General features: G+C 58.2%; 79 protein-coding genes (1 of these 79 running past the window's edge). 46 read left to right on the top strand and 33 right to left on the bottom strand.

Annotated elements, in window-relative coordinates; genetic code table 11:
- Positions 1 to 215: 215 nt before the first annotated feature.
- Together Q4E11_RS05375 and Q4E11_RS05370 are read left to right on the top strand one after the other, a co-directional pair.
- Entirely contained in the window at positions 216 to 971 is a 756-nt protein-coding gene (locus Q4E11_RS05375) for an SDR family oxidoreductase (RefSeq protein WP_303164249.1), read from the top strand.
- A 79-nt stretch (positions 972 to 1,050) separates the two neighbouring features.
- Positions 1,051 to 1,500, top strand: a complete 450-nt coding sequence (locus Q4E11_RS05370; protein ID WP_303164248.1) for a DUF2871 domain-containing protein — start codon at positions 1,051 to 1,053, stop codon at positions 1,498 to 1,500.
- 29 nt (positions 1,501 to 1,529) lie between these two features.
- Here Q4E11_RS05370 and Q4E11_RS05365 read toward each other — a convergent pair whose 3' ends face one another.
- The 3 genes from Q4E11_RS05365 to Q4E11_RS05355 all read right to left on the bottom strand — a co-directional run bounded on the left by Q4E11_RS05365 (position 1,530) and on the right by Q4E11_RS05355 (position 6,054).
- Complete coding sequence (locus Q4E11_RS05365) at positions 1,530 to 4,151, bottom strand: ABC transporter permease (protein WP_303164247.1); 2,622 nt, start codon at positions 4,149 to 4,151, stop codon at positions 1,530 to 1,532.
- 18 nt (positions 4,152 to 4,169) lie between these two features.
- On the bottom strand, positions 4,170 to 4,916 hold the full coding sequence (locus tag Q4E11_RS05360) for an ABC transporter ATP-binding protein (RefSeq protein ID WP_303164245.1): 747 nt from the start codon (positions 4,914 to 4,916) through the stop codon (positions 4,170 to 4,172).
- Between the two features lie 109 nt (positions 4,917 to 5,025).
- The gene (locus Q4E11_RS05355) at positions 5,026 to 6,054 is read right to left on the bottom strand and encodes a pseudouridine synthase (RefSeq protein WP_303164244.1); all 1,029 of its coding nucleotides are present in this window, start codon (positions 6,052 to 6,054) and stop codon (positions 5,026 to 5,028) included.
- A gap of 285 nt (positions 6,055 to 6,339) precedes the next feature.
- On the opposite strand from Q4E11_RS05355, the gene Q4E11_RS05350 reads away from it, so the two are divergent.
- The 3 genes from Q4E11_RS05350 (at position 6,340) to Q4E11_RS05340 (ending at position 8,838) form a co-directional block, all read left to right on the top strand.
- Positions 6,340 to 7,242: a universal stress protein gene (locus Q4E11_RS05350; protein ID WP_303164242.1), complete on the top strand. Its 903-nt coding sequence runs from the start codon at positions 6,340 to 6,342 to the stop codon at positions 7,240 to 7,242.
- Positions 7,243 to 7,590: 348 nt separating this feature from the next.
- Positions 7,591 to 7,884, top strand: a complete 294-nt coding sequence (locus Q4E11_RS05345) for a GlsB/YeaQ/YmgE family stress response membrane protein (RefSeq protein ID WP_303164241.1) — start codon at positions 7,591 to 7,593, stop codon at positions 7,882 to 7,884.
- 333 nt (positions 7,885 to 8,217) lie between these two features.
- Positions 8,218 to 8,838, top strand: a complete 621-nt coding sequence (locus Q4E11_RS05340; protein ID WP_303164240.1) for a TetR/AcrR family transcriptional regulator — start codon at positions 8,218 to 8,220, stop codon at positions 8,836 to 8,838.
- Positions 8,839 to 8,849: 11 nt separating this feature from the next.
- Here Q4E11_RS05340 and Q4E11_RS05335 read toward each other — a convergent pair whose 3' ends face one another.
- The 4 genes from Q4E11_RS05335 to Q4E11_RS05320 all read right to left on the bottom strand — a co-directional run bounded on the left by Q4E11_RS05335 (position 8,850) and on the right by Q4E11_RS05320 (position 13,639).
- Complete coding sequence (locus tag Q4E11_RS05335) at positions 8,850 to 10,208, bottom strand: YidC/Oxa1 family membrane protein insertase (protein ID WP_303164239.1); 1,359 nt, start codon at positions 10,206 to 10,208, stop codon at positions 8,850 to 8,852.
- Between the two features lie 113 nt (positions 10,209 to 10,321).
- Positions 10,322 to 10,675, bottom strand: coding sequence for an Lsr2 family protein (locus Q4E11_RS05330; protein WP_303164237.1), 354 nt, complete (start codon positions 10,673 to 10,675; stop codon positions 10,322 to 10,324).
- A 287-nt stretch (positions 10,676 to 10,962) separates the two neighbouring features.
- A complete protein-coding gene (locus Q4E11_RS05325; protein WP_303164234.1) occupies positions 10,963 to 12,729 on the bottom strand; it encodes an alkaline phosphatase in 1,767 nt (588 codons plus the stop codon).
- Positions 12,730 to 12,859: 130 nt separating this feature from the next.
- On the bottom strand, positions 12,860 to 13,639 hold the full coding sequence (locus Q4E11_RS05320; protein WP_303164230.1) for a DUF6474 family protein: 780 nt from the start codon (positions 13,637 to 13,639) through the stop codon (positions 12,860 to 12,862).
- Between the two features lie 171 nt (positions 13,640 to 13,810).
- On the opposite strand from Q4E11_RS05320, the gene Q4E11_RS05315 reads away from it, so the two are divergent.
- Positions 13,811 to 15,631, top strand: coding sequence for a ribonuclease H-like domain-containing protein (locus Q4E11_RS05315; RefSeq protein WP_303164228.1), 1,821 nt, complete (start codon positions 13,811 to 13,813; stop codon positions 15,629 to 15,631).
- Between the two features lie 37 nt (positions 15,632 to 15,668).
- On the opposite strand, the gene Q4E11_RS05310 is transcribed toward Q4E11_RS05315, so the two are convergent.
- The 3 genes from Q4E11_RS05310 to Q4E11_RS05300 all read right to left on the bottom strand — a co-directional run bounded on the left by Q4E11_RS05310 (position 15,669) and on the right by Q4E11_RS05300 (position 19,415).
- Positions 15,669 to 16,502 (bottom strand): crotonase/enoyl-CoA hydratase family protein, encoded by an 834-nt coding sequence (locus tag Q4E11_RS05310; protein WP_303164227.1) that lies wholly within the window; start codon positions 16,500 to 16,502, stop codon positions 15,669 to 15,671.
- Between the two features lie 247 nt (positions 16,503 to 16,749).
- A complete protein-coding gene (locus Q4E11_RS05305; RefSeq protein WP_303164225.1) occupies positions 16,750 to 17,349 on the bottom strand; it encodes a superoxide dismutase in 600 nt (199 codons plus the stop codon).
- 134 nt (positions 17,350 to 17,483) lie between these two features.
- A complete protein-coding gene (locus Q4E11_RS05300; RefSeq protein WP_303164223.1) occupies positions 17,484 to 19,415 on the bottom strand; it encodes an alpha/beta-hydrolase family protein in 1,932 nt (643 codons plus the stop codon).
- A gap of 103 nt (positions 19,416 to 19,518) precedes the next feature.
- On the opposite strand from Q4E11_RS05300, the gene Q4E11_RS05295 reads away from it, so the two are divergent.
- The 4 genes from Q4E11_RS05295 to Q4E11_RS05280 all read left to right on the top strand — a co-directional run bounded on the left by Q4E11_RS05295 (position 19,519) and on the right by Q4E11_RS05280 (position 24,438).
- On the top strand, positions 19,519 to 20,466 hold the full coding sequence (locus Q4E11_RS05295) for an L-lactate dehydrogenase (RefSeq protein WP_303164221.1): 948 nt from the start codon (positions 19,519 to 19,521) through the stop codon (positions 20,464 to 20,466).
- A gap of 104 nt (positions 20,467 to 20,570) precedes the next feature.
- Positions 20,571 to 22,526 carry a pyruvate kinase gene (locus Q4E11_RS05290; RefSeq protein WP_303164220.1) on the top strand — a complete coding sequence of 652 codons (1,956 nt, stop codon included), beginning with the start codon at positions 20,571 to 20,573 and terminating at the stop codon, positions 22,524 to 22,526.
- A gap of 73 nt (positions 22,527 to 22,599) precedes the next feature.
- A complete protein-coding gene (locus Q4E11_RS05285) occupies positions 22,600 to 23,472 on the top strand; it encodes a hypothetical protein (protein WP_303164218.1) in 873 nt (290 codons plus the stop codon).
- Between the two features lie 48 nt (positions 23,473 to 23,520).
- Positions 23,521 to 24,438, top strand: coding sequence for a DUF5926 family protein (locus Q4E11_RS05280; RefSeq protein WP_303164217.1), 918 nt, complete (start codon positions 23,521 to 23,523; stop codon positions 24,436 to 24,438).
- Positions 24,439 to 24,488: 50 nt separating this feature from the next.
- Here the strand turns inward: Q4E11_RS05280 and Q4E11_RS05275 are convergent, their stop codons facing one another.
- Positions 24,489 to 26,000, bottom strand: coding sequence for an LCP family protein (locus Q4E11_RS05275; RefSeq protein WP_303164216.1), 1,512 nt, complete (start codon positions 25,998 to 26,000; stop codon positions 24,489 to 24,491).
- Between the two features lie 85 nt (positions 26,001 to 26,085).
- On the opposite strand from Q4E11_RS05275, the gene Q4E11_RS05270 reads away from it, so the two are divergent.
- Positions 26,086 to 26,919 carry a fructosamine kinase family protein gene (locus Q4E11_RS05270; protein ID WP_303164256.1) on the top strand — a complete coding sequence of 278 codons (834 nt, stop codon included), beginning with the start codon at positions 26,086 to 26,088 and terminating at the stop codon, positions 26,917 to 26,919.
- A 14-nt stretch (positions 26,920 to 26,933) separates the two neighbouring features.
- Here Q4E11_RS05270 and Q4E11_RS05265 read toward each other — a convergent pair whose 3' ends face one another.
- A complete protein-coding gene (locus Q4E11_RS05265) occupies positions 26,934 to 28,322 on the bottom strand; it encodes an amidase (RefSeq protein WP_303164215.1) in 1,389 nt (462 codons plus the stop codon).
- A gap of 33 nt (positions 28,323 to 28,355) precedes the next feature.
- Between Q4E11_RS05265 and pheA the strand changes: the two genes are divergently transcribed.
- Together pheA and Q4E11_RS05255 are read left to right on the top strand one after the other, a co-directional pair.
- Positions 28,356 to 29,291: a prephenate dehydratase gene (pheA, locus tag Q4E11_RS05260; RefSeq protein WP_303164214.1), complete on the top strand. Its 936-nt coding sequence runs from the start codon at positions 28,356 to 28,358 to the stop codon at positions 29,289 to 29,291.
- A gap of 2 nt (positions 29,292 to 29,293) precedes the next feature.
- On the top strand, positions 29,294 to 30,073 hold the full coding sequence (locus Q4E11_RS05255) for a histidine phosphatase family protein (RefSeq protein WP_303164213.1): 780 nt from the start codon (positions 29,294 to 29,296) through the stop codon (positions 30,071 to 30,073).
- Positions 30,074 to 30,109: 36 nt separating this feature from the next.
- On the opposite strand, the gene Q4E11_RS05250 is transcribed toward Q4E11_RS05255, so the two are convergent.
- Genes Q4E11_RS05250 through Q4E11_RS05240 form a run of 3 tightly spaced genes read right to left on the bottom strand, consistent with a single transcriptional unit; the run spans position 30,110 to position 32,294 of the window.
- Positions 30,110 to 30,667 carry a DUF1707 domain-containing protein gene (locus Q4E11_RS05250; RefSeq protein ID WP_303164212.1) on the bottom strand — a complete coding sequence of 186 codons (558 nt, stop codon included), beginning with the start codon at positions 30,665 to 30,667 and terminating at the stop codon, positions 30,110 to 30,112.
- A 42-nt stretch (positions 30,668 to 30,709) separates the two neighbouring features.
- On the bottom strand, positions 30,710 to 31,054 hold the full coding sequence (locus tag Q4E11_RS05245; RefSeq protein ID WP_303164211.1) for a metallopeptidase family protein: 345 nt from the start codon (positions 31,052 to 31,054) through the stop codon (positions 30,710 to 30,712).
- A gap of 25 nt (positions 31,055 to 31,079) precedes the next feature.
- A complete protein-coding gene (locus Q4E11_RS05240; RefSeq protein WP_303164210.1) occupies positions 31,080 to 32,294 on the bottom strand; it encodes a septum formation family protein in 1,215 nt (404 codons plus the stop codon).
- A gap of 144 nt (positions 32,295 to 32,438) precedes the next feature.
- On the opposite strand from Q4E11_RS05240, the gene Q4E11_RS05235 reads away from it, so the two are divergent.
- From Q4E11_RS05235 to Q4E11_RS05220, 4 genes are all read left to right on the top strand, one after another.
- Positions 32,439 to 33,092, top strand: a complete 654-nt coding sequence (locus Q4E11_RS05235) for a LysE family transporter (RefSeq protein ID WP_303164209.1) — start codon at positions 32,439 to 32,441, stop codon at positions 33,090 to 33,092.
- A gap of 47 nt (positions 33,093 to 33,139) precedes the next feature.
- Complete coding sequence (gene serS, locus Q4E11_RS05230; protein WP_303164208.1) at positions 33,140 to 34,402, top strand: serine--tRNA ligase; 1,263 nt, start codon at positions 33,140 to 33,142, stop codon at positions 34,400 to 34,402.
- Between the two features lie 292 nt (positions 34,403 to 34,694).
- Positions 34,695 to 35,318, top strand: a complete 624-nt coding sequence (locus Q4E11_RS05225) for an ATP-binding cassette domain-containing protein (RefSeq protein ID WP_303164206.1) — start codon at positions 34,695 to 34,697, stop codon at positions 35,316 to 35,318.
- On the top strand, positions 35,315 to 36,220 hold the full coding sequence (locus Q4E11_RS05220; protein ID WP_303164205.1) for a hypothetical protein: 906 nt from the start codon (positions 35,315 to 35,317) through the stop codon (positions 36,218 to 36,220). The genes Q4E11_RS05225 and Q4E11_RS05220 overlap by 4 nt, the downstream gene beginning before the upstream one ends.
- A 342-nt stretch (positions 36,221 to 36,562) precedes the next feature.
- Here the strand turns inward: Q4E11_RS05220 and Q4E11_RS05215 are convergent, their stop codons facing one another.
- The 4 genes from Q4E11_RS05215 to Q4E11_RS05200 all read right to left on the bottom strand — a co-directional run bounded on the left by Q4E11_RS05215 (position 36,563) and on the right by Q4E11_RS05200 (position 42,263).
- A complete protein-coding gene (locus Q4E11_RS05215) occupies positions 36,563 to 37,735 on the bottom strand; it encodes an alpha/beta hydrolase (RefSeq protein ID WP_303164204.1) in 1,173 nt (390 codons plus the stop codon).
- Between the two features lie 94 nt (positions 37,736 to 37,829).
- Positions 37,830 to 39,386 carry a glycerol kinase GlpK gene (glpK, locus tag Q4E11_RS05210; protein ID WP_303164203.1) on the bottom strand — a complete coding sequence of 519 codons (1,557 nt, stop codon included), beginning with the start codon at positions 39,384 to 39,386 and terminating at the stop codon, positions 37,830 to 37,832.
- Positions 39,387 to 39,469: 83 nt separating this feature from the next.
- Positions 39,470 to 40,210 (bottom strand): MIP/aquaporin family protein, encoded by a 741-nt coding sequence (locus Q4E11_RS05205; protein ID WP_303164255.1) that lies wholly within the window; start codon positions 40,208 to 40,210, stop codon positions 39,470 to 39,472.
- Positions 40,211 to 40,526: 316 nt separating this feature from the next.
- Entirely contained in the window at positions 40,527 to 42,263 is a 1,737-nt protein-coding gene (locus Q4E11_RS05200; protein ID WP_303164202.1) for a glycerol-3-phosphate dehydrogenase/oxidase, read from the bottom strand.
- A gap of 503 nt (positions 42,264 to 42,766) precedes the next feature.
- Between Q4E11_RS05200 and Q4E11_RS05195 the strand changes: the two genes are divergently transcribed.
- Together Q4E11_RS05195 and Q4E11_RS05190 are read left to right on the top strand one after the other, a co-directional pair.
- Positions 42,767 to 44,380: a 1-acyl-sn-glycerol-3-phosphate acyltransferase gene (locus Q4E11_RS05195; RefSeq protein ID WP_303164201.1), complete on the top strand. Its 1,614-nt coding sequence runs from the start codon at positions 42,767 to 42,769 to the stop codon at positions 44,378 to 44,380.
- Between the two features lie 6 nt (positions 44,381 to 44,386).
- Complete coding sequence (locus Q4E11_RS05190; protein ID WP_303164200.1) at positions 44,387 to 45,220, top strand: HAD family hydrolase; 834 nt, start codon at positions 44,387 to 44,389, stop codon at positions 45,218 to 45,220.
- Positions 45,221 to 45,235: 15 nt separating this feature from the next.
- Here the strand turns inward: Q4E11_RS05190 and Q4E11_RS05185 are convergent, their stop codons facing one another.
- Both Q4E11_RS05185 and Q4E11_RS05180 read right to left on the bottom strand, forming a co-directional pair.
- Positions 45,236 to 47,719: an N-acetylmuramoyl-L-alanine amidase gene (locus Q4E11_RS05185; protein ID WP_303164198.1), complete on the bottom strand. Its 2,484-nt coding sequence runs from the start codon at positions 47,717 to 47,719 to the stop codon at positions 45,236 to 45,238.
- 86 nt (positions 47,720 to 47,805) lie between these two features.
- Positions 47,806 to 49,314 (bottom strand): N-acetylmuramoyl-L-alanine amidase, encoded by a 1,509-nt coding sequence (locus Q4E11_RS05180; protein WP_303164196.1) that lies wholly within the window; start codon positions 49,312 to 49,314, stop codon positions 47,806 to 47,808.
- A gap of 353 nt (positions 49,315 to 49,667) precedes the next feature.
- Here Q4E11_RS05180 and glf point away from each other — a divergent pair, with 353 nt between their 5' ends.
- Positions 49,668 to 50,840, top strand: coding sequence for a UDP-galactopyranose mutase (gene glf / locus Q4E11_RS05175; protein ID WP_303164254.1), 1,173 nt, complete (start codon positions 49,668 to 49,670; stop codon positions 50,838 to 50,840).
- Between the two features lie 217 nt (positions 50,841 to 51,057).
- On the opposite strand, the gene Q4E11_RS05170 is transcribed toward glf, so the two are convergent.
- Positions 51,058 to 51,924 (bottom strand): hypothetical protein, encoded by an 867-nt coding sequence (locus Q4E11_RS05170; protein WP_303164195.1) that lies wholly within the window; start codon positions 51,922 to 51,924, stop codon positions 51,058 to 51,060.
- A 394-nt stretch (positions 51,925 to 52,318) separates the two neighbouring features.
- On the opposite strand from Q4E11_RS05170, the gene Q4E11_RS05165 reads away from it, so the two are divergent.
- The 4 genes from Q4E11_RS05165 (at position 52,319) to Q4E11_RS05150 (ending at position 61,255) form a co-directional block, all read left to right on the top strand.
- A complete protein-coding gene (locus Q4E11_RS05165; protein ID WP_303164194.1) occupies positions 52,319 to 53,896 on the top strand; it encodes a class I SAM-dependent DNA methyltransferase in 1,578 nt (525 codons plus the stop codon).
- The gene (locus Q4E11_RS05160) at positions 53,893 to 55,068 is read left to right on the top strand and encodes a restriction endonuclease subunit S (protein WP_303164192.1); all 1,176 of its coding nucleotides are present in this window, start codon (positions 53,893 to 53,895) and stop codon (positions 55,066 to 55,068) included. Before Q4E11_RS05165 ends, Q4E11_RS05160 begins: the two co-directional genes overlap by 4 nt.
- 440 nt (positions 55,069 to 55,508) lie before the next feature.
- Positions 55,509 to 56,972 carry an ATP-binding protein gene (locus Q4E11_RS05155; RefSeq protein WP_303164191.1) on the top strand — a complete coding sequence of 488 codons (1,464 nt, stop codon included), beginning with the start codon at positions 55,509 to 55,511 and terminating at the stop codon, positions 56,970 to 56,972.
- A gap of 665 nt (positions 56,973 to 57,637) precedes the next feature.
- Positions 57,638 to 61,255 (top strand): DEAD/DEAH box helicase family protein, encoded by a 3,618-nt coding sequence (locus tag Q4E11_RS05150; protein WP_303164189.1) that lies wholly within the window; start codon positions 57,638 to 57,640, stop codon positions 61,253 to 61,255.
- Positions 61,256 to 61,302: 47 nt separating this feature from the next.
- Here the strand turns inward: Q4E11_RS05150 and Q4E11_RS05145 are convergent, their stop codons facing one another.
- Positions 61,303 to 61,758 (bottom strand): GNAT family N-acetyltransferase, encoded by a 456-nt coding sequence (locus Q4E11_RS05145; protein ID WP_303164187.1) that lies wholly within the window; start codon positions 61,756 to 61,758, stop codon positions 61,303 to 61,305.
- Between the two features lie 301 nt (positions 61,759 to 62,059).
- On the opposite strand from Q4E11_RS05145, the gene Q4E11_RS05140 reads away from it, so the two are divergent.
- From Q4E11_RS05140 to Q4E11_RS05100, 9 genes are all read left to right on the top strand, one after another.
- A complete protein-coding gene (locus tag Q4E11_RS05140; RefSeq protein WP_303164185.1) occupies positions 62,060 to 63,073 on the top strand; it encodes an alpha/beta hydrolase family protein in 1,014 nt (337 codons plus the stop codon).
- A 240-nt stretch (positions 63,074 to 63,313) separates the two neighbouring features.
- The gene (locus Q4E11_RS05135) at positions 63,314 to 65,374 is read left to right on the top strand and encodes a glycosyltransferase (protein ID WP_303164183.1); all 2,061 of its coding nucleotides are present in this window, start codon (positions 63,314 to 63,316) and stop codon (positions 65,372 to 65,374) included.
- The gene (locus Q4E11_RS05130) at positions 65,358 to 65,945 is read left to right on the top strand and encodes a phosphatase PAP2 family protein (protein WP_303164181.1); all 588 of its coding nucleotides are present in this window, start codon (positions 65,358 to 65,360) and stop codon (positions 65,943 to 65,945) included. The genes Q4E11_RS05135 and Q4E11_RS05130 overlap by 17 nt, the downstream gene beginning before the upstream one ends.
- 23 nt (positions 65,946 to 65,968) lie before the next feature.
- A complete protein-coding gene (locus tag Q4E11_RS05125; protein WP_303164174.1) occupies positions 65,969 to 66,997 on the top strand; it encodes a decaprenyl-phosphate phosphoribosyltransferase in 1,029 nt (342 codons plus the stop codon).
- Between the two features lie 470 nt (positions 66,998 to 67,467).
- Positions 67,468 to 68,511, top strand: a complete 1,044-nt coding sequence (locus Q4E11_RS05120) for an alpha/beta hydrolase family protein (protein WP_303164173.1) — start codon at positions 67,468 to 67,470, stop codon at positions 68,509 to 68,511.
- Between the two features lie 519 nt (positions 68,512 to 69,030).
- The gene (locus Q4E11_RS05115) at positions 69,031 to 71,112 is read left to right on the top strand and encodes an alpha/beta hydrolase-fold protein (protein WP_303164171.1); all 2,082 of its coding nucleotides are present in this window, start codon (positions 69,031 to 69,033) and stop codon (positions 71,110 to 71,112) included.
- Positions 71,113 to 71,604: a DUF732 domain-containing protein gene (locus tag Q4E11_RS05110; RefSeq protein WP_303164169.1), complete on the top strand. Its 492-nt coding sequence runs from the start codon at positions 71,113 to 71,115 to the stop codon at positions 71,602 to 71,604.
- 5 nt (positions 71,605 to 71,609) lie between these two features.
- Positions 71,610 to 72,533, top strand: a complete 924-nt coding sequence (locus Q4E11_RS05105) for a cutinase family protein (RefSeq protein ID WP_303164168.1) — start codon at positions 71,610 to 71,612, stop codon at positions 72,531 to 72,533.
- A gap of 111 nt (positions 72,534 to 72,644) precedes the next feature.
- The gene (locus Q4E11_RS05100; RefSeq protein ID WP_303164167.1) at positions 72,645 to 73,184 is read left to right on the top strand and encodes a TM2 domain-containing protein; all 540 of its coding nucleotides are present in this window, start codon (positions 72,645 to 72,647) and stop codon (positions 73,182 to 73,184) included.
- A gap of 84 nt (positions 73,185 to 73,268) precedes the next feature.
- Here Q4E11_RS05100 and Q4E11_RS05095 read toward each other — a convergent pair whose 3' ends face one another.
- From Q4E11_RS05095 to trmB, 7 genes are all read right to left on the bottom strand, one after another.
- Positions 73,269 to 74,633 carry a PFL family protein gene (locus Q4E11_RS05095; RefSeq protein WP_303164165.1) on the bottom strand — a complete coding sequence of 455 codons (1,365 nt, stop codon included), beginning with the start codon at positions 74,631 to 74,633 and terminating at the stop codon, positions 73,269 to 73,271.
- Positions 74,634 to 74,647: 14 nt separating this feature from the next.
- On the bottom strand, positions 74,648 to 74,917 hold the full coding sequence (locus Q4E11_RS05090) for an ACT domain-containing protein (RefSeq protein ID WP_303164164.1): 270 nt from the start codon (positions 74,915 to 74,917) through the stop codon (positions 74,648 to 74,650).
- A gap of 273 nt (positions 74,918 to 75,190) precedes the next feature.
- Positions 75,191 to 76,717: a peptide MFS transporter gene (locus Q4E11_RS05085; RefSeq protein WP_303164162.1), complete on the bottom strand. Its 1,527-nt coding sequence runs from the start codon at positions 76,715 to 76,717 to the stop codon at positions 75,191 to 75,193.
- Positions 76,718 to 76,780: 63 nt separating this feature from the next.
- Positions 76,781 to 77,152 (bottom strand): DUF3054 domain-containing protein, encoded by a 372-nt coding sequence (locus Q4E11_RS05080; RefSeq protein WP_303164160.1) that lies wholly within the window; start codon positions 77,150 to 77,152, stop codon positions 76,781 to 76,783.
- A gap of 10 nt (positions 77,153 to 77,162) precedes the next feature.
- Positions 77,163 to 78,221, bottom strand: a complete 1,059-nt coding sequence (locus Q4E11_RS05075; protein WP_303164158.1) for a YbhN family protein — start codon at positions 78,219 to 78,221, stop codon at positions 77,163 to 77,165.
- 126 nt (positions 78,222 to 78,347) lie between these two features.
- Positions 78,348 to 79,031: an NYN domain-containing protein gene (locus Q4E11_RS05070; RefSeq protein ID WP_303164156.1), complete on the bottom strand. Its 684-nt coding sequence runs from the start codon at positions 79,029 to 79,031 to the stop codon at positions 78,348 to 78,350.
- A gap of 5 nt (positions 79,032 to 79,036) precedes the next feature.
- Entirely contained in the window at positions 79,037 to 79,825 is a 789-nt protein-coding gene (trmB, locus tag Q4E11_RS05065; RefSeq protein WP_303164154.1) for a tRNA (guanosine(46)-N7)-methyltransferase TrmB, read from the bottom strand.
- A gap of 212 nt (positions 79,826 to 80,037) precedes the next feature.
- On the opposite strand from trmB, the gene Q4E11_RS05060 reads away from it, so the two are divergent.
- From Q4E11_RS05060 to Q4E11_RS05035, 6 genes are all read left to right on the top strand, one after another.
- A complete protein-coding gene (locus Q4E11_RS05060; protein WP_303164152.1) occupies positions 80,038 to 80,538 on the top strand; it encodes a hypothetical protein in 501 nt (166 codons plus the stop codon).
- The gene (locus tag Q4E11_RS05055) at positions 80,520 to 81,647 is read left to right on the top strand and encodes a hypothetical protein (protein WP_303164150.1); all 1,128 of its coding nucleotides are present in this window, start codon (positions 80,520 to 80,522) and stop codon (positions 81,645 to 81,647) included. Before Q4E11_RS05060 ends, Q4E11_RS05055 begins: the two co-directional genes overlap by 19 nt.
- A gap of 31 nt (positions 81,648 to 81,678) precedes the next feature.
- Positions 81,679 to 82,110 carry a DUF6802 family protein gene (locus tag Q4E11_RS05050; protein WP_303164148.1) on the top strand — a complete coding sequence of 144 codons (432 nt, stop codon included), beginning with the start codon at positions 81,679 to 81,681 and terminating at the stop codon, positions 82,108 to 82,110.
- Positions 82,111 to 82,417: 307 nt separating this feature from the next.
- Positions 82,418 to 84,253, top strand: coding sequence for a phosphoenolpyruvate carboxykinase (GTP) (locus Q4E11_RS05045; RefSeq protein ID WP_303164145.1), 1,836 nt, complete (start codon positions 82,418 to 82,420; stop codon positions 84,251 to 84,253).
- A gap of 166 nt (positions 84,254 to 84,419) precedes the next feature.
- Positions 84,420 to 84,887: an Rrf2 family transcriptional regulator gene (locus tag Q4E11_RS05040; protein ID WP_303164144.1), complete on the top strand. Its 468-nt coding sequence runs from the start codon at positions 84,420 to 84,422 to the stop codon at positions 84,885 to 84,887.
- A gap of 127 nt (positions 84,888 to 85,014) precedes the next feature.
- Complete coding sequence (locus tag Q4E11_RS05035) at positions 85,015 to 86,211, top strand: globin domain-containing protein (RefSeq protein WP_303164143.1); 1,197 nt, start codon at positions 85,015 to 85,017, stop codon at positions 86,209 to 86,211.
- Positions 86,212 to 86,322: 111 nt separating this feature from the next.
- Here the strand turns inward: Q4E11_RS05035 and Q4E11_RS05030 are convergent, their stop codons facing one another.
- Complete coding sequence (locus Q4E11_RS05030; RefSeq protein ID WP_303164141.1) at positions 86,323 to 87,432, bottom strand: nitronate monooxygenase family protein; 1,110 nt, start codon at positions 87,430 to 87,432, stop codon at positions 86,323 to 86,325.
- 84 nt (positions 87,433 to 87,516) lie between these two features.
- Positions 87,517 to 89,256, bottom strand: a complete 1,740-nt coding sequence (betA, locus tag Q4E11_RS05025; protein WP_303164138.1) for a choline dehydrogenase — start codon at positions 89,254 to 89,256, stop codon at positions 87,517 to 87,519.
- A gap of 369 nt (positions 89,257 to 89,625) precedes the next feature.
- On the opposite strand from betA, the gene betT reads away from it, so the two are divergent.
- From betT to Q4E11_RS05010, 3 genes are all read left to right on the top strand, one after another.
- Complete coding sequence (gene betT, locus Q4E11_RS05020; protein WP_303164134.1) at positions 89,626 to 91,806, top strand: choline BCCT transporter BetT; 2,181 nt, start codon at positions 89,626 to 89,628, stop codon at positions 91,804 to 91,806.
- On the top strand, positions 91,807 to 93,375 hold the full coding sequence (locus Q4E11_RS05015; protein ID WP_303164132.1) for an aldehyde dehydrogenase family protein: 1,569 nt from the start codon (positions 91,807 to 91,809) through the stop codon (positions 93,373 to 93,375).
- Positions 93,376 to 93,504: 129 nt separating this feature from the next.
- A complete protein-coding gene (locus Q4E11_RS05010) occupies positions 93,505 to 94,272 on the top strand; it encodes a phosphatidylcholine/phosphatidylserine synthase (RefSeq protein WP_303164129.1) in 768 nt (255 codons plus the stop codon).
- On the opposite strand, the gene Q4E11_RS05005 is transcribed toward Q4E11_RS05010, so the two are convergent.
- On the bottom strand, positions 94,259 to 95,227 hold the full coding sequence (locus tag Q4E11_RS05005) for a hypothetical protein (RefSeq protein ID WP_303164126.1): 969 nt from the start codon (positions 95,225 to 95,227) through the stop codon (positions 94,259 to 94,261). The two genes, Q4E11_RS05010 and Q4E11_RS05005, sit on opposite strands and share 14 nt — an antisense overlap.
- A 247-nt stretch (positions 95,228 to 95,474) precedes the next feature.
- On the opposite strand from Q4E11_RS05005, the gene Q4E11_RS05000 reads away from it, so the two are divergent.
- From Q4E11_RS05000 to kdpA, 4 genes are all read left to right on the top strand, one after another.
- The gene (locus Q4E11_RS05000) at positions 95,475 to 96,935 is read left to right on the top strand and encodes a YeeE/YedE thiosulfate transporter family protein (RefSeq protein WP_303164124.1); all 1,461 of its coding nucleotides are present in this window, start codon (positions 95,475 to 95,477) and stop codon (positions 96,933 to 96,935) included.
- Between the two features lie 76 nt (positions 96,936 to 97,011).
- Positions 97,012 to 97,683, top strand: a complete 672-nt coding sequence (locus tag Q4E11_RS04995; protein ID WP_303164121.1) for a YdhK family protein — start codon at positions 97,012 to 97,014, stop codon at positions 97,681 to 97,683.
- Positions 97,684 to 98,237: 554 nt separating this feature from the next.
- A complete protein-coding gene (locus tag Q4E11_RS04990; RefSeq protein WP_016421618.1) occupies positions 98,238 to 98,330 on the top strand; it encodes a potassium-transporting ATPase subunit F in 93 nt (30 codons plus the stop codon).
- Positions 98,327 to 98,975: the start of a potassium-transporting ATPase subunit KdpA gene (kdpA, locus tag Q4E11_RS04985; protein WP_303164114.1), read on the top strand. It continues 1,004 nt past the right edge of the window; 649 of the gene's 1,653 nt are visible here — the first part of the coding sequence; the start codon lies at positions 98,327 to 98,329; its stop codon lies beyond the right edge, outside the window. The genes Q4E11_RS04990 and kdpA overlap by 4 nt, the downstream gene beginning before the upstream one ends.

The following is a 98,975-nucleotide window of genomic DNA, read 5'->3' as shown; positions in this document are numbered from 1 at the left end:
GTACTGCACTCGGGAGGGTGTGGGAGAGTAGGTCGCCGCCGGCATCATAAAACTTTTCTTGTGTGTGGGGTGTTTCGGGTTGTGGTCCTGGAACACCCCACACTTTTTTATACCCATTTAAGCTTCAAATCTGCTATACGGTTTCTATGTGAGACTTTCCCATCCGGTGATCGGGTATTGCTAGCTGCGCCTTAGGCCCTGTTACATTTAGAGTCATGCGTATTGGAATCGTCACAGGTGCTTCTCGAGGAATTGGGAAAACATTCGCTGTGAAGCTTGCCAATTCGCATCCTGACCTTGACGAGATTTGGTGCATTTCTCGGACAGGAAATGATGAGATTTTTAATAATTGTGGATCAGTCCGGATAAGGTATTTCCAACTAGACCAGTCTGATGCGTGCTTCTATAGCGAGCTGAAAGCAATGGTAGTGCAGTCCGACGTCAATGTTGTTTATCTCATCGCTAACGCTGCAACAGCAATTGCTGGAACCGTTCTCGATCAACCCTTTGAGGAAGTTGATCAAATGGTTCAGACAAATATCCGCGGAACTTTAGCCGCTGTCTATGCCATCGCACCGTTAATGCAGCGGGGCAGCCGTATTGTGCTTGTCTCTTCTATTTCTGCAGATGTGCCGACACCCGGCTTGGCTGTATATACCTCTACCAAGGCTTTTATTCGTCACTGGGGCTTAAGTCTGCGCAATGAGCTGCGGTCACGTGGTGTGTCGGTCACGATTGTGCTGCCGGGAAAAGTGCAAACTTCGGCTCTCGTGGACGTCGTAAAGCGAACGGGTTCGTGGAAGTTAAAGCTGATGCTGTATCAGAGCGTCGACTACCTGGTTTGGCGATCGCTGCGGGCGGCGGACCGTGGACAGGCAATTGTGACGCCGGGAGTGTATTCGGTGGTCAGTTGGCTGTTTAAATTATTGCCGACGCGACTTGTGGCACGAATGTCGAGTTTGGCGAAATAGAATAGTCTCCAACTTTCGATTAAGCCCAGGGGGAAGGGCAAGTAGGGGATTATTCGGGAGCTTGACTAGGCTACGAAATATGCGTAAGTCATTCACCGCAGCAGCGGTCTACCTCGGTCTTGGATTGTTCGCCGGCGTTTTCTATCGCGAATTTACTCGTGCAATGGATTTCACCGGGCAGACGCAGCTGAATACGCTGCATACTCACTTCCTTGTACTCGGCACGTTCTTTTTCCTCATCGTTCTGGGTTTGGATAAGGCATTTGGCATTTCCGAGTTCAAGGGCTTTGACGGTTGGTTTATCCTCCACAATGTTGGCCTGGTGTGGACCACCGGATTCATGGTCGCCAACGGCATGACACACGTTATTGCAGGACCAGAGGCATGGGGTGCGATGTATTCCGGGCTGGCTGGTCTCGGCCACATTATCCTGACAGTCAGCTTTGTGTGGTTCTTCATGCTGCTGAATAAGGGGCTCAAGCGAGTAGAGCGCGAACAGCGCAAGGCCCGCGCCACAGCGATAAGCTGATAACGCGGGCTAAAGGGGGGCGAGCGAAATTATTCGTCGGCGATTGCAGCCAGCGGCGGTGTTTTCGCCGCCTTCTGGCCAGGCCCCAGGGCAGCAATAACACCAATGATTGCGGAACCGACCAACATCGCCACAATCTGATTCCAGGGCGCTGCGATGGTGGTAAGCCCCTCATCCTTCAACACAGTCAGCAGCGCCCAACCGAGCCCCAGACCCAAGCCCACGCCCAGCACGGCACCGAAGATAGAAATCTGCACCGATTCCAGCCGAATCATGCGGCGAATTCCAGATCGCTGCATGCCGACGGCGCGGAGCATACCGATCTCCTGGCGGCGCTCCACCACTGAGAGCGCAACAGTATTGATAATTCCCAGAATTGAGATCACAACTGCCAGCGCGAGCAACGCGTAGACAATGCCCAACATCACGTCGATGGAGGCATTCGCCACCCCGGCAAATTCCTCAGCAGTCATTACCTGCACCAGGAGATAGTCCGAAACGGCATCGCTAAGCTTTGTCTGAATGTCTTCCATCGCCTTTTCGTCATCTGCGATATCGCTGGCGACGTGTACATAGACCTGAAGCGGGAATAGTTGGCCAGGACCAACCTTTTCCCGTGCCGTATCGGCAGAGACGACAATTGCCTGGCTTGGGTCTTTAGTGTCCGCGAAGATGCCGGTAATGGGGATTTCCCACGTACCGCCCTTGCCAAACATGGTCAATTCCTGGCCGAGCTGCCAGCCCTTTTTATTCGCTGTCGACTCGCTGACAACCGCACCTGCATCAGGCGCGGACAAATCCAACGAACCGGCAGTTGCATGAGTGCCGTACCACGTGCCGACATCACCATTTAAGAATGTCGCATTGCCCGAACCCGGGCCAAAACTGCCCTCCTCGGTGCCAGCCTGCATCATCGCCGCTGCTTCTTCCGGAGAGGCCACCAGAAGTGAGCCAATCGACAGCGTCGCGGTCTCCGTCACGCCGTCGACCTTGGCCGCCGCGCCTTCGACCTCCTTAGGCAGCGAAGCGTGCGCACCCATAGGCGGCGAGAGCACAAAATCAGCCGTCAGGTTGGTCTCCGACCACTCATCGACAGCCGCCTTCATCGACACACCGAACATGCCAATCGTCGTTACCAACGCCAGCCCCAGCGTCAACGCAAACGAGGTCGTCGCCGTTCGGCGCGGATTACGGCGCGAGTTGGTCGCCGCCAGCTTGCCGACGGTCCCAAAAGGAGCACCCAAAACGCGACCAAAGCCCCCGAGAAGCGGGATGGACAGCGCAGGACCGACCAACCACACAGCGGCAATAGCTAAAACTGCGCCGATACCAATGCAGATGGCGCGGGAGCTAGTCTCCGCATTCCACTGCAGGGCAAACATAATGATGCACAAAGCAGCAGATGCGGCGATGGCACCAACCCAGGTACGACCGGCAAGGCTGCTGTCGGCAGTTTGGTCTCCCGAGCGCATGGCCTCAACCGGTGGAACAGCGCCCGCACGGGCAGCCGGCGCCCAGGCAGCAATCATGGTGATTACCACGCCAACGATGAGTGGCACGACAACTGCGGAGGCCGTGACCGTCAGGCCACCGCCAGGCATGGAAATGCCAAAGGCATCCATGGCCACAAACAGTCCCTCACTCAGGGCGAAGCCAACAAGAACACCGATGATGGAACCAACGAGGCCAACGAGGAAAGCTTCAAAGAGCACGGACGCAGTGAGCTGCCGTCGTGAAGCGCCGAGCGCGCGCAGGAGTGCAAACTCCTTGGTGCGCTGCGTGACCAGCATCGTGAAGGTGTTGGAAATGATGAAGATGCCAACGAGAAGACCGATAAGACCGAATGCAACCAAGAAGTAGTTGACGAAGTTCAGCGCGGAGGAGATGGACTCGGAGGCTTTCTCAGCCAGCGTGGTGCCTGCCTCTACCTTTAGCGTGGGGAAAGCGTCCGCCATCTTGGAGGTCAGTGCTGCGGGATTCGTCGTGGAATCGGCAGCGATGGTGACTTGGTCGACCACACCGTCTTCGGTGTAGAGCTGGCGCCATTGGTCGGTGTTGAAGAAGACCGCCAGCCAGCCGGTCTCATCGACCGAGGTGTCAGCGATGCCGACGACTTCGACACTGGCCTGCTCAAGGCGAGAGACCACCTTGATGTCATCGCCAACCTTTAAATCACCCTGTTCAGCAGTGGTTTTATTAATCACCACTTCGCCTGGCTGCCGTGGCTCGTGGCCCTCGGTGATAGTGACTTTATTACTCACCGCCTGATCGGTGGGGTAGTAGGGAAGACCCATAGAGGGCGAACCATTGGTCTGAATCGGCTTGCCGTCGGAGCCCGTGGCAGTGATGCCACTGGTGGGCTCACCGATATTGACAGCGCGCACGCCGGGGAAGTCCGCCAATTGCTGCTCGACATCGCGGGTCAGCGCGCCCGGATTATCCGCTGGTGCGCTCACCACCACGTCAATGCCGTCATACGCCGTGGTCAGAGCGCCCTTAAAGGCTTTATCCAGCGATGAGGTAAAGACGAACGCGCCGGTGATAAAAGCAGTGCCGAGCACAACCGAAAGAATCGTCAACGCCAAGCGCAGCTTGTGCGCAGCGATATTGCGCCAGGCGACGCGGCTCAGAGTGGAAGATGATGATGCCATGGGAAAACCCCGCCTACCCTAGAGATTCTCGATATCGGCCATACGCGCCAGAATTTCCGCCGGAGTGGGATCCCGCAGCTCATCAACAACGCGGCCATCAGCTAAAAACACCACGCGGTCCGCGTAGGAAGCCGCTGTGGCATCGTGTGTCACGATTACCACGGTCTGACCAATGTCATCGACTGCAGAGCGCAGAATCTCCAGCACTTCGCGTGAGGAGTTCGAGTCCAAGTTGCCGGTTGGCTCATCACCGAAGATGATTTCCGGCCGGCTGACAATCGCCCGAGCACAGGCAACACGTTGCTGCTGACCGCCCGACAGCTCTGTGGGGCGGTGCGACAGGCGCTTTTCCAGCCCCAGGCGCGTCGTAATCTCGTCGAACCACTCCTTATCCACCTCGCGACCAGCGATATTAATGGGCAGCGTGATGTTCTCCGCCGCCGTCAGCGTGGGCACTAAATTAAACGACTGGAACACAAATCCCAGGCGATCTCGCCTAAGCGCCGTAATCTCCTTGTCCGACAGCTTCGACAGCTCCGTCTCGCCGATGTACGCGCTTCCCGACGTCGCGGAGTCCAAGCCGGCCATGCAGTGCATCAATGTCGATTTTCCCGAGCCGGATGGGCCCATGATTGCAGTGAACTCACCCGCGGCAAAAGAAATATCAACGTGGTCCAATGCGGTAACAGCAGCATCGCCGATGCCGTAGGTCTTAGTCAGGCCTTTGGCGTAAGCGGCTGCGTGTGGAGCGGAGGAATCAGACATAACTGAGAAATCTCGTTTCTAAAGTTTTTAAGCGGTGGTGGAATCGAAAGCGGAAATTTAAGAGCGGATTCGATGGCGCAAACCAGATAGCGCACACCAGAGCCACACCCTACGGTGCAGCTGCCGACGGACTTGATTGTGGCAGAGATAGCGGATTGAAGACACTGCGCTGAGAGTGGAATGTACGAACCTCGCCGGATAGCGGATCGGTAAAACTCATTTCCACACAGACCAAGTGCAGTGGCGCGGAGGAATCCTCAGCCTCCAGCGGCAAAATCTCCGGATAGTACTGGTCACCCAGGATAGGAAAGCCCAGCTCGCTCAAGTGCAGCCGCAGCTGATGCGTGCGCCCGGTAATAGGGCGGAGCTGCCACAGAGCGACGCGGTCGCAGTTTCCCGCAAGCCCGTCGGCATCCGAAGGTACGTCGACAAGCGAAATGTCTTCCACAACCGTGTGGGCGTTCGGCTCCCCGGAGATAGTGAAAGCCTGCATCTGACCAGCAATTTTGTTTTGGCGTGTGCGAATGTGCAGCGGTGTCTCCGGCACGTGCGAGGCCTCAGCGTCAGACAGTGGTGCCGGTGACGTCAACGCGTGATAGCGCTTAGTGACTTTATCCGAGGCAAAAAGCCCCTGATAGGCACCACGTACCTCGCGCCGGGCAGTAAAAATCAGCAGCCCCGACGTCAGCCGATCGAGCCGATGCGCGGGAACCAAATCAGGATTTCCCAGCTCACGCCGCAAGCGCACCACCGCCGTCTCCGTAATATGACGCCCGCGCGGCATCGTCGCCAGAAAAGAAGGCTTGTCGACGACCACAAGGTTTTCATCCTGAAAAACGACCGGCATTGGCCCCGCGATTGTGCGCTCCGGAGCCGGAGTGCGGTAAAACCACATCTCCGCGCCGGGCTTTAACATGTCATCCGGGCAGTAGGGCTCTGAATTGGCGCGGACGACCAACCCCTCGGCAAAACGACGTGCAATTGCCTTTTCATTATCATCCGGATGGCGATGAGTCTGCCCCTCGATTGCGCCGGTGAGCAGATCCCACGCACGGGTGGGAGCATCACCGCGACGCCCGGGAGCAGCGATGCGGGAGGGATTGAGCCCATCGCGAATGGGCAGTGGCATGCGACGCATACGGCTGACTTTAACAGGTGCCCCGGATTGGCTAGCTCGACGATATGAGCTGCACATTTCCCTGCTCTAAAGGATGTGGGCGGTCGCTGGTGAGCAGTTGGCGAGCGGACGGTGGCTGGGGTGGTGTGCAGGAGTTGAGTGGGTGACCAGCGGGTGCTCAGCGACGCTAGCGTGAAGTGCCCCCGCCCACTGCCCCTGATGGGGGCTTAGATGATTCATTTTCACCTGTTGGTCTCAACACGTTGGGGGTAGAGTGGAGGTGAAAGTCACATAAGGAGGCAATCAATGGCAAGGCAGAACATCATCGTCTGTGCGGTCGACGGCTCAGAAGCTTCGAAGACCGCCGTTAAGTGGGCTGCTAATACCGCAGTCAAGCGCAATGAGCCGCTCCGCCTGGTCAGCAGTTACTCCATGCCACAGTTCCTCTACGCAGAGGGCATGGTTCCGCCGCAGGAGCTTTACGACGATCTCGAGGCCGAGACGCTGGAGAAGATTAATGAGGCCAAGAAGATTGCCCTCGACTTCGCGCCGTCGGTTGATGTGAGCCACCAGATTGAAGAGGGCAGCCCGATTGATATGCTGCTCGATCTTTCTGAGCAGGCCACGATGGTGGTCATGGGCTCCCGTGGTCTCGGCGGTCTGTCTGGCATGGTCATGGGCTCGGTTTCCGCCGCAGTTGTGTCGCACGCTTCGTGCCCGGTCGTGGTTGTTCGCGAGGATAACTTGGTGACTGAGGACACCAAGTACGGCCCGGTCGTGGTTGGTGTTGACGGCTCCGATATCTCGGAGAAGGCAACCGAATACGCATTCCGTGAGGCAGATGCTCGCGGTGCAGAGCTCATCGCTGTCCACACCTGGATGGATATGCAGGTGCAGGCTTCGCTGGCTGGTCTTTCGGCAGCTCAGAGCCAGTGGCAGGTTGTTGAGGAAGAGCAGAAGGCTCTGCTCGGCCACCGCCTGGAGAAGTACACGGAGAAGTACCCGGATGTACCAGTGAAGAAGGTTGTCACTCGTGACCGTCCGGTTCGCGCACTGGCAGATGCATCCGAGGGTGCACAGCTGCTGGTTGTCGGTAGCCATGGCCGCGGTGGATTTAAGGGCATGTTGCTCGGTTCCACCTCGCGTGCACTGCTGCAGGCCGCCGCTTGCCCGATGATGGTTGTCCGTCCGGAGAGCTCGGACAAGTAAAGTCGCGTCGCTATGCGGTGATATCCGGTAATTCAGCGCGAATTCGCCAACTGTTACCGAATATTTATAAGTAGAGCCAAGTCGCCTCTCACCGGTATGTGAGAGGCGACTTCGGTGTTTTTGAGGAATATCCGGTTATTCGTACTGTGCTGCATAAATGCATGTAAAGGCATGAAATGTGGGTATCTTTTTATTGTTAACGGCGCAGTTTCGTCTTGTTACTACATCGTAACGTTCGCTGATTTATCCACATTTTCTTTGTGATTTTCGGCTTTCTGGGTTACCTAATTGTTCGGTCGCGCCTATAGTTGAAGGCGAAAGAAGTTTTTAGGGAAAGGAATGTCAATCATGAACGAGATTCTGCTTGCTGCATCTTCAGCCCCGGCTTTGGGCTTCTTTGGTTGGATTATCATCGGTGGTCTTGCTGGCTGGATTGGCTCGAAGATTATGAATACTGATGACTCGATGGGTGTCACCCTGAACATCATCGTCGGTGTTGTCGGTGGTTTCCTGGGTGGCTGGCTGCTCACCCTCTTCGGCGTTGATGTCGTCGGCGGCGGCTACTTCTTCAGCTTCCTCACCTGTCTGCTTGGCGCGGTGATTCTGCTGTGGATTGTCGGTCTTATTCAGAAGCGCCGCTAGGGAGCAGTAAGTAGCCTGCACACTGGCAGTTTCATGCAGAGCGAAAACACCTAACTCAATCCCGTTAATCCGCTTGGGACTTCGCTAGTTCCCAAGCGGATTTTTCGCGTTTTAGCGGCGCTGGCAATGGTCTGTTGGGAGCGGTTCGCACACCGCGCTAAGCTATATTCAGAAGGCTAAATACCGACTGGTTTGTTCTTTACTAAAACCGCGATGTCGGAAATGCCTACAATGACAACCGTAACGTTAATGTCCTGCTTAACCTTTGCAGTAACTACTGTTGCTGAAAGGATTAACAGCGGGAGTGATTTTGGAAGGACACGAGGTACTGCCGTGGCAGAAGCGACATCGAGCAAGGGCGCAAAAGGCGGCCGTGCTTCCTCTCGCCGCCGTAACCGGCCTAGCCCCCGGGAGCGCCTCTTAGCCTCAGCAACTTCACTGTTTACAACTGAGGGCATTCGCGTTGTCGGTATTGATCGCATTCTGCGTGAAGCAGACGTGGCGAAGGCAAGTCTGTACTCGCTCTTTGGTTCCAAGGACAAGCTAGTTATCGCTTATCTCAAGGACTTGGATGCAAAGTGGCGGGAGGCTTGGGAACAGCGTGTCGCCAGCCTGGATACACCAGCAGAGAAGATTCTCGCGTTTTTTGATCAGTGTATTGCCGAGCAGCCCGCGATTGATTTCCGTGGTTCCCACTTTCAAAACGCCGCTAGTGAGTACCCACGGCCAGAGACTGAGTCTGAGCAGGAAATTCGCCAAGCCGCTGAGGATCATCGTGCGTGGGTGTGGCAGCAGCTGCATACGCTGCTGACAGAAAACGGCTGTACTATGCCGTCAGCTCACGCCAATATGCTGATGTTGTATCTGGATGGCGGACTTGCAGGTGCAAAGATGTCGAAGGATCTCACTCCGCTGCAGATGGCCCGTGACCTCGCCCGCGATTTGGTCACATAAATTCTCCGCAGTTAGTCCCGGAATCGCTTCCACTGTGACTCTTGACTTCCGGTGACCTTTTTAAATTGGTTTTTCGCGCCCTTGCCAGCCGATTTTGCCAAGTGCTGGGCAATGAGTACCGGCTTAGGACGCTTTTGCGCCTTAGCGGCCTTTTCGGCCTTCTTAATCTTCGCCTCTCGAGCTTTAGTTGCCTCCGGCAATGGCGGTACTATACCCGAAGAGATAGCGACGCCCTTGGACAGAGAAGGAAGATGATCCTGAGCTCCCGGGCGCATCTGAGTTACTGCGTAGCGAACCTGCGCAATCTTCAACGCCTGCGCATATTCCTCGTCCGCCTTTGCTTTACGACGTTGTAGCGTTTCAGCTTCAAAGGCGTCATATTCGGCCTTAAACTGCTTGGCCTTCCACGGCATAACTACCGTTTTGAGCCTGCGCATGCGCTTGGCCTTTTTCAGACTTTTAGTTTCATTCTTTTCTGTTTCAAATTCCGCTTTTTGGTGATCCTGGAGAGTATGAAAGTCCTTCGAAAGTGGGTACTCCTTCTCCACATAGCGAGTCAGAATAATATTCTGAGTCAGTGTCCAAAAGTTATTGGCTACCCAGTAAGTGATAAGCGCTACTGGCGTGGGGCCGAAGAAGCCGGCGAATAAAATAATCAGCGGACTGTAGAAAATCATCGCCAGCATGAATTTGTTCATGAATACGCTGATGTCGTTGGAATAGTCCAACGTGCGGCGCAATCGGCGCCTGGAAATCACCAAGTTAAAACAGGTGAAAAAGGCCGCTGCAGTGATGCCAATGAGACAGAAAGTCCGCAGTGAGTCATAGTCGCCGCCCATTGCTGCTAGCTGTTCGCGTGGCATTCGAAGATATGCCGGCAGTGGCTGGCCTAAGAACGTCGCGTTCAGGAATTCTGAGACCTCGTCTTGGGAAATGAAGCCGACACCATGGGTAGCCGGTTGGCCTGGGCCATTGGACGCGCTGGCAATTTTTCGCACCAACCGAACAAGACCCATAATCACGGGGACCTGGACAAAAAGGGGTGCCAGCATCGCGGAGGTCTTAAGTCCCTCTGCCTTACGCAGCTCCTGACTAGTGAAACTGGCGTACTGAGGTGCTTCGGGGTCGATACTGCGACGATAGTGCTCTCTGACCATAAAGAGACGCGGACGCAAGTTTGCTTGTTTTCGTGCTGAGACGAATTGATTAAAAGCAAGGAACGCCAGGGCACTTCGTACGGTGACCACTAGCAGGAAGAGCGACAGCGTCCAGGACAGGGACGGTGGTAGGCGCAGCACAGAGGCGAGTAGTAGATGCCAAATCTTCAAAACAAAGGAGACAAGCCAGACAAATGGTTCGAAAATAACCACGGGCTTGTCCCCTCCATGCTGCGAATCAGATATGAACGTCTATTGACGCCACCAACTTTAGGACCTGATTCTAGTGGCCTCAGTCGAACTGAGCCACACCGAGGTCGAATTGGTTAATTCGCGCTCTCGTACTGTTCAATAATCGACTTGGGCAGCGCACCGCGATCTGCGACATCCAGACCGTTTTCACGAGCCCACTGGCGAATCTTGCGGTTGCGCTCGCGGGCTTCCGCAGCGTTCGGATTTGCCGCTGTGCGCTTACGCGGAGCGACTACCGTGCCGTGGTCAATGGTCGCCTTGGCAATGTACGGTTCCAACACCTGCTCGAATTTCTCGGCGTTGTCCTGAGACAGGTCCAGAATGTAGTTCTTTCCACGGAAAGAAAAACGAACAACGCGGTGATCGGCAGAATCCAATGGGGTGCCATCAAGGTCGTCGATATACTGAATTAATTCACGCCGTGCCATGATATTTCCTGTCTAGTTCGTGTACTGAACTCGCGTTGGTGTGGGTATCTATTTAAGTACAATAACGATTCCCCTCGTAGTATAAAACAGATTGAGAATTATTGTCCATTTTGTGAAATATGTCCATAAATAGCGGGCTGAAAGACTTAATTTATTTATTTCTTAAGAATTAAATAAGTAACCAAAAGATGGTTCCACCACAGACATTTGGCCCCAGTAAAATAGCAAAAAGACCCTGCATGGAAATGCAGGGTCTTTGTACAGCTGGAGAAAACTCTGGCTGCGGTTTAGGCCTTGGTCATCCCCTTACCGCGCTGACCACGGTAAACAGCGGCAGTGTACAGTGGCTGGTTTGGCTTTTCCTTGACCTCGAGCAGACGGTAGTCGGCAATCACCTCATCGCGGCCGAAGTAGACAGCGGCGTAGCCGTGGCGGTCAAACTCAAGGTAATTGACGTATGGGTTTGCAGCCTTCAGAGCAGCAGTTGCGGCCAGCGACACCGGATTGTCCTGTGGAAGCATCAGGGTGTCGTCGATATTTGGAGCGCTCACCGAGCTACAGACAATTTCCATAGCTGCAATTCCGGAGCGTGGATACTGACCTGGAACCTTTGGCACGTTGGTGCTCCAGGAGCTGTGGATATCGCCGGTGAGGAAGACAATGTTGTCAAAGCCCTCGTTGCCCATGATGTCGAGCAGTTTGCGGCGCTCAGCAGCGTAACCGTCCCACTGGTCAAGGTTGTACGGCAGGCCATCCTGCGGCAGGCCAAGCAGCTCGGTAACCGCGCGGGTGGCCTCTGGGTCCATCGGCGGAACCAGGACAGGGGTGAACATGACGGAGTTACCGACAACACGCCACTGTGCGCTGGAGGAGCGCCACTGCCCCAGCAGGTAGTTGAACTGCTCAGAGCCGAGCATGGTGCGGTTCGGATCATCGGTCTGACCAGCGCGAATGAACTTCAGTTCCTGGTCGCGGTAGGTGCGCAGATCCAGCATGGTGAGGTCAACCAGGTCACCGAAGCGGAAGCTGCGGTAGAGGTGGCCGCCCTCGGAAAGGGAAACAGCGCGCACCGGCAGCCACTCCAGGTAAGCCTGCATAGCGGCATCGCGGCGAGCGTAGTAGTCACCTTCGGTCTCCGGATCGTGGTTTTCAGCGCCGTGGCGCCAGTCGTTGTTTGCGACCTCGTGGTCATCCCAGGTGACAATCCATGGCTTTGCGCGGTGTGCTTCCTGCAGGTCAGGGTCGGTGCGGTAGGTAGCGTAACGCAGGCGGTAGTCAGCAAGCGAGACAATCTCGTGCGCTGGCTTGTGGTCGCGCACCGGGCCCTTGCCGGAGTATCCGCCGGCTTCGTACTCGTAGATGTAGTCACCGACACACATGATGATGTCAATCTTCTCGTTTTCCGCCATGTCGCGGTAGGCAGAGAAGAAACCGCTTTCCCAGTTAGCGCAGGACGTCAGCGCAATGCCCAGGTGATCAGGGGAGGAGTTGACCGGCGGTGCAGTGCGGGTGCGGCCAACCGGCGATGCCTCGCCAGCGTACTTACCGCCGGTGACGGTAAAGCGGTAGTAGTAATAAGAATCCGCAGCCAGGCCCTTGACATCAATCTTGACGGTGTTGTCAGCACCCGGATCGGTATTCAGTGCGCCAGAGGCGACGATGTTGGTAATTGCCTCATCAGTGGCGACCTCCCACTTCAGAGGAACTGGGGTGCCCTGGTTTGCACCGGCGGTATCGCCAGGGTGCGAGGTAGCACGGGTCCAAATCAGCACAGAGTCCGGCAGCGGGTCGCCCGATGCCACGCCATGCTGGAATACGTGGAACTCACTTGGTTCTTCAGCTGTTGCGGGCGGCGGGGACAGGAAGTCCAGGGTTGCCGCCGCATGAGGGGCATTCGCCAGACCAATTGCGCCGGCAGCGACACCGGTCGCACCAGCACGCAGAACCGAACGACGAGAAGGAGTAAAAGGCTTTTTGTCTGCTGCTGCGTCGTTGTGCGGCGCTTGGGCAGTCAGACCGGGCACGGAAGTCTGAGAATTATCTGAAGAGGGCATAGACAACATTGAAATATGTGCAACGCCACCGCGCCAACGCTAACGCAAAGAAATTTAAAATGGGGGTGACTGTGGGGGTAGACAAGAGCGTGGATAGGGCCTCCATGCTCTTGCCCCAAGAACAGTCAAACTAGCCGTTCAGCTCAGAGATAATCTGTCGATCCAGTGCATCCAGCTCTGCGGTGACAGAGTGGTGTGCACGACGACGCTGCTCTGGAGTCATCTTTTCCGCAGCCGAAACAGCATCAGTCATGATGTCCAGGCGCGACTTTGCGTCCTTGATGAAGCCATCGACGCCGTGCTTCTTGGAAATGCTCAGAGACTTCAGAGAAGCGCGAGTGGCCTCAATGCGAGCCAGTAGCGGGGCGCCGTGCCCCTGGTGACGTGCCGCATCATCTGCGGAAACGCCGAACTTATGCGCAGAGGACGACTGCTCACGGTTCTGAATTGCGGTAATGGCACGGTAAGCCAACGGAACGAGCACTGGAACCAACAGGCGGGCGCCACCAATCCAGGACTTTGCCTTGTCCTTGGTAAATCCCGCAGAGCGCTGCTGCTCCAGAATCTTCTCAGCCATCTTGGTCTGGTGGCGCTGCTTTGCCTTCAGTGCCTTCTTCTCATCCTTGGCCTGAGCCTTACGCAGCTTCTCCGCGCGCTTAATCGCGCGGTTGTCGAGTTTGAGCTCCTTCTTGCTGAGCTTCTCCTCAGAACGAACGCGACCAGCAGCTTCCTTCATTTCCAGCTTGTGCTGATGCTTCTGCTCACGCTTAGCGGCCTTTGCGTCAGCCTTCTGCGCCTTGCGGTTCAGCTTCGCCGCATGGCGAGCCTCTTCCTTGGCCTTCGCCTTGGCTGCCTTTACCTGCTTGGCGGTTTCGCGCCGACGCTCACGGATATCACCCAAGAAGCTCATTTTTTCCTTCGCCTTATTGCTCGCAGATAGTCCCTCCAGCGAACGGGGAAGTGACATCACTTCTCCGCCACACCAGAGTGCGCTTGCCAGATGCAGTGGCTGCATCACGATTCTTGCCATCCAAGCTTAACGTGAAACTTCCTACCGAGTGGCGATACGCTAATTCTCATTGTGACTGATTCATCCGCTTCGCGCCCACTGCTGCACGCAGACGACTTAATCGGCTGTCGATATCGACTCAGCTTGGACCTCCGTGACGGCCGCTTGGTCGCCTCTTCGCATCGTCATGTGCATCGCTTGCCGACGGCCATTGCGTCCATCCCCGGTCTGTACACCGTAGAGCCGGGGCCGGACGCATCTCTTGACACTCTGGAGGCCATTGCTCGCGGAGAGGATGTCATCGCCGGCGCGGTACTCCTGCGTGAACGGCCAATGCCTGGGCGTGTCTACTCCGGCATTGATGAGATTTGTCATCCAGATCTACTGGTCAAAATCGATGATGCGCCGCATGCACCAGGACCTACCTATATGCCGGTGTTGGTGGTGACTCGGCATCTGCTGTCTGCTCGCAAGGCGAATAGGCGCAGGAAGGCGCCGTCGTCACGCGCGAACGGGCGCTCCCCGGTGCAAGCGCGCCTGCTTAGCGTTGACCGTCTGGGGCGGCAGGGCGTGCTGGGGCGGACGGTGCGTGATTCGATTATTGGTGCGGATGAGTACAAGCTGCGTCATCACGGGCCTGATGCTGTGGCGCTGGGGCAGGCGGCGGCGATGCTGCACCGCCTGGGCGTTTCTAGCGGCATGGTCGGGGCGATTAGCGCGACGGGTATGAATCTGGATGCGCGTCATATCGTGATTGCGGAAGAGGGATCGCGGGTGGCTTCGTACCGGATGGCGCTGCGCGATGCTCGTGACGCGGTCGCCGCGACGCAGGGGCGCCCCTCGCGGTTTACGCTGGGGACATGGCCGCTGGCACCGCGCCGAATTCGCGAGTGTCGGACGTGCCGTCACCACGACTATTGCTTCAAAGAGCTAACTGCGCACGACGATATTTCGCTGCTGCTGCCGGGCGATAAATCGATGCGTTTGCGCAGTTCGGGGATTAATACGGTGACCGCTCTCGCCCGCGCGGACACGAGCGTGCCGCATGTCAGCAACGAGCAGGTGTGGTTGGCGCGCGCTCGGCTTGCCGACGTCGAAGCGCTGCGGGTGACCAAGAAGACCTCGGCTCCGCGTGCGGATGTGGAAATGGACATCGACATGGAGGCGTATCCCAACGATGGCGCCTACCTGTGGGGCACATGGGTGCCGGGTGAGGACTATCGCGGTTTCGTGACCTGGGAACCGCCGGGGCCAGAGGGGCTTGGCGGTACCGCGGAGGCGCGAAACTTCGCGATTTTCTGGGATTACTTGATGTCTCGGAGGAATGCGGCGGTGGCGCGCGGTGAGACCTTCCGAGCCTACTGCTGGGCTGCCGAAGGCGAGAACTACTGGCTGCGCACGACCGCTCGGAAGTTTGGTGGCCAGGAGTTTGAGGTACCGGTCGATTCCGCTGCGGCGGCGGGGATTGCTGGCACGGATGGCATCGATGGCACGGAGGGGCTGACGAAGATTGTGCGGGTGCCGACGCGTCAGGAAGTCGACAAGTTCATCGGCTCGGCCGAGTGGGTGGACATGCTGAAAATCACGCGGCGCCAAATCATCTCACCAGTGGGAATGGGGCTGAAAGTCGTGGCACCGTGGTCCGGGTTCCACTGGCGTGATTCCGATGTCAACGGTGAAGCATCGCTGGATCTGTACCGCATTGCCACGGCGACGGACCTCGACTTTGTGGTCGAACAGGACTTTGAAAAGCTCAGCCAAACCGAGGCGCGCGCGATGCTGCTGCGCTACAACGGCGACGACTGCCGCTCCGTCGCCCACGTCCGCGATTGGTTGGATTCTCAGCGTGCGATGGAAGATTTGCCGCACGGAAAGGACCTGCCAATTCCCTAGGGCTTGGCTGGGCGACAGCGGTAGTGTGGCACGTAAGTCAGCGCACCCATGTACCGCGCCGGGCAAAACGTGGCGCGATCTTCGTCATCGCCGCATTGCGGATGATGGCCGTGTTCTTCTTCGCAAGCAAAATGAGCTGCTGAGCGCGTTCTGCTCGGAAAGTCGCCCGAGGGCTGCGGTGCACGTCGCGGAAGAGCATCTTGGTTGCGGCCAGCTGATCGGGGGAGCGCGTAGCCAGCTGCGTCAATTTCTCCTTCGCCAGCTCTACGGCGGCGGGCTCATCCTCAACACTCCAGGTGGCCAGGCCAATGTCGGCGGCTTTCGCGCCACAGATTTCTTCACCGGACATGGTGAGCCAGCGCGCAACATCGGCGCTGACCTCATCCAGAATCGTGCGCATGCCGGACATGTCTGGGATAAGGCCCCACTTGGCTTCCAAAATGGACCACTTCGCATCCGTCGTGGTGATACGGAGATCCGCGCCCATTGCCAGCTGCAAACCACCGCCATAACAATGTCCGTGCACTACAGCGATCACCGGCACCGGCAGGCGTCGCCAATCCCAGCAGGCACGCTGAAAGAGGTTCGTACCGTGAATATCGGGCACAAAATTGCGCAGCACACGTGAGGGCTTCTTAAACGCAGAGGCAAAGTCGAGGCCCGCGCAAAATGATGGTCCTTCCCCTCGCAAGATGACTCCACGCAAATCTCGGTCATCCGCCAGGCGTCGGGCGACGGCAGACAGCTCGTTGAGGGTCTCCAAAGTCAGGCCATTGAGCTTTTTCGGCCGATCCAGACTGACGATGGCAATCTTTTCTTCACCAGCAGACAGGCTCTCATAGGCGACTGTGACGTAATTGCGCGTGTTCATGGGACTAACGCTAAACGACGGTCATTGGCTGTGGAGCCAAAAAGAGAAAACCACAACTGGAAGAGCCGCGAAACAGGTCAGCAGTTGTGGCAATAAAAAACCGACCCGCTGGGGGTCGGGTGAACCGTATGGTTCTACCTTCCACATCCAGTGGGCCGGTACGCCATTTCAAGAGCCGCGTGGCAGGGACGCGTAAAAAGCCACGCGCTCTTAAAAGACCAGGAAGACTTTTTAGAAGTCTGAAGTCTTACTTCTTAGCAGCTGCGAAGAGCTCTGCAGCGTAGTCCCAGTTGAAGACGTTCCAGACAGCCTTGACGTAGTCAGCCTTAACGTTCTTGTACTGCAGGTAGAATGCGTGCTCCCACATATCCAGCAGCAGAACCGGCTTCAGGTTGATGGACAGGTTGCCCTGCTGGTCAGTCATCTGCTCAATAACCAGGCGCTCTGCAATGGTGTCGTAGCCAAGGACGGCCCAGCCGGAGCCCTGCAGACCCAGGGCCGCAGCGTTGAAGTGAGCCTGGAACTTCTCGAAGGAACCGAAGTCGCGGTCGATAGCCTCTGCCAGCTCACCGGTCGGCTTGCCGCCACCGTTCGGGGACAGCAGCTTCCAGAACAGGGAGTGGTTAGTGTGGCCACCAAGGTTGAATGCCAGGTCCTTGGACAGGCCGGTAACAGCAGCGAAGTCGCCAGACTCGCGAGCAGCCTCAAGCTTCTCCAGAGCAGCGTTTGCACCGTTGACGTAATTAGCGTGGTGCTTGCTGTGGTGCAGCTCCATAATCTCGCCGGAGATGTGCGGCTCCAGAGCGTCGTAAGCGTAATCCAGCTCAGGAAGTTCGTACTTAGCCATTGAAAAAATTCCTCCTCAACAACGATTTTTGTTTGTGCCGTCGATGGTACTCAAGATGAGAGAATGCGCAACCAATTAAGAAAGGAAATTGATTCGTAATTGCTAAAATGGCTGGTCAACCGACATAGTTTTATTTATGAACGTGGCGGCTGGTTGCGGCGAATCCACTTGACTATGCGCTTAAACCGCATTCCGGCCGCGCCGCCGAGATCGTCGTCAAGCGGAATGTCCAGAATCGATGCCCACGTCGGGAGCATCTCCTCTTCGTAGCGGTGTCCATGACCGCCGGGGACGGTGACGGAGGCGAGCCCGTCGATGAGTACTTGCCAGAATGTGACGAACGGGAACCAACGCATGGCCGGCAGAACATCGCGGCCGACGCGTTCGACCAGCCAGTCGGGGCGGCGCCACGCCAGGGGGTAGTCCCACCACACGATTGGATCTGAGGCGTGCTGCAAAAATGCCACGCGTGGAAACTCCCACGGTCCGAACTTGGTGCCGTAGAAGGTCTCGTAGAGCTCCTGGGGGCGGGTGGCAAAACGGATGTTCTTGCCGTCGTTGATAACCGGCGCGATCTCGGGCGAGCCCGTCGCGCGGTTGAAAGTCAGCTCTTTCCACATTGCGGAGAACTGTGGTGCGCCGGTCCAGACGGCACCGTCGATGTGAGCGAGCATGTCCTCGGCGTTGTCGAACGCGCCAAGACCGCCGAAGCCGCCGAGGGACTCACCGGCGACGTAGACCTTTGGGCGGTCATCCTCCGGCATTTTGTCGACCTCTTGCAAAACGCGACTAATAAGTACCCTACCTGCGGCGATAGGCGTTTCATGGTCAGTTAGCCACGCAACCGGCGACGGCAGATGAGAGTACTGCAGCGCGACAGTTGCACAGTTGCCCAAGGTGAGAAATTCCACGGCCTGTGATGACCACGGTGGCACCCAACCCGTGCCGGTGGTGGTGAAGACAACGATGTGGTCGCGCCAGAATGCGCCCGTGCGATGCATCTCGCGAATGATGAGCTCGGCCTGCGACTCCAGCGAGCGGCCGGGAACCTTGCCGGCATAAATGCGAATCGGCTCCTGGACCTCGGAGGTTTCCTTGCCCGAGACCATCGCCAGCTCGTGGGCACGTGGCCCCTCCGCGACAAAAACCCGCCCCTCAGCGCCGAGGGCATGCCATGGTTCCAGGGACCACGGGCTCCCGGAACGCTCTGGTTCCCAGGGCTGCAGGCGGCCCGGCACGATGAGGGAGTTGAGGTAGCGGTAGCGCTTGGCGACATTCTCAAACCCACGGCGAATAACCAACAGGTCGATGCTGGTGGCTACGGTGCCGCCGACAATCGCACCGCTGAGAATCGGGGCGAGGCCGCGTGGCAGCCAGGGGCGCATGCGGTCGCGCAGAGCATCATAAGCACGGTTGGCCAGCGCAGACAGTCCGCGAGTGGCTAAGTACAGCCCGCTGGCAATCATCGTGGAGGCGAGCTGGCTGCGAGCCGACTCCTGCTCGTCCTTGCCCACCAAACGGCCAATTTCACGCTGTTGGACAATCGACTTACGCCAGACCGCAACGGTTGTGGCAGTTGTTGCAGCGTGCCAAATCAGAGCCATGGTGCGCTGATGGCGCGGAGCTGGCGCGAAACGGGAAAATCGCGAGGATTCCAGCCATTGCAGTGCCTTGTTGTAGCCATAGCCGGTAGCAACACCTGTGACATGACCGGCTAGTTGAGCAGTGAAGGTCACAGTTACAGTGGCCACGCGGGTGCGCGGCATCAGAGAGGGACTAAATGCTGCCCAGGATGCAATTTCAGCACCAATCAAGCCGGGATTTGAGGGGATGCCAGCGCGAAGTGCGTTGCGCAGAGTTCCCGGCCCTTTACCCAGAAAACGCTCGCGGAAAATCTTGCCGACGGCTTTCCCGCCGGACGCCACGGCAGCTCCGGTGGCCTGAACCGCACTGGTTGACTGCACTGTCTGACCCGCTCGAGCCACGTGAGCCACTCGAGCTGCGCGAGCTTTATTGGCCGCACCAGCTGGCACGACTGAGCGGATAGTGCGACTCAGGAATCCCATAACTTCCATAATGGCAAAAATCGGACGCGCCGGTTGTGCAACTAGCGCGTAGCCTGTCGGTTGATGCACCTTTTCCGTATCGGTTTAGAAGGAGCCGTGGACAATGAAAACATCCACAGGTAACAAAGTCGTGCTCGTCGGAGCCGGTGATGTTGGAGTCGCATACGCCTACTCACTGGTTAACCAGGGCAGCATTGACCATTTGGCAATCATTGACATTGATACGAAGAAAACCATGGGCAACGTCATGGACTTAAACCATGGCGTGGTGTGGGCTTCTTCGCGCACGAGAGTCACGCAGGGCACATATGCCGACTGTGAGGATGCCGCGTTGGTGGTCATCTGCGCAGGTGCGGCGCAAAAGCCGGGTGAGACACGCCTGCAGTTGGTGGACAAGAACATGAAAATCATGAAGTCGATTGTCGACTCCATCATGGGTAGCGGATTCGACGGCATTATTTTGGTGGCCGCCAATCCCGTCGATATTTTGACCTACGCCGTCTGGAAGTACTCCGGACTGCCGCACAATCGTGTTTTTGGCTCCGGCACCATCTTGGATTCGGCCCGTTTCCGCTACATGTTGGGAGAGTATTTCGAGGTCTCGCCAATGAGCGTGCACGCCTACATCATCGGCGAGCACGGTGATTCCGAGCTTCCCGTGCTCTCCAGCGCCAACGTCGCGGGCGTCAGTCTGGCAGGCAAGCTAGCGGCGAATCCCGCGCTTCACGACGAGCTGGAGGACATCTTTATCCGCACGCGAGATGCGGCCTACAAAATCATTGATGCCAAGGGCTCTACTTCCTACGGCATCGGTATGGGGCTAGCTCGAATCACCCGCGCAATCTTCCAAAATCAAGATGTGGCTCTGCCTGTTTCGGCCTACTTGCAGGGTGAATACGGCGAAGAAGATATCTACATCGGTACCCCGGCCATCGTTAACCGTCGAGGTATTCGTCGTGTCATTGAGCTGGAACTCGATGACTATGAGCAGCAGCAGTTGGAAAAATCCGTTGCCACCTTGAGGGAGATTCAGGATCCGTTCTGGAAGTAACACCCCGCTCGACATGCGCGTTAGCCAATCTCGTTTGAGAATGATTAGCGCGGGCGTGTTTTGCACACGCACGGAACTAATCAACGCACAGGAGTGTTTTCTCTATGCCAGCGCAGAGCCCCGAAGTTGAAGCGACCGACACCACCGAGGACGGCCTTCCGCGGCTTGACCTACTCATTAGTCAAATTACGGATCTCATCGCGGAACTCGACAGCGTCAGTGCAGATGCCGCGTCGCTACTGGCAGAGGTGCCGGAGGAGCGCCGCAGGCATGCGGAGAACCTCCTGCACTACGCGCATCTGCGCACCATTGATATCCGTGAACTGCAGAATCAGCTGCATGACCTGGGCGTTACCAGTCTGACAACCATTGAGACTTTCACTCGTGGTCGTCTGGAGCTGGCACTCAATGCGCTGCTGGCACTGGCCGGTAGGAAGTCGGATATCGACATTGCCAGCATCATTGCCGATGATGAGCGTGCTGACCTCGCGCTGGATGACAACGCTACGGCGCTGTTTGGTCAGGAGCGTGAGGAAGTTACTTCGCACATTATGGTGACGCTGCCGACCGAGGCCGCAGATGATGCTGCACTGGTTGAGAGCTTTGCTGTGGCCGGTATGGACTTGGCCCGCATCAACTGCGCCCATGACGGCCCTGAGCAGTGGAATCGCATGATTGACAATGTCAATGCCGCTGCGAAAAAGGTTGGTCGTCGCATTCCAGTGTCGATGGACCTGGCCGGTCCGAAGCTGCGCACCGGCACCATCGAGCCGGGTCCGCGTGTGGGCCGCGCCCGCGTTGTCCGTGATGATGCAGGTCAGGTGGTTTTTAAGTCCAAGATTTGGCTAACTCCGCGTCTGGCTGAAAACCCGTTGCCGGTTCCGGATGGTTTGCCGGGGCGTCCCGCGCTGCCGCTGCAGGCGGATAGTGGCTGGTTGGAGCAACTGCAGGTTGATGATGTCATCACGCTGCATGACTCTCGCTCCGCCAAGCGCCACTTCACCGTCGTGCGCATTGAACGCGATGCCGAGGGCGAAACTCTGGGTGTTCTCGCCGAGGGCGACAAGAACGCCTGGATCGCTGAGGGCACACACCTGCGCAGCAACTATGAAGTCACCCGCGCTGGCGGTGTTCCGGCGACTATCCAGAAGTTGCGCTTCAACACCGGCGACCAGCTGGTTCTCACCAGCCGCGAAGAAGTCACCATTCTGCCGCGTTCTGCCGAGGACATTCCACGCGTCTTCTGCTCGCTGCCGACGGCGGTGTCGGCGCTGACTCCGGGCGATCCAGTGCTTTTCGACGACGGCGCCCTGGCCGCAGAAGTCGTTGAGGTCTCTGAGAAGTCGGATGACCAGGGCACTTACGTCGATGCCCTCCTACGCGTTACCCGCGCAAAGCCAAAGGGACAGTCCCTGGCGGAGAACAAAGGTATCAACCTGCCGAAAACCGACCTGCCACTTAATTCGCTGACTGAAGATGACATCGAGGACTTACGCTTTGTCGTAGAAAATGCGGACATTGCAGCCGTGAGCTTCATCCGCACCAAGCAGGATGTCGAGTACGTCTTCAAGATTCTGGATGAAATTGCGGCAGAGCACGAAAATGTGGGCCGCGAGGACCTGGCGCGCCGGGCTCGTGAGCTCGGCGTGGTGCTGAAGATTGAGACGATTCCGGCATTTGAGAATCTGCCGAACATCATCATCACCAGCTTGCTGCGTGCGAAGACTGGCCTGATGATTGCCCGCGGTGACCTGGCTGTTGAGCTGGGCTTTGACCGCATGGGTGAGGTGCCGGGCCAGATTCTGACGCTGGCACAGGCCGCTGGTGTGCCAACGATTCTGGGTACTCAGGTGCTGGAGAACATGGCCAAGGCGGGTTTGCCGTCCCGTGCTGAAATCACCGACGCGGCCTTCGCACTGCGTGCCGAGTGCGTGATGCTAAATAAGGGCCCGCACATCACCGAGGCAATCCAGATTCTCAACGATCTGGCTCGGAAGATGGGCCGCTCGCAGCGCAAGAGTCGCGTAATGCTGCGCAAGATTCGCAGCTGGTCTGACTAGCCGGCCCCTCAGGGCGCGGAGGACTAGGTTAGGTAGGGTGGGAAATCATCCGAGAGAGGAGTCCCCGCGCACAATGTCCACTGAGCAGGTGCACTCTGAACAGGCGTCCATCGAACAGGCGCCCACTGAACAGGCAGAAACGCCGGGTCATGTCATGCCTTCTGCCCAGGCACAATGGCAAGGTTCGCTCTCGCAATTGACCATCACCGGCGCCACCCCGCCTGCAGTGGCTGATGAGGTCGTGCGCAAGCGCGCAGACGTTGTCGCTCGCTGGGCATCCGGTGGCGCAGGATTGTTCGCCGTGTTCGCCTTCTTTGTCTGGCTCAGTGTGTTGAGTCCGGGCAAAGACTTGGTCGTGTCGCTGCTCGGTGAAATCGGCGCGTGGGTAATCGGCTTGTGCGGCATGATCAGTGTCATCGGACTTGGTTTCTCGGTGTACAAGCTTCTGCAGGCCATGCGTGATCGCGCCACTTATGCCCGGCCACTGTTGAGTCGCACGGCCACTGAGATTCACACCATGCACATGTGGCCGGTGAAAAATATTCCCGGCCCCATCATGGCGTTGAAGGAAAGTGGTTCGGTCGCAGTCATGGGGCCAGGACGCATCTTTTGGTACTTAAGCTGCGTTTTGTGGCCAGTGGCAGTTGGCTGGTTTATTGCGGCGGATGTGGCGCGCACCTATTTCCAAGCTGGCATCATCACGGTGCTGGCCTTTGTCACCACTGCTCTTACCGCCCGCCTGCTCAGCCACATTCTTGCACCGGAGGAAGTTCACCGGCACATTCCCGTTGGTACTGGGCGCGAAAAAGTTGAGCCCGGTTTTTGGTCCAAGGGTTTTATTCCCAGCGAGAATGCAGACAAGTCGGAGGCCGCGGGCGCAGGTGCCGTCGACAAGCGGCTTTTTGAAGGCACGGCGGGTAATTTCGTCGACGATTTCTATAAGTAGTAGAGGCCTTCGCGAAGTCTGCGCTGCAAGTAGGTATTCTTTGGCCTTGTGGGAAAGAAATCTCGTAAGAAGAATAATCAGGCCCCAGAGGGCATGAGCCGTCGTCAGGCGAAGCTGGCTGCCCGCGCTGCTGAACGTGCTGCGCTGATGGGCAATCCGCGTCCATTCAAGGACTACGATGCCGAGGCTGATCTCGTGGCTGTCCGCGAGTTTGCGCCGGCAGTTGTCATTCCAGTCACTGTCGCTGGTGCTGAGCGCCCAATCAAGCTGTGCACCGTCCTGCCAGGTGGTGTCGCTGCGCTGACTCGCGCCGCTGACCAGGGAAACGAGGCTTTCGTCGCACTGCAGACGCAGGCGCGCACCAACGACGGTGCGGCGGATCTCGCCCGTGCGCTCACGTGGGCGCGCGACGCAGAGCCGGGTCAGCAGCTCGGTGCCGCCACCGATGGCGAGGTCGCACCGCTTACCGACGTCATGACCGCCGTGGATCTGGACAATATGGAGGTCCACCAGGACTTCGAGTGGTGGATCCCGGCAGGCATTCAGCGCACCCCGATGATTGAGCAGAACCTCCAGGTGGCCAACGGTGCGATTGTGCCGTCGTACCGCCTGGATGCGGACGTTGCGGGCGCTATCTGGTGGATTGATCCGGGCGAGCGCGCTCACATCCGCTGGGTCCGCCGCGAGGATGAAAAGCCGCTGCTGGATGCACTGGCTCGCGTGCACGCCGCCGATAACCTCTCCCTGGGTGAGGGCACGAAGTTCGCCGGTGTCTTCCGCACCGACGGCCTGCTGGTTCCGGTGTGGGACTTGGACAACACCAAGCCGTATGACCATTGGGTTGAGGCCGTGGAAGCAGCTGATAAACGCATCGCTGAGGCACTGGCCAGCAATGAGCCGCTGACGGCTGAGGAGCGTAAGTCCCGCGAGACCATCGTCTCGCGTCAGGTGACTATCCGAAACTAATCGGAACTGAAGCAGCTGAGGAGCCGAGGAGGCGCGCTCAGCCTCGTCGGCTACTTCAGTTCTTCAAATAGCGCCGGGGCTTGCTGCTCATCCCAGAGCAGGACATTGCCCGCATAACCGGTGTCCATGGCTCCGGAGGTGGGGACGGTAATCGAGTCCGCGCCAAAGAGCATGCGCACAAGCAGCCAGCTCAAGTGCCAGACATGGTCACCATCGCCGACAAACATCGCCTTTGTACCGGCAGAGGACAGGCGAATCCAGCGGTAGGGGTTCAGCCACACCGCTGGTGACTTCAGTCGTCCCATCAGCGCACCCATGAATTCGCGCTGGCGCTGCACGCGGTCGAGGTCACCCTGCGCGGTAGCGCGGGTACGCACATAGCCCAGGGCACTGGCACCGTCGAACTTCTGGCAACCGGCCTGAATGTTAATGCCCGCCAGTGGGTCATCAATGGGCTCTTCCGGACACATCTCAATGCCACCGACAGCATCGACGACACCGGCGAAACCACCGAAGCCAATCTCGGCGTAGTGGTCGATGTGGATACCGGTGTTTTTCTCCACGGTGTCAATGAGCAGCTGCGGGCCACCGAATGCGAACGCCGCATTAATCTTGTTTTGATCGTTGCCCGGAATCTCCACGAAGGAGTCACGCGGGATACTGACCAGCTTCGGCTTACCGAACAGCGGAACATGCGCAATCATGATTGTGTCGGTGCGCTGACCGAAATCGCCACTGCCAGTCGACAGCTTCGCAGCATCTTCTTCGGATAGTCCCGCGCGGGAGTCAGAGCCCACGAGCAACCAGTTGGACGCCATGGTGTTAGAGGGGCGATCCTCCAGGCCCGAGAACGCATCCACCCTGGTCAGGCGCACATCGACCAGTGCCATCATGGCAACGAGGAAGATGACAATGACCAGGATGATGGTCTTAAAACGCATCCGCGGCATACGGAAGTGAGGCATGCTGAAGCGCTTTTTGCCGCCACGGGCACCGATAGCCGCACCCGCGCCTCCGCCGGCAGCACCACCAGCGCCGGCCTGTGGCGCAGCAGGGTAGTACTGCTGGTTCTTGCCGTACGCACCATGCGAGGAGCCACGGAAATCCGCATCCGGGTTATAGCCGGGCGGGGGAAACCGTGGATCGTAATCAGCAGAGCCGCCGGACATCGCCCCCGGCCGCGGCTGAAGGCGAGTCTCATTCATCGGCTGCTGCCGACGCACCGGCTGCTCAGGACGCGCCGGGCGCTGAGGGCGCACAGGGTTCGGCGCTTGACGACGTTCCGGTTGTGGCTGTGGCCGACGCTGCGGTGCAGGCCGCGCCGCGTGGCGGGGTGCCGATGCCCGGGCGGAGTTATCCGGGCGCGGGGGAATGGGCCGTCGTGAAGCGTGAGACGAATCAGACCTGCGGGAGCGTGGCGGCTCCGACGACCGCTGATGTGAGCTCGAGCGTGCGCTATGCGAGTCATCAGTGCGACGGTAGATGGGACGGCCATAGCGGTCCTTCAGCGGACGACCATAGCGGTCGCGGGCGATGCGCGAGTCGTCGGAGTTGCCTTCCATAGCCATTAAGAATAGGAGACGACGGCACAGATAGAGAACCTATCCACCGCCACCGAATTGGGTGGTGCGGGCACTACCTGTTGCCATAAAGCGTGTTTATGCTGGAGATATGTCCGAAATGAGCCAGGAAAATCGCAGCGCAAAAGATGAGGCGGATGTCTTCATCAAGACTCGGCACGGTGTGCCCAGGGACTTCTTCGCCTGTGAAGCCGCAGGCCTGAACTGGTTGCGTGAGGGCCAGCAGCACGGTGGCGCCCGCGTTGTCCAGGTGTTGGGCGTGAGTGCGCAGGAACTACGCCTGCGACGCGTACATGCTGCGGCACCGGATGCGGAAGCGGCCTTTGAATTCGGCAAGGGTCTGGCCATTACGCACGAGATGGGAGCAGGCGGCTGGGGTGCTGGCCCCGATGGCTGGGAGGGAAGCGGCTACTTTGGGCCGTTGGACCAGCCGATGAAGATGGACCTGACTCCGCGGGAGAGCTTCGGCGAGTACTGGGCCAAGGGGCGGCTACTGCCGGCGCTGGCAAAGTTGGAGCGCACCTATAGTGACCGCCAGCTCGCAGTATTTGACCAGCTCATCGATAGATTATTGGCTGGTGACTTCGACACCGAGGACGCTCCCGCGCGGGTTCATGGCGACCTGTGGTGGGGAAATCTCATGTGGGACGTCGACGGCGCGGTGCTGATTGACCCAGCAGCCCACGGTGGACATCCGGAAGAGGATCTAGCGCTTCTGGCGCTGTTTGGGGCATCGCATTTCGACGAAATCCTGCGCGGCTACCAGTCGGTGCATCCCGTGCCTCACTTTGCGGAGCACTGCGAACTCCATCAGCTGTATGCGGTGCTCATGCATGCAGTTCTCTTCGGTGGCGGCTATGCCTCGCAGGCGTTTGGGGTTGCCCGCAAGTACGTGCAGTAGCGGCGCGGTAGATCCTAACTACGCGGGTTGAGCGCTGCGGCAATCTGCAGCAGCTCCGCCTCGCCGCAGCGTACCGCGCCGATGTTGACACTGGTCAACGGTGGATTCGCATGGTCATGCGCGGCTGTTGCCGGTGCTGGCAGCGGTACCGAGACAGGCGCCGAGACAGGCACTGACAGACTCGCCCAGCCGGTCAGATTCCACAGCGATAGCCACGGGGTCCAACGCGTCTGCTCATCAAAATCCTCGGACGACTCCAACTCCGAGAAGTACCCAATGCGCGGCGGATCAAAGGCCAGAGTCGGGGTAATGACAGCATCAACATCCCACCGTGACCGAATCATTGTGGGCAATGCCAGACGCTGATTATGCGTGCGCGCCGCATCCTCCGCGCGAATTCCCTGGCCAGAGGCGCGAATCCACTGCACCATTTCGGAATAGTCCGCCTGTGGCAGCTTCGCCGCCATGCGCGTAATCGTGCGTCGAAAGATCTCAAACGCATCTGGGCCCGCCGGATCATAGGGGGAGTCCACCTCGACGACGTCGTACCCAGCATCTGCCAATCGGTCCGCCGCCGCCCACGCACCAGCTGACCAACGCTTATCGACGTCCACCTCAGCATGAAAAGGGCTGGTGGTCACTCCAATGCGAAGGGGCCTCGATGCGCGGTCGGCCAGCCTGGTACTGCCGCTGGTGGCGCGGGGAAGCCCGGCGAGCAGGGCTGCGTCGTCAAGCGTGCGCGTCAGAAAAGCGGGTGTGGCCAGGTTGCCACTGGAGATATCGTGAGCCGGTTTGAGCCCAACCAGCCCACAGCACGCCGCGGGCACACGGATGGAGCCACCGCCGTCGGAGCCGAGTGCAGCCGGAACCACGCCAGTGGCAACGGCGACCGCACTGCCGCCGGAGGAGCCGCCGGGGGTAAGTGGCGTGTCGCCTTCTTCTTCGCTTGCACCGAAGTACGGGTTGTGTGGCGCAGTCAAACCAATCGGCTCCGTATAGGCCGTCATACCGACCTCGGAGGTGTGCGTGGTGGCGGTCAGGACGGCGCCGCGGGCGAGCAACTTGGTCACCGGCTTGGCGGTCTCAGCAGCGGTAAAGGTCAAGTTAGCAGATCCCATCGTGCACTCGACACCGTCGATGGGGAAGAGATCCTTTACTGCCACAGGCAGGCCGAATAGGTCGCGCGCACCACCACCAGCTGGGTGCGGAGCCTCGGTGGAGAGCTCATCTGCGCGGTCGACAGCACGCTGCGCCAGTGACGTGGCCACACCTGATGAGGCAGGGTCGGCGGCGGCATCGTCGGCACGCGTGGCGAATTCTTCGGTGATTTCCTTCAGCGAGATTGCGCCACTGTGTACGGCTTCGGTGAGGGCGCGGGCAGAAAACTCGGGAGGAAAGGTCATGCAATAAGTGTAGGAGGGCTCTAATCTGAGCATATGACGACGGTTACTTATCTGGGGCCCGCAGGCACGTTCACCGAGCAGGCGCTGTGGGACATGGCGCGCGCCGGGCATATTGATCCCGCTGGTGAATCCGCAGTTGAGCCCATCGCCGTGGATAGCCCCGCCGCCGCATTGGGAGCTGTTCGCCGCGGTGAGGCGGACTATGCCTGTGTGGCCATTGAAAGCAGTGTGGATGGGCCGGTGACACCGACCTTTGATGCGCTGACGGCCGGTCCGGAGCTCCAGGTGTTCCGGGAAACCGAGGTCGATGTGGTGTTTTCAATCCTGGTTCGCCCGGGTACCACGGCCGACCAGGTTCGCACTTTTACGACGCATCCAGTGGCGTATCCGCAGGTTAAACAGTGGGTGGATGCCAACCTTCCCGGAGTCGAGGTTCACCAGGCCAGCTCCAATGCGGCGGCCGCGCACAAGGTCGCCGAAGGAGTTCACGACGCCTGCGCCGCACCGGCCCGCGCCGGGGAACTGCTGGGGTTGGATGCGCTGGCCACCGAAGTCGCCGACGTGCGCGGTGCCCGCACCCGCTTCCTGCTGGTGGGGCGTCCCGGCGTGCCGACACCGCGGACCGGTGCCGATCGCACCTCGGTGTCCTTTACGCTGCCGAATCAGCCGGGCACCCTGATGCGGGCAATGAATGAGTTCGCCGTTCGTCAGATCAACCTGACCCGCATTGAATCGCGACCCACCCGCGAACTTTTCGGGCTCTACCGTTTCTTCATTGACTGCAACGGTCACGTCGATGACCCGCAGGTTTCCGCAGCTCTTGCATCTCTGCATGAATATGCCGAGGACCTGCGCTTCCTGGGGTCCTGGCCGGTCTCTGAGGCTGGCCGTCGCAGTGTGATGACCCCGCCACCAGACCTGTCTCAGTCAATTACATGGGTCGAAGGACTTAAGGAAGGACGAAGGTAAAAATGACACCCGCACCTGAAAATCCAGTCGGACAGCTGCCATTTCTCGACGACCGTCCCGACCGCCCCGAATCCGTCACACCGGTGGACTCGCAGCGCATCATCTTCATCCGCCACGGCCAGACGACGGGCAATATCAAGCGCCGCCTCGACACCGCGCTGCCGGGCGCGCCACTGACCGACCTCGGCGTGACGCAGGCGCGCAGCTTGGGACGCCTTTTGCTTCCCGACGTCCACAGAATCGGTGACATCGTCACATCCCATGCCCTGCGCGCACGCCAAACTGGCGCGGGCGCGGTTGCGGGACTGCACCACCATGGCGAGACCACCGTGCGCCTGCGCCATGAGGGTGGCCTCCACGAGATTCAGGCCGGTGACCTGGAGGGACGCAGTGACCGCGATGCGCACATGGAATACATGCGTGCCTTCTACCATTGGCTGCACGGCGAGATGGACTACCAGCTGCCTGGCGGTGAATCCGGCGCTGACCTGCTAGGTCGCTTCCTGCCGACGCTGAATCAGCTGTTGGAAAAGTCGGGCGCGGAAGGCTCTGAGTCCAAGCCGGACAGCAAACATGACATCGTAATCGTCAGCCATGGCGCGGCAATTCGCCTGGTGGGGCAGTACCTGACCGGGATGGACCCTGAATACGCACTGCGACACCGCATTGCGAACACCGAGCGCATTGAGTTGGTGCCAAGCGCTGCGAACGTCGGCAAGCATGCCGGTATCGAACCGGGCACGTGGGAAGTACGGCGCTGGGGCGAAAACGAGTTGCCCTAGGGGCGATTATGCGGGTGAGCAGCGCTTTATGGGCTGTTAACTGCGGCCCTCCTGGATTTGGCGGCGCTTTTCGGCGGCCAGGCGCAGACGCTCGGTGCGACGCTTGGATTCCTCTTCGTTGATTTCGTTGAGGAGCTCTTCATCGTCATCGTTGATTTTGAGGACCGCGCGGCCAATGAGGACGACACCGGTGGCAATAATGAATCCCACCCAGGCCCCGTCGAGCTCGGTAAAGATCATCAGCCCCATGCTGATGATGCAGATGACTGCTGCGACAGTGTCAATGATGTTGAGCTGGTGGCCCTTTTTTAAAAGGTTCTGCAGTTCTTGTTCGGGGCTGAGCCGCTGCGGGGACGGCGGCGTGTTTGGTGGAGTGTTCGGCGAGTTTTCCGATGAGACCTCGGCCGGTAAGTCGAAGAATAGTTTATCCAGTTCAGAACGAGTTTTTGCGGATGCGGCGGCTTCGGTGCGCTTACTGAATTCGTCGACATCCAAGTAGCCATCAGCGAAGTGATTGCCCAGGCGTTCCATGGCAGCGTTGCGCTGCCTATCACCGACCCTGATTTCCGGTTTTTCGCTTGAGGACTCGCTCATACGTTCAGGCTACAGCCTAGTTAGCGCGTGGGCGACAGAAACTTAGCCGTAGCCGAGACGGTCCAAATCCTCTTCCTCAAGACCGAAGTAATGCCCGATTTCATGCAGGAGAGTGACGCGGATCTGCTCGATGAGGTCCTGCTCATCCCGGCTGATGCGACAGAGCATGTCGCGATACAGGCTGATCTGGTCGGGTGGACCCCAATGGTTATTCGAACGCTCGGTCAGTGGCACGCCCTCGTAGAGTCCCAGCAGTGTTGGCTGGTCAACATTGTAGGGATGCACCTGGATGATGACCTGGTCTAACTGGTCCAAAAACTCCTGGGGGACACGGTCGATGGCTTCGTCGACAAGCTCGTCGAAGCGCTCCGGACTGACATATACCATCTGTGCTCTCGTTTGTATTTGTTTCTTACTGCCCTGCAACCGGTGCGTCTGGAGCTGCCGGATCAGCTGGAGCCGCAGAACCGCCCGCAGCATCAGCACCAGCACCAGCACCGGCACCGGCACCAGCGTTGGGGTCTGCCTGATCCTCACGCAGCGGATTGCGTGGCGGTGGTGCTACTGGCGGCTGACCATCGATGGTGAAGGACTCATTGGCATGGCCATTGAGAGTTGAAAAACCGCCCTGACCATTGTCCTTAATCAACCAGCAGTTCACATTGCGCGAGCCAGCGTCCAATGACTCCTGCGGCAGCGAGGTCCAAAATGGCATGAGCGTGGAGTTGTACAGGTTGTCATCGCCACCGAGATACTCCTGCGCGCGGAGAACACACTGCTCAGCCAGCACGTCGTTTTGCTCCTGATCAGTGGGAACATTGTCGCCGAAGTGATCGCGCAGGTTGATGATGCCCGTGGACTCCATCACGTGATCCTCCGTGCACGGCACCTGGTTGATCGCACCTTGTTCATCCACCGTGACGCAGCGCCCGGGTTCGAACACACGAGCCTGATCCTGCCCGGCTGCTGGGCCATTGATGTGTGTTGTCGCCCCGTTTTCATCGACGACCTGAATGCCGCACATCAGCGCGCGATCGCCCTTTTGCCACTGGCTGGGAGAAGGAATAATCGGGGCGGTGATGAAGCGCCCATGCGGGTCGTACTTTCCTTGGAGGTACTCAGTCACAGTGTCGCGGCACACTCCATTTTGCAGCGCAATGAGGTTGTCCTGCGTGGGGTACGCGGCCGTCTTGGAGTACTGACCGGGATGTTCTTCAAAGTCGGTCAGCTGCAGCTTCTTTGCCACCTCATAGGCATGTGGTTCGGCGCAGGGGACGACACGGAAGTCCGAGATATTAAGGTCCTCGGCCAAGTTCCAGTCCAGGCAATCTCCGCGCGCAGCATTGGTAAATGCCGCAGTCTCCTTATCAATGACAGTGGTCGATGTCGGCGACGACGCTGAGTTTTTCACAGAACCATGAGCGCCAGTGGCCCCTGCTGGCGCTTCGATAACCCCAGCCTGGAGCGCAAAAGCCATGCCCGCAGCTCCCACCAGCATTGCAGTTGAAAAAGCGCGCAACCCCCAGCTACCGCGCGAGCTACCGGAGCCGCTGCCGGAGCCGCCACCGGATTGGGTAGCGGTATCGGCAGCGGAATCGCGCCCCTGCTTCAGATTGTTCACAGCCATAGTGTCCCCATTGTGCACCGCAAACGAGCCTGCGGACAAGGCCACAAGACACGCCACGGCGATTAGCCGCGATACCGCCAAGTTTCGTACCCGCTTTCACGCACTACAATAGGCCGGTATTTGTAACCGAGTGAGGACACACACGTGTTTACATGGACTGCACTTCTCAGCCTGCTGGGCGTCCACATTATTGGGATGGCCTCACCAGGCCCTGACCTTTTTCTCGTGCTGCGTCTTGCCACCAAATCGCGCAAGCACGCACTGGCGGCCGTTGCTGGTATCAGCACAGGTGCCGCAATTTGGATTAGTCTCACCGTCTTCGGCTTCGCTGCCGCAATCACGGCAATCCCGTGGTTGATGGGCGCGATTCAGCTAGTCGGTGGCTGCTACCTGGTGTACATGGGCATAAGCATGGGTAAATCCGGCATCAATACCCTGTTGGAACTCCGCGCCGGCGCGACCCCGGCAATCGGTGCCGCGACACTGAAGTCTCCAAAAGCCACATTCCGACAGGGCTTCTTCACCAACATGTCCAACCCGAAGATTGTCCTGTTCCTGGCTGCCGTACTTTCTCAGTTCATCCCATCCGGTGCGCCGTGGTGGGTACTGCTGATTTATGCGCTGGCACTGATCATTGCTCAAGTCGCATTCTTCCTGATTATCGCAGTGGTGGTGTCGACGGATGCCGTCGTAAAGCGAATGGTGCTGGCAGGCCCGTGGATCGACACCGTCGCGGGCGCAATCTTCCTCGTGCTCGGTGCGCTGTTGATCGCCTCCGGTGCGGAGTTGATTCTCTAGCACGCCTTGTGCCTGCTTGCCGACGTAAACCAGGTACTCTAGGTGACGTGATTGATCTCAAGTTTCTCCGCGAAAACCCTGAAGTAGCCCGCGAGTCCCAGCGCACCCGTGGTGAGGACCCGGCATTGGTCGATCAGCTGCTCGAAGCTGACGCGAAGCGCCGTGAGGTTATTGCCTCCACCGACGCGCTGCGCTCGGAGCAGAAGGGCTTCGGCAAGAAGATCGGTCAGGCCTCCAAGGAAGAGCGTCCGGCGATGCTGGAAAAGGCCAAGGAGCTTTCCGACGCCGTGAAGGCGGCCGAAGCGGAGCAAAAGGAAGCAGAAGCTGAGGTCGAGCGCCTGCAGTACATGATTGGCAACATCGTCACCGGTGCACCTGCCGGCGGCGAGGATGACTTTGTGGTGCTGGAGGAAATCGGCGAGATTCCGAAGTTCGACTTCGAACCGAAGGATCACCTGGACCTCGGCGAATCGCTGGGTCTTATTGATATGGAGCGCGGCGTGAAGGTTTCCGGCTCCCGCTTCTACTTCCTGACCGGCTACGGCGCCATGCTGCAGTTGGCCATGATGAACCTGGCTGCTCAGAAAGCAATCCAGAATGGTTTCCAGCTGATGGTGCCGCCGGTTCTGGTTCGCCCGGAGACCATGGCGGGCACTGGCTTCCTCGGTGCCCACTCCGATGAGATTTACTACCTGCAGGAAGATGACCTCTACCTGGTCGGTACCTCGGAAGTAGCGCTGGCCGGCTACCACTCCAATGAGATTATTGACCTGTCGGAGGGGCCGCGTCGCTATGCGGGTTGGTCCTCCTGCTTCCGTCGTGAAGCGGGCTCGTACGGTAAGGACACCCGCGGCATTTTGCGCGTGCACCAGTTCGACAAGCTGGAGATGTTCTCCTACTGCCCGCCGGAACAGGCGGAGGAGGAGCACCAGAAGCTGCTGAATATGGAGCGCGAGATGCTCGCTGCCGTTGAGGTGCCGTACCGCATCATCGATGTCGCTGGTGGCGACCTGGGTGCTTCGGCGTCCCGCAAGTTCGATACTGAGGCCTGGGTGCCGACGCAGAACACCTACCGCGAGCTGACCTCGACTTCCAACTGCACCACCTTCCAGGCTCGTCGTTTGAAGACCCGCTACCGCGATGCCGACGGCAAGTCGCAGTACTGCGCCACCCTCAACGGCACGCTGGCCACCACGCGTTGGCTGGTTGCCATCCTGGAAAACCACCAGCAGGCCGATGGTTCCGTGGTGATTCCGGAGGCACTGCGCCCGTTCATGATGGGCAAGGAAGTTCTCGAGCCGGTTAAGTAGGCGGGTAGAGGCTTTCTCGCAGAAATTTGGCCGGATCCTCGTGGGGCCGGCTTTTTTCGTAGAAAGTGCGTAAGTTTATGGCAGTTTTGTGCCAATTTTCGGCGTGAAACTGCCCTAAAGGTAGTCACTTTCTGGGGCCGGGTGGCTCCGGACAGGCCGGCTGGGGGCCGACGGGGACTGGCAAATTTTCAATTCCCAAGACGCAGGCCAAGTAGCTGCGCTACAAAGTAGTTGGGGATTGAGCCAATAATTCGACAAGAGAACCGATGTAAAGAGGGCCGATAGCAGCAGCATGATTGAACCAGGAAAAACTTCCCTCGAAGTTGAATGCACATTCGGCCACAACAGCATTCTTGGTGAAATCACTGCGCATGTAGTGGGGGGGGAATTCGTAAGTATCACAGGCCCAAATGGGGCGGGAAAATCAACGTTAATCAGCACCATTGCAGGTGAGCTAGAGCCAATCGAAGGCACCGTGCGGGTAGCTTGCAAGGGCGAAGCTTCGCTGGTCGCCCCTTCAAGCCCGCAAGGTGCTGGCTGTGTGACCAGCATTTCTGATCCAGCATTTTTGCCGGATTTGACGCTCGGTGAGCACATTAGTCTGATTTCGCTGCGCACCGGCGTGGAAATGGACACGTTGCTGAGTCGGTTGGCACCATGGCACGTCACCGAGCTGCCCAATACTCTGCCCAGCCGACTTTCCAGTGGTCAGAAGCAGCGGGCAAACCTGGGAATTCAATTGGCGGTCGCAGCGCCGATTGTTGCGTTGGATGAGCCCGAGCGCCACCTCGACGCCGACTGGACGCGGCTGCTGTGCGCACAGCTTCGGCAGATGGCGCAGTCTGGATTCACCGTGATTGTCGCATCGCATTCGCCACGACTCATTGAAGAGGCAGACCGGGAGATTCGGTTGTGAGTTTCGCAGGCTTTACGACGGATTTACCGAGCGCCTACCAAATAGCAGGAATCGTCGGCATTGTTTTCCTACTGGCCATCATTGCAGAACGAATGGCCCCGCTGAGGTCCGTTGACCGTGACCGTTGGGAATGGGAGTATCGTCCAGCACAGCGATTTCCCAACATTGGCCGTGATGGTTGGCTCCAGGTGCTGGTGTTCACGGTATTTGGGTTCGGCATCGGCGGAGTTTTCCGGTATGTGCTGGGGGCTGCACGACCACGTCGTTTAGCAACGGTGCTCTCTAATGGCGTGACACAATCGATGACTCGTGTGACTCTGATGTTCTTTAATGCGGAGTTGGCATCGAATATTTATGCTGCTTCCTGGCTGCGGAATGCCAGGATTAAGGAGCGGCCGTTTGTGCACATTTCCTTGCCGGTGTTGATGCTGCGCAGGTTGGTGCGGCGTGGGTATATTCCGCTGCTATTTGTGGCGGTGGCGCTGGCGGAGTTTGCTGTTGCGCCGTTTATTGGAAAAGGCGGACGCACACTGGTTTTGCTTTGCTGGGCGGTGCTGGCCTCGGCGGTGTGGAGGGCTACCAGGCTTGAAGTGCCAGGTCAGCTGCCATGGCGAGTAGCATTCTTGAGCGTCGTGACCGTGCTTGGCATGGCCGCGCAATTCCTTCCGGGAATGCCGATGAGTCCCATGTATTCCATGCTGTGGGCGGCCGTGGCAATTGTTTATTGCGCGCTTGTTCGAGGAAAACCACGGGAAACTAATGGTTTTTCCTCGATTGAGATTGGTTTGGGAGCGCCATTGGAAATGGGCAAGCTGCGGTATTGGCTCTCTGGCGGCCTAGCTATTATTCCGGCCATTGCTTCGGAATTCATGGCGGTAGCGCAGATTCCGCCGGTTATGTAGGCGCTGCGGCTAAGTGACCCGTCTGGTCAGTAGGTTTAAGTGGCCGCGCCGTGACCGCGTCACAGGGCTGCAAATGTGAAACTGAGTAGTTGTGTGCACTTTTTGGTCTGATTTCGGCCGATTATGTACATACGCAGCCCGAGTTTGTGTGGTGAGGAGAGCTGAAAGAGGAAAGCAAGAGAGCGGAGCGAGTGGAGCAGCGGAGCATGCGACGGACAAAAAAGGGGCAACTGCCAAAATGACAGTCGCCCCTATGCGCAGTCGGCACTGTTTCGCCGAGTACGCCGAGTACACCGAGCGTTGCGTGCCGCGAGTGCGCTGAGGTACCTACAAACTACCTAGCTACGCACGCTCATTGAGCCAGGTGATGACCGTATTGATAGCCTCTTGCTGAGCCGGCTCATTGAAAACCTCGTGGAATTGGCCTTCGAACTCAACCAGCTTCTTGTCGCTGGAGGAAATGCCGTTGTAGAAATCCCTGGAGAAGAACGGCGGTACTAGTTCGTCATGGCCGCCCATCATGACCAAGGTAGGCTCCTTGAAGTCGACGGAGTTGACACCGTTGTAGGTAGCGGCGAATGCCAGCTGCTGAGCCATACCGAGCGACAGCTTGGGGTTGTTGTACGGATCGGTGTCGTACTCATCACGCACGGCCTGCGACGAAGAAGTCAGAGCACCCAGTGGGTTGCCGAGCTGAATCAGATCGCTGCCCGGCAGAGAAGGTGCACGCATTTCGGTGCGCTGCGGCACTTCCTTCAAAAGACGTGCGTTGAAGGTGGTCATCTCCTGGAATGGCAGGCGCTGGTACAGCGTCGGCTGTGCCTCACGCTGGACATCCGTCATCTTCTCCGGAGTGATGGTTTCGCCCTTTTCATTGCCGCCGTACGGGTTGAACAGGGCGCCGCCACCATTGGCGATGATGCCGTCGACAGAGCCTGGGTACTTAATGCCGTGGAAATCCACGGCAAGGCCGCCCATGGAGTGTCCGAGCAAGAAGGTCTTGGTGCTTGGATTTTCCGACTTAGCCTTCTCGACGAGCTGGTGCAGATCGTCGACAAGCGAGTGGAAATCATCGATGTGCCCGCGCGCGACCGGCGTGCCCTCTACCTGCCCCGAGTGGCCGTGACCGCGGTGATCGAGACGGTAGACGTTGTAGCCGGCGTTGAGCAGCTTGCCTGTCACCCACTCGTAGCGGCCCAGGTGCTCTGCAGCACCATGCACGACGACGACCGTGCCCTTGGCGTTCGGAATGGTGTTGGACTTCCAGTAAATAGGGGTGTCCTTGCCATCCGTCGAGGTCATGTAGCCGTCGTTGACAGTTACATGTCGGCCGTCATTGGTAGTGGTCGGTGCTGGGGTAGTAGGCAGTTCGACCATGGCAGTGGACTGTGGATCCGGGGTCGCTTCCAGTGGATTCTTGATGAAATCCAGGGGAGCAGCCGACGCTGCAGGAGCACCCAACGCAAGGGTGACGGTGGTTGCTAGGCCTGCGGTGAAAATTGACGCGCGACGCATTCTTGCTCTCTTCTCTTTTGCTCGTAGGAACGATTGACTATGCGCTCTGAAAACTGGAGCGACTTGGTACTTTGTTGCTCAGGATTACGCTGGTTTACTCAGGCTTCGGAGCCTCCTCGGCGTCCGGATCTTCGACCCAGCCGTAGGTGCGCTCGACAGCGCGGTTCCACTGGTGGAAGAGGCGGTCGCGCTCTTCGGCCTCCATCTTCGGACGCCACTTCTTGTCGATGGTGATGTGGGCCTTGACCTCGTCCAGGCTGGACCAGAAACCAACGCCCAGACCTGCGGCGTAGGCAGCGCCGAGGGCGGTGGTCTCGATATTGTTCGGGCGGGTGACCGTCACATCCAGGATGTCGGCCTGGAACTGCATGAGGAACTCATTCATGGTCATGCCACCGTCGACGCTCAGCGAGGTCATCTCAGTGCCGGATTCGGCCACCATGGCATCGAGTACCTCACGAGTCTGGTAAGCAGCTGCCTCGAGAACTGCGCGGGCGATATGGTTGCGGTTGGCAAAGCGCGTCAGGCCGACGATGACGCCGCGGGCATCCGGCTGCCAACGCGGCGCAAACAAGCCGGAGAATGCCGGAACAATGTAGACGCCGCCGTTGTCCTTAACGCTCTTGGCCTTGTTCTCGATGGATGCTGCGTTTGGAATCATCTGCAGCTCATCGCGCAGCCACTGAACCAGTGCGCCACCCATGGAGACAGAGCCCTCGAGAGCGTAGACCGGCTTTTCATCCTTGACCTGGTAGCAAACGGTGGAAATCAGGCCGTGGTCGGACCACTTTGCGGTCTCACCGGTATTCATCAGCATGAACAGACCAGTGCCGTAGGTGTTCTTGGTGTCGCCCTCTTCGAAGCAACCCTGACCGAACATGGCGGCCTGCTGATCGCCGAGGATGCCGGTAATCGGCACCCCCGCCAGAGCATCGCGGGCGCGTACATGCCCGAAATCGCCTACCGACGGTCGAATCTCCGGCAGCATCGACATCGGAATGCCGATCTCTCGACAAATGTCCTCGTCCCACTCGAGAGTGTCGAGGTCCATCAGGAGAGTACGGGACGCATTGGTGACATCGGTTGCGTGGACGGCAGCTTCACCGTTGTCGCCTTCTGCGCCACCGGTGAGGTTCCACAGCAGCCAGGTATCGATGGTGCCGAAGAGCAGGTCGCCGGCCTCAGCCTTTTCGCGAGCACCCTCAACGTTGTCCAGAATCCAGCGGGCCTTCGGCGCTGCTGGGTAGGAGTTGATACGCAGGCCAGTGGTTTCGCGCCAGCGGTCCGCGCCCTCATCTCCCATGAGTTCCTTGCAGATGGTGTTGGTGCGAGTGTCCTGCCAGACGATGGCGTTGTAAATCGGATCGCCGGTGTTCTTGTCCCAGACGACAGTGGTTTCTCGCTGGTTGGTGATACCAATTGCTTCGATGTCCTGCGAGGAGATGTCAACGTCGGCCAGCGCCTCGCTGACGACGCGCCGAGTGTTGGTCCAAATCTCCTGCGGGTCGTGCTCTACCCAGCCCTCCTCTGGGAAAATCTGCTTGTGCTCCATCTGAGCAACCGTGACAATCTCTGCGTCGTGGTTGAAGATGATGCAGCGGGTGGAGGTTGTGCCCTGGTCAATAGCGAGGACGTATTTGCTGTGCAACATGGGGGGATACTCCTAGCGAAATTATGTAGATGTGACTTCAGAGATATGCACTTATCAAATGTGCGTTAACTCTCATATTCCATTTATCCGATTACAAAGGCAAGGGCGCCTGCTGCCACGGCTGCGAGCATCGGGGCGACAACGGGTACCCAGGCGTAGGACCAATTGGCGTCTCCCTTGCCCTTAATTGGAAGTACAAATGCGTAGGCCAGACGTGGGCCGAGGTCACGAACCGGGTTGATGGCGTAACCGGTTGGGGAACCGAGCGACAGGCCGATTGAAACGATGATGAACGAGACACCGAAGTAGGTCAGCGGACCAAGCTCGCCGCCGGCTGGGCCGAACAGGATGAAGGCCAGCAGTACGAATGTTGCGATGAACTCGGTGACACAGTTCCAGAAGTTATTGGGGTGGGTTGGCGCGGTGAAGAAGCTGCCGCCGGTGTCGGCATTGGCATTGGTTGGGTTGCCGTTGTCATCGACTCCGTTAGCGTCAAAGAGCTGCTTGAACGAGGCCCATGCGAGAATCGCGCCGATGAAAGCGCCGAGCAGCTGGCCGACGATGTAGAAAGGCACCAAGTTCCAGCTCAGGCTGCCTGCAACTGCCAGTGCGACGGTGACAGCGGGGTTGAGGTGACCGCCACTGACGTCGGCGATGGAGGCACCGGCGAAAACGGCCAAACCCCAGCCGAATGCAATGCCCATCCAACCAGCGTTGGCGGCGCGGCTGGTCCGAAGATTGATAGCGGCACAGACACCGTTACCGAGCAGAATCAGGATTGCGGTTCCGAAAAATTCCCAGAAGAATGCCTGGGATCCTGTGATCGTCTCCATGGATTAGAAACTTTCTCTTGCTCGTGGCCACGCGCGACCACGATGGTTTTCTTCAACGTAAAAACACTCCGCGTAAAAGCCGGGTAAAAACCGAGCAAAAGCACTCCGGGTAAAAGAAATGCCGGCGAGAATTGCTTTTCGCCGGCACTCTTATTTTTGACCCATCAGCTCATTGGGAACCATGAGCTGCCTTTTAAAGCTTTTTAAAGAGACCTATTACGTTGTGTCTACAGCGTTAGTGGCCATTGGGAACGTGCTCGTTAGAAGAACCTAACCCCATGACCACCGAGGTGGTAGGGAGTACCAACTAGCGGTCGAGGCTGGTGTCGACGTCCGCACGAGTCTCCACTGCGTGTGCAGCAATCTCGTTAGCGGCCTTGTCGGTCAGCTCATGCTCGGCTGCCAGGGTTGCTTCAACGCGCTCGATGAAGACCTTGATTTCCTTCTCCATGGTCTCCTTGTCCCAGCCCAGGACTGGGGCAACCAGCTCTGCGACAGCGCGTGCGCTGTCGACACCGCGGTGTGCGTACTCCATAGAGACGCGCAGGCGGCGCTCCAGAATGTCATCCAGGTGCAGGGCACCTTCGTGGGTGACCGCGTAGAGAACCTCAGCGCGTAGGTACTGCTCAGCGGCCTCCAGTGGTTCAAGCAGAGACTTGTCCTCAGCGGCCGGAGCTAGCACCTCGTAGATGAGGGAACCGTAGCGGTTGAGCAGGTGCTCAACCTGCTTTTCGGTGATACCGAACTGCTTAGCCAGCTGCGGCTTCTGGTTGTTCAGTGCGTGGTAACCATCGGCACCGAGCAGCGGGACATCAGCAGTGACGGACTCCGGTACCTTGCGCGGAATGTCCTGAACAGCAGCGTCAATGGTGTCAGCACCGATGACGCGGTAGGTGGTGTACTTACCACCTGCGACAGAGACCATGCCCGGAGCAACGTGTGCAACGGCGTGGTTACGGGAGAGGTTGGTGGTGGAGTCGGAGTTGCCTTCCACCAGTGGACGCAGACCCGAGTAGACACCGACGATGTCGTCGTAAGTGATTGGGCGGCGGACCTTGGCGTTGACGTGATCGAGGATGTAGTCGATATCAGCGCGGGTTGCGGCTGGATTGGCCAGGTTCATGGTCCAGTCGGTGTCGGTGGTGCCGATGATCCAGTACTCACCCCACGGGATGACGAACAGGACGGACTTCTCAGTCACGAAGGTCATTGCCACCGAGCCCTCGAGAGCGGACTTCGGGATGACGATATGGACGCCCTTGGAGGTGTGGACGCGGAACTTACCGGTGACACCTGCCAGCTTCTCAATCTCATCGGACCAAATGCCGGTGGCGTTGACGAAGACGCTGCCGTGAATAGTAGTGGTAGCGCCGGTATCGGTGTCGAGCAGTTTGGCGCCGACGATGCGCTCGCCTTCCTTCTCGAAGTCAACGACTTGGGTGGAAGTACGGACATCTGCACCGAAGTGAGCAGCCGTACGCAGGACGGTCATGGTGTGACGGGCATCGTCAACCAGGGTGTCGTAGTAGCGAACACCGCCGACGACGGCATCCTGCTTCAGGCCCGGAGCCTGCTTCAGGGTGCCCTTGCGGGAGTAGTGCTTCTGCATTGGAACCTGCTTGGCGCCACCCATGACGTCGTAAAGGAAGAAGCCCGAAGCCATGAATGGGCGCTCCCAGATGCGGTGGGTCAGCGGGAATACGAAGCGCAGCGGCTTGACCAGGTGCGGAGCCAGGTGGGACATCGACAGTTCGCGCTCGCGCAGGGACTCTGCGACAAGGCGGAAGTCCAGCATCTGCAGGTAGCGCAGGCCGCCGTGGAACATCTTGGAGGAGCGGCTGGAAGTACCGCCGGCGAAGTCACGGGTTTCAATAACGGCTGTCTTCAAACCGCGGGTAGCGGCATCAAGTGCAGCGCCAGCGCCAACGGAACCGCCGCCGATGATGACGACGTCGTACTGCTCGGTGCCGAACTTTTCCCAGGTTTTTGCGTGCTGTTCTTTATTCAGAACTGCGGAGGGGGCGAGAGATGAAGAGGACGACATTTTCCAATCCTTCCCGATGGGGGTGTTGATCTTTCGTCGAAGAGAATTTCTCGGCTCATGGCTCACGTTAACAAAAAAGGAGCCTGTTGGTAAGGGATAACCTACGGTTACGTAGATATAAATAAAGGTATGAAAAGCGAATGAAAGGGTGCGTGCGTCTGTGCCTCTATCGCCCCAGCTAGAGAGCATTTTTTGAACAATTTTGCTACCCATAGCGTTGTGAAAAAAAGTTAGCCGAAGCCCCCTAATGGGGGTGAGGCAAATCGGAGGCGAGAGGGGCTTGTGCGCGAGTTTAACGCAACTGGCGAAAACACAAATTTGTAACTTGGCTCACCACAATCGCGTCACCTATTCCATGAAAGCCGTTCACCTAAAAGTGGTGTGGTTGTTGTGTCCATATGTCCGCTTTGGCCAAATTTTCGGGGGTAGTGCGGCTCAATAGATATGACGAGCCGATGCGCACAGGCCCGCTGCTGAGTGCGAAAGATTGTAGAGTAAAAGTTATGTTCAAAGATCCCGTGTACTTTGGCGTTATCGGATTAGCGCGCGCCGTCTTCTTTGCCCAAGGTTTGAAATTCACTATCAAGGGCTGGGAAAACGTGCCTAAGAAGTCCGGTGCCGTTGTGGTGACCAACCACACCGGATACATGGACTTCACGTACGTCGGTATTCCGTTTCGCAAGTACCGTCGCTATGTGCGTTTCATGGCGAAGAAGGAAGTCTTTGACCATCCCATTGCCGGGCCCATCATGCGCTCTCTCAAGCACATTCCGGTTGACCGCACCGATGGCTCTAAGTCCTTCGAAACGGCCTGTGAGATGCTGGAAAATGATGAACTGGTCGGCATCTTCCCGGAGTCGACAATCTCCCGCAGCTTCGAGGTAAAAAACCTCAAGACCGGTGCGGTGCGTATGGCGCAGCGCACCGGTAAGCCCATTCTTCCCGTGCTGATCGTGGGATCCCAGCGCGTGTGGACGAAGGGGCATCCAAAGCACCTCGGTCGCACCAATACTCCTATTCATATGGTGGTGCTGCCACCGTGGCATCCGGAGGGCGATCCAGTAGAGGCCACTGATAAGCTGCACGAAATCATGGATCAGGGCGTCCGCCAACTCTGGGATGAGTACGCGGAGGCGGAAGGCCCACTGCCACAGGGCGCCTACTGGGTTCCGACACGCCTCGGCGGCGGCGCCCCGACCTTCGAAGAGGCCCAGGCAGAGGACCTCAAAGTTGAGGAAGAGCGCCAGCGCATTCGCCACTTGCGCAGTGACTTGGCATCGTTCAAGGACAAGCTCGCCGAGTCTGCACGTGAATTCCGCGGCCAGACCAAGCAGCAGTTCATTGATGCCTCCAATACCGTGAGTGCGGAATCGACACGCGCGAAGGAGCAGACAACGGCGATGCTCGCGCAGCTTCGCCAGTCCGTCGAGCAGATGGCGGATGAAGTCGTCGCTGGCGCGAAGGAGAGCCGGGATTCCGTCCTCGCCGCCACCGAATCCATGCGCGCGACATTCCGCGATACCTACGCGCAGTTGGAAAAGGCTTCCGCCGCCAGCCTGGAGCAGACGCAGCAGAGCGTCTACCGCCTCATCGGTCAGTCGATGATGATCCGCGACAAGCTGCCGCAGCGCCTGGACAAACTCATCACCACCAAGCCGCAGTCGTTCATCTTCGATTACCCCGGTTCGCTTGTCGACGGCGCGAACGGTATCAGCGAAGACACTATGAAGGCCTTGGAGCAGCTCGCCGGTGAGGGCGCCACAATCATCGTCCTGCATGATAAGGGCGACAAGCCTGACCTGACGGCCCTGCACTGTGCCGACCTGAAAACGGTGGAGCTTCCTGAAAACGCCAGCAAGCTGGATGTCACCAATGCTGTGGCGGTGACTCTGCGCGAGCAGGCTCGCAAGGAGGAAAGCGCAATGTTGTTTGCCTCGCGGGAAATTTTCTCCGAGGCGCTCGATCGCGTTGGCATGCCAGTAGTGATGGCCGATGCGGACTGGACACTGCTGCGCAATGCGGGCTGGGTAGTTGATACCGCAGCGCATGGGGGAGTGGTTGCCACACTCGAGATGCTGGCCGACCGGTTCTGCGACAACGGCGAAAACGGCGAGTAGTTCGCCGTGACTGAGACAATTCAACCGCTGCTCGTTGCCTCAGATATTGATGGCACTTTTATCGATTCCCGGGAGCGCGTCACCCCTCGTCTGCGCGCGGTAGTGACCAGGATGCTGCGCCACGGGACACCATTGGTGCTGGCCACAGGGCGTCCCGCGCGCTGGCTGAAACCTGTGCTCGATCAGCTACCCGTTCGACCTCTGTGCGTCTGCGCCAACGGCGCGGTCATTTATGATGCCGCGCGCGATGAAGTGGTGTCCGCTAAAACGTTGGAGCCGGAGACGCTGCATTACGTCGTAAAGCACGCCCGTGAAGCAACAGCGTCGGTCGGTGGCATCGGGGTTGCTGCGGAACGCGCCGGGACGTCGGCGTATGACGCGATTGATGAGCTGTTTGTGGTGGCGCCGTCCTATGACCATGCGTGGGAATCAGATGAGCATGGGCTGATTGCGGAGGAAGCGGTGCTCGCAAAGTCGGCGACGAAGCTGCTTTTGCGCAATCCTGACTTGAACAGTGCGCAGCTCTATGAGCTGATTGCGCCGGTAATTGATGCAAGCCGCGCGCACGTGACGTACTCCATGCCGGATGGGTTGCTGGAGGTTTCCGCGCCGGGTGTCACTAAGCGCGCCGGGCTGGAATACGTGTCCGAATTGGTAGGGGCAACGTCGGCTGATGTCGTCTGCTTCGGCGATATGCCCAATGATATTGAAATGTTGGCGTGGGCGGGCACGGGTGTTGCGATGGGCAACGCTGCTGACAAGGTCAAGCAGATAGCAGACGAAATCACCGCCACCAATGATGATGATGGTGTCGCCCAGGTGCTGGAACGCTGGTTTTAGCAGCGTCCCACCCAGTTACTTGATCTCGACGGTAACCTTGCCGGTGCCGAGGTCGAGCACGATGGTGCCGTTCTGGAATTCGGCACGCTCGGTGTTGCCATCGACAACCTGAGTCTTGGTCGGTGCGCCGAGCTTGCCGACCTCAAAGCCCTGACGTGCCCATTCGTCAGCAATCTTGCCCCAGATGGCATTCGCGCCGGTGGTCTCCGAGTACGTAATCACGCCGTTGGAGAACTTCGCGTACTGCAGCGGGTCAGCCTGACCGCTGGAGTTGGACACCGTCGCGCCACTCTGGATGCCCGACATGGCGTAACCGAGCACGGAACCCATCTCCTCCTGGACATGGCGCCACTCGGCAGCGAGGTCATTCTGCTGGTCGATCTTGATAATCTCAGCTGCCAGAACCGGCAGGTCAGAGATGGACGGACCGTTTTCAACGGAGCGTCCCACGGCCGACAGGATGGCGTCCGCCGTCTGGCCGAGGCCCGGTGCGCCCAGCATGCCCAGCGCGGAGGCGAGCATGGAGCGTGCACCCGAAATTGCCTCAACCGCGGCAGCCTTGCGCTGCTCGCGCTCCTCGCTCGGCTCGGCCGCCGAGGTGGAATCGCTAGATCCGCTTAACGACGGGCTGGAGGGCGTATCCGTCATAGTGCCAGTGACAGGTGTCGCGGTGGTCGAACTGGTGACGTTGGTCGAGTCAGTCGGCTCTGCGGTCGTCGAGGTGGTCGACTGCGAAGTCGTGGACTGCTTGGTCGAGGTCGTCGAAGAAGTGCTCTTGGTGCTCTCCGACTTCGAGGCAGTCGAGGTGCTCGGGGTCGCGGACGTCGTCGAGGTAGCAGAGGAGGACTCAGCCGTTGAGGTAGTCGAGGTTGCCGAAGACGTCGAAGTGGTGCTCTCGCTCTGAGTGTCAGTCTGCTCAGAGTCGGACTTCTCAGAGTCAGACTTCGAATCCTCGTCCTTCGGAACCAGCAGGTCAGCCAAGCCGTCTGGGCCTTCATTGTCAATGGTGCCGCTGGTCAGAGCGTTGTACTTCTTCTCCGCAATATTGCGGATTTTGTCCATCTGCGCGTAGCCCGAGTCGCCCGGGCAGGTGGTGTTACCGACATCGCGGTGCGCGAAGATGGTCGGCAGAGTAACGGTGGTGCCGTATGGGTACTTTGTGTAGCTGGTGCCACCCGAGGTCATCTGAATCTGGCCCTTCGGCTTGACACCGGCGACCTTCAGGCGCCAGCCAATCATGTTGCCGACAGACTTGATGGCAGCCTCACTCGGTGCAACCGAGGTGTAGTTACCCATCATGGAGATACCGAAGGTACCGGTGTTGAAGCCACCGGCGTGAGCGCCCTGGACGTTCTTGTCCAGGCCGCCGTAGCGACCTTCAAAGATGTTGCCGTACTTGTCCACCAGCGCGTTGTATCCGATGTCGCACCAGCCCAGAGTCTGAGCGTGGTACTGGTAGATGCCGCGAACAATGCCAGCGGACTGTGCTTCGGTGTAGTTGTTCGAACCAGCGGTGTGGTGAACAGTGGCACCGACGAGCTTGTTGTCGTAATCCGGGCCCATGCAGCGGGAGTTTTCATTTGCGCCCCAACCGGCACGGGTAATGACCTTTGGCATACCCGTGACGTTCTTCGCGTCAACGATGGGGTCGATGGCGCTTTCGGCCGCTTGACCGTCGATAAGCACTGCGTCGACTTTGTCAATTGGCATCTCATCGGCAACCGGCTCGATGTCCGTCCACTTCACAGGCACATTCGGCGAATCCAGGCCTTCGTCGTCATCGGCGGGCTTGGTTGGATCGTCCAGAGCATCCTCCGGTGCGGCGTCTTGGACCTGTTGGTAGTCGGATGCGGCCTTGTCGGCTGCGCCCTTTACCGCTTCCTTGGTGTCCTCGACGGCCTTCTTAGCGCCTTCGGCGTTGATTTCGTCCAGGTTAATCTTGGACATATCCAGCTTTTCGGCACCCTGGATATCCTTCAGATCCACACCGGAGCCTGGGCCGAAGATGTTGAGACCGTGGGTGGAGACCTGAACGCGCTTGGTCGGCTCCACGTAGACCAGCTCGGTGCCATTGAGACCATTGGCATTGCCCTCAGCGGGGTACTCCGGATCGACACTGAACCAGTCGGACCAGGAGCCGTCGGCACGCTGTGCGCGCACGTAGCTGGCGATATCAGCGCTACCGGCCCAGGTCAGGGCGAACTGGGAAAACTCTGTGTCTGAGGTGATTTCCTTGACGACACCGCGGTTGGGGTGTGCGTCGTCGACCAGCGACTGCGTGGCAATTGCCGCGTCCTCAACTAAGACAGAGGCACTGTCTGCCAGCGACTTGCTCTGAACAACGGGGTCGATTGGGCCGACACCGTTGTCCTCAATGAGGTCATACGCGGCGCCTGCTCCGACAACGACAACGGGTGTGAGGAAAAGTGCCGCTACGGCAGAGAGCACCAAGGATTGCTTGGCCCCTGCGCGGCGATTAATGCGTCGGCGACTAAACACGGTTTTTACTCCTGCGTGAAAGCTGTTGGCTGTCAATAAAGCACAAAGTTGCTGGTAGTGGCTATGCGGATTGTGCCCGCAGCGGGTTAGCGCTGTGGTGCGAACAAATCACGGGCGGCCTGACCCGGGGTTCCCGGCAGGCCGTCAGCCAGATAGTTGTTGATGAATTCGGCCGGGCTTGGCGCGCCGGTAGACCCGGTGCTGCCCTCCGGCGAGCCCTGCGAGTCCTCGGCGCCCGGGAAACCTGGAAGGTTCAATCCGGACTGCTCGGAGGAGTCCGGATCCTTCGACCCACCGGTGATACCTGCACCGCTGTTGCCGTCGTACTTGGCCTTCGCGGCTGCGCGGATGTCATCCATCTGCTGGTAGCCGAAGTTGCCCGGGCACGAGGTGTAGCCGGTGTCGCGGTGACCGAAAATAGCCGGCAGATTCACCGTCTGGCCGGAGCTGTAGCGCGACTTCGAGTAGCCGGAGCTGGTCAGAGAAGCGGTGGACATTGGGTCCACGCCGCCGACCTTCATGCGCCAGCCAACCATCTCGCCGACTGCAGCGACTGCCGCCGACGGCATTGCAATCTGGTCGTAGTTGCCCATCACCGAGATGCCGAAGGTGCCGTCATTGAAGCCACCGGCGTGAGCGCCCTCGATGTTCTTGTCCAGTCCGCCGTACCGACCCTCATAGATATTGCCGAACTTGTCGACCAGCGCGTTGTACCCCACATCGCCCCAGCCCAGCGTCTGTGCATGGTAGGCGTAAATGCCGCGCACAATGGCCGGCGCCTGCGACTCGGTGTAGCTATTGGAGCCCGCAGTGTGGTGGATGCAGGTGCCCTTGAAGGTCTGATAGGAGCTAGATCCGCTGCGTGCGGATTCATCAGCACCCCAGCCTGCGCGGCTGATGACCTTCGGCGCGCCAGAGATGGCGGACTCGTAGGCAATTGGCGTGATGACCTGCCCAGACTGCTCAACACCATCGACGAAAACAGCCTGCACGGAATTCAAGGCCAGTGCTGCAGTGCCATCGATGATGCTCTGCAGGTTCTCACCAATGGCAGATGGATCCAGGCGATCCAGGCCAACGATGCTGCGCGGGTCCATGCCCTCCAGCAGGTTCAGGCCAATCGTGGAGACTTGCACGCGCTTGGTCGGCTCCACGAACAGGAGCTCAGTGCCGGACTGACCCGAGCCATTCATCGGCGCGTGGGAATCAGCGTGGAACCACGGGCCGAAGTTGCCGTCTTCACGCTCAGCACGGACGTAGAGCTCAACGTTGGAATCTCCCGGCCACGTCAGCGCGAACTGCGAGAACGGCTCATCGCGGGTGATGTCCTTGACGAATCCGCGAAGTGGGTGCAGCGCGTCAGAGATGGTATGCGTGCCGACGGCCGCGTCGTCGACCAGCATCGTGACGGAGTCGGCCAGCGGCGATGTCGAGAGCTTGGCCGCAATCGGGGAAACACCAGGGCTTTCCACCAGGGTAGGGGACTGTCGGACGCCCCAGGATACGAGGGGAGCTGCCGCCGCGGTGGCGGCGAGTCCGTATAGGAAGGTACGGCGGCCCATCGACGGGGCATTGATGCGACGGCGAGTTGGCACGGTAAAAGCTCCAAAAATATGGGGTACAAGGTGCATCGACGTGGAGTCGATGTGAACAAAAGTTGTTAGGTAACAGAAAAATACTGAGAAGGATGTTACCAGTGTGACTAAAAAAATCTAGTGTGGACGCTGTGTTTTAGCGTTAATTTTGAGAAAAATATCGAGGAATGTGACCAAAAGAACGTCGGGTGACGCTCACGTGGACGTCGGCACGCCCGCGTGTACACCCGCAATCGGTGGCCAAATGCAATAGGTTTTAAGGCGTGAGTAGCGAAAAGAACACCACTGCCAATACCGCCAACAACTTTGCGCCGAAGTCTCTACAGGACGTCAAGGCCAACACGTATGACCTCATCATCGTCGGCTCGGGTTTCTTCGGTTTGACCGTGGCCGAGCGGACTGCGAATGAGCTGGGTAAGCGCGTGCTCGTTGTCGAGCGACGCAACCACATCGGCGGAAACGCCTACTCGGAGGCTGAGCCGGAGACTGGCATTGAGGTGCACAAGTACGGTGCGCACCTGTTCCACACCTCTAATAAGAGGGTCTGGGATTACGTCAACCGGTTCACTGACTTCACTGATTACCAGCACCGCGTGTTCGCCATGTACAAGGGCACCGCGTACCAGTTCCCGATGGGTCTGGGCCTGATCAACCAGTTCTTCGGTCGGTACTACACCCCGGACGAGGCTCGTCAGCTGATTAAGGACCAGACCGATGGCCTGGATCCGCGCGATGCCAAGAACCTCGAGGAAAAGGCCATCTCCCTGATTGGCCGTCCACTCTACGAGGCCTTTGTGAAGCACTACACCGCAAAGCAGTGGCAGACCGACCCGAAGAACCTGCCGGCTGGAAACATCACCCGCCTGCCGGTCCGCTACACCTTTAATAACCGCTACTTCAACGACACCTACGAGGGCCTGCCTGTCGACGGCTACACCGCCTGGCTGGAAAACATGGTGACCTCCGACAAGATTGATGTCGTTGTCGACGCTGACTGGTTTGAGGTACGTGACGAGCTGCGCGCAGCCTCGCCGGAGGCTCCGGTTGTCTACACCGGACCGCTTGACCGCTACTTCGACTACGCCGAAGGCAAGCTGGGTTGGCGCACCCTGGACTTCGAGATGGAGGTCCTCAACACCGGTGACTTCCAGGGCACCCCGGTGATGAACTACAACGATGCCGATGTTCCTTACACCCGTATCCACGAGTTCCGTCACTTCCACCCGGAGCGCGACTACGTCAAGGACAAGACCGTAATTGTTAAGGAGTACTCCCGCTTCGCCAAGGACGGCGACGAGGTGTACTACCCAATCAACACTCCGGAAGACCGTGAGATGCTCGAGGCTTACCGCAAGCTGGCCGCTGCAGAAGCACAGGAGAATAAGGTCCTCTTCGGTGGTCGCCTGGGTACCTACCAGTACCTGGACATGCACATGGCCATCGGTTCCGCACTGTCGATGTTCGATAACAAGATTGCGCCGTACTTCAACGACGGCGAGCCGCTGGAGCAGCAGCGCGGGCACTAGGCACCGATTGGAGTTCTCTCGCTAGGAGTGTGTGTGCAAGTTGCACAAGACTAGCTAGATACGTTCCTAACAGGGTCAATGTTGCTGGTGCGAGAGCGTGGATAACGTACCCTAATGACCCACTTTTTCCTTAAGATTCCCAATTCTTACACCACCGCCACGATAGCTATCGCAGCGGTGGTGTACTGAACAACCGCACTAGAGCATGAGGATACGGTCACCGTTGATAACTGCGGTGATTATCATCTTTCTTGACTCGAGAATCGTCATAAAAATCCCCAAGATCAATTGGCTTAACAGGTTGCGTTTCCATGTGTTCGGGATATTCAAGCAACGCAATCCGAGCAATGATTGTTAACGCTCTGATTCCATGTAAAGCTAAATCACTCAAGGGCGGCATTTTTTCAGCCTGGTTGATCCATTCCTGACCGCCACGTTTTTGCGCTTCCGCAAGTGGCTGGTAATCGTTCACAATCTGCTCCCACAGCACGTGTAGCTGGGCGCTTACATGAGGTTGCGTTATCTCAATATCCAGTAAGGTCAATTGGTTAGTAGCTTCAACATTGAACCGCGCAAGCTCGACGGCTTTAACTAGCTTCGCGCGTTCAATGTCACGGTCTCCTTGTGTATGAACTGCTGCGGCGCGTTCGCTGACAAGTGCGGCGGACTTGGTGATTTCCCGTATACAATCGGCTACTGCTCGGCGTTGCCGTGCCCAGTCTTCACGTTGCAATTGCTCCAACCGTTCTCGCTCACGTCGGTCGTCGTCGGCTTTACGCCTAGCGTCCTCTGCCGCTTGGTCGGCTTTGCGTCGTTGGTCAGCTGCGTCTTGCTCGGCTTTACGTCTCGCATCCTCAGCTCGCCTATCTTCCGACCGTTCTCGCTCACGTCGGTCGTCATCGGCTTTACGCCTAGCGTCCTCTGCCGCTTGGTCGGCTTTGCGTCGTTGGTCAGCTGCTGTTTGATCTTTTTTGCGCCGACTTTCTGCCCCTGCGTTATTTATCAGCACGCCACCGAGGGCAATGAGAGCAACTATGAGCGACACGCCACTTTGAGACGTGAACCAAGAAATGAACGACTGCATAAGGGAAGCATAGAGGTCTTTGTTCCTGTTCACGTGCCACTGCTACCCCTCCAGAGCTCCAATCGCATTTCCTACTAGCGTGTTTGCACTCCGAGGCGGTGGTAACGGTGCGTGTGGGCTTACCTCAACTAGGGATACCGAAATTCACGGTAAAGCAACCTGAAATAGTTCGGAATGATTTGAAGGAACTATCTAAAACTGCGTGGAGATGGTTGGTTGCTGGAATAAGCTGTGTGGAATTCTTGCTGATTAGCGCAAAGAGATAGATTCTCGGCGCACTTACGTTGGTCCTGGACTGCCGACGAGCCTCCTTCGAAATGTCCCGTCGGACATACATTCGAGGCTCAGGAACCTAATCCATGCTCGCTCCGCCCTCACCAGTAGAGTTAGCGGCGTGACTACGGCAGATTTTAGGAAAAAGGTCGACGCCATCTGGAACGTGTTCTGGTCTGGCGGAATTACGAACCCGATGAACGTCATCGAGCAGATGACATACCTGATTTATATGCGTCAGCTCGACCTGGCTCAGGATGACATTGATAAGAAGCGTGCCATCGGTGTGCCGGTGCCGGAGTCACAGGATATTTTCGGCCCTTCCCCGCAGGAGCAGAGCCTGCGCTGGAAGAACCTCATCGCGGAGACCGATCCCGTGGCGCTTCGCAATCTGATTGCCAACGATGTGTTCGCCCATCTGCGCCAGTTGGGTGGCACCGGAATGTCGAAGCACATGGCCAATGCGACTTTCGGCATTGAGAATCCGTCGACGCTGCGCAGCGTCATGGCGCTGATGAACGAACTGGATTTCCGCGACAAGGATTTTCTAGGCGACTTGTACGAATACTTGCTGTCGCAGCTGAGCACGTCGGGTAAGAACGGTCAGTTCCGCACTACGCAGCACATCATCAAACTGATGGTGGAACTGATGCGTCCGGCCCCCGGCGAACGCATCATCGACCCGGCGTGCGGCACCGCAGGCTTCCTAGTCAATGCGGCGCTGTGGATGAAGGAGCACCACGCCGATGAGCTGCTGAAGAAGGACAAACAGCGCGAGTTCTCCGAGAACACTTTCTACGGCTACGACTTCGACTCCACCATGGTGCGAATCTCGGCGATGAACATGTTCATGCACGGCTTCAAGGACCCGAATATCGCCTACCGTGATTCGCTGGCGAAGATCCCCTCGGAAGACGTGGGCTCCTTCGACCTAATTCTTGCCAACCCGCCTTTTGCGGGCTCTACCGATGAGGACAACATCGACCCCGAGCTGCGCTCTTTGGGCAAGACCAAGAAGACGGAACTGCTGTTCATCAACCGTTTCCTGTCGCTGCTGAAGATTGGCGGTCGCGCAGCTGTGATTGTCCCCGAAGGTGTGCTCTTTGGTTCCACGAAGGTGCATAAGGCGCTACGCAAGGAATTGGTAGAAAACCAAAGCCTCGACGGAGTAATCAAGCTGCCCTCTGGCGCATTCAAGCCGTACACGGGCGTGTCCACCGCAATCTTGTGCTTCACCCGCACTGACTCTCCGGCCACCGATAATGTGTGGTTCTACGAGGTGCTTGCCGACGGCTACTCGCTCGACGACAAGCGCACTCCGCTTCTCGACGAGCACTTGCTCGGCGTTTCCCCGCTCTCGTGCCCGGTAGATCCTGAGAATCCAGGGGACTGTCCGGAGCCTGCAACGTTGACGGAGGAGCAGCACGCGAAGAACAACCTGCCGGATGTGGTAAGGCGATTTGCCGAGCGTAAAGGCAGCGAGCTTGAGCGTGTACGGACGGAGCAGAGCTTCTGTGTGCCGGTAGCGGAGATTGCGGAGAACGATTACGACTTGTCTATGAATAGGTACAAGGAGATTGTCTTCGAGGACGTGGAGACCCGTGACCCGATGGAAATCATCGCGGACATTGAAGCGCTGGACGTGGAGATTGCCAAAGGAATGGCGGAGCTAAAGGTGCTGCTAGGGGGCGAAAAATGAGCAAGTGGCCGATGGTGAAGCTGGGGGAGATTTGTGAAATTCGCATTGGGAAAACACCCGCGCGGAAGAATAAAGATTTCTGGGGACAAGGGCTTCCCTGGCTCTCAATTAAGGATATGAACCAGGGGCGCGTCATCCGCAAGACGTCGGAAGAGATTTCTGCTTTTGCAGTGCAGTCTTTGAAGATTACGCCGTACCCCCCGGGGACAGTTTTCTTTTCTTTCAAGCTGTCAATCGGAAAAGTTGGAATATCTGAAGTCGAGATGTTTACCAACGAAGCTATCGCCGCAGTAACACCTTGTGATTCCTCGATTTTGTCGAGAGGCTATCTGATGGAGGCATTGGAAAATGCTGGAAAGCGATTACAAGGAAACGACGCAGCAATGGGAGTCACTTTAAACAAGAAATCACTACATGAGATTGAAATCCCCCTTCCTCCTCTCGAGGAGCAGAAGAGGATCGCGGGGATTTTGGAGGCATCGGCGCGAAAGTACTCATACGCACAAGAACAAGTTCGAACTGTGAGGGGATTAAAGAGAGCTTGCATTGATAAGGTAATTCGTCAAGAAACGACAGATTCCGTACTGCTCAGTGAAGTTGCTGAAATCTCATCGGGGATTACTAAAGGCCGAAAGACTAAGCCTGAGGAGACAACGTACGAGTTCCCGTACCTTGCGGTCGCGAATGTAAAAGATGGTTTTTTGGATTTAAGTCAAGTCAAAAAAATAGCCGTCACTGAAGCTGAAACCGCTCGGTTTGCCCTGCAATCTGGAGATATTTTGCTGACCGAGGGCGGAGATCCCGACAAACTCGGTCGAGGAACTATATGGCGTGACGAGATTCCAGGTACGATACATCAAAATCACATTTTCAGAGTCCGCTTAGCAGAAGAATCTCAATGGACACCCGAGGCTCTCATGGCGGTACTGAGCTTTGAGGAAGCTCGCGCGTATTTCCTTAAGTCAGCGAAGCAAACGACAGGAATTGCGACACTTAGCAAGACGCAGCTTTCGAGAACACCCATTAGGAAATTGAATAGCAAAAGCGCGCGGCAAATTTCGGAGTTGACGGAGTTTTTCCAGCGGCAGGAACAATACCTAGCGCGGAAAGTTGGGCTCCTTCAAGAACTCCATCAGTCTCTCGCTGCTCGAGCGTTTGCTGGAGAGCTCTAGCGTATGGCTGCGTGTGGAGGGGGAGAGCTCACTCACTTAATGCTCTGCAATCCTGGTGGCGTAGTGCATTGGCGTAGGTCAGTGCAAAAACCCTCACTCCCCTGAGCCTCGTAAGATCGGGGGAGTTGTCTTTTTGCATGTCTGAGTTGAAGCCCGAGGCAATACAACTGTTGACTGCATATGGTGACGGCGTAACCATATCCGCGGAATACGTCGAAGAAACACAAAAATTTCTACACGTTTTCTGAACGAGTTTATGGCGTAACCATGTTTGGTGACCCGCCGTGTCGGGTGCGTCGGGTGCGAAACCTGTGATGTCGTGCATAAAAGTGCAGATGAGAATGGTTTGAGGTCAACATAACACCGAACTCCCCACTAAGCTTCCCACAGTGTTATGTTAAGTGGGAAGTTTAGTGTGAAGCTTATCGAGCGGAGCCATCGTGGACGAAGGTCATCTGAAGGAAATCATCGCGAACCTACGGCTGGTAGGTTCGGATATTCAGTCTGTTGAAGTGAAAAGCAACGTCGGCAAGTCCATTCGGGAAACTCTCAGCGCATTTGCCAACGCTGGTGGCGGAGTGATCATGGTCGGGCTCGACGAAAAATCTGGCTTTGTGCCCGTTGGAAAATTCGACGCGCTCAAGGCGCAAGATGCTCTCGAGACCCGCTGCTGTCAACTAACGCCACCGGTAAGGCCCGAAATCTCGATCGTTCCATTCGAGGGAACCAGCATTGTCGTCGCAGAAATCGAGGAGTTTAGTCCCGTCGATAAGCCCTGCTATGTGACCGACCAGGGGAGGTACGGCGGCAGCTACATTCGGACAGGGGAGGGCGATACCAAACTCTCGAATTACGAAATCGACAAGCTAATCGAAGAGCATACTCAGCCAAAATGGGACGAGGAGCCAGTATCCGAAGCCACGGTAGATGACTTGGCCCCTGAAGTGCTCGAGGACTATCTGCAAACCCAAAAGCAGCGCCGCCCAAAGACCTTCAAGGACGGCCGCGAAGTAGCGCTAAGGCGGCTCCGAATCACCAAGAACGACAGCCCGACCTTGGCGGCTCTGCTGGTAATGGGTGACTATCCCCAAGAGTTCTTCCCTCGGCTGACCGTGACATTCGCTCTCTTTCCGGGTACGAGCAAGGGTGCCATCACTACTGGGCTGAGACTTCTCGACAGTGCAACACTTACCGGCACCATTCCGGAGCTAGTCGACGCCGGAGTCGACATAGTTAAGAGAAACATGCGCACCGGTGCCATGATTGGGGAAAAATTCCGGACTGATCTTCCTGACTATCCACCGATTGCAGTACGCGAAGCGCTGGTGAACGCGCTGATGCACCGCGATTACTCGCCGTCGGCGCAGGGGAGCCAGGTGCAAATCAATATGTTTGTCGACCGGCTCGAAATTACGAGCCCTGGCGGTCTGTATGGGGGTGTAACGATCCGGCATCTGGGCGAGCCGGGTGTCAGCTCTACCCGCAACCAACGGATTTCCAGCTTTTTGGAGGAAGTCTCCCTGCCGAGTGAAGGCAAACAAGCAGGGCGTGTGGCTGAAAATCGTGGCACGGGCATCGCGACGATCAACCAGTCCTTGGAAGATGCGCTCATGCCCAAACCTGAGTACATCAATCGGCTCGATAGCTTTACCATCATTTTCCGACGGCGACGCGTCGCTACACAGGAGCGATACACGACTGCGCGAGATCACGTACTGGCAATCCTGAAAGAGGAATCCTCTTCCTCAACGACTGAGCTCGTGGAGAAAACTCAGTTGAGTCGGACTGCAGTCCAGAAAGCTGTCAATGCGCTCATCGATGAAGGCTTGGTCGAGCGGACTGAGCCTTCGCGGAGTCCGAAGCAGCGCTATCGGATGATTGCGGGGCAGAGCACTTCTCGCTGAGTGTAGGAAAAATTGCTTAGCTTATGCAAGGTAAAAGATTGGTAAAAATGCGGGTGAAACAGATTTAAGGTCAACATAACACCCAACTTCACACATAACTTCCCACGGTATTATGTCGAGTGAGAAGTTGGGTGAGGAGGTTGGGGCAGCCGTGGCTTGAAGCCTCGTTTGATTCTCTGGAATCAGTCCGATTCCAGAGAACAAAGGGCTACAATGTGACCACCTCCAAGGAATATGTCGAAGAATCGAGAGAATCTCGACACGTTTTCTCACTATGTTTAAGGCGTAACCATGTTGAGTGTTGAGGCTTGTAAAAGCCGGCACATGTCCAACGTATAATTCGCTTTGCAGAGATTGCCAATATGCAGACAACTACGCATCTCCAAACCCCGCGAAGGCTATGCCTCGCGGGGTTTGCGATTTACCACTGGGGAACCCCATCTGCACTCCTACTCGAGTTAGTGTGCGCGGTAGTGAGCCTCTTAAGTATTTGGGGACGGCGATGGCCATTTTCTGTTTTCCGAACAGGTGCTGCGTCTCTCGGACACACATTCGACGCTACGACCAACGGAATCCCTTTGGGAGATTAAACTAAACCTCGTTGAATAAAACGTTGAATAAGAATTGACGTTGCTCCAATTAATAAAAGGACGCCGATGACTCCTATGACGCCGTCTGACAGCACGCCCGCTTCGCCCAACGCGACACCGGGTGCCCCAGGCATGGACAGCTCGGCGAACAGTGCCCTCCAGCCGAAACTCAGCAACTTCGGTTTCGTCGGTGCTGTCTTCCCAAGTCTGCTTATGGATTGCCGCCATGCGGAGGAAGCTGCAGTTTCCAACCCGCGCGCCGCAGTCATTCAGGCGCGTTTCGTCGCAGAGCAGGTCGTCCGTCACATCTCCGTTTTCTTCGGAGCCCCCAATCACCCCGACGCTACAGGGAAGAGCGGCTTCCACGACCTGACCCGCACTCCGGAATTCCAACGCCACGTCCCCAGCATCATCCAATCCAAGGTTCACACGATTCGCAAAATCGGAAATCTGGGTGCTCATAATCCGCAGTACCTTGCCCCGGAAGTAGCAATTAACGCTGTCGCACATCTCTATGACTTTCTCGCCTGGGCGGCTGCCAATGTCGCCGGACAAGGAAAGAAAGCGCTCCCACCAGCACCCTTCGATAAGTCAATCCTTCTCAACGCGCCCAAGCACGCAGCTGCCACCGAAACACAACGGGGTGCAGAACTGAAGAAGCTCGCCTCCGAACTTGAGGCGCGAGAGAACTCTGCAAAAGAATCCGCGTTGCTGCTCTCCAAGGAACGAGCCCAACGCCTCCTGGAGCGCCAATCCCATCTGCGTGAGAAAGAAAAGTTTCGCAAAGCCCGTGCCGAAGCGCTCGAAGGCCAAGCTCGCATCGATGAACTCCAGGCCGCCAACGAAGAACTGAAGCGACAGCTTGAACAAGCCCTGGAAAATACTCGCCAGGAACTCGTCGAAGCTCAGAGCAACGCCGGACAGGTGGATATATCGGCAAGCTATGCGATTAGCGAGGCCCAGACTCGGCGGGACATCATCGACCCCATGCTGGCGGAGGCCGGTTTTACCCCAGAGGCGGGCAATGTTCGCTACGAAGTCACATTGCCGTCGGGACGCGCGGACTACGTGCTCTACGGCAGTGACGGCAAAGCATTGGCCGTCGTGGAGGCAAAGAAGCCTGCAATCGAGGTCAGCGCAGCCTGCGAACAGGCTCGGCAATATGCTGATGACTTGGAAAAACAGTACGGACAGCGTCCGCTGATTTACTACGCCAACGGGCACGTCATCAAGATGTGGGACGATGCCGCGAATCTACCTGGCGGCCACGGCTACCCGCCCCGTAGCGTCGAGGGATATGCCACCGCCGACGAGCTCTACCGCATCATCCATAACCGCAAATGGCGTGCGCCGCTGAGCACAACCGATATCGACCAGTCGATTGCCGGACGCAACTACCAGCAAAAAGCCATTCGTGCAGTCACCGAGCACTACGAGGCTGGACACCGCCACTCGCTGCTGGTCATGGCTACCGGCACCGGCAAGACCCGCACTGCTATCGCCCTGACCAAGATGATGCAGCAGGCTAAGTGGGCTAAGAACGTGCTCTTCCTCGCCGACCGGAAAGCACTGGTCAACCAGGCTGCCAAGAATTACCAGGCTCTCTACGGTGAGGCCGGTGTGGTTAACCTGCTGGAAAACCCCGACGGCATTGGGTCGATTTATGTCTGCACGTACCAGACCATCATCGACAAGCTCGGCACCGAATTCAGCCCCTACGCCTTCGATCTGATCATCGTCGACGAAGCGCATCGCAGCATTTACCGTCGCTATAAGCGCATCTTCGAATACTTCGATGCCCTCCTCTTTGGCCTCACAGCCACCCCGCGCAACGAAGTCGACCACAACACCTATAGTCTCTTTCACCTCGAAGACGGCAAGCCCACCGGCGAATACAGCCTCGCCGAAGCGGTCGCAGATAACTACCTGGTTCCCTTCCGGCCGTATGCAGGCGAGACGCTAATTCTGCGGCGCGGCATCAATTTCGATGAGCTCAGCGACGAAGAACAGCTCCAACTCGATGACATCGACTGGGGTACAGATGATGACGGCAACTCCATCGAAGCGCCCGAAGGTGCTAGCGCCGAGGAAATCAACGCCAAACTCTTCAACCACTCCACTATCGAGCTGGTGCTGCGACAGGTGCTGGAAAACGGCATCAAAGTCGAAGGTGCAGACCGCCTGGGCAAAACCATCATCTTCGCCCGTAACAGGAAACACGCCGAGCTCATCCACGACCACCTCGTCGACATCAATCCAGTGCTCAACTGCGCCGTCATCACCCATGACAACAGTCGTGCCCAAACTCTGATTGAAAACTTCAGCTCCAACAAACCCGGCAGCATTGACGTCGCCATCAGCGTGGACATGCTCGACACCGGCATCGATGTGCCCGCCGTGGTCAACCTCGTCTTCTTCAAGCCCGTCTACTCTAAAACCAAGTTCTGGCAGATGATGGGCCGCGGCACACGCCTATGCGAAGATCTCTTCGGCCTTGGACAAGACAAAACTGAGTTCTACGTTTTCGACTACTGCGGTAATCTCGACTATTTCACCAGCGAAATCGCCTACACTGAAACTGCAGGCTCCCGCCAAAAGTCCCTGTCCGAGCGTCTCTTCGCGCAGCGTCTCCGGATGATTGATTCGCTTGACGACGGTCCCTTGCGCAACGACACCAAGGATTTGTTGAGGCGCCAGTTAATTGACGTGCCGGACGCAAGCGCGTTGGTGCGACCTGCTGACCGACCAGTGCTGGCAAAGTACCGTCGTGAAGCAAGCTGGGACAACCTCGAGACGGCGGATCTGGCAGAGATGGAGCAGCGATTAGCGCACCTGCCGTTCCAAAGTGCGGGCGAAAACGAGTTTGCGAAACGCTTCGATCTGCTGATTATCAACATGCAAGTGGCTTTGGCAGAAGGTAAGGAGATTAGCGACAACAAGCGCGGGCGCGTGCAGCATATTGCGAACAATTTGCTTACCAAGCTGAATGTGCCGGCGATTGCGAAGCAGGCCGAGCGCCTCGAACAGGCAGTCAGCCCGGAGTGGTGGGAGGGCATCACCCCCGATGACCTGGAACTACTGCGCAGGGGTGTGCGAGGCCTGGTGCAATACGTGGACAAGGGCAAGCGGAACCAGGTCGTGATTGATGTGGCGGACGAACTTGGTGAGCTGCGGATGGTGGACGTACCGCTTGAAAGCGCATCCACCACAGTGATTGGCAGCACGGTGGAGGACAAGATTCGTAAGGTTATCGAAGCTCACGGTGACGCGCTGGTTCTTCAGAAAATCCGTAGAGCAAAGGAGCTCTCGGCTGCGGATATCGCCGCGCTAGAGGAATTGGTCGCAAGCGCTGGCATTGCAGATGTAGAGGGCTTACGCGACCAATTGGGCATGTCGCTGCCGCGCTTCGTGCGTGGGCTGGTTGGACTGGAAGAATCGGCGGCACGCGAGGCATTCGCCGACTTCCTGGACGGCTCCAAGCTCAACTCCGTGCAGCTGGACTTTATGAACAGACTAATCCGCGGGCTGATGCTCAACGGCGTAGTGACGATGAGCGACCTCTTTGATTCCCCTTACGCCGACCACGGCACGCCCTTCGACGTTTTCGACGACAACATCGCCACAGTCACGGATATTAAGGACAGGCTCGACAGGATTGCGGAGACTGCGGACCCAGGGGCGGGGTCAGCATAGTAGCGCTGGATATTAGTAGGGGGCGCTCACTAGCGGCTAGCCAGGAGCTAGCCCTCAATCGCGAAATGCAAAATCGGATACGGCCGACCATCAGCATCCAGGTCGTCGCGTCCACCCTGTACGAAACCATGGTGTAGGTAAAAGCCGACTGCTCCCGGATTCTGCTCATTGACATCGACTTTTCGCACCCCGAGCTGGTCTACGGCATAGCGAAGCAGTAGCGAGCCAACGCCCTGACCACGGAATTCATCGGCGACAAACAGCATTTCCAGGCTGTCCTCAACCACCCCGGCAAAACCGACGGGGTGGTTGTTGCATTCTGCGACAAAGAGGTGGGCTGCCGGGAAATATGCCGGGCTGAGGTTGCTTTCGATTGCCTGAAAGTCCTCCTCGGTTAGGAAGTGATGCGTCGCGCGAACGGCACTGCGCCAAATGTCGACCAGTGCTGGATACTCTTCTGGTCCTATACACCTGCGGGTTGTCGCTGTCATTCGGGGGTTCATGCGGAAAATCGTTGCAGAACGACGAGTGGGGCTTCAACTTTTAGCAAAAAGTACGTTGAGGGTACGAGGCTAGGTCACTTCATGTGGGCATCAAAGACCACAACAGCGTTAGCTTTGTTGTTTTTCAAAATTAAGGCAAAATCTTGGAGTTTTGCCTGGAAAGCACCGCCAAAGACGAGTAAGTTCGTCAGAGATTCATTATTTCTTAAGGAAATTCTTTTAAAGGGCGGTCTCGCCTGAATGCTCTTCCCTTGCCTGTGGGAAGACGCATTAAGAAGCGCAATGTGAGGAGAATGCACACGTGAAGATCACCTCTACTTTCCGTGGTTGGCGCCGAAAGGTGGCAGCTGTGGCTTCCGCAGTGGCTGTGGCTGCATCTGCTCTGACTATGGCACCTGCTGCAAGTGCAGCTGGTGACCGTGGCGCCCTGCGCCCGGGTTGTGAATGGGACTCTTACCAGTACTTCACCCAGAAGTGCCAGGTGTATTCACCGTCCATGGACCGCAACATCCCGGTCCAGATTGTGGCCTCTGCCAATGGTGGTAACAAGGCCCTCTACCTCCTCGATGGTCTGCGCAGCCCGGTAGATGCCTCTGACTGGGTTGAGCGCGGCAACGCTCCTCGCACTTTTGAAGGCTCCAACGTCAACCTCGTTATCCCAGGTGGCGGTGGCGGCAGCTTCTACACCGACTGGAAACGTCCGTCGTTCGGCCCGCAGGGTCCGTTTGTAAACAAGTGGGAGACCTTCCTGACTCAGGAACTGCCGGTCTACCTGGAGCGTGAGTTCGGTATTTCCCGCACCGGTAACTCGGTGGCTGGTCTGTCCATGGGCGCATCGGCTGCCCTGTCACTGGCCTATAACCACCGTGACCAGTTCGGTCAGGCTCTGGCCTTCTCCGGTTACCTGCACACCACCGCGCCGGGCATGACCACTGCTATTGAGGCCGCTCAGCTGTCGGCTGGCTACACCTCTTTTGATATGTGGGGTGCCCCGATGTCCAAGGAGCGCGTCCGCAATGATCCATACCTGAACGTCGACAAGATGAAGGGTCTGGACCTGGTAATTACCTCGGCAAATGGTGTTCCGGATGAGGTTCGCGACCCGAAGAACCTCTACCGCGCAATCCCGAAGGTCGGCGGCGTTGCGCTGGAGTCGCTGTCGCGCCTGTCCACCCGCGAATTTGAAATGCGCGCTCGCACCACCGGCCTGGATGCCACCTTCGAATACGAAAAGACCGGTATCCATGACTGGCCGACCTGGGAGCGCAACCTGCAGAACAACAGGGCTCGCATCGAGGGATTCCTCGGCGCCTAACTCAGCAGGAGCCTAAACCAGCAGGAGTCTAAACCAGCTCTTACAACTACATACTGAACTAAACAGCCCTATGCGCAGCATCTAAGCCGCCGCGCATAGGGCTGTCACATTCTGGGCAGTCGCTAGCGTGGCAAACAGAGCCAATCCGCCACTGGCACTAGGATGCTATGAGATAGAAACGTCGGTAAATTATCGGCGGCAATACCTGGTAGACCATTCGGAAAGCGGTTGATACGTCTCATGGCATCACAGCCCGAACAAAAGCGGACAAAAAACCCGACAACGTCGTCAAGCCTTGCCGTTGAACGCCTGCAGCGGATTTTGCTGCCCAAGTTGGGTGAGCCGCGTGATGTCCGCTCGCTCTACCTGGTTGAACCGGAGACCAACACTGGTCGTGTACAGGCGCATTCGCGCACGTCGGCAAGCATTCCGGCGGGCGATGAAGTAAGTTTTGAAACCTACTTCAATGCTTTTCCGGCGTCGTACTGGCGTCGGTGGACCAATCTGGAAAATGTAGTCCTGCGCCTGGAGCTGTCCGGCACGGCGCGTGTGGATATTTACCGTTCGAAGATTGACGGTGCTCGTATCGCTGTGACCGGTAAGGTCGTCGGCGATTTGGGTGCTGCCGCCGAGGGTGCAGAGGCCAAGGTCGACGGCAAGGATGTACACGTCTGTGAGATTTCCGTACCGCTGACGCAGTTCGAAGACGGCGGCTGGATTTGGTTCGACCTGACCTGTGAGACGGACGTCGAGATCCACTCGGCGGCGTGGTACTCGGATATCGCGGCACCAAGCCAGACCTACCCGGATGGCTCCGAGCACCCGGCCCCGGAAGGCCGCGTCACCATCGGTATTCCGACGTTCAACCGCCCAACCGATGCTGTCGCAGCACTTGAGGCGCTGTCCTCGGATCCGGAAGTCGATGCGATTATTGATGCAGTTTTGATGCCTGACCAGGGCACAAAGCACCCCGCTGATGAGCCGGGTTTCGATGCCGTCGCGAAGCACTTCGGCGATCGTCTGCGCATCTTCCCGCAGGGCAACCTCGGTGGTTCCGGCGGATACTCGCGCATTATGTATGAGGCCCTGGGCGGGCCGGACTCCGATCCGAAGCGCGCCACGGACAGCCCGTTCATCCTTTACATGGATGATGACATCGCCATTGAGCCGGATTCCATCCTGCGCGCGGTTGCTGTTGGCCGCTTTGCCAAGCGCCCGATGCTGGTGGGCGGACAGATGCTCAACCTGCAGGAACGCAGCCACCTGCACTCGATGGGTGAGGTCATCGGCCGCCACGACTTCATGTGGACCTCCGCGCCGCACGTCCACTATGACCACGACTTTTACGCCCACCCGCTGCGCGATCGCGGTGAGCACGGAACCAACGCCACCGGCGAGGTCGTCGATTCCAAGGACCTGCACCGCCGCATTGACGTCGAGTTCAATGGTTGGTGGATGTGTCTCATCCCGCGCGTCGCGGCAGAGACCATCGGTCAACCACTGCCGCTGTTTATTAAGTGGGACGATGCCGAATACGGTCTGCGCGCGGGCAAGGCGGGCTTTCCGACGGCTACGTGGCCGGGCGTGGCAATTTGGCATATGGCCTGGTCGGATAAGGATGACGCCATTGACTGGCAGGCGTACTTCCACCTGCGCAACCGCTTGATTGTCGCGGCTCTCCAGCACGAGGGCGATGCCGCCGGCATTGTCCGTTCCATGCGCAAGGCTACGTTCAAGCACCTGCTGTGCCTGGAGTACTCCACCGTCGCCATCCAGAACGAAGCTATGAAGGACTTCCTGGCAGGCCCGGAGCACCTTTTCGACATTCTCGAAACCTCACTGCCGCGCATCAACGCAATGCGCAAGAACTTCCCGGATGCCGTTGTGCTGCCAAGCGCTGGTGATCTGCCGAAGCCGTCGGGAATTCCGGGAGTTCCGACCAAGGATGTCGGTGGTCGCCTGGGCAAGCTCAAGAAGGTCGGCTGGCTGGCAAAGGGCCTGCTCCACAGCGTGCGCCCGGAAAATCCGGAGCACCACGTGACACCGCAGGCCAACCTGGCGCCGTTGGAAGCCCGCTGGTTCTCGCTGTCTCGCGTTGACGGCGCAACCGTCACCACCGCCGATGGTCGTGGTGTGGTCTACCGCCAACGTGACCGCGACAAGGCCAAGGCTCTGTTGGAGGAGTCCTGGGAGCTGCAGAAGCAGGTTGAGGAGCGTTTTGAACAATTGCAGGCTCGCTACCGCGCGGCCTATGACCATCTGACCAGTAGGAAGGCCTGGGCCGATGTCTTCGAAAATTAAAGGCGACCCGTTCGGCGAGTCCGACGTTCTCGTTTCTATTCAGCATTCGCTTAACGACGTCCCCGGCGTGCTACCCACCGCGCGTGCGATGAGCTTTTTCGGCGAGCACGCCCTGGGCTGGATGGGGCTGGCTGCTCTTGGGGCAGCTATTGACAAGGAGCGACGCACGGAGTGGGCAAAGGTCGGTGTTGCAGCTTTTACCTCGCACGCCGCATCCGTTGTGATTAAGCGCATTGTCCGCCGCCCGCGTCCCCATGATCGTCGTATAGCAATTGGCGTCGGCACTCCTAGTAAACTGAGTTTCCCTTCCTCGCACGCGACATCGACGACTGCGGCGCTGGTGGGAATTGGCAAGCTGGGGTACCCGGTGGCACCAATCGTGGGTGTGCCGGCAATTATGCTCTCCCGCCTTGTGCTGGGTGTGCACTACCCAACAGATGTGGCACTTGGCGCGGCGCTGGGTGCAGCAACAGCAGTTGCAGTCGACAAAATAGGTGATAGGGTCATCGAGCCGAAAACGGCACGGCGTGACCAGTGCGAACAGCCCACCATTTCGGAAAGGAATGCATAGTGACGCAGGCGGAGAATAATAACGTGTCCAACGTGCCAGATAGTCGGCAAGCACATCATGCTTCGCGCATCGGCTCGGAGCCGCACACTTCCGGTATTGATGAGCCTGCACACCCGCAGGGTCAGCCTCCGAAGAATCTGCTCGATGGAATGATTAAGGCGCTTCGCCCCAAGCAGTGGGTGAAGAACGTGCTCGTCATTGCGGCCCCGCTCGCGGGCGGCAATGAGATTATGAACTCCGGCCGTTCGATTGGCACTCTCGCTGTTGACATCCTGGTGGCCTTCGTGGCCTTCTGTCTGGCGGCGTCGTCTATTTATCTGATTAATGATGCTCGCGATGTCGAGGCTGACCGCGCGCATCCGACCAAACGATTCCGCCCAATTGCCGCTGGTGTGCTGCCGGTGAATATGGCCTATGCCATGGCGGTGGTGTTGATTATCGCATCGATTGCGGTGTCGTGGTTTGCTTCGGAAGGCCCTGGTCTGGCCATTGTCGTGGCTGTATATATTGCGCTGCAGCTGGGCTACTGTTTCGGCTTAAAGCACCAGCCGGTGATCGATATCGCACTGGTGTCCTCGGGCTTTATGCTGCGAGCAATGGCCGGCGGTGTGGCAGCGAACATTCACCTGTCGCAGTGGTTCCTGCTGGTCGCAGCATTCGGTTCGCTGTTTATGGCGGCCGGTAAGCGCTACGCTGAGCTGCTTCTGGCAGAGCGCACGGGCAAGAAGATTCGTAAGTCACTGCAGGGCTACACCGCAACCTACCTGCGCTTTGTTTGGACGCTGGCCGCAACTGCGGTGGTGCTCTCCTACGCGCTGTGGGGCTTCGAGATGGGCCGTGTGCCAGGTACTTCCTCGGCCTCGGCAATCTGGTATGAGATCTCGATGGTGCCGTTCACAGTGGCAATTCTGCGCTTCGCGGCTGACGTTGACCGCGGCGATGCCGGCAGCCCAGATGAGATTGCGCTGCGTGACCGTGCACTGCAGGCACTAGCTGTGCTGTGGCTGATTACCATCGCCATTGCGGTCTATGTTGTGCCGGCTATGGGGTAATTCTCCCTGCGGCTAGTTCTGTTAGTTCTGCCACGATTTTGTGGGAGGGCCTAGGGGGCTAGAAAGAGCAAATGTGAGCCCGTGTACCGAGTTGGTGCACGGGCTTTTGCATACCCAGGTTGCGCTTAGATCGTGTTCGCATTGTGTTTGGGCTGTGCTCGGGTTGTTTTTAGTTTCAGTTCATATAAAGGGCGGGGGTGAAATTACCTATTTGTAATTTCCCTACTGATGAACGGTGTTTTCTCCCATAACCAGAGGTTTTCTAAACAAAAGTTCGTAATGTTACGAAAAGATTACGATTCGGACTTGGTTGTTGAGAATTGTTTGAGTATCGTTACGTAATTGAGATTCTCCCAGTGGGGATCTCCAGTTGTCGCGTCACAACTGGAAGCAGAAAGCGAAAGCTCGCGAAAGCGACTGCCTCCGAGAAGTATGACGCGGAGGTTAGTCCGAAAGTTAAGAGGAGAACGATGAGCTTTACTGCAGTGAGGCGCAACTTCACGGTGAAGGTCGTGGCTGCCCTTGTCGCTGTCGCCATGGTGTTCGGCGGCATTATGGTCGCATCCGCGAAGGATGCAAGCGCTGACCCGAACCGCGATCGACTGCGCCCGGGCTGTGAGTGGGATCCATACAACTGGTGGGTTCAGTACTGCCAGGTCTTCTCGCCGTCTATGAAGCGCAACATCCCGGTTCAGATTAAGGCTGCAACCGGCGGTGGCGATGCATCTCTGTACATGCTCGATGGTCTCTGGGGCTTTAACAGGGGAGCGTCTGGCTGGATTTGGTCGGGTCACATTGCCCAGACCTTCGCCAATGACAACATCACGTTGGTTGCACCGGCCGCCGGTGATGGTTCGTTCTACACTGACTGGAACGCACCGGCAATTACAACTGATGGCCCGAAGATTCAGAAGTGGGAGACCTTCCTGACTCAGGAGCTGCCGGTCTACCTGCAGCGTGAGTTTGGCGTGAATCCGAACCGTAACGCCATTGCCGGTCTGTCGATGGGTGCGGCTGCAGCCGTGTCGCTGGCAGCACGCCACCGTGACCAGTTCAAGCACGTCACCTCGCTGTCCGGTTACTACCAGATGTCCAACCCGATTGTTGCAACTGGTACCACTGCGATGGTCGCTGGTGTTGGCGTTATAAACCCGACTGCTATGTGGGGTCTGCCGGTTCCGGCATCGCCAGAGCGTCAGGCGCATGACCCGTCGATGCTGCTGGATCAGCTTAGGGGTCTGCCGATGTACGTCTCCTCGGCCCAGGGTGTGCAGAGCCTGTGGAGTGACCCGGAGGTTCTGAACCGCCCGCTGCCGCAGCTGCCGGACACCGTCTGGCGCGCGGTTATGGAGTCCGTCTCCCGTGCATCTACGCAGCGCTTTGAGCAGGATGCTCGTGCCGCTGGTCTGAACGCAACGTTTGCTTACAGCCCGAACGGTATCCATTCGTGGGAGCTGTGGGGCCGTGACGCTGCACTGGCTCGCCCGTACATCCTGCGCGCGCTCGGCGTCTAAATTCGCTCAGCGTCTAAGATTAGGCTCGCCACTGGCGGCCGCTAGCCAGGAGTGGAGTTAGCGCGTCGACGAAGTGGTGTCGTAGTGAAAAAGACCAATCCCGGTTATCGGGATTGGTCTTTTTTATTGCAACAGGTAGCCACGCACTCATGTGCGAGATGCGGAAAATGTTCGTTTAAAAAGCTTGAACTCAGTACTTTTTGCGTGTGTCGCCACGGTTTTTACCCAGAAGAGGGTAAACATGAGAGTCGAACCTTAAAGTAAAGGGTGAAGCTATTCAGGTAGCTATGCTGCTTCGTTTTAAGCATGCTGGTGAAACTATCCATCGCGGCGGAGTGCCGGAGGAGGGGAACCTCCGGAAACGTTGCTGGGCACCAGGTGTTTTTGGGGATGCAGACAGCACTGCCGTCGTAAAGCGTGCAACCTTGCGCGGCACTGCCTGTACGCATCTATTCGGTGCTGCACCACCCAACATTTCTCAATCAACCTTAAAGCGACTTTGTAAAGGGAAGCCCTCTCATGCGCGTAACCGCTAAGTTCCTCCGTGGTGGTCTCGGCAGCAGCCGACGACCCTCGCGGGCGTTGACCGCAATTTTGGCAGTGCCGTTGGCTCTTGGTCTCGGTGCCCCGGTGGCAGTGGCAGCTCCCGACGAAGGTCAGCAGAGCCTGCCGAGCTATGAGGAAGTTAAGGCAGGCCAGGCGGGCAACCTTGGTGATGTCGCCAGGGCGGCACAGGCCGCCGGGCAGGACGCTGCTGCCGCAGCTGCGGGGCAGCCGGTGCCGGGTTTGGGAATGCCCAAGCCGATGCCGGGGCCGGAGCGCACGCCATTTAAGGTTGAATCTCCAGCAGTGCCTAACCTGCCAAGTGGCGTGAGCGTGGAGAAGGTCGATTGGTACACCGATCACCACGTTGTTGCGCACATTCGCTCTGCAGCCATGCCGGAGAAGCCGATTCAGGTGGAAATCCTGCTGCCGCGCGATTGGTACCGCGATAAGGACCGCACTTTCCCGAGCGTCTACCACCTCGACGGGATGGCCTCCTTCGATGACTACTCCGGCTGGATTCGTGCTACCAACATCGAGCGCTTCTACGAAGACAAGAATGTCCTGGTTGTCCTTCCAGCAGGTGGCTCCGGCTCGTTCTACTCCGACTGGGATCAGCCGGACAATGGCCAGAACTACAAGTGGGAGACCTTCATCACCAAGGAGCTCGTCCCGGTTATTACCAACGGCTTCCGCGGTAACGATGATCGCGGCATCTTCGGTATCTCCATGGGGGCGACCGGTGCGTATAACATCGCCGCGCACTCTCCAGAGCTGTGGAAGTTTGCCGGTAGTCTCTCCGGCTATCTGGACATGACCTCTCCGGGCATGCCACAGGCCATTGCGCTTGGCATGAAGAACTCCGGTGGCTTCGACGCGACCAAGATGTGGGGTCCGCTGGGCTCGCAGCGTTGGAAGGACAATGACCCGAAGCTCAACATCGACAAGCTCAAGGGCATGTCGCTCTACATCTCCGCAGGTAACGGCAACACCGGTGAATGGGATGTGCCGTCGGAATTCGACCCGACCAAGCCGAATAACCCGACTGGGTATGCCCTCGAAGTGCTCTCGCGCATGACCAGCGAAACATTCATCCGCGAAGCACATGCCAAGGGGGTCAAGCCAGTTGTGAACTTCCGCAACTCGGGCACGCACTCCTGGCCGTACTGGCAGTTCGAGGTCAGCCAGGCATGGCCGACCCTGGCCGATGCGTTGCAGCTGCCAGAGGCAGACCGCGGTGCGGTATGCAAGGTCGGCGGCGACATTGAGAAGGCCGTCGCCTCGCTGCCGGGTATCGGCACCTGCCTGTCGGATGAGTACAAGGCCGCCAAGGGCGGTGTGGCTCAGGACTTCACAGGCGGTACCGCTTACTGGCATCCGGACACCGGCGCGCATGTTGTGTGGGGTCGCATCGGCTCCCGCTACAACGAGCTCGGCGGTCCATCCTCGCCGCTTGGCTACCCGCTGACCAATGAGCTGGAAACCCCGGACGGTTCGGGACGCTTTGTCCACTTCCAGAACGGTTCCATCTACTGGACTCCGGAAGGCGGCGCGCATGAAGTCATCGGTGACATCATGAACGCCTGGGGCAAGGCAGGCTTCGAAACCGGTCCGCTGGGATACCCAACTGGAAACCATCACGATATTCCGGGCGGTATTGCCCAGGACTTTGAGGGCGGCACCATTGTGAAGGTCGGTGGCGAAGAGCCGCGCATCGTCCGTGGTGATATCGGTCGTGCCTACAACGAGCTCGGTGGTGCCGAGTCCGATTTGGGACTGCCAATCGACGGCGATGAGCAGAAGCTCAACCGCGGCGCATTCCAGCGCTTCGAGCACGGTGCTATCTACTGGACGCCGGAAACTGGCGCTCAGCCAGTGATGTCCAACGACATCACTGACCACTGGGGCAGCACCGGATTTGAAAACGGCCCATTCGGCTACCCAGTCGGTCCGCTTCAGCCGGTCAAGGCCGGTGGCCTCGAGCAGCAGTTTGAGGGCGGCTGGATTCGACAGCTCAACGGCAAGATTGTCGAAGACCGCAACGAGGGGAATAAGTAAATGTCCCTGAATAAGTCTTTCCGAACGTTGGTCACAACTGCAGGTATTGCATTGTTGGCCTTCGGCACGGCTGCCTGTGGTGGTTCCACGGTGGAGTCCTCGGAGGTCACCTCAGAGACGACCAGTACGAAGTCCTCCACGACGTCGTCAAGCAGTACCTCGCCAGCACCGCGCACGACGCAGGACTCCGAGCCGGAGATTTCTGATCCGGCGGCGACGCGCGTGGATAAGGCACCGGACGGGCAGATGGCGCTCAGCGATGCCGACAATCAGTTCCTCGACGCGCTGGTCGCAAAGGGAATCGATGTCGATGGGGTGGAAGATCAGCTCATCGGCACTGGTCGCGCGGCGTGCGCGGATGCCCCGGCGGAAGAGCGTGATGTCGTCGCGCTGGCAATCGCCGGTCAGCTGGTCGCGCAGGATCGCTCCTCCGATAGCGCGGAGGAAGTGGCGAAGATTATTGCAACCTCCGCTAAAAAGGCGTATTGCTAGCACTCATGCGTAAAGTGCTCACAGTATTGGCGGTCATCGTGCTGGTGATCGCCATTGGTGTTGGCGTTGGGCAATGGCTTAACGACGATCACAGCGAACCAACCCCACCGCCACCCGGCGGCGATGATGGTGTAATGGCCGAACAACCTGAGTGGTGCCCGGCCATTGAGGTCATTGCGGTGCCCGGTACTGCGGAATCGCGGGCCGATGATGACCCGTTGGCGCCAACGGCGAATCCGAATTCGCTGCTGCTCGGCGTGACGAACCCGCTGTCGCAGTCGTACTCGGGCGACAAGGTCAAGGTGTGGACCACGCCGTACCCAGCGACAATCAAGACGCACCAGATGCCTGATCAGCTGACTTACGACGACTCCCAGGCTGTGGGACGCGACGTGACCTCCAAGGAAATGGCCGACCTGCACGGACAGTGCCCACTGACGGACTTTATCCTGATGGGCTTCTCACAGGGAGCAGCTATTGCTGGCGACCTGGCCTCAGAAATTGGTAATGGCAACGGTGCTGTGCCGGCCGAACGAGTGGTGGGCGTGGCCCTGTTGGGTGACCCTCGCCGTGATCCGAATCAGGGTGTCAATCAGGGCGTTGACCTGGCCGGAGTGGGCATTGAGCTATCGCTGCGTCCGCTCAATGGCATTGTGCAAAGTGTTGTGCCCGGTGCTTCCATGCGTGGCCCGCGCGAGGGCTTTGGTGAGCTCAATGACCGCGTCAACAACATCTGCGTGCCATCGGATTCCTTCTGCGATGTGCCGCCAGGTGTTGCCGACGCAATTGCGAGGGCGCAGGAGATGATTGCCGGTGCCGGTGCGCACGCATCGTACGCGTTTAACGATGTCGCAATGCCGGGGACGACTCCGCTTGCGTGGACTGAGGGATGGGCGCGCGGTCTCATTGACCAGTCGCTGGCGCGGTAACGCGTAAAAGCGGTAGGGCGTAAAAAAGGGGATGTGCCTTGATTAGTTTTGGGTTAGAGTGTGAAACAATTCCGTCTCTCATGCACGGCCAACCCGGAAGGCACCCGCACCATGACGAACCCCTACGGTAATTACGACGAAGATGGCATGCCTATTAAGAATCCGAAACCCTGGGATGTGCCACCGACCCCGCAGTCATATGGAAACCCGCCGGGCTACCAGTCTGGCTACCAGCAGCAGGCGTATGGTCAGCCGAATTACCAGCAGCCCAATGGTTACCAGCAGCAGGCCTACGGTCAGCCTCCAGTGTCGGCGGGGTACAACCCACATGTGAACTACTTCAGCCCAGCGAGTGGTATTTCGCCGAAGTCAAAGGTGCTTGCCGCCCTGCTGGCTTTCTTCGTGGGCGCCTTCGGAGTACACAACTTCTACTTGGGTAGGACCGGGCGCGGTTTGACGCAGCTAACCCTCTGGGGCGGCAGCGTGATGTCGGCACTTATTCTTGAGGCCACCATCATCCTGGCACCACTGGCAGTTATCTGCCTGATGGTTACCTCTGCCGTCGGCATCTGGGCCTTTGTTGAGTTCATCCTGCTGATTATCGGCACTGGCTCCTACAAGTACGACGCTCAAGGTCGCATCTTGACCTAATGCGGGTGGGCCAGCTGCCAGCCACCAGTAGGCAGCAGGGGAGCGGCGGCGGGGGGCGAACTAGCGCCGACAGCAGGACAGACCCTAGTTCCTGAACCCGTGCACTGGCGCTGGAATGTAGCCACCGCGAGCAATGAACTCGGCATTGCCCTTGGCATTGACGTCAATGACCGGCGCGTAGCCGAGCAGACCGCCGAAGTTCACCTCATCACCAGGTTTGGTGCCTGGCACCGGAATGAGACGGGCTGCGGTGGTTTTGTGGTTCATCACGCCAATGGCCGCCTCATCGGCAATCATGCCGGAGATAGTCGACGCAGGGGTGTCACCCGGAATGGCAATCATGTCGAAGCCCACCGAACAGATGGAGGTCATTGCCTCCAGCTTGTCCATGGAGATAGAACCGGCGCGCACCGCATCAATCATGCCCTTGTCCTCCGAGACCGGAATGAACGAGCCGGAGAGCCCACCCACACGCGAGCATGCCATGAGGCCGCCCTTCTTCACTGCGTCGTTAAGCAGCGCCAGTGCGGCGGTCGTGCCGTGCGTACCCACCTGTTCCAAGCCCATGTGCTCGAGGATGTGAGCGACGGAGTCGCCCATCTCAGCGGTGGGAGCCAGCGAGAGGTCAACGATGCCAAACGGCACCCCCAGGCGTTCCGAGGCCATCGAACCGACCAGCTGGCCAGTACGCGTGATCTTGAACGCTGCCTTCTTAATCTCCTCAGCGACTTCGTTGAAGCTCGCGCCCTTGAGATCGCCCAGCGCGCGGTCGACCACGCCAGGGCCGGAAACGCCGACGGAAACGACACAGTCAGGCTCCTCCACGCCGTGGAAAGCGCCGGCCATAAATGGGTTGTCGCCCACCGCATTGGCGAATACAACGAGCTTGGCGCAGGCGATAGAGCTGCGGTCGGCGGTCGCCTCCGCTGCTTCCTTAACAATCTCGCCCATGCGTTTGACGGCATTCATGTTGATGCCCGCGCGTGACGACGCAACGTTGACCGAGCTGCATACCAACTCGGTTTCGCTAAGAGCCTCCGGAATGGAGTTGATGAGCTTCTTTTCGCTGGTCGTGGCGCCCTTTTCGACGAGCGCGGAGTAACCGCCGAGGAAGTTCACACCAGAATCGCGGGCAGCGCGGTCCAGCGCCTTGGCAACTATGGTGGGATTGCCTTCACAACCGGCTGTGACCAGGGAAATTGGAGTGACCGAGATGCGCTTGTTGACAATCGGGATACCCAATTCGGCTTCGATGCCCTCGCAGACCTCAACGAGGTGCGTGGCCTGCCTGGTCACGCGGTCATACACCGCCTGTGCGGTGGCTTCCATATCGGAGCGGGCGCATTCGAGCAGCGAAATGCCCATGGTGACCGTCCGGATATCCAGACGGTACTTCTCGATCATGTCAATGGTGTCGAGGAATTTAGATTGCGCGAAGTTGAAATCCATGCCGGTCGCGCCCTCTAAATCTCGTTGACGGCGTTAAACAGCGCCTCAGACTGGATTCGGATGACAAGGCCTTCGCGCTGGCCGACCGAATCCATGTAATTCTGCAGGGTACTGATGGGGGTTTCCTTTTCGTCGAATTCGACTCGCAGAATCATGGTGAACCATTTGTCCATGAGGGTCTGGGAAACATCGACGATGTTGACGTCCTGCTCCGCCAGAGCAGTGGTGACGGCGGCGATGATGCCGGTGTGATCTTCGCCGGTGACGGTAATGATGGCAAACATGCCATTAATTTTAGCCGCTGGGGGATTCCTAGCTGCTGAGGCGTTGTAAGCAGGGCTTAGGCAGTGGGAGGGCGTAGGTAGCGGGAGTATGCGGTGCTGTGGTAGTTACTCTGGCGCCGACATAGCTCAGTCCACGTGACTTCACGACATCCATGGCACCTCGTGCCGTCTGCGGAGGTGCCATGAGGTGCCATGGGCGCCATGAGGTGGTCGACGCCTTGCTCTAGCACAGATAAGTTAGCCCAGCAAAGTTAGCCCAGAAAAGAACGTCAATTACCGGACGTCCACGAACTCCTTGACAATCCACTTGCGCAGGCCCAGCAGAATCAGGCCAAGGACAACCGATGCGACACCCAGGGTGATGAAGAAGGTATTTTCCGCTGCGGCGTCTTCGTAGTTGTAGAAGCCTGCCAGCGTACCTGCCAGCGAGGTACCCATGGCAATAGCCATCAGCCAGACGGCCATCATGCGGGACGGGAACGCTGCCGGAGCCACCTTGGTTGCCAGGGCGTTGCCGACCGGGCTCAGCATGAGCTCACCCATGGTGAACAGGAAGAGAATCCAAATGATGGCCCACAGCGGAGTTGAGTTCTCGCCACCGCCGGAGAACGGAATGAAGAAGAACAGCGAGATACCAATGATGATATTGGCGACACCGAACTTCACCGGGGTGGACCACTGACGGTCACCGAGCTTGGACCAGATAGCCGCAAACACCATGGAGAAGGTGATGATGAAAATCGGGTTGATGGAGTTAATCCAGGCCGGAGACATTTCCCAACCGAAGATTTCGCGGTTCAGGCGGATATCGGAGTAAATAGCCAGAACAGTGAACTGTTGCTGGAAGATACCGAAGAACAGCACGCCAGAGATAAACATCGGAATAAAGCCGATGAGGCGCGACTTTTCAGACTTCGTCGTCAGCGGCGAGGAGTACATCTGCCACCACAGCACCACAGCTGCGACAAAGGCGATGATGGTGACGACAGTCGAGAGGCTTTCAATCGGTACGATTCCGGTGGCCACAAGTGCGACGGAAACCACGGCGACTGCCACGGTGATGCCGATCCACTTCGGGTACTGCTTCTTAGGCAGTGGGTTCGGGATATCGTGACCTGCATCGGCGATGGTGGTCTTGCGCATCATGATGTACTGAATCAGGCCCGCAGCCATACCAATTGCGGCCAGGCCGAAGCCCCAGTGGAAGCCCTTCATGCCCCAGATCCAACCGGTGAGCAGCGGGCCAAAGAGAGCACCGATGTTGACACCCATGTAGAAGATGGAGAAGCCAGCATCACGGCGGGGATCATCCTTCGCATACAGCTGACCCAACACAACCTGCGCGTTGGTCTTCACGCCACCGGAACCAAGCGCGATGGAGACAAGACCGATGGCCAGGCCTGGAACGCCAGGGATTACAGCCAGCGAGATGTGACCAATCATGACCAGGATTGCGGAGTAGAACAGTGTCCGCTCGGATCCCAGGACGCGGTCAGCAATGAGTGATGCCGCCAGCGCAGCCATGTAGACCAGGCCACCGTATGCGCCGACAATCGAGGTTGCGGCACCCTTGTCCAGGCCGAGACCTCCGCGGGTGGTCTCGTAGTACATGTAGAAGGCCAGGATGGCCTGCATGCCGTAGAAGCTGAAGCGCTCCCACATTTCGATGCCAAAGAGGTTGGCGAGACCCCACGGTTGGCCCATGAAAGTTCTTTCTTTACCGGGCTCTGCGGGGTTTTTAACTAGCTCGGTCTTGGCAGCTTGGTGTGCGCCGAGAGACTCGTCGGGTGAATTTTCCATACCCTCAATTATCGAGGTGTGATGGACAAATTAAAAACCGTTTATTGTCGTTAGCGCCACAGGTCACTCAATCGACTTGCGCTGAACGGCGTTCGCCGCACCGCGCCAGCCGAGCAGCAGCAAACCACTCATTACCGTTGCGACCAGGATAAATGACCAGTGCGGCATCTCAGAATTACGGACGGCCCACACAGCCAGGCCAACGGCCACAGTGGCAAACCACACAATTGCGCCGGAGGAAATCTTCCGCGGATCCGGCTCATTTTTAATCAGTGCAGTACCTAGTAGAGTACCGAGCGCGAATGGCCAGAACGTATCCAGAATATTGAGGAAAGTGAACGGATCCGTAGCCGAATTATGGGCCAGACGTGCCAGAATGGCGAAGATAAAAATAGCCAGGGTGTCAATCAAGTACGTCGATACGCGCGTATTCATGAACCCCAGTCTAGCTGCCCGCGACCTGCGAACTCTCCGGCTGCGTCTCCGGGGCACCCTCATGGTCAAAACCGAGAAGGTAGATAATCCAGCCGACGATAGCGACCAGTACGAACGAGACCACGCGGTAGACCAGAACGGACGCAAACGCCTCCGCGCCCGTCGTACCACCGGCCACGAGCGCCGCAGTCAGCGCCGCCTCCACGGTGCCGATACCGCCTGGCGTTGCCTGAATCCAGCCGGCGAGTTTACCGGTGACAAACGCCAGCAGCACCTTCGTCGCGGAAATATCGTCGACACCGACGGCGCGCACCGCCGCGTAGAGGCAAACAATCTCCGCCACCCAGTTAAGGAAGGACCAGAAGAAGGAAAACGCGAGGGTCTGCAAGGGCAGTTCGACGCTGGTGAGCTGCTTTACGACGTCATCGAGACGTTCGACATCCGTATTTTTCGGCTTCTTTCGAATCTTATTGAAGACCCCGAGACCCCACTTGCCAATTTTGCTGACAAACGTCGGGTCCTGGGAGAACCGCCACAACAGTAGGGTGGCCAGCAAAACCACAATCGCAATGGCGACGAGCACGGCGGTGGTGCCGCCCTGGCCGACGAAAAAGAGACTGCCGACGCCCAAAAACGCCAGGCCCAAAAATGACAGCGCACCGGAGAAGAGAACAAACCAGCTGACCACAACTGGTGAGGCTCCCCACTGCATCATGCGCTTGATCTGAAGCGCGGTGGAGAATGCAGCACCACCGGGAACCGTGACTGACCAGGCATTAGAAGCCAGGGTTAGCGCGGCAGTATTGCCGCGGGTGGCGTTTTCCACACCACCGGCGCGCAACAGCAGACGCATCACCTCAGCCATGGAGAACAGGGCAAAGGCCACGCTGACGATGGAGAACAACATCCAGCTGATATCGACGCCTGCGAGGATGCGTAGTCCTTGGACCACGCTGTCCCAGTTCTTCACAGTCAGGACTACGCCCACGACCACAATGGCTACGGTGATGCTCACACGTAGCCAGCCGGCATTGCCGATCTTGGTTAGGGCATTTTTAAGTCGTGACATAAGTAAGAAGCCTGTTCGTCGTCTATTGCATCCTAACGGCAAAACGTCGTTTAGGGCAGCACTGCCTAACTACGGCGCTGCCTAACTACAGCACTGCCTCCCGTTAGCTGGATGCGAGTTAGCCGACTAGTCGTCGTTCTTGTGGTCGCGATCTTTCAGCAGCGCAGTAAGCGGACGGAATGGCTGCAGCCAAGCACCGTCATCTGGCAGGCGGTCCAGGTCAATGCGCGGCAGCGGCTCGCGGAAGACGCCCTTGATTTCCTCCAGGTCAACAAAGCGAATCGCATCCGAGGCCAGCGCCCAGGAAGCGTGCTCGTGGAAACCAATAACGGTTACCGGAATGCCTTCAGCAGCCAGTTTTTCCAGTAGTTCCTGGAAATTCTGGCCGTCAGCGGACGCAACGACGACACTTCGCAATACGCTCTCGTCGTAACGCCTTTGGATGTGCGCAATCATGTCCGGGTCAACGTCGGTGTCCTCTTCGATCTTCGGCTTGGCGAAAACCGCGAATCCAACATTGCGCAGGGCCTCGACCCATGGGCGGACAATTTCGGCGGAACCTGGGTTGACGTTGGTAAAGACCGTGGCCTCAGGCAGGACATCGGAGCCAATTTTCTTGGAGACGCGGTTGGCTTCGTCGATAAGCCATTTACCCACGGCATCAAAGCGCGGACGGTGCGCGGCGGTCGGGCGGGAACCCAGGATTGCGCCGAGCCCCATGTCCAGGTTCGGTGCGTCCCAGACCAACAACGCGGTTGGGTGAGTCTCGGCGGTGGAATAGCTGGCGGACGTGTTCTGTGTCGTGCTCATTGTTCCTAGGCCTCCTTCTTGCGCCAGATGAACTCGTGGATGCTGTGATCGAGGTTGAGACCGCGGGCTTCGAACTTGGTCGTCGGGCGGTCGAGAAGCATGGGAGATTCCGGCCACGGCCACGCGATGGGCTCCAAGGTCGGCTCGACATCACGCAGCTCTTCAATCCACTCGGCGTATCCGGCGTGGTCAGTGGCGGCGTGGAAGACGCCACCGGGCTTCAGGCGCGACGAAATCAAGCGCAGCGTGCCGGACTGCAGAATACGGCGCTTGTGGTGGCGCGCCTTGGGCCAGGGGTCCGGGAAGAACAGGCGAACACCAGCCAGGGACTCCGGCTCAATCATGCGCTGTAGGACCTCGACGCCATCGCCACGGACCATGCGGATATTCGGAACCTCATTGCGCACAGTCGCGGAGAGCAGTTTGGCCAGGCCAGGGCGGTAGAGCTCGACGGCGATGATGTTGTGGTCGGGCTCCTTTGGTGCCATCGCGACAGTGGACGTACCAGTGCCGCAGCCAATCTCGACGATGGTTGGACCCTGGCGGCCGAACCATTCCTCGACATCAATGACTTCGTCAGAGAGCACCTTGCCGTAAGCATCCCAATTTTCGTCCCAGATTTTTTCCTGGTTGGGAGTCAGAGTGCCGCGGCGGAAAGAAAGATTGCCGATGCGCGGGTAGTCCAGACCATCATTGAACTGGGTCTTTTCCGGTCGGCCAGAGGGCAGTTCGCCCTTTTTTGATTGCCGCTTTGGGGGTTGTTCAGTGTTTTCAGAAAAATCAGAAGTAGTCACGTTCCCTATTGTCCCCGACAGGGGCTAACTATCCAATAAGCGCTATCCCACCAGCGCCCCCGGGATCCTTGCGCAGGCTTGAAGCAGGTGGCGCCACTATTCGAGTTGCCGAATCCGGGGGTCGTTGTAGTCTGAACGCGAAGCCGTGCCGCTTATGGCTCGGCACCTGGGCAAGGGGATACCAGGAATATGGGGGAAGGGGAATAGGTCACATGGACCTAATTTCAGGAAAATCAGCTCCACCTGCAGTAACGCTGCGCTCTGCCGCCTTAGATTGGCTATCTGGCAGGCAGGAATCGGGCAACTCAGGCGCCGCCGAAGTCGCCGTCGCCGCAGCGCTGGAACGTGACGTACACAGCCAGAAAATATGCGCGCGCCTGCACCGAGGCGTGGCCGAGCAAGGCGTACGGCACGCATTTGCGCAGTGCCACAAAGAAATCGCAGAGACGCTGGCTACTCCGGTAGAGCTGGTCATTGAACAGCACCCGATTCGCCGCACGCTTGCCGACGAATATTGCGAGATCACCACCAATGAGCCAGCTGAGCACTCTTATGTATTCAACCTGGCGCTGCACGGTGTGAGTGAGGGCAACGGTGTGAGTGATAGCCAAGAAGCGGACTCAGCACTGGTAGCACAGCTGACGGAAATTGCGGTGGCCTTTCCGGCGGCGCGTGATGGCCTGGAGGAGTTGCTGTGGCAGCACCGGAAGTAGCAGACGTTGAACGTGGGCTTGGGGAACGTCGCGTGCCCGATTCCGGTGCGCCCACTGGTGTCGCACGTGGCCACGGACAGCGTAGCGTGCCTGAGCGCGTAGAGGGGGAACCTGTTGAGGGCTCGTCTGCGCAGCGGCCACCGGTGGTCGTGACTAAGGCGGGCAGTGCGGCCGACCGCGCGGATTTCTCGCAACTGGTAGATGTCTCTGTACAGCCACGTCGTCTGGAGTTCGTGGATAGGCGCAGCTCAGTGGTGCTCTACGTCGCAGACAGTGAGGTGCAGCCGACACGGGAATGCGTGGATACGGTGGCGGCCATCGCCCGCGCCACGGGAAGGATCGCGGTTGGCCTCATTGGCAACGGTGACTACGCACAGGCCTGGCGGCAGGAAATCGACGGCGCTATCCCCATGGGAGCGTTGGACGAACGGATGGCGCGCACCCTGGTCCTGCTCGCAGAAGGGCCACCGCGGAACTTTGGTGAGGGGCCTTCGTCGCGCCGGGCCAGATATGCCAGAGCGCAACTGGCGCAGGAGCGATCGCGCGCAGCCGGTGCGGCGGCGCGATTGCAGCGAAAACTCCAGGTGGCTGCCGAAAGCGCTGTTTGGGAGGCGCTGCAGGAGTTGGCTGAGCAAGAGGCTGCGGATGCCGAGTCGCTGCGGAGCCGGGCGGAGAGCGCTGCGGCGCGGTTGAAACAGTGGTGTGGTGATGAACTGGGCCTCGATGTGGACACCGCTGTTCCCGCGCCGGAGCGCCCAGCGCGACCAAACTACGTGGTGGAGGCAGTGGTGGCCGTGGCATCCCTGGGTGTTGCCGTTGCTGCGGTGAGGGTCGTCCACAGGTTGTTGACGTGGGTGGGGCTGCCGCCGGCGGTGGCGGTTGGGGCCGCGCTGGTGGTGGGGTTGATCGTCGCGGTTGTGGCGGTGGGCGCAACAGTTCGTCGTAACGCGAAACAGCGTTCCGCGCAATGGCGCGCGAACTACCTGGCCCACTTGCGGCGGCGCTGGCAGCAGGCGGTGGAAGTCGCGGTGCGCGAGGCGCTCGGTGCGCGAGGCCAGGGGTGGCGAATAGAGCAATTGGCAAACTACGTCGGGCCAACCAATAGATAGCGATGACCTGGGTAAATAGGGGGAAATAGAAATGGCTGAATTTTCCTTGCTGCAGTATTTTTCCGAGCAGCCGGTTACCGATGGCGTGTTTGCAAACCAACCGGCCGGTATGCCGTGCGGGTTGGATGGTGCGACGCCGATAGACAGTCGGTTGATGGATGTCGACGGGGCGGGGCTTGTCGTGGAAATCGACGGTCAGCTCTACGACCTCGGCGACGATGAGGGCTCAATTACGCTTGCCGACGATTCCGGGTTGTCGATCTACTCGGATTTAGACGGTGACGGCACGGTGGACCATGTGACAACTGTGCGCTTTGACGGCACGTGGGAGTCCTGGAGTGCGGATCAGGCCGATGGTTCTGGGGCGGAGTCGGCGTCGGGGGATAGTGCGGAGTTGGCTGAGTCGGTAGGGCAGTGGGATGCGTACTCGTGGGAGCGGGACGCGCGGGGCAGCTGGCGTTAGCGCCCTCTCGTCCTTTTCGGGACAGTCCGATGCGGGTGACTGTGTTCTCGTTGCTTACAAATGGGGGTAATAGGTGAGTGATTGTTCACATCCCCGTCTAGGTATGGTGAGGCTGCCCTTAATCGCAGGTCACGGCCGTAAATAAACAGGTAGCCTAAATACTGCAGAAGAAATAGTCTGCTGTGAAGCGATTACTGCCATGTCTACAAAACAGGGATTGGGGCTGATGCCGATGTGGGGTCCGGCAACTTTCTCTAACCCCCGGTAGCCTTAAATCAAGACGCGAATCAATGAGTCAGGAGAACTGATGTCCGCACCTTCTATTCCTGGTCTCGAGGGCCAGGCCCCGACCGAGAACGCCGAACTGCTGCGCTGGATTGCCGAGGTCGCAGAGCTGACCCAGCCAGATAAGGTTGTCTTTGCCGATGGCTCGGAGGAAGAGTGGAATCGCCTTTCCCAGGACTTGGTGGATAAGGGAACTTTCATCAAGCTGAATGAGGAAAAGCGCCCGAATTCTTTCCTTGCCCGCTCGAACCCGAAGGACGTTGCTCGTGTGGAGTCCCGCACGTTCATCGCTTCTGAGAAGGAAGAGGACGCTGGTCCGACCAATAACTGGGCGGATCCGGTCGAGCTGAAGAAGGAAATGACCGAGCACTACCGCGGTTCCATGAAGGGCCGCACCATGTTCGTCGTTCCGTTCTGCATGGGTCCGATTACTGACCCGGAGCCGAAGCTGGGTGTTCAGCTGACCGACTCCGAGTACGTCGTTTTGTCCATGCGCATTATGACTCGCATGGGTAAGGATGCCCTGGACAAGATTGGTCCGGACGGCGACTTTGTTCACGCGCTGCACTCCGTTGGTGCTCCGCTGGAGGAGGGCCAGGAGGACGTCGCTTGGCCGTGCAACGATGAGAAGTACATCACCCAGTTCCCGGAGACCAAGGAGATTTGGTCTTACGGTTCCGGTTACGGCGGAAACGCCATCCTGGCCAAGAAGTGCTACGCACTGCGTATCGCTTCCGTTATGGCTAAGGAAGAGGGCTGGATGGCTGAGCACATGCTCATCCTGAAGCTGACCAACCCGGAGGGCAAGGCCTACCACATCGCTGCAGCATTCCCGTCTGCATGTGGTAAGACCAACCTCGCTATGCTCACCCCGACCATCGAAGGCTGGAAGGCTGAGGTCGTCGGCGACGACATCGCATGGCTGAAGTTCGGCGAGGACGGCCGTCTGTACGCTGTGAACCCGGAGAACGGCTTCTTCGGTGTCGCACCGGGCACCAACTACTCCTCGAACCCGAACGCCATGAAGACCATGGAGGCCGGTAACACCATCTTCACCAACGTCGCTCTGACCGACGATGGCGATGTCTGGTGGGAGGGCATGGAAGGCAAGCCGGAGCACCTCATTGACTGGAAGGGCAATGACTGGACCCCGGATTCCGACGAGCTGTCCTCGCACCCGAACTCCCGTTACTGCACCCCGATTTCGCAGTGCCCGGTTGCTGCACCGGAGTACGACGACCCGCAGGGTGTCCCGATTGACGCAATTCTTTTCGGTGGCCGCCGTCCGGACACCGTGCCGCTGGTAACCCAGGCTCTGTCCTGGAACCACGCAACCTTCATCGGTGCAACCCTGGCTTCCGGCCAGACCGCAGCTTCCGCTGAGGCAAAGGTCGGCTCCCTTCGCCATGACCCGATGGCAATGCTGCCGTTCATCGGCTACAACGTCGGTGACTACCTGCAGCACTGGATCAACATGGGTGTCAAGGGCGGCGACAAGATGCCAGAGGTCTTCCTGGTTAACTGGTTCCGCCGCGGCGAAGACGGCCGCTTCCTGTGGCCGGGCTTCGGCGACAACTCCCGCGTTCTCAAGTGGATTATTGACCGCATTGAGGGCCGCGTTGGCGCCAAGGAGACCGTCGTTGGTCACACCGCAAAGGCTGAAGATCTGGACCTGACCGGCCTTGACATCGACTTCGACGATGTCAAGGAAGCACTGAAGGCACCGGCCGCTAAGTGGCAGGGCGACCTGCCGGACAATGAGGAATGGCTGAAGTTCCTCGGCGACCGTGTTCCGCAGGAGGTCTGGGACGAGTTCGACGCTCTCAAGGCACGTATCGAAAAGAGCCTGGAAGACTAGCAGCTAGCTAATCCTCTAAGGTTTCACGTCACCCCCTGCGGCATCTGCCCTGCAGGGGGTGGTTGTGCGTTTAAATGCGTCAACTAAATTAGTAATTGACGTTTAACTATCCGCGCGCAATAGTAATGTCAGCCGGAGCAGGCTGGACAAGGAAGGATGGCACGCAATGCAATTGACGCTTTTCTCTGATTTGGGTCTGCGTGTCATCACACTGATGGCTATGGGGGAGCCGGGGCGCAAGTACACCGCTGCGGAGGTGGCGGAGTCTCTCAACGCCTCGCGTGCACATGTTTCTAAGGTGGTCTCGCGTCTAGTGGAGCTCGGTTTCCTCGACGCGGTTAAAGGGCGTAACGGTGGCATTTACCTGCGTGATTCCGCAATGGATGAGTCTGTGGGCAAGCTGTTGCGAATCCTGGAAAATAACGAAGTTGTGGACTGTGTCGGAACCAACTGTCCATTGCTGCCAGCGTGCATTTTGCGCGGCAAATTGGCGGATGCACAGGAGGCTTTCTTCGCTTCTCTGGATCCGGTTTTGATCTCCGATTTAATCCCTCCGGCAGCGTCCAATAGCGGCTTCGACGACGGTGTAGAGGGGCGCACTAAGCTCAATTTGCAGCCTGTTTCGAAGAATTAACGGGGGTGAGGGCCCGCAGTGTTTCTGCAGGTTAGCCCCTGAAATTTCACAGTGGTGAGAGAAACTATTACCCCCATCACACGATAATGCGTAGATAAGATGCGCAATTAAGTGTTACGTTGAACGCATGCCAAACCTCAACGTATCCAAGTCCGCTCTAACCCCTGAACAGAACGAAGTTATCACCCAGACGCTCCCAATCGTCGGTGCCAACATTGAGAAGATCACTCCGATCTTCTACAACCGCATGTTCACCGCTCACCCGGAGCTCATTGCCGATACCTTCAACCGCGGCAACCAGAAGCAGGGTGCACAGCAGAAAGCCCTGGCCGCATCGGTCGCTACCTTCGCCGCAACCCTGGTCAACCCGGATGCCCCGGCACCGGAGGAGCTGCTTTCCCGCATTGGCCACAAGCACATCTCGGTCGGCATCAAGCCGGAGCAGTACGCAATTGTTCACAAGCACCTCTTCGACGCCATTGAAGAAGTTCTGACTCCGGAGGTCTTCCAGGGCGCCGTCCGCGACGCATGGGATGCCGTCTACTTGGAGATGCAGCGCGTTCTCATTGACTTCGAAAAGGGCCTCTACGATGACCTCGGCGTCGAAGCCGGCGATGTCTTCCGCGCCGCTCATGTCGTCTCCCGTGAAGAGCGTGGCGACGATGTCGCAGTCTTCTCCGTCAAGCTTGACGACGACACCCCGGTTTCCTACCTTCCGGGACAGTACATCTCCGTGCGTCAGACCATGCCGGACGGCGCCCGCCAGCTGCGTCAGTACTCCCTAGTCGGCGGCAAGGAAGGCGAGCTGACCTTCGCAGTTCGTCGTGTCGACGCTTCCGAGGACCTGCCGGCCGGCGAGGTTTCCACTCAGCTGTGGGAAAAGGTGCAGCCAGGCGATGCCATCGAGATCTCCCTGCCAGCAGGTGACCTGGTTCTGGATACTAAGTCCGACGATCCGGTGGTGCTTATTTCCGCAGGTATCGGTGCCACCCCGATGATTGGCATGCTGGATGCCCTGGTGGCCGCCGACTCCAAGCGTGATGTCGTCGTCCTGCATGCTGACCGCGCTGAGAATGCCGATGCCCTGCGTGCAGAGCGTGACAATGCCGTCTCTGCTCTGGCCAATGCTCGCCAGCAGGTCTGGTACGAGCCGGATCTCATGGATCTGAGCAAGGTTGAGCTGCCGGAGGGCGCTCAGTTCTACCTCTGTGGTGGTAACGGCTTCCTGCAGGCCATCCGCCAGCAGCTTGCGGATCGCGGTATTGACCGCAGCAACGTCCACTTCGAGCTGTTCAGCCCGAATGACTGGCTGCTGGACGCCTAAGCCGAAACTGCGTTGTCGTCATAAATGCAGTCGTCATAAATAAAGGCAAATGACCAGCCACGATGTATGCCCGTGGCTGGTCATTTTTCGTATGTACAGAGCTAGTCGGCTTTACTCAGCCGAGCTGGACAACTCCGCAACGACATCCGCCGCATATTGATCCTCGCACTGCGCAAACGCGATACCCGCCCACAGATTGAGATACTCAGGGTCGCCCGCCTTATTCGCAGCACCGCGAATCGGCGTGGTCAGGTAGTGCAACTGCGGATACAGCTCTGGGGCCGCCGCGGAAAAATCCCGTGTGAAAGTGTTCTCAATGGCGCGCGCAGGCTTGCCGGAAAACGCATGCGTTAAAACTGTATTGCGCTCTGCGAGTTCAAACAGCGCGCGCCAGTGCGTTTCCTTCGTACCCGCCTCCGCCGTAGTGAGGAACCGCGTGCCTACTTGTACGGCCGCCGCGCCGGCTTCCAAAAGCGTGACGACGTCATCTCGGTTACCAACCCCACCTGCGGCGATGATGGGCACATCAGTGACCTTGCACGCCTCGGACACGGCCTGAGCAAGCTCTACTACCGAAGCGCCAATGTTGTCAGATGAATCCTTACCGGCAACGAATGCGCGGTGACCTCCAGCAGCTAGGCCCTGCAAGACGATGCGATCTGCACCGGCTGCCGCGGCCGCCTGCACGCCCTCAATCGAGGTCGCATTCAACACGACCTTGCGGCCAGAGTCTTTTACTCGAGCGATGACCTCTTCATCCGGGTAACCAAAGGTGAAGGAGACAAACTCCAGCGCACTCGGGTCGGACAGGAGATCATCGGCCAAAATGGCCTCGATTTTTTCAGTGAAATAGTCATCCGACCAGGTCGGAGTATCAGGCAACTCGACATCAAAGCGCTCCGCAACAGGCTGTAGCTGATTGCGGAAAACCGTCCACTGAGCACGTTCCCCCTCGGAGGTCCCACCAGGGGCGATATCAGTGGTATTCGGGCAGAAGAGGTTGATGCCGAAACCTTTGCCGTCGTCAAGCAGCGCGTGCGTCCGACGTGCCTGTTCAGCGAGCTTCTCGGCAGTGAGATATCCGGCGGCGAGCGTACCAATCCCGCCGGCGTTAGAGACGGCAGCGACGAGCTCTGGTGTGGACGGGCCACCAGCCATCGGTGCCAGGATGATTGATGAGCGTCGTAGTTTTTCCAGGGATGAGGTGACTGTACTGCTCATGGGGTGACAGTAGCACCGTGGGCGGATTGCCGCCTTACAATCCGCCCACAATTAACCCCGCATGTGCAGGGAAAACACTCAGGACTACTTGGTATCCTCCGGCGGATCCAGCGGCATGCCCTGGCCAGCCCGGTAGAACGGAATGTCCTGCGGTGCCAGCGGATTCTTGCCAGCGATGAGGTCGGCGGCCTTTTCCGCAATCATCATGGTCGGAGCGTAGATATTGCCGTTGGTAATGCCCGGCATGACCGATGCGTCGACGACGTAGAGGCCCTCGGTACCATGCACCTGCATGGTCTCCGGATCGACCACGGCCATCTCATCGGAGACCGGGCCCATCTTGCAAGTGCACGACGGGTGCAGTGCGGTCTCAGCGTCGCGGCGGACCCACTCGAGGATTTCCTCATCGGTCTGGACATCCGCGCCCGGGGAAATCTCACCGTCGGTGTATTCCTTCATTGCCGGGGTATCCAGTAGCTTGCGGGAAACACGGACTGCCTCGACCCACTCACGACGATCCTGCTCAGTGGACAGGTAGTTAAACAGAATGGACGGCTTGACGTTGATGTCCGAGGACTTGATGTGGACATGGCCACGGGCGTCCGAGTACATCGGGCCAACGTGGAACTGGAAACCGTGGGGGCTGTCGATCTTCGTGCCGTCGTAACGCATAGCCAGCGGCAGGAAGTGGAACATCAGGTTCGGGTAGGGCTCCTTGTCGTTGGAGCGTGCGAAGCCGCCGCCCTCGAAGTGCGAGGTCGCTACCGGCCCCTTGTGAGTCAGCAGCCACCACAGACCGATGAATGGCCAGCGCCACTTGTCCAGGTACGGCTGCGAGGACACCGGCTTGGTGGCGTTGTACTGAATGTAAACCTCCAGGTGGTCCTGCAGATTCTCGCCGACGCCAGGCAGGTGCTTGACGACGTTCACACCGGCGGCATTTAGAATCTTTTCATCGCCGACGCCCGAGACCTCGAGCAGCTGCGGAGAGTTGAAAGCGCCACCACAGAGAATGACCTTATCCGCACGGACCTGGCGGGTGCGACCCTTCCAGGTGTACTCAACGCCGACAGCCTTGGTGCCTTCGAACAGGATGCGGCTGACCTGGGCGCGAGTGCGCAGCTCCAGGTTCGGGCGCTCCAGTGCCGGGTGCAGGTAGGCACGGGCGGCAGAGAGGCGGCGGCCCTTATCGATGTTGGCATCGAACGGGCCGAAGCCCTCCTGGCGGTAGCCGTTGACATCCGGGGTGTAGTTGTAGCCAGCCTGCTGCACGGACTTGAAGAAAGCCTTGAACAGCGGGGAATCGGCCGGGCCGCGCTTCATGCGCAGCGGACCGTCGTGGCCACGGCGTGGATCGTCCTTATCGGAGCCGAGTGCATTTTCCATGCGCTTGAAGTACGGCAGCACATGGTTCCAGCCCCAGTTCTCCAGGCCCTTGGTGTCGCCCCACTTGTCGTAGTCCATGGGGTTACCGCGCTGGTAAATCTGGCCGTTAATAGAGGAAGAGCCGCCGACGACTTTACCGCGAGCGTGGTAGATGCGGCGGCCGTTCATCTCCGGTTCCGGTTCGGATTCGTACTGCCAGTCGTAGTACTTGTTACCGATTGGGAAGGAAAATGCCGATGGCATGTGAATGTAGAGATCCCAGAGGGAGTCCATACGGCCAGCTTCGAGTACCAGGACTTGCTGAGTCTGGTCAGCGGAGAGACGATTGGCAAGCACGGAGCCAGCTGAACCTGCGCCTACGATGACGACATCGCGGTGCTCAACTGCATTTGTGCTGCGCTTCTTACCGAAGTTGAAAACTGCCGGGAAAGTTCCCATGTTCTGGTGTACCTCCGTAGGTTGTTGACCAATCTGTAGCGGATGGGCTAAAGGGCAATTCGGAAAATTTGAACCAAAACGAGTCAAATACGAGTCCGTTGAAATGTCTATTTAAAACCAACCCCTATATGTTGGTGTTAAAAACAGCAGTCGCGAACTCTAACTCAGATACCCTTGACCTATCCAGGATGGCATATAACTGGTATTCAATTCCAGTTAGAAAGAGTTTTAAAGCATTGAAAAGTGCGCAAATATGCAGGTAGTTGACATCATCCTCGGTGGAAAAAATTCTCTGAATCGGTTTTGCGATTTGAGTGATTTTTCAGTCTAGGTATCCTGGATTAGTCCCCAAATATGAAGGATTTTCCTATGTCTGATACTCCGCCAACTGAAAAGGCGACGGAGGAGAAATCATCATCGCCACATCAATTACAACGATTGCTGCACAAGCAGTCGCAACCTGCGAGTGTTGGCGCGACTCCTGAGCCCGAGGTCAACTGGCCAGTATTTATTATTTCGGGCGTCGGCATCCTCGCCATTGCTCTGTGGGCGATTTTTGCTCCGGACAACGCGGCAGACACGCTAGCCGGCATTGTCGCCTGGGTGTCTAAGAACTTTGGCTGGTTCTATATCGTGACGGCAACAGTGGCTGTGCTGTTCATGCTCTACATCGCCATCTCGCGAACCGGCCACATCAAGCTGGGTCCTGATCACGCGAAGCCACAGTTTGGTCTCTTTTCCTGGGCGTCCATGCTCTTTGCTGCGGGTATCGGCATCGACCTGCTGTTTTTCTCGGTGGCGGAGCCGGTGGCGCAGTATTACGGACCGCCAACCGGCGATGCTGAAACTATCGAGGCCGCACGCCAAGCCGTGGTCTTCACACTGTTTCACTACGGTGTGACCGGTTGGGCGCTCTACGCCTTGATGGGTATGGCGTTTGGTTACTTTGCCTACCGTTTGAACATGCCGCTGACCATCCGTTCGGCGCTCTACCCAATCATCGGCAAGCGCATCCATGGTCCAGCTGGTGAAGCGGTCGAAATCTCGGCCATGCTGGGTACCGTTTTCGGTGTTGCGACCTCGCTGGGTATCGGCGTCGTCCAGCTGAACTACGGTCTGCGCGTGCTATTCGGTGTTTCGGAAAGCACGTCCTGGCAGATTGCTCTGATTGTGGTGGCTGTTTCGGTGGCCATTGCCTCGGCGGTCTCGGGCGTGGACAAGGGCATTCGCCGTCTGTCTGAGCTCAATGTTGGTCTGGCCATCGGTCTGATGCTCTACATCTTGGTCACGGGTCGCACGGCATTCCTGTTTGATGCACTGGTGATGAATGTCGGCGAGTACGTCTCTAAGTTCCCGTCGATGACTATGGACACCTATGCATTCTCGGATGCACAGGAATGGCTGAACTCCTGGACCCTATTCTTCTGGGCCTGGTGGGTGGCCTGGGCGCCGTTTGTCGGTCTCTTCCTGGCCCGCATTTCCCGTGGCCGCAGCCTGCGTCAATTCGTCGCCGGTACGTTGACTATTCCTTTTATCTTCGTGCTGATGTGGGTCTCGGTGTTCGGTAACTCCGCACTGGATCTGGTTATCGGTGGTGACTCTGAGTTCGGTCAGACTGCCCTGGAGCACCCAGAGCGTGCCTTCTATCTGCTGCTTGAGCAGTACCCAGCCCCAACTATGGTCGCCGCTGTGGCATCGCTGATTGGTCTGCTGCTCTACATCACGTCGGCGGACTCCGCTGCATTGGTGATGAGTAACTTCACCTCGAAGATCACCGATACGCAGCAGGATGGTAAGAAGTGGACTCGAATTTTCTGGGCCGTTGTGGTCGGTGTTCTGACCATCGCCATGCTGTATGTCGGTGGTATTCCAACGCTGCAGTCGGCAACGATTGTTATGGGTCTGCCGTTTGCATTTGTCATTTATTTGGTGATGTACGGCCTGTTTAAATCTCTCCGCTTGGAGCTGTTACAGCAGGATTCCACGCGCCGAGCGCTCCACGGTGCAATGTCGGGACGCGCCGTCGATGGGGAACAGGGCGATTGGCGCAAGCGACTTGCTCGTTCGATGACTTTCCCGGATAAGAAACCGGTCATGCGCTACCTCGACAGAGTCGCTCAACCCGCACTTGAGCAGGTTGCAGAGGCTATTCGCGACCGTGGCGCAGAAGTCCAGCTGCATCGTGAACCAGTGGAGGATCTGGACATCGATCAGATCGATCTGCATATCGGGTTTGGTGATGAGAAGGACTTCCGCTACCAGATTTATCCAGTTCAGTACCCGACACCGTCTTTCGCCGGCGTGATACACCTGGACAGTGATGCCGACCGCTATTACTACCGCCTCGAGGTCTTCACGCTGACCGGTTCGCTGGGGTACGACATCTACGGCTACACCCAGGAACAGCTCATCTCCGACGTGCTTGATCTCTACGAACGACATATGGAATTCCTACACATGCAGGCGGATCTGCCGGGCACGTCAGACTTGTCCGACAATGCCGATCCTGTTCGAGAATGGTCTGATGACTACACCAAGGAGGATTCTTAAATGACCTTTAAGCCTTCAACTACTGACAAGGCGCTCGCACCCGAGACCGCCGCATCCCACGAAGGCGCGGCCACGCTGTTTATCAACGGCAGTTGGTCCGCCGCAGCTGCTGGCAAGACTCGCACCATCGAGTGCCCTGCCGACGGCTCCTTTATCGCTGAGGTCGCCGAAGCCGACGCCACCGACACCGATCGCGCCATCGCCGCCGCGGACGCCGCTTTCCGACGTACCGGGGAAGGCTCCTGGGCCTCATGGAGCACGTCCGAGCGCAGCAAGCTGGTGCTCGACATCGGTGCTGCCATTAGGGAGCGCAAGGATGAATTTGCCTGGGCAGAGGCAATGGATACCGGCAAGCGGCTGCCGGAGGCAGCAGCTGATATGGATGACATCATCGCCTGCTTTGAATACTTCGGAAAGCTGGCCGGCAATGATGCTGGTCGTCTCGTTGATGCTGATGACCCGACCGTCGTCGCGCGCATCGTGCGTGAACCGGTCGGTGTCTGTGGTTTGATCACGCCGTGGAACTACCCACTGCTGCAGACTGCCTGGAAGGTCGCACCGGCGCTGGCCACGGGCAATACGTTTGTGCTCAAGCCTGCGGAGCTGACTCCGCACACGGCAATTCTGCTGATGCATGTCATCGATGACCTGGGCGTTCCGGCGGGTGTCGCCAACCTCATCACCGGTGCTGGTGCTGAGGCCGGCGCACCGCTGTCGTCGGATCCGCGTGTGGACATGGTCTCCTTCACCGGTGGTCTGGTCACGGGCAAGATCATCGCTGGTGAGGCGGCGAAGTCTGTCAAGAAGGTCGCGCTCGAGCTCGGCGGCAAGAACCCGAACATTATCTTCGCCGATGCCGACTACGAGGCTGCGCTCGACAATGCTCTGAACGCCGCATTCCTGCACTCTGGTCAGGTGTGCTCGGCGGGTGCTCGCTTGGTGGTCGAAGAGTCCATCGCGGAGAAGTTCGTTGATGATCTGGTCGAGCGCGCCGGGCACATCAAGCTCGGTGGTCCGCTGGATCAGAAGGCTGAGACCGGCGCGCTAATTTCCAAGCAGCACCTGGACAAGATCGCCGCATATGTCGACCGCGCTCGTGAGCAGGGTGCGCGCGTGCGTGTGGGCGGCGAGGTCGCCACCGGCGCTACCGCTGATGGTTCCGGTTCGCTTGACGACGGCTACTTCTACCTCCCAACCGTGATTGACCAGGTCACCCGCGAGATGGACTGCGTCCACGACGAAGCCTTTGGCCCGGTCGTGACAGTGGAGACCTTCACCACGGTTGATGAGGCTATCGAGATTGGCAACGACACCAACTATGGTCTGGCCGGTGCGGTCTGGACCTCTAACCGAGAGGTCTCCGAGCGGGTTTCCCGTGGTCTGCGCCACGGCACTGTGTGGATTAACGACTTCGGTCCGTACCTGCCACAGGCCGAGTGGGGTGGCTTCGGTCAGTCCGGTATTGGCCGCGAGCTGGGTCCGACCGGCCTGGAGGAGTACACCGAGGCCAAGTTAGTGTACGAGAACACGGCACCGGCTGTCACCGGCTGGTTTGAGGACCGGCGCTAGGGATTCGGTCAAAAATACAGGATTCCGGTGCTTAGCCGTTATACTCACCGATTGAAAAATCGAGTCGGCGTACAACTGCGATAGAGATTTCGTAGTTGTACGCTTTTTGCTCTTTGAAGGACAATCGCCGTGCTCGCTACTACTAATCCCGATAACGCCAGCTCATCCGTCACCAAGACCTTCACGCGGAGGCAGCATGCCATCGCCTGGGCGGTTCACGGGTTCACGCTGACTGGTTTAGTGTGGGCAACCCTGGCGGTAGTGGCGCTTCTCGACGACAAACCGGAATGGATGTGGCTCTGGCTGGGTATCGCACTTGTCGTCGATGGTGTTGACGGCAACATGGCGCGTAAGCATCACATTAAGGAAGTCGTGCCCTGGTTTAACGGCGCGGTGGTGGACAATATTGTCGACTACCTCACGTGGACGGCCATTCCTGCAGCGTTCATGGTCATGTACCTGCCGCTGGGGCCACGTCCACTGGCAATTTTCCTGGCCATCGTGGTGTTGGTCTCCTCGATGTTCTGTTATGCCAACGAAGCCGCCAAGTCCGGTGACTACTACTTCGTTGGTTTCCCAGCAGCGTGGAATATTGTGGCAGTTCTGCTGTGGGTGTGGAATGCGCCAATGGCGGTGTGTATTTCCGCAATTGTCCTCTTCAGCGCAATGACGCTGGTGCCACTGCACTACACGCACCCGTTCCGCGTGCAACGCGGCAAGGCAGGCAACATTGCTGCAACGTTTGTTTGGATTGCCACGACAGGCCTGCTTATCGCAATTGTGACGAAAGCGGCGTCGTTAAGCATGACGGCGAGCCATGCGATGGTAGCCGTCAACGTCGCCGCCGGTGCGTGGCTGATTGTCGGTGGCGTGCGGCGCTCGTTTACTGGACGCTAGCGGCGGGCAGCTGGTGCAGGATTGCGTGGATGAGGCGGTCGCGTAACCAGCGGATGAATTCGACAGCGAAGGCACCCACGATCATGGCAATGACGAAGGCCGTGACCCACACGGGGTAGTCGCGGCCATTGAACCAGAAATAGACATACGGCGAGATAAAAGTCACCAGGGTGACCAGAAGTCCCAGCATGCGGCGCCAGAATGAGCTGCCGGTGAGCATTTCTACAATTCCCCAGGTGTAGGGGATTGCTGTGATGATGTCGATAGTCCAGAGCACCCAGACATTGCCGTGGAAACCGGGGACAAAAACTACTGGTAGCGCGCGCAGCGATGAGTAGATAAGCACCACCAGATACGCCAGCACCTTGGGGTTGTAGAGCAGCCGCCAGATCAAGTTGCGCTCGATGAGATTCGCCCCGACTTTGCGCAGTGCATGCAGATTTTTGCTCTCCATCACCAATGTGTTGGTGCCTTCGAGCAGGTACGCCAGCAGTTTTTGCTGCTCGCGCGAGCCATTCGACCACGCTTGCACTAGCGCAGTCGGCGAGAGTGCGATGGGAACGAGCGGTTCGCCGCGGCGCTTCAGCGCAGCGGGAACTTCCAGAATGTCGTCATTGAGCTTGTCGACGGCCAATGCCGGGCCAACCACGTGCACAAGGTCCTCACCGAGGATTGCGCACACCTTGTCCACATCGCTTTCAGGAATCGAGCTGAACCACAGTAGCTGTCTGGAGGACACTGCCATGCGGAGTGCAGTGCCCAGCGCCTCGGCGGCGTCATCGATGGCGTAAAAGTCCTGCCTAGTGGTGTGCGCGAGCGCGCGCAAACTGTCGATGACCACGGTGTTTTTCGCGTTGAGCTCGCTGAGCCGGGCAACGCCTGATATCTCCACGACCTGCTTCGCGTCGATGGCGAATGTCCGGGTAAAAGGCAAATCGATTATGGAGCGCAGCACAAGAAATCGCTGTATCGGGGTCATCGCGAAACTTTTTGCACTCACAATTTTCCACACTGCCACAAAGCGGAACTCGGAGTGGTGAATTCGTCCTGGACGACAGTGTTATATACGGTTCGGTCTGTCTAGTAGGGGGTGGGGCTGTCCTGCAAAAACACAATAAATCTGGACTTTTCAGTGCGTATAAAGTAGTTTCCTAACCACCAGATAGACAGGTCTGTTCATTAAAACTAGGAGAACTGCTTCCATGCTCATCACAGGACTAGTGCTGGGTGCTGCGCTCGGCTTCGTTATGCAGCGCGGGCGCTTCTGCGTCACCGGCTTCTTGCGCGATATTTTCACTCAACGCAGCTGGCGCGGCTTTGTCGCGCTACTTATTGTTATTTCCGTCCACGCAGTCGGCCTGGCAACACTGACCAGCGCCGGCGTTATTACTCCCGAATACAACGACTTGGCACCGCTGGCCGTCATTATCGGTGGTGTCATCTTTGGCCTGGGCATCGTGCTGGCTGGCGGTTGCGCCTCGGGCACGTGGTACCGCTCCGGTGAAGGTCTGATTGGTTCCTGGATCGCCCTGGTCTTTTACGCACTGTCCGCAGCCGCTATGAAGACAGGTTTCCTCAGCGGCGTCAACGATGCCCTGAAGTCCCGCACTGTGGAATTGACCAGCATTCATGCATCGCTGGGCATTAGCATTTGGCCACTGGCAATCGCGCTGATCGCGCTTACCGCTTACCTGGCCGTGCGTTTCCTGCGTGAGGAATTCTCCGGCCCGCGACCGGTAACTCTGCCTCCGCGCAAGTCTGGCCTGGCGCACATTCTGGCCGAAAAGCCCTGGCACGTGTACGCCACCGCTGTCGCCGTCGGTGTTCTCGGTGTTATCGCATGGCCGCTGTCCGCCGCTACCGGCCGCAACGACGGCCTCGGCATCACCACTCCGTCGGCCAACCTCGCCAACTTCGTCGTCACCGGCGACCTCGAGCGTCTCGACTGGGGCGCACTCCTCGTCCTCGGCATCCTTGTCGGCTCCTTCATCGCCGCCAAGGCCTCGGGCGAATTCCGCCTCCGCGTCCCGGACGCCACGCAGGGCGCTCGCTCCGTGGTCGGCGGCATCTTCATGGGTGTCGGTGCCGCCTGGGCCGGCGGTTGCACAGTCGGCAACGGCATGGTCCAGACCTCGCTGTTTAGCTACCAGGGCTGGCTCGCGCTCGCATCCATCGCCGCAGGTGTCGCGCTCGCCGCAAAGCTCTGGCTGAAGCCGTCCGCTCCGGCACCTTCGCTTAACGACGCCCCGAGTACCTCCTCGACCAACAACTCCACTGCGGTATCGGCAACCTCTCCTATTTCCTTGCCGAACAGTGACGGTGCCGCTGGCACCGAGGTATCCCCGCTGGCTGGTTCCTTTGCTGTGGCGCCGGTTGCGTTGCTCGACAGGGACGTCGTCAAGCAGGATGACGGCAAGCTGAAACCGTTGGGTAATGGGCGTTACGAGCTCGACACCGTCGGTGCTGTGTGCCCATTCCCGCTGATTGAAGCCAAGGATGCGATCGGCAAAATCGAGATTGGTGAGGAACTGGTGATTCCATTCGACTGCACACAGGCCACGGATGCGATTCCGCGGTGGGCGGCCAAGGACGGTCATGAGGTCACCAATTTTGAACAGACCGGCGAGGCTGGCTGGACTATCAGCGTTCGCCGAGGGCGATAAGCCCTGGTGACGCTGGGGGAGCGTTGTTAGGGTGAGGGCATAGATTGATTGACATCAACAACAAAGGAGCTTGACCATGGCAAAGAATATTCGACCACTTAATGCTCTCGTAGCCGCGGGTGCCGCCAGCGTGCTTGCGCTGGCCGGTTGCTCCTCCGATGATTCGGCCAATACTGAGGCAAGCAGCACTGTTAGCGAGACCAGCACGTCGGCAACGGTCACTAGCTCTGAGGACATGGACGATATGGACGATGCCGATGACCATGGCGACCACGGTGACGATGGTGACCATGATGACGATGCGATGGCTGGCCATGACCACCCGGCCGATGGCGGCCCGGCTCCCGAGGGAATGGTTCCGGCTGACAACGCGAAGTTCCCGGTTGGCAGTGAAGTGAAGGTTCTGGCTGATCACATGCCGGGTATGAAGGGTGCTGACGGCAAGGTTGTCGGCGTTTTCAATACCACCACATACTCCGTGTCCTACACCCCGACCGACGGCAGTGAGCCGGTGAAGGATCACCGTTGGGTTGTCCATGAGGAGCTGGAGAATCCAGGCGAAGCTCCGCTTGCCGACGGCTCCGAGATCACCATCAATGCCGAGCATATGGCGGGCATGAAGGGTGCCAAGGGCACTGTTGACTACTCCACCCAGGAGCCGGTCTACATGGTTGATATCGATGACGATGGTATGACCATGAAGAACCACAAGTGGGTGACCGAAAGCGAGCTCGCACCAGAGGATTAAATAGCATCGGCTGGACAGCCAGTCGCCTCTAGGTTGCTAGTAGCAGGACGGTAGTTTCAGGTCGGCTGTTTCAGGTCGGCTGATTCGACCTACCTCAATCCATTTACAAACCGGGTATCACGTAGTAAGCGTGGTCCCCGGTTTTTCGTGTCAGGGGTCGGATTAGCTGTATTTGGCTGTCCTGGGCTGTGTACGGCTACCAGGTTGTGCACGGCTGCAGCCGGTCGAGGGCCTCTCCCACCACCACCCCGCACTTCACGACATCTGTGTCACTTCGTGGCACCTCCGCAGCTGGCATGAGGTGCCATAGGTGGCGTGAAGTGTGGGTATGGATTTCGAAATTTGCATTGGCACTTTCTTAATCAGAGGTGCATTCGCGCACTTCAAAGTGCATAACCCCAGTTCAGGAGGGTGTTAAAAAAGCGTTAATAGCCGCCCGCCACGGTAGGTATGAGTGTTTTAGTAACTGTCATGTTCGTAGACATTTTACTTCTGCTACTCACCGTCGCGGCCTTTCTGCTGCTGCAGGGCTGCGCCAAGGCGGTGAAGAAACTATGACGTGGGAATTGATCGTCGGCGCCATTTTAGGTTTGGCTGCACTGGGCTATGTCCTGGTCGCCCTGATTGATCCGGAGCGATTCTCGTGAGCAACGTCATTATGGGATTCGTCCCGGTAATCATCGTGATGGCTGCACTGGCCATCCTGTACATCCCGCTCGGCAACTACATGGGGCGGGTATTCACCACTGACAAGAACTTGGGTATTGAACGTGGCTTCTACCGCGCCATCGGTGTGCGCCCAGAGGCCAACCAGCACTGGACGAAGTACACCGCCAGTGTCCTAAGTTTCTCTGCGGTCAGCGTCATCTTCGTCTACCTGCTGCAGCGAGTTCAGCAGTGGCTACCGCTAAACCACGGTAAGGGCCCGGTCTCTCCGGACCAGGCCTGGAACACCGCGGTGTCGTTTACAACCAACACCAACTGGCAGTCCTACTCCGGTGAGGAAGCCATGACGGTGCTAACTCAGATGGCTGGCCTGGCAGTGCAAAACTTCGTCTCCGCTGCAGTCGGTATTGCAGTGGCGGTGGCGCTGGTTCGCGGCCTGGCCAACCGCCACGGTGACGGCAATATCGGCAACTTCTGGGTAGATCTGACCCGCACCGTCCTGCGTGTACTGCTGCCCATCGCCGCCATCGGTGCAATCCTGCTGATTTCGCAGGGTGCCATCCAGAATTTCTCGGCTCCACAGACTGTCCAGACTGTCACCGGTGGTAGCCAGACCATCCCAGGCG

The sequence above is a fragment of the Corynebacterium sp. genome, assembly GCF_030532195.1.
Taxonomy (GTDB): Bacteria; Actinomycetota; Actinomycetes; order Mycobacteriales; family Mycobacteriaceae; genus Corynebacterium.
This window is presented reverse-complemented; position numbering and strand designations above follow the sequence as displayed.

Bases quoted from the DNA above. Each gene is read 5' to 3' on its own strand.
- Q4E11_RS05350 (WP_303164242.1), top strand. From the start codon at position 6,340: ATGGCAAGGCAGAACATCATCGTCTGTGCGGTCGACGGCTCAGAAGCT.
- Q4E11_RS05090 (WP_303164164.1), bottom strand. From the start codon at position 74,917: ATGTTTGCCATCATTACCGTCACCGGCGAAGATCACACCGGCATCATC.
- Q4E11_RS05170 (WP_303164195.1), bottom strand. From the start codon at position 51,924: ATGCAGTCGTTCATTTCTTGGTTCACGTCTCAAAGTGGCGTGTCGCTC.
- Q4E11_RS05215 (WP_303164204.1), bottom strand. From the start codon at position 37,735: ATGCGTCGCGCGTCAATTTTCACCGCAGGCCTAGCAACCACCGTCACC.
- Q4E11_RS05275 (WP_303164216.1), bottom strand. From the start codon at position 26,000: ATGGAAGGCAACTCCGACGACTCGCGCATCGCCCGCGACCGCTATGGT.
- Q4E11_RS05365 (WP_303164247.1), bottom strand. From the start codon at position 4,151: ATGGCATCATCATCTTCCACTCTGAGCCGCGTCGCCTGGCGCAATATC.
- Q4E11_RS05375 (WP_303164249.1), top strand. From the start codon at position 216: ATGCGTATTGGAATCGTCACAGGTGCTTCTCGAGGAATTGGGAAAACA.
- Q4E11_RS05305 (WP_303164225.1), bottom strand. From the start codon at position 17,349: ATGGCTAAGTACGAACTTCCTGAGCTGGATTACGCTTACGACGCTCTG.
- Q4E11_RS05100 (WP_303164167.1), top strand. From the start codon at position 72,645: ATGACGAACCCCTACGGTAATTACGACGAAGATGGCATGCCTATTAAG.
- Q4E11_RS05040 (WP_303164144.1), top strand. From the start codon at position 84,420: ATGCAATTGACGCTTTTCTCTGATTTGGGTCTGCGTGTCATCACACTG.
- Q4E11_RS05255 (WP_303164213.1), top strand. From the start codon at position 29,294: ATGACACCCGCACCTGAAAATCCAGTCGGACAGCTGCCATTTCTCGAC.
- Q4E11_RS05285 (WP_303164218.1), top strand. From the start codon at position 22,600: ATGTCCACTGAGCAGGTGCACTCTGAACAGGCGTCCATCGAACAGGCG.
- glpK (WP_303164203.1), bottom strand. From the start codon at position 39,386: ATGTTGCACAGCAAATACGTCCTCGCTATTGACCAGGGCACAACCTCC.
- Q4E11_RS05195 (WP_303164201.1), top strand. From the start codon at position 42,767: ATGTTCAAAGATCCCGTGTACTTTGGCGTTATCGGATTAGCGCGCGCC.
- Q4E11_RS05355 (WP_303164244.1), bottom strand. From the start codon at position 6,054: ATGCGTCGCATGCCACTGCCCATTCGCGATGGGCTCAATCCCTCCCGC.
- Q4E11_RS05000 (WP_303164124.1), top strand. From the start codon at position 95,475: ATGCTCATCACAGGACTAGTGCTGGGTGCTGCGCTCGGCTTCGTTATG.
- Q4E11_RS05075 (WP_303164158.1), bottom strand. From the start codon at position 78,221: ATGTCACGACTTAAAAATGCCCTAACCAAGATCGGCAATGCCGGCTGG.
- Q4E11_RS05225 (WP_303164206.1), top strand. From the start codon at position 34,695: ATGATTGAACCAGGAAAAACTTCCCTCGAAGTTGAATGCACATTCGGC.
- Q4E11_RS05240 (WP_303164210.1), bottom strand. From the start codon at position 32,294: ATGGCTGTGAACAATCTGAAGCAGGGGCGCGATTCCGCTGCCGATACC.
- betA (WP_303164138.1), bottom strand. From the start codon at position 89,256: ATGGGAACTTTCCCGGCAGTTTTCAACTTCGGTAAGAAGCGCAGCACA.
- Q4E11_RS05135 (WP_303164183.1), top strand. From the start codon at position 63,314: ATGGCATCACAGCCCGAACAAAAGCGGACAAAAAACCCGACAACGTCG.
- Q4E11_RS05060 (WP_303164152.1), top strand. From the start codon at position 80,038: ATGGACCTAATTTCAGGAAAATCAGCTCCACCTGCAGTAACGCTGCGC.
- Q4E11_RS05080 (WP_303164160.1), bottom strand. From the start codon at position 77,152: ATGAATACGCGCGTATCGACGTACTTGATTGACACCCTGGCTATTTTT.
- Q4E11_RS05265 (WP_303164215.1), bottom strand. From the start codon at position 28,322: ATGACCTTTCCTCCCGAGTTTTCTGCCCGCGCCCTCACCGAAGCCGTA.
- Q4E11_RS05085 (WP_303164162.1), bottom strand. From the start codon at position 76,717: ATGGAAAATTCACCCGACGAGTCTCTCGGCGCACACCAAGCTGCCAAG.
- Q4E11_RS05245 (WP_303164211.1), bottom strand. From the start codon at position 31,054: ATGGTATATGTCAGTCCGGAGCGCTTCGACGAGCTTGTCGACGAAGCC.
- Q4E11_RS05330 (WP_303164237.1), bottom strand. From the start codon at position 10,675: ATGGCACGGCGTGAATTAATTCAGTATATCGACGACCTTGATGGCACC.
- Q4E11_RS05110 (WP_303164169.1), top strand. From the start codon at position 71,113: ATGTCCCTGAATAAGTCTTTCCGAACGTTGGTCACAACTGCAGGTATT.
- Q4E11_RS05360 (WP_303164245.1), bottom strand. From the start codon at position 4,916: ATGTCTGATTCCTCCGCTCCACACGCAGCCGCTTACGCCAAAGGCCTG.
- Q4E11_RS05070 (WP_303164156.1), bottom strand. From the start codon at position 79,031: ATGAGCACGACACAGAACACGTCCGCCAGCTATTCCACCGCCGAGACT.
- Q4E11_RS05200 (WP_303164202.1), bottom strand. From the start codon at position 42,263: ATGTCGTCCTCTTCATCTCTCGCCCCCTCCGCAGTTCTGAATAAAGAA.
- Q4E11_RS05295 (WP_303164221.1), top strand. From the start codon at position 19,519: ATGAAAACATCCACAGGTAACAAAGTCGTGCTCGTCGGAGCCGGTGAT.
- Q4E11_RS05120 (WP_303164173.1), top strand. From the start codon at position 67,468: ATGAGCTTTACTGCAGTGAGGCGCAACTTCACGGTGAAGGTCGTGGCT.
- Q4E11_RS05320 (WP_303164230.1), bottom strand. From the start codon at position 13,639: ATGAGCTTCTTGGGTGATATCCGTGAGCGTCGGCGCGAAACCGCCAAG.
- Q4E11_RS05370 (WP_303164248.1), top strand. From the start codon at position 1,051: ATGCGTAAGTCATTCACCGCAGCAGCGGTCTACCTCGGTCTTGGATTG.
- Q4E11_RS05145 (WP_303164187.1), bottom strand. From the start codon at position 61,758: ATGAACCCCCGAATGACAGCGACAACCCGCAGGTGTATAGGACCAGAA.
- Q4E11_RS05325 (WP_303164234.1), bottom strand. From the start codon at position 12,729: ATGCCCTCTTCAGATAATTCTCAGACTTCCGTGCCCGGTCTGACTGCC.
- Q4E11_RS05150 (WP_303164189.1), top strand. From the start codon at position 57,638: ATGACGCCGTCTGACAGCACGCCCGCTTCGCCCAACGCGACACCGGGT.
- Q4E11_RS05015 (WP_303164132.1), top strand. From the start codon at position 91,807: ATGACCTTTAAGCCTTCAACTACTGACAAGGCGCTCGCACCCGAGACC.
- betT (WP_303164134.1), top strand. From the start codon at position 89,626: ATGTCTGATACTCCGCCAACTGAAAAGGCGACGGAGGAGAAATCATCA.
- Q4E11_RS05345 (WP_303164241.1), top strand. From the start codon at position 7,591: ATGAACGAGATTCTGCTTGCTGCATCTTCAGCCCCGGCTTTGGGCTTC.
- pheA (WP_303164214.1), top strand. From the start codon at position 28,356: ATGACGACGGTTACTTATCTGGGGCCCGCAGGCACGTTCACCGAGCAG.
- Q4E11_RS05160 (WP_303164192.1), top strand. From the start codon at position 53,893: ATGAGCAAGTGGCCGATGGTGAAGCTGGGGGAGATTTGTGAAATTCGC.
- Q4E11_RS04995 (WP_303164121.1), top strand. From the start codon at position 97,012: ATGGCAAAGAATATTCGACCACTTAATGCTCTCGTAGCCGCGGGTGCC.
- Q4E11_RS05115 (WP_303164171.1), top strand. From the start codon at position 69,031: ATGCGCGTAACCGCTAAGTTCCTCCGTGGTGGTCTCGGCAGCAGCCGA.
- Q4E11_RS04990 (WP_016421618.1), top strand. From the start codon at position 98,238: ATGACGTGGGAATTGATCGTCGGCGCCATTTTAGGTTTGGCTGCACTG.
- Q4E11_RS05035 (WP_303164143.1), top strand. From the start codon at position 85,015: ATGCCAAACCTCAACGTATCCAAGTCCGCTCTAACCCCTGAACAGAAC.
- Q4E11_RS05030 (WP_303164141.1), bottom strand. From the start codon at position 87,432: ATGAGCAGTACAGTCACCTCATCCCTGGAAAAACTACGACGCTCATCA.
- Q4E11_RS05290 (WP_303164220.1), top strand. From the start codon at position 20,571: ATGCCAGCGCAGAGCCCCGAAGTTGAAGCGACCGACACCACCGAGGAC.
- Q4E11_RS05045 (WP_303164145.1), top strand. From the start codon at position 82,418: ATGTCCGCACCTTCTATTCCTGGTCTCGAGGGCCAGGCCCCGACCGAG.
- Q4E11_RS05300 (WP_303164223.1), bottom strand. From the start codon at position 19,415: ATGGGATTCCTGAGTCGCACTATCCGCTCAGTCGTGCCAGCTGGTGCG.
- Q4E11_RS05050 (WP_303164148.1), top strand. From the start codon at position 81,679: ATGGCTGAATTTTCCTTGCTGCAGTATTTTTCCGAGCAGCCGGTTACC.
- Q4E11_RS05105 (WP_303164168.1), top strand. From the start codon at position 71,610: ATGCGTAAAGTGCTCACAGTATTGGCGGTCATCGTGCTGGTGATCGCC.
- Q4E11_RS05095 (WP_303164165.1), bottom strand. From the start codon at position 74,633: ATGGATTTCAACTTCGCGCAATCTAAATTCCTCGACACCATTGACATG.
- Q4E11_RS05310 (WP_303164227.1), bottom strand. From the start codon at position 16,502: ATGAACACGCGCAATTACGTCACAGTCGCCTATGAGAGCCTGTCTGCT.
- Q4E11_RS05250 (WP_303164212.1), bottom strand. From the start codon at position 30,667: ATGAGCGAGTCCTCAAGCGAAAAACCGGAAATCAGGGTCGGTGATAGG.
- Q4E11_RS05130 (WP_303164181.1), top strand. From the start codon at position 65,358: ATGTCTTCGAAAATTAAAGGCGACCCGTTCGGCGAGTCCGACGTTCTC.